The following is a 115,343-nucleotide window of genomic DNA, read 5'->3' on the forward strand; positions in this document are numbered from 1 at the left end:
TCGGTGTGGTAAAAAACAAAATGGCTTATCAACCAGATTATCAAAAAAACTTTAAAATTTTAACCTGATTAATTTGCGTATTAACATAGAACATCGGGGCTAAAATTAAAGTCATCAATATCAAATATTTGGATAGAAATTTAAGAAGATGCCTTTTCAAAAACCTGCAACAGTTTTATTTCTTCGTTTTCCCAGCATAGAAGATGAGCAGCTCTTTCAAGTTCGGGAAGATAATTTTGCCTTCCTTTATCTAAAACCGATTGAATGGCAAGCGCAATATGTTCCGGCTGATGATCTTTTATAATTTCACCAATGTCAAATTGTCTTTTAATATTCTGCATTTCAGGAAGATTTGACAGAATCAGGGGAACTCTTGCCTGAATACAGTCTAAAACTTTATTAGGTAAAGAATAATAATAGCTTTCTCCCCCATTCTCTTCAATGCTCATTCCGCAGTCTGCAGTTAAAGTGATCTTTCGCAGATATTCCGGTAATAATTTTCCTAAAAACTGAACCTTATGCTGAAGATTTTCCCTGATAACCAATTCTTCGTATTCTTTTTTCATCGGTCCGTCTCCTGCAATTCTAAAGATAACATCATCCAAATGTTTCATTGCCAAAATTGCCTTATCAATCCCGCGAAAAGGATTAATGACTCCCTGATAAAGAATCGTTTTCGGACGGTTTTCCGGAATTTCACCTTCAAAAACAAATTTTCTGGGTGCATTTTGAACAACAACAGGCTGAATTCCGTAGTGGGATTTAAACCAATTGGCGTATCCGGAACTTGCTGTAATCATCAATTTCAGATCAGGAATCAGCTGTCTTTCAAGATGTCGCCACAATTTTTGTGACATTTTGCCCTGAATCACAGGCATTTCGGAAAAAATTTCATGACTGTCAAAAACCAACGGAATATTTAATTTTTTAGCAATTAAATAATTAGGCAGTAAAGAGTCCAGATCATTTGCAAGAAGAATCGTGTTTTTATCCGCTTTTTTCTTTAATTCCCTGTACAATTTCCAGTTGAACTCGAAATAAGCCGTTTTCAAGCTCTTTGAAATTAATTTAATCCTTGAAAAAGAATAAGGTCTGGACATTTCTCCGGCTCCGTTCCAGTCATTCCCTATCAGATCAATCTCATAGCCTTTTTCATGTAAAGTCTTGCAAACCTTTTCGATACGCTGATCTGTATACAAATTACTGAACGCAGAAGTAATGATTTTTCTTCGCTGCATTATTTTTCTTTTGTCATCAGAAGATGATAAATTTGTATAAAACAGATTAATCCGTTCGGAATAATTACCGGCCAGAGCATACCGCTGAAAATTCCGTAAATGACAAAACAGATACAGCCGATCATATTCACGATCCTTATTTTTCTAACATCTTTCAAGATGAAACTCAATACAATAAAAACAGATGCAGAATATCCTATATAACTTGCAAAATCAGAATTCATGAATAAAAATTTCGGGGAGACAAACTTAATCATTTTCAATAAGATAATAAAATTTTTTCTGCCATAAAGTCATTTATTGCTTTTTGGTAAAATATTTGTAATTTAGATAATGAATAAATGGCAATGTTGCTTTTATTCTAATGAGATATATTATGGATTATAAGTTTTCACAAGGTTTGAGCCAGGTGTTCAAACAAAGCAAGAGCGAAGCGAAAAGGCTCAAAAGTGAATTTCTTAATACAGAACATCTACTTTTAGGTATTATAAAAACAGAAAACTCTGCAAAAGAAATCCTTCAAAACCTTAATGCGGATCTAACACAAATCAGAAGAAAAATTGAAACTTTAAATACAGCAAGTCTAAATCCTATTTCTGAGGAGGTTACCAATATTTCTTTCACGAAGATGGCAGATCATGCCATTAAACGTGCTGAACTTGAATGCAGACAATACAAAAGCAATGAGATTAATACCGTTCATCTGCTTTTAGGCATTCTTTATAAATATGAGGACCCTACTTCAAACATATTAGGAGCTTACGACATCGACTATGAAGGAGTTTCAAAAGAATATCAAACTATGCTTAAAAATTCCGGACAGGCTCCACAGATGAGTGCTTACGACGACGATGACGAAAGAGAGGATTTTGAGCAAATGAGAAAGCCTACAGGAAATTTAGGCTCTGCTAAAAGTAAAACACCAACATTGGATAACTTTGGTAGAGACTTAACTTCTCTGGCAAGAGACGGGAAATTAGATCCTGTTATCGGTCGTGAAAAAGAAATTGAGAGAGTTTCTCAGATCCTTTCAAGAAGAAAGAAAAACAATCCTTTGCTAATTGGTGAACCGGGAGTTGGTAAATCTGCCATCGCGGAAGGTCTAGCTTTAAGAATTCAGCAGAAAAAAGTTTCACGAGTTCTTTACGGAAAACGAGTGATCACTCTGGATCTTGCAAGTTTGGTTGCAGGAACAAAATACCGTGGTCAGTTTGAGGAAAGAATGAAGGCGATCATGACGGAGCTGGAGAAAAACAGAGACGTGATCTTATTCATTGATGAGCTTCACACTATTGTTGGTGCGGGTAGTTCAACAGGAAGCTTAGACGCATCCAATATGTTCAAACCGGCTTTGGCAAGAGGTGAAATTCAATGCATCGGAGCTACTACTCTGGATGAATACCGTCAGTACATTGAAAAGGACGGCGCATTAGAAAGAAGATTCCAGAAAGTAATGGTGGAACCTACTTCTATTGACGAAACCGTTCAGATTTTAAATCAGATCAAAGATAAATACGAAGAGCACCACAATGTAATTTATACACCTGAAGCAATTGCAGCGTGTGTAAATCTTACATCAAGATATATTACAGACCGTTTCCTACCGGACAAAGCGATTGATGCGATGGACGAAGCGGGATCACGAGTGTATATTAAAAACATGAAAGTTCCTACCGAAATCATCGATTTTGAAAAGAAAATCGAAGAAATTAAGGAATTAAAACAAAAAGCAGTAAAAGCGCAGGATTATCTGGAAGCGAGAAAACTGAAAGATGAAGAAGAAAGACTTCAGATGGAACTGAATTCTGCTCAGGATAAATGGGACAAAGATGTAAAAGAGAAAAAAGAAACCGTAACAGAGGAAAATGTAGCGGAAGTAGTTTCTATGATGAGCGGTGTTCCTGTGACCAAAGTTGGTAAAAACGAACTGGATAAACTTGCCGGAATGGATGGAAACCTGAACGGAAAAGTAATCGGTCAGGAAGATGCGGTGAAAAAAGTTGTGAAAGCAATTCAAAGAAACAGAGCCGGTCTTAAAGATCCAAACCGTCCGATCGGTACATTCATTTTCTTAGGAACAACAGGGGTTGGTAAAACCGAGCTGGCTAAAGTAATGGCAAGAGAACTTTTCGAATCTGATGAATCTTTGATCAGAATCGATATGAGTGAATACATGGAGAAATTTGCCGTTTCAAGATTGGTAGGTGCGCCTCCTGGATACGTTGGATATGAGGAAGGCGGACAATTAACAGAAGCGGTAAGAAGAAAACCTTATGCTGTGGTTCTTTTAGATGAGATTGAAAAAGCACATCCTGATGTATTCAATATTTTGCTGCAAATCTTAGATGAAGGTCACGTTACAGACAGTTTAGGAAGAAAAATCGATTTCAGAAATACGATTATCATTCTTACTTCAAACATCGGTACAAGAGATCTTAAAGATTTCGGTGATGGTGTCGGATTCGGAACTTCTGCGAAAAAATCAACAACAGATTCCAGAGCAAGAAGTACGATTGAAAATGCGCTTAAAAAAGCATTCTCACCAGAATTCCTGAACAGAATTGATGATATCGTTATCTTTAATTCTCTTGAAAAAGAAGACATAAAGAAAATCATTGATCTTGAACTGAACAAATTGTATTCAAGACTTGAAAAATTAGGATATAAAGTAGAACTGACAGAAGAAGCAAAAGACTTTATTTCTGAAAAAGGATGGGATAAGGATTTCGGAGCAAGACCATTAAAAAGAGCGATCCAGAAATACATTGAAGATTTATTGGCAGAAATGCTCGTAAACAAACAATTAACAGAAGGAGAAACCGTAGTTCTTGATCTGAATGAAGCGAAAGACGGTTTGGCAGGGAAAACTTCAAAGCCGAAGAAATCTGCCGCAGAGAAGTCTTCTTAATCGTAAGTAAATAATTTAATATAATAAAAAAGCATCGGAAGCTTTCCGATGCTTTTTTATTTGTTAGTTTTTATTCTAATTCTGTAGTGCTTATTTGTTAAAAAATTTGTCCGTTTGCGTTTAAATTTTATTCGCGCAGATTTTGCAGATGTCGCTGATCTGAATGTAGTGATCTTAAACCGCACCTTTCAGAATACAAACTAAAGCCCCACCACAAATCCTATATTCGGAACTAAGCCACTTGAGAAAATACTCGAATTTTCTTTCCATAAAACATTATACATCAAGCCAAGCTGTAAATAAGAATTATTCCCGATTCTCTGCATATAACCGCCGCCAAGATACAATGCATCTTCGTCTGCATTAGCTTTAAAATCATAAAATTTGTCTTTATAATTGATGAAATAATGCTGATAATTGGCACTTACGAAAAACGTTCTTGCAATATAATAATTCAGAAAAGGACCAACTCCGAACATCGTAGAACTGTAAGCATTTGATTTCTGCCAAGAAATACTCCCCAAAACACCGCCTTCAAGATCCTCCGTAAGTCGGTAACCCACTCTTGGAGCCGCTGAAAGATTAAAGTAATTGTTACTTCCGAAACCAAAGCCGATTCCGCCGCCGAAAGTCCAGCGATTGTTATTTTCAGGAGAAGCATTTACAGCAACCTGAGAAAATAGCAAGCCTGAACATGAAACACATAAAGAAATAATCAGTTTTTTCATATTTAAATTGTTTTTATCGATGTCTAAAATTATCACTTTTTTACGAATCTTTTTAATTGTATTTTTGCAGCGTCAAACTAAGAACTCCCGTTAAGAGTTTCGTAAAATTGAAATAACATGAAAGTAGTAGTAGGATTATCCGGAGGTGTGGATTCCAGTGTTACAGCGTATCTGCTGCAACAGCAAGGTCATGAAGTGGTGGCTTTGTTTATGAGAAACTGGAACGATGCTTCGGTAACGCTGGAAGATGAATGTCCGTGGATCGAGGACAGCAATGATGCCTTAATGGTGGCTCAAAAACTTGGAATTCCGTTTCAGGTGATCGATATGAGCGATCTGTACAAGGAAAGAATCGTAGATTATATGTTCGACGAATATCAGAAAGGAAGAACTCCAAATCCTGATGTTCTGTGCAACAGGGAAGTAAAATTTGATGTTTTTATGAAGACGGCAATGTCTTTGGGCGCAGATAAAGTCGCAACCGGACATTACGCAAGAGTAGATTCAACTATCGATGAAAACGGTAAGGAAATTTTCCATCTTCTTGCCGGAAAAGATAACAATAAAGACCAGTCCTACTTCTTATGTCAGCTAAGTCAGGATCAGTTGTCCAAAGCATTATTTCCGATTGGAGAGCTTACAAAACCTCAGGTTAGAGAAATTGCTAAAGAAATCGGCTTGGTAACGGCAGATAAAAAAGATTCTCAGGGATTGTGTTTTATCGGAAAAGTAAGTTTACCGCAATTCTTACAGCAGCAATTGGTTCCAAAAGAAGGCGAAATCATAGAAATTTTCAAAGATTCTCCCCTTTTTGCTGAAGAAATGCCTGAATTTTCGTCAAAACAGGAAGAATTGGAATACCTCAGCCGAAAAATCAATTACAAAAAGACAGACGGTAAAGTTATCGGAAAACATCAGGGAGCTCAGTTTTTCACGATCGGACAAAGCAAAGGACTTGGAATCGGCGGACATAAAGAAAGCTGTTTTATCATCTCCAGAGACATGGAAAATAATATTCTTTTCGTGGGAGAAGGACATCAGTTTCCGGGACTGCTTAAAAGAGCCTTAAAAATTGATAATTCTGAACTGCACTGGGTTCGTGAAGATCTGAGACTGAAAAACGGAGAATCGATGGAAGTAATGGCAAGATTCAGATACAGACAGCCATTGCAGAAAGCAACTTTATATCAGTTTGAAGAAGGATTCTATGTGGAATTTGAAGAACCGCAGTCTGCCATTGCAGAAGGACAGTTTGCATCGTGGTACATCGGCGAAGAACTGATCGGAAGCGGAGTTATTTCCTAAAATAAATCTTATCTAAATAATAATCCCGAAGCGTTTTAGTTTCGGGTTTTTTGTTTGAAAAAACATCAATTTCTATTTCATTTTATGGTTTACATAGAACAAATTAAGAAACACAGATACAATAATTTCCAATATTAAAATCATCATTAAATAACCGATTGGTTTTCCTAAGAAAATTCCTCTGGCTAATTTTACCACTCCCAATAGAAATATAGAAATCAGGAAGTAAAAAGTTGTTTTCGAAATGGTTTCTCCAAAAAATTTCAGCGCAAAAACAGAGGCATAAAATCCAAGGACGAGAATGAAATAGAATTTGAGAAAATAGTGTGCTTTCAAAGAAATCGGATCTAAAGTATGGTTGATTGCAATAAGCCAGATCAGACTTATGAGCACAGGAATTGTGTGGATAAGGATTTTTTTCATGTGTATTGTATTTCGGTTAATCTCCTCCACCTCCGCAACCACCGCATCCGCTTCCACAACTGCTTCCGCAGGAACTGCCGCAACCAGAACCTCCGTCGCTGTGTGAACTGTCGCTTCCGCAGGTGTAGAAAAAGCCGCCGTCACTTCCGTTATCTCTATTGTCTTTATTGGATGCATTATTTGTACTGAATGCTTTTATAATCATTACGATCAGCACGAAGACGAAAATAAGAGTCAGGAATATTCCCCAACCTCCGTTATTGTTTTCCATACAGGAATAGATCACCAAAGAACTGCTTAAAAGAATAAAAATTTTAACAAAAGGCGATATTTTTCTCTTTTTTGAAGGAATTTGAGTCGATTTCCAGATATCTTTCGGCGGTTCCTGCTCAAATATTTTCTCATAATTTTCTAAAGTTTCCGCAAACCAGCTTTTATGTTTTTCATTTTCGCTTTCTCCGCCTTGTGATGGTTGATGATGCAGTTTCTGCTGCAAAACTTCGGGACAGAATTCTTCCCAGTAGTTTTGTGTGTAAATGAGATGCATATGCCATACTTTGTCTATAATTTCACTTGGCGAAGCACCATTTGGAAGTTTACAGCAGAGGTATACGAATTTTTTGTATTCATCAATTGCTTTTCGGGTAAATGTTTCTGTCCAGTTTTCTTCTTTTGCCAGTTTCTTTGAGAAAGGAAAATTGGCAGCAGATTCATCCAATGAGAATTCCTGAAGCCTGTTCCAGAGAGGATCGTTTTGTAATACCATTTTTGTTTCCATTGTTTTAACTTTTAATTTCTACTCAAATAACGTTCGATCTTGAGATATAAAAGTCTTGCAACAGTCTCATTTAGTTTTAAAATTATCTTATATTAGTCTTATAAATTGAAAGATGAGAAAAGAAGATATACTACACATAGAAAAACTGATGAATTTTCTGGCGTTGCATTTCCTTAAGAAACCTCATTGGGAAGATGTCTCCAAAACAGAATGGTGTTACATTGTTGCAGAACTTAATGATCTGATTATTCAGGAAACCTCAGAGAACAACAGTAAAAAAAGCCCGGATCTTTTAGGCTCCAATTACCTTTATGAACATTTGATTATAAACAAATTAAAGAAATATCACCAGAATGAAAATGCGATATTAAGCAAGCCGAATCTTGCCAAACTCAGCATGATTGTTAAAGTTTTGGGATATTCGAGTTATATCGATTTTATCAACTCCAATACGGAATCATTCAATTTTAATGATCTGAGAATTGATATGAATAATGTAAAGCCAAACACCGCTTTGCTGGACCGTCTTGTCGGCTGTTGGTATTCCTACAACAGAAATCTTCCGGAAAATCCTTTACAGGCAAAAGAAGACCGGATCTGGCGCTCTGCAACGGAAATCTACAAATCTGAAACTTCCGGAGAATATTTCGTCGAAAGAAGCGGCGGCGACCGTCATAAATATTTTGGAAAAATAACAGCCTATTCCGATTATGTCTTTATCATCATGAACAGCAATACGTTCATCCGGCAGCGTCATTTTATCTCAAGAATAAAAGACATCAAGGAAAAGCTGAAAAATCCAGAGTATAAGCTCCATGAGTTGCATTTTATAAGTACGTGTATCAGTTTTAATCAGGAACCGATTGCCCTTTTCGAAATTTTCCAGAAAGCAGACCGGAAAACCTTTATTTCAGACTCCATCAGTTTTCCGATCGACAGCGATGAAATTCCGAAATCGATTATCAAACAGCTTGAAGACACGGAATCTAACCGTATCGATTACAGGTAGTTGATCATAGTTGATAGTTTTGGGTTTTAACTTACCAACCAGTCTTTAAAATCTTTTACACGGTCGCGACTTACGGTAATTTCTTCCTGTGGCTGAAATTCCACTTCAACCTTGTAATTGGGTGAAGTGTGGATGTTTTTAATGTAATCTGAACTGATGATAAACTGCCGGTTTACGCGGAAGAATTTCTTTTCATCCAGCACTTCTTCCAGTTCGTCCAGTGTGAAATCCGAAGGATATGTTCTTTCCTGAGTCTGTAAATAAACAATTTTATTTTCGCTGAAAAAACAGCTTACTTCATGCGTCTGAACAATTTTCAGGTTGTACCCGATCTTTACTAAAATTCTGGAAAGCGTACTTTTCTCTTTTTTAATTAATTCTTTAATTTCCTGTGAATTGACGGAATTATCTGAAGGAATAAATGATTTGAATTTCTCAATTGCTCCGGCAAGATCTTCATCTAAAATCGGCTTCAGAAGATAATCGATGCTGTTCAGTTTGAATGCTTTCAGAGTGTACTGATCAAAAGCTGTCGTGTAAATGATAAACCCTTTTGTCGGAACTTTTTCAAAAATATCGAAAGACAGACCGTCTCCCAGAACAATGTCTGAAAAGATGAGCTGTGGATGTTCATTTTCCGAAAACCACTGTACTCCTTCTTCTACGGATTCTATTTTTGCAACGATCTCTATTTCAGGAAATTCGTTAAGCATTCTTTCCAGTTTCCTTGAAGCGGGTTTTTCGTCTTCGATAATAACAGTTTTGATCATTGAGTTCCTGTTTTAGTTTTATAATTTCGAAATAAAAGTAATCAAAAATTGTCAGTTTTAAAACTTCAGCGGTTCTTTCGATTTTTTCATTTCTTTTTCCATCACTTCTCTTTCCCATTCAGAATCCAGAAGGAAGAGTTTTATGGCTTTTACGGTTAAAATAATTCCCCAGATAGAAAGAATGATCGATCCGTCCCACAATGAAAAATCAAAGATTCCTTTTTCTAAAATATCGTCTCCGAAAATAATTACTGCCACGATCCCAAACCATAAAAGGCTTTTGTAGAATTTTTTAAGCTCGTGTACTCTTTCCTGTGCCTGATTGTAGTTCATAATAATCTGTTTTTAAAGTTAAAATTAAATGCTAATTATAAAGATTTTGTGTTTTTTCTTTCCTCGTCCATCAGTTGTTTGATCTTTCTTTCTTCCCAGTCTCTTCCGATCCCGAAAGTACCCGCTGCGTGCGCTGCAAGACCTAATCCCCATCCTAACATCGGCCAGAAAAACCAAAGATACTGTGGCGATGTTAAAAGATTCAGCACAGCTAAAAATGAAATCACAAGGCAATACGAAGTAAGGTTTCCGTAAAATCCTTTCAGTTCTTTTACTCTTCTTGATGCTTTTTCGTATGCTAATTCTTCTTTGTTGGTGTAAGTTTCCATATTTTTTATTTTTAAAGATTAATTGTTTGTTTTTGTTGAGACAAATGTAGGTCGGAAAACAGCCACAAATCAATTTTAAATGACCGAACCGTAGAATATGCATCCTGAATTGTAAAAATCCCGACTCAACGGAGAATCGGGATTTTTTGATTTTATGTTTTTAGTTGTTTGGTTAGGAATACCGCGAAAGTATAGTGCGTTTTTTAGCTAGAATTTGTAATCAATTTCTATATCAAATGATTGTTAAACTGACTAGATTTCTCCTTCGTCGAAATGACAGTGCAAGGATTTTTAATTATGGAGTTAAGTGTTTGCTCCTTTAGGAGCAGAATCTGTGTAGAAATAAGAATAAATCCGTCAATCAATCCATAGGATTGGTATCTTAAATACGATAAATTTTCTAAAGATAGCGTTCCTACGGAACGCAGAACGCCTTGCGAATATGCTGTTTACACAGATAAAACTCTATAGAGTTTTCTACCATTTTACTTTAAACAACTTTCCTGATTTTGTTGATTAAAAATCAGTAAATAAGTAACTTAATAAACAAAAGGAATAAGCTTTTTTGTTTTTCTCCGGTATTTAAGATATTCTTCTCCGAACTGTTCAATCAGAGCCTTTTCTTCGACACTAATTCTGTAGCTGAATGCAATGAAAGGAATCAGGAAGGCTAAAGCCAATGAGAGCCAGTTGTTTAAATACAACCCCAAACCCAACGAAGTAAGCAATGAAAAAGCGTAAGACGGATGTCTGAGATATTTGTAAAACCCTTCTTTCTTAATTTTATGATCTTCTTTAATTGTAACGTCAACAGTAAAATATTTTCCCAAAGAACGAATGATGATGAACCTTAAAATAATTCCGATCCATATCAGAACAGCTCCTGAATAATAGATCCAGACCTCATCAGAAATGGGAAACCGTATAACGTAAGAAACCGTAACGGCACTTACAATTGAAAGCGGAATGGCAATCCATAACAGATTTAGAGTAGATTTATCCTTTTTATTGTCTTTTTCACCGGATTTCAGGATGTTTTTGTAGAGAAATTCGCTTAAAAACCATGCGGCCATAGAAATGGCGAAAAGAATCTGTAAAGTTTTCATATCAAACGGTATTTGGAAGTGATGAACAATTTATCTGCCGTTTTTTTCCTTTTCCATCAGTTCTTTAATTTTTCTTTCTTCCCATTTATTTCCCAACATAAACCCCGGAATAAACGTTCTCATTGCAGAAATGGCAACTCCGATTCCCCAGAAAAAAGGAAGCGCAAAAAATTTTAACTGAAAAATAGATTCATTGGGTTTTAATTCTGTGTAATTCAGATATAAAATGAAAATATTAACCGCAATATAAATGAAGACGGAAAAGTAAAATCTTTTGATTCTTTTCACCTGTCTTTCCGCTTCTTTGTATCTGAAATCATCTTTGCTTATCGGTTCCATGATGCTTATTTTAATGTTCTGTTTTGTTTTTCTAAAATTTCCCTGATCTTTCTTTCTTCCCAGCTTTTACCAATAGCGAAAACACTCATTCCGTGAGCAACAAGCCCGATTCCCCAACCTAACATCGGCCAGTAAAACCACAGACGATCCGGACTGGTGATGAGATTTAAAATAATTAAAAAAGGAATGATAATACAGTAAGAAATGAGATTTCCGTAGAAGCTTTTTATTTCTTTTACCCGTTTGTGCGCGCGTTCGTAAGATTCATTTTTAGTTTCCGCTATTTCATTTACAACATCCGGTTTAGAAGAAAGTACCGGAAGTTTTACTTTAAAATAATCTTCAGACTTTTCTATAAAAACATTTCTTTTGGTGAGTAAAGAATAGCGCTGTACAATATTTGCAAGACCGATCCCTGAACTTTCTTTGATCTGCTCTCTTACCTGTAAATTATTTTCGATGCACAACGTATCATTTTCAGAGAAAATTTTAATGATGAGAGGTTTGGAAGAAGTGGCAAAATTATGCTTGATGCAGTTCTCCAGAAGAAGCTGTAAAGACAGCGGAACGACAAATCTTCGGTAATCTTCTTTTTTTACTTCAAAATCAAAATCTACGCTGTCCTCGAATCGTGTTTTCAGCAATTCGCAATAGGTTTTAGCAAATTCCAGCTCATCTTCCACAGTAACCAGTTCTTTGTCTTTCTGCTCCAAAACATATCTGTAAATCTTTGACATTGAGGCAGTAAACTTCTGCGCCTGTTTCGGGTTTTCATCAATTAACGAGCTTAAAACATTCAGAGAATTGAATAAAAAATGTGGATCTAACTGGTTTTTAAGGCTTTCAAACTGTGCATTGGCAGATTTGGCAATTAACTTCTGTTCAACCACTTCTTTTTTGGACGTTTTCCGAAGTTCTTCCATGAAACCTTTGGCATGAAGAAAAGCCGAAATAAGCAGGGCAATATTAATCATGAACCAATTGGAAACATTGTATTTGCTGGAAAAGAACTGTTCTGAGGTTGTTGCCTTCTGAATCACCACGAAATTCATGTAATTACAGAAATACACCAAAATGGTATTGGCGATGAGAATGGAAATGATGCTTATGATCGCTCTTGTTCTTGTGGTTTCAGACCATGGGAATTTCCTGTTGAGAAAATCGTTGATGATCCCGTTTCCCAGTCCCAGAACGAATGAATACATGGTGGAAACCAAAAGGGTAATAGCAAAATTTTCCAGTGTTTTTTCATCATTAAAAACGAAAAAGAAGAAAAATGCTGTTGCCAGCGATATCCAGAGTAATATGATGATGCCTTTGTATTTCATTGTGGGTTTTCTTGGTTCAAAATTAGGCTTTAATAAAAGTATTAAAAATAATTTTTCGCCGAACCGTCATTTTTTGTGACTGAAGGGCACAAAAAAACCTTCCGCGAAGAAGGTTTTTTTAAATTTTAAGGCACAAAAGATAATGTTAAAGTGAATTTCTATAATAAGCATAGCGCTTAAAAGAATAAAAATCAAAGATTTTTAAAAACTGTTATGTTCTTTTATTCCTGGGCTTATTAACTTTTTAAATACATCAAACTCTTTTGTGGCTTTTGTGGTTAAATAAAAGTTTAAACAGACTTTTTACATTATTTTGCAGCTCCGCTTACAAAATATTCAGCTTCTGCTTTTCCCCAGTTGGGAGCGATTTTAGATTTTGGAACGTAGGTTTTAAACTTCGTTAAAGCATCTTTAAACTGTTCCATCCCTTTTGTTTTGCTTCCTCCAAACTGTTCCGGAGTGAAGTAAGTGTCTTCCGCTTTTATCAGAGCAATTCTTGGGTTTTCGGGATCAAGATTTTCCGCTTTTTTCAATTCTTCTATGGCTTTCATTCCGTCTGTCATGTATCTTTCGGTAGGATTTTCCATCATTTTAAGGGAATACGACATTTTTCTAAGCAGGTGGATTTCTGCATTGTCTTTTCCGGCAATGTTTTCCGCCTGATCCAGATATTTTTCTGCAATATTTGCCTGTGTTGAAAGCTCAGACATTTTACCTTCTCTCATTAACATTCTTCCCTTTTGAATGTATGAAAACGCGGCATAATATGCAGGAAGCCATTCTTTGGTTTCTTTTTTCCCGATTCTGTCGAAGTCATTCGCCAGAGTCTGGAATTCGTCAAGAGATTTACAGTTTTCAATTTTGGCAATTTTATCAGACATTATTTTTTCATAATCTGTCTGGGCAAAAGAGGTTAAACTGATCAGACTTAAAGCAAAGGTTAATAGATATTTTTTCATGTTTTCTAAATTTTTAAGTTAATTTTTGTTTTGACTAAAGATATATTTTTAATTGAATTGAAATAACTTTTACAGATTATTATTGATGGCATCCTGCGTTTTGTCGACTCCGAAGCTGATGAATGCGCCTACAAAAACAAAGGTATTTACAGGCGGAACAACCGCTGAACTCCTTGATCCGTCCATTGAGAAATTGTAACCGTATACATTTTTCGATCCTAAAATATTGGATACACTCAATACGAGAACGGTAAATGTTTTTGAGTCTTTCTTTCCTAAATTGGGAAGATAATTTACACTGAAATTTAACGCGTTGTAATCTTTCAGACTGCCTTCGTGTCTAACGAAATATTTCTGTTCACCATTCACATCCTGTGTTGCGATGTCGTAATACGGACGGCCTTTTGCGTAGGTGTAGGAAATATTGAAGCCTGTTTTCCATTCCGGAACAAATCTTTTGGCTACTGCAGAAAGGGTGTGTTCGGAAGCGAAATTCGGTTTTAAACTCATCGGATAATTCATAAAATCTCTTTTTGAATCTAAAAATGAATAGCTGATCCAGTAATCGATATTGTCGAATGTTTTTTTATCTCTCCAGAATAACTCTAACCCTTTTGCATAACCAAAACCGCTGTTGTTATCCGCTGTCTGAACAAATTGGTTCTGTCCGTCGATGTACTGTAAGTTTTTTACCTTCAGAAGATCATCATATTTTTTGTAAAAAGCTTCAAATCTCAGGCTTCTTCCTTCCGTTGTTCTCTGCACCTGAAAGATATAATGCTGTGATTTCTGGAAGTCTAAATTTGCAGGACCGTTGATGTATCTGCTTTCGGGATTCTGATAAAAAAGTCCGTAAGCGAATGAAGTTGTCCAGTCTTTGGCAAGACGATATGCTAAAGCCAGTCTAGGTGCAATATTGTTTTTCCCAAGATAGGAAGAATGCTCTGCTCTCACCCCTATTTTTGCTGATAACTGATTGCTGAACCCTAAATCTGTTTCTGCAAACGCTGAAGAGATCAGGTCTTTGTAGTTTTTCGTTACAAAATCGTTAAAGTTTAATTTTTCGCTGGTACTGTTGAATTCAAAACCTCCTCTTAATGCGCTGATTTTATTTATTTTTCTTTCTAAAACTGTCTTGAAATTGATGTAATTTCCGTCATTCAGAAGTTTTGTGGTTCCGGTTTGGGTTTCGCCTTTTTGGGTTGAAAAATCAAGGTCTGATTGATTATAGGAATAAGATGCTCCTGCATTCAGTAAATATTTGCCGAATTTCTGCTTGAAAGATAAATTATGATAGGTATTTTTTCCTTTCAGTTTCACGAGAGACAGGTCATAATCTTCCGGCTCCAGACTTGGAGTCTGCACTGCCATTCTGTTGGAATCGTATTTTCCGTAATATTTGAAAAATCCGCCAGATTTTGTTTTAAATCTGAAATTCAGATCGCTGTTTATACTTTGTGGAGCTTCAGAAAAATTGGTGTTGAAATTGAAGATTTCCTGCATCAGCTTTAAGTTGGAATATCCTAAACTGGCTCCGTAAGAATAGTTTTTATTATCGCCCAATCTCTGAAATCCTGCGTTTAAAAAGATCGGAGAAACACCGAAATCGTAAGAACTCTGATCCGGAAGATCCACACTTTCCAGCATCAGTGCCCCCGAAAGAGCCTGACCGTACAATGCAGAATATCCGCCGCTTGAGAAAACATTGCCTTTGAAAAGAGAGGTATTGAAACGGTCTCTTCCTGCAATTCCCGGAACTGAATTGGAGAAATAATTGTTGATTAAACTTCCATCCATGAAAATTCTGGATTCTGTTCCTGTTCCGCCACGGATGAAAAGACCTTCTGTTTCACCAACTTTCTGAACTCCCGGAAGATACGTTAATGCCGATGTAATCTGTCCGTCCGCTCCGGCTGTTGTGTAGATATCAATTGGAGTAAGTAAAGCTGTTGCTCTTTTTTTGTCGCTTGCTTCAATGGAACCTGCCGAAACGACTACCGCATCAATTTCATTAATTTGCTCTTTCAGTTCTGCATTTACAGAAACTTCCTGATTTTCAATAACAATCGGTTTTTCAACATCAATATATTTCGGATGGGTAAAAACTAAAACACGGCTGCCTTTTTCTGTGGTTTCAAAAGAGAAGTTCCCATTGGAATCGGTTGTCGCTCCGTCGTAAGTATTTTTCAGGGTAACATTTACCTCTCCCACTCCTCTATTTTTGTACGTAACTTTTCCCGAAATTCTGGTTTGGGCGAAACTTAGTGCAAATGATAAAAAAGTGATAAGAAATAATAATTTTGTTTTCATAGCTGTTTTATTTCGATTCAAAAGTATGACGAATTTTTGTTGCTTTTAAATTTTTGTTGCTGAGTGGTAGATTTTGGAATCTGAATGGTTGTTTTTGATTTTATGATGATAAGATTTATTTTAGGAAAATATATTGACCACCCCGTCAAAAATTCTTTGAATTTTCGCCAACCCTCCAAAGGAGGGGAATTTTACCACTAATTGTATTATTAAACTGCGCTGAATTTAATTGATGGGAATGCAGAAATTGACGAGCATTTTTCCTTCCGGATGTTCTTTGTAATTGGTATGGTAGATTTCGAAAGGAAAAGCTTTCCTTACAGAATAATGGTTTTCATTCATCCAAAGAAAAAGGGAAACCCAACATTGTTCAAAGTCATTTAAGGTGACTTCTCCGCTTCCGACAATGAATTTTCCGGCTTCAAGGGTTTCAGGGAAAATCTGGTTTTCCTGCTGTTGTAATTTTTCCTCCAAGAGCATACAGGCGTGAATTTGTACTTTATCGGGCGGAGTAACTTTAAAGCTGTCGTGATAAACGGAAATCATTTTTAGATTCTCTCGGGGAAATAGTTTTTTCTCGGTTGCCCAATCTATTAAGGTGTTGTAAGAGGATTCAACATTCGCAATTCCAAGGCTCATCACTGCTGCCAGATTCATTTCCGGAAGATTGGTAACTTTAATTTTTAAATTCATTGTTGTCCATTTTAACAGGTTTTCTATATTGCAAATGTATTGTTGGAAAACCGTATCCATTTGTCCGTTCTTGCTTTGTTTTAATTGAATTTTATGAAATTTTTCGGGAGCCGATTTTCTGAATTCTGAGGGAGATTTTCCGTAATGCTTTTTAAATGATTTGTTAAATGCCGAATGGTTGGAGAAACCTAATTCAAGATAAATATTTTTTACACTTATGTTCTTTTTTACGGCTAAATAAAAGGCACTTTTTTCAATTCTTTTGCGGATGATATAGCTTTGAAGGGTTTCATTGGTCATAAGTCTGAAAATCCTGTGAAAATGAAAGGGAGAATACGCTGCAACTTCCGCAACTTTTTCTAACGAAAGTTCGGTATCGAGATTGTTATCAATGTACTGAATAGCTTTCACCATTCTTTTTCTGTATTCTTCCAATTTAAAAGCATTTCCTGCAAAGGTATCTACATCGGATGAAATTGGTTTGTCTTTTATTGCTATTTATGAAAAAAGACAGGAATCGTAATGCGCTTTGAAAAATGTTGTCTAACTTTATCCGACAATCACTTTAAATCATTTAAAAATGAAAGGTACAACATTAGCATTATTGGCAGGATGTGCGTTTTTTGCGGTTTCATGCGGAACAACAAATACGTATCAAATCCTTTCCAAAAGCAACACACAAACGGGCGGAACGGCAAAGTTTACCCAAAAAGGAGATGAAGTTGTCATGAAACTGGATGTTACGAATCTTACTCCGGGAATTCATGCGGTACACATCCACGAAAAGGGTGACTGTTCTGCAGCAGACGGAACTTCAACGGGAGGACACTGGAATCCATCGAAAAACGATCATGGAAAATGGGGTGCTGAACATTTCCACATGGGAGATATCGGAAATCTTACGGCAAATCAGGATGGTGTGGCAACGCTGACTTTTAAAACGAATAAATGGTGTCTCGGATGTTCTGATGAGTCTAAAAATATCATCGGAAAAGGAATGATTATTCACGCCGCAGCCGACGATTTTCATACGCAGCCAACCGGAAATGCAGGAGGAAGAGTGGGTTGTGTGGAGATTAAGTAGTTTTTCGCTTCTATCAATAAAAAATACCGCTAACAAAAAGTAGCGGTATTTTTTATATTTCGATCTGAATATTAAGATTTTACACTCATGTCTGTAATGATGTTCATTGCTTCCTGAAGGTAAAGGTCTTTCTTAAGATTTTTGATCCAGATTTCAGATTTTTTCTTGAAGGCTTCATCTTTTTTCTCTCTTTCAATTTCATTCTGATACAAAGTAAACTGAAGACCGTTTTCAAATTTCGTCAGAGACTTGAACTTCTCGATCTGTGCTTTTCTCTGCTTCATCAATTCATTGAATTTATTGATATTCAAAGTAATGGTCTCTTCTTTATCCAGCTGTTCTCTCCACTGAGCGGATTCTAACAGCAACTGATATTTTGCATTTTTAGCCATTCTGTCGTTGCTTGCTTTTTCCAACGCCTGAATGTTGAAATAATTAAGCTTCTGGAAGCTTGTGGAAGGAATTTTATCCCAAGCCAGAGCATAATCATCATATCTTTCTCCTACTTCTGCATACGAGAAAAGATCTTTCATTTTAATATCTGAAACAATTCCTTTTCTCTGGGTAGATTCTCCCGTAATTCTGTAGAATTTCTGGATGGTAAGTTTTAAAGATCCGAAATCGTCTTCTGTGTTTAAGAATCTGTTTAGATCCACAAAAGTCTGCACTGTTCCTTTTCCGAATGATTGAGGCGAACCGATAATCATTGCTCTTCCGTAATCCTGCATCACACCTGCTAAAATTTCTGAAGCTGAAGCGGAAAGTTCGTTCTGCATAATCACCAGTGGGCCTGTCCAGATCGGAGTTTCATTTTTATTTTTTAAGGTCTGAATTTTCCCGTTTCCGTCTTTTACCTGAACATAAGGTCCTGCCTGCATGAAAAGTCCCATGATGTCTCCCACTTCCGTTAAAGAACCTCCTCCGTTGTTTCTAAGATCCAGAACAATTCCTTCTATTCCCTGAGCTTTAAGCTTGATGATTTCGTTTTTAATATCATCAGAAGCATTTCTTCCGTTCGGATTTTCAAAATCTGCGTTGAAACTTGGTAAATTGATGAATCCGTATTTTTTACCATTCGGAGAGTTTACAATAATACTTCTTGCGAAAGTATCTTCAATCGCCACTTCTTCACGAATCATGGTAACTTCTTTTATTGTTCCGTCTTTTTTCTGAACCGTTAAAGTAACCGGAGTTCCTTTTTCACCTCTGATAAGTCTTACGGCTTCATCAGAAAGCATTCCCACAACATTTACGGCATCTTCTTTCGGTTTAGATTTTACTTTTAAAATTTTATCTCCTTCGGAAAGCTGTTTGGATTTCCACGCCGGAGCGCCGATCGTTAAAGCTCCCAGATAAAGATTTCCTTTTTTCTCCTGAATAATGGCTCCTATTCCGATCACTTTTCCGGTGAAATTGGTATCGAAATCTTCTTTATCCTTTGGAGAATAGTAGTTGGTATGTGGATCGAAAACTTCTGTATAGGCATTCATATACACAGTAAACCAATCCATTTTCTTTCTCTTTTTGAATCTCGTAAAAGTTTCTTTTACAAGATCTTTCACCTCATCGGTTGCTTTTTTAAGCTTCTGATCCGGTGCAAGAGGCTGATATTTTATGGTATCTTTCAGGTTGTATTTCTGTACAGAATCTTTTTTCTCTTTCTGAGCTTCTTCTTTGCTGTTCATCGATTCAATTTCCTGAAGAATATTGTATTTGATGAATTTTTTCCACTCATTATACTGCTCCTGCTTGTTTGCCGGAACTTTTTTCATTTTCGGTTCTAAAATAAGCGTTTCATCTTCTTCCAGATTAATCGGCTTGCTGAAGATATCCTGTGTAATTTTATCGATCTCGTCTACTCTCTGGTATAATCTGTCGATGGTAAGTTTGTAGAAAGTAAGATCTCCCTGGTTGATGTAATCATCCAGTTTCGTTTCGTGCTTCCCGAATTCGTCCATATCCGATTGAATGAAATATCTTTTTCCCGGATCTACCATTTCGAAATAATGCTTATAAACATCCTTAGAATAGGCATCATTAATGGGTTTTGGGCTGTAATGCAAATAAGAAAGTGTATTTTTAACGCTCACCATTATCGTCTGCATCTTTTCGTCATCATTCTTTGGCGAGTTGAAACAAAACATTAGACTTGTTAATGGAATTAGGAGTAAAAATTTATTTAGCTTAAAATTTTTCCACATAAATCTGTAATGTATTTTTATTAATTTTAAAAAAGTATTGTAATAAGTAGTTATTTTTTATTCTCCGTTACAAACTATCAAATTTAATACCTTATTTCTAAATATCTGTTACTTTTAAGGAATTTTATTAAAATCCGTTTTCCAATACATTTTCTCTGTTAAAATTGTTTTTTAAAAAAAGAGAATTGTTAGTTTTTAAATTTAGTTTTCGCAAAAATGAATAAAAAGGCATAAACATTTCATACAATAATTAAACGCAAAGTTTTTCCGAAGAAACTCTTTACACTATATTTGTTACAATTAAAAAATTTATATGGAAAGACCACTTATTCTGGTTACAAATGATGACGGAATTACAGCACCGGGAATCAGAAATCTTATCAGTTTTATGAACGAAATCGGAGAAGTAGTTGTTGTAGCGCCCAACTCTCCACAAAGTGGTAAAGGTCATGCGATTACCATAAATTCTACTTTAAGTTACGAAGAAGTACATCTCGACGGTCCGCAAAAGGATTTTTCGTGCAGCGGAACTCCTGTTGACTGTGTAAAGATGGCACTTGATAAAATTCTTCCGCGAAGACCGGATATTGTGGTTTCAGGAATCAACCACGGAGCAAATTCTTCCATCAATGTTATTTATTCAGGAACGATGTCTGCTGCTGTTGAAGCGGGGGTGGAAAGTCTTCCTGCCATCGGATTTTCTTTGCTGGATTTCAGTTGGGAAGCAGATTTTACACAGGCGAAAGAATATATTCAGAATATTGTAAGAAAAACTCTGGAAAACCCAATACCGAAAGGAATTGTTTTAAACGTGAACATTCCGAAACTTCCGAAAGAGGAAATAAAAGGCGTAAAAGTCTGCAAGCAGGCAAATGCAAAATGGGAAGAAAGCTTTGATGAAAGGGTGAATCCTCACGGAAAAAAATATTACTGGCTTACCGGATATTTCAACAATATGGACGAATCTGAAGATGCCGATGAAACCGCTTTAGCCAATGGATATATTTCTATTGTTCCGGTGAAATTCGATCTTACAGCTTACGAGTATATGAATACGCTGAATGAGGTAATGAAGTTTGATTAAACATAAATATTGAGGCGTAAAAAAAATTTACGCCTCAATATTGTCCTTTTGTCTTGAAACAAAAGAACGAAAAATTCAAGACTTGGGAACTTTCGCTAAAAATTAATTCTGTTCTCTAAAAATTCTAAAACTCGCGCGAATTCAAGATTTGTTCTTCGGTTCAAACAGTCCTCTCGCGCTCAAACAGTAGAATTTTTTTAACGTTCACAGAAGTAATTTTCTTAACGCTCCATTTCCCTATGTCATTATTAATACAAAAAATTCATAAATAGCGGTGAAATTTGTTGAAAGAAATTAAAACAAAACTCTATCCTCTTTCCTCAATTCATCAAGATATTTGCTTTTATCATCACGATAAAATAAATTCATGGTTTCGAAAGGAATCATTTTCAGGTCTTTATTCACGATATGAACGCAGGATTTCTTCACGGCACGGACATCAAAATCATGCGCATCCATAAAGTTCATGATGATAATTCTGAACAGGTTATCGTAATCCAGATTGGGTGCGGAAACGTCAGGAAGACAGCACAATAACTGATTAACTTTAGGTTTTACTTTATCTACAGAAATTCCGGTGCTGAAAATATCCAGAAGCTGCATCTGCAATCCGGTATCCTGTTCGTAAACAATGGTATTTCGGGTTTCATTGTTCAGTAAATCAGCAGGATTGATGTATCGTGTTAAAGGAATCGTTTCGCCTTCCAGTTTCAGAATATATCCCATCGCCAAAGCATCGGGATTACACGGAACCGGAATGATATCATCCGAATTCAGCAAAGGAAACTGATTGAGAATTTCCTGTCTTACTTCGGTTAAAGTAATTTTTTCATGAGCAGAATCTTCACGGTTTCTTCCTGCAATTTCTACAGGCTGAAAGGTAATTCCGCGGACACATTTCTGTTTAAGGGCAAAATCAATAATTTTTCCGATTTCATCAATATTTTTATCTTTCTGAAGAACAATAACGAGTGTCGTCGAAAGATTTAAAGAATTCAATTTCTCTAAAGCTTTCATTCGTACGTCTGTTAAATCTTTTCCTCTGAAATCTTCCAGAACTTCCGGTTTAAAGGAATCAAACTGAAGATAAATTTCAAATTCAGGAGCGTACGTTGCCAGTTTTTCGGCAAAACCGGGATCATTGGCAATTCTTACCCCGTTAGTATTTAACATTAAGTGTTTGATGGGTTTGGACTTCGCAATATCCATGATTTTGAAAAATTCCGGATGGATTGTCGGTTCTCCGCCACTGATCTGAACAACATCCGGTTCGCCTTCATTTTTAACAATAACATCAAACATGGCTTCGATCTCTTCCAGACTTCTGTGACTTCCGTAATGCGGTGAAGACATTGCGTAACAGGTAGGACATGTAAGATTGCACCGATCTGTTACTTCCACAATAGAAAGGCAGCTATGTTGCTCATGATCAACACATAAACCACAATCATAAGGACAGCCATATTCTACATCGGTTCCAAAATGCACCGGAATTTCTGATGCTTTATTGTAGTTTCTGATATTTTTATAATACTGAACATCAGAAGCAATTTTAGTTTTGAAAAATCCGTGATCCGGACATCTTTTCGTCATGAAAACCGCTTCGTCTTCGATGATAATTTTTGCTCCGACTCTTTTTAGACATTCCGGGCAAAGACTTATGGTATAATCGTAATACGTATAATTTCTTACTGGCATAATTTCGTTTTTACAGGCTAAAACCACAGATGCATCCTCCCGCAATAAACGTAAGAATTCCGATAAGGATTCCGATCAAAGGAACTTTAAAGCTGTATTTTTTTTCAGAACTTGTCGCAGACATAATTCCGATGATGATGGCAATTAAAATGGAAATTGCAAAGATGATAAGTCCCAGACAAAGAAATAAGATTCCCAATCCGTTAAGCTCGCTATTTCCAAAATTACCGACTTCTAATAATTTCATGATTATTTTTTTTCAATAGATAAATATAGTAAATGATCACTAATAAACATACGATTTGTATTGTGCTCAGATTCAAAATGATATTAAATTTAGGCTTAATAAAATCCTGTATGAATCTGAATGAGAAATAAGAAAGCATAAAAAGCTGGAATAAAGCTCCGGATCTGTATGTATAATTCTTTTGAAAATATTTCAGCGCGATAAAAACAATCAATAAAAAGAACATTTCGTATAAAGCGACGGGATGTCTGCTGATATGATCTCCTAAATCCATTCCGAACATTGAACGTGTTGGTAATCCGTAAGTTTCCTCGTAAATCCCTGTACAAAAACATCCGATCCTTCCTATAAACATAGCGGTAATTAAAGGATAAACCATTTTGTCACCCGTACTTTCTTTTTTGCCTATGATTTTCTTCATATGCTCCACTCCAATGAGACCACCTGCCAAACCTCCCACAATGGTATTATTCAGCCAGATGTACATCCAAACATTTTCAGCTTTCATCAAATCGTAAGGTCTTTCCAGCGAACCAATGATATGGGAACCGAGCAGCGCGCCCAGAGTAGCAGCAATAAGAATCAGCAATGAATTGACACTGCTGAATTTCTCTTTATCTTTTCTTTTGGCAAAAGTATAATACCGCATTCCTACAAAAATCCCTAAAGATTCCGTAATGGGATGCAGTAAAACTTCTTTGCCTAAAATATGAAGTGTCACAGGAAATTCCATGGTTTCAAAAGTATTGTTTTTAATTAAAACTTATTCAATTATTATCCTGATTTTAAAATTGATCTAAATATTTTCTTTAAAATTTTATGTGTGGTCCTTTTGTCTTGAAACAAAAGAACGAAAAGTTCAAGACTTTGAATCTGAATGCTAAAAATTAAAATTCATTCCTAAAATTCCCAAAACTTGCGCGAATTCAATTGGGGTCTTTTGATTAAAAATTTGCCTCGCGCTTCAAACAGTGGGAACTTTTTAACGGAATAAATTGTAATTTTCTTAACGCTTCAGCTTCATATGCCGATTTTTGTGATCGTATTTATGATTTAGTAAGCTTCTGAATCAAGATTTAAATTGTATTAAATAATTTTTGATTATCCGCTATTAATTATACTGTTTTTTCTAACGCAAAGGACTCGCAAAGATTCTTTATATACTAACTGTTTTTAAGTTCGCAAAGGCGTTTCACTCAGCAAAGAACTCAAAGATTTTTTCCAATTATGACAAATAACGGACAATCATAAATAATTTATAAAATCCTTTTAAATAAAGATTAGAATCAATCTTTTTCATAATTTTAATTAAAATAATTATCCGAATTATGAGAATAGAATATGATATTAAACTGGGTTTTAAGGATGTAATGTTCCGTCCGAAACGTTCTACCCTGAAATCCCGTTCTGAAGTTGATCTGGAAAGAGAATTTACCTTTAAACATACCCGAAAAAAATGGCAGGGCGTTCCCGTGATTGCTGCCAATATGGATACAGTGGGAACTTTTGAAATGGCAGTGGAACTAGCAAAAGAAAAAATCATCACAGCGGTTCATAAGCATTATTCTGTGGAAGAATGGTCAGAATTTTTAGATTCCCAACCTGAAAACATTTATCAGTATATCGCATTAAGCACAGGAACCGGAAAAGCCGATGAAGAAAAGATAAAAACCATCCTCGAAAGACATCCAAAAATCGAGTTTCTCTGTATTGATGTAGCCAATGGTTATTCTGAGCATTTTGTGGAATTTGTGAAGAAGGCAAGGGCAAATTTCCCAGATAAGATCATCATTGCCGGAAATGTTGTAACCGGAGAAATGGTGGAAGAACTTCTTTTAGTTGGCGCAGACATCATTAAAGTCGGGATTGGTCCCGGTTCGGTTTGTACGACGAGAGTGAAAACCGGAGTGGGATATCCTCAACTTTCGGCAATTATAGAATGTTCCGATGCAGCACATGGTTTAGGAGGTCATATTATTGCAGATGGCGGCTGTAAAGTTCCGGGAGATGTGGCGAAAGCTTTTGGCGGCGGTGCAGATTTTGTAATGTTGGGCGGAATGTTTGCAGGACACGATGAAAGCGGTGGCGAAATCGTGGAAGAAAACGGCAAAAAATACAGACTTTTTTACGGAATGAGCTCGAAAACAGCCATGGATAAACATTCAGGCGGCGTTGCAGAATACCGGGCTTCGGAAGGAAAAACTGTAAAAGTGGCTTATAAAGGTCCGGTTCTGGATACGGTGAAAGATATTTTAGGCGGCGTTCGTTCTACCTGTACGTATGTGGGCGCTTCCAAACTGAAAGAACTGTCGAAAAGAACGACTTTCATCAGAGTTCAGGAGCAGGAAAATCAGGTATTTAAAGATTAACAATTGAACAAAATATTTAATATTACAAACGGTGATTGTCTCGCTGAGCAATTGAAGGAAACAACCATTTCCGGCGAGATGATTATCTGTAGAGAAGCTTTAGTTGCAGGTTCTTTACAGAATGAAAATCTGGATGTTTTCTGGAAGGTAAGATCAGAATTCATTGCTGAAAATTATGGTGATACAAAAGAAAATTATTACCGTAAAGTGGTTTCAGAATGTAATAAGATGATGCAGATTCCGGAAGATTCTGAGGTATATCTTTGGTTTGAAGATGATCTTTTTTGTCAGGTTAATATGTGGTTTTGCTTAACGCTGATTCCGAAGGATAAAAATATCAACATCTACAGGATTTTCCCAAAAGAATCGAAAGAAAACCAATGGAAGGGATTTTCGGATTCTGACCGTTTTGATTTGGAAGGAGCATTAACCTCAAAAGTTTTATTTAAACAAAAGGATCTTGAATTGGGACTGAATTTATGGGAAGCTTATCAAAGTAATCATCAAAATAAATTAAAACAACTTTCTGAAATTCAATCTGATTGCTTTCGTTTTTTACCTGAATTGATTGCAACTTATCAAAACATTAATCCTGAAGTTTTTATTCAAAATTTAATACAGAAAGGCATAACAGATTTTAGTGAAGTTTTTGAAAAGTTCCGTGATGAGCTGGGAATTTTCGGATTCGGAGATTTGCAGGTGAAGCTTATTTATGACAAAGTTTTTAAAGAAAAATAGCACTTATTTTACAACAATGCTTTTCTTGTTGAAATATTTTTCCAACTGATCATTAACGTATTTTTTCTCTTCTTTTGCGGAAGACAATTCATCAAAGTACAGTATTTTGGGAACTTCCCTGATTTTATCAATCTTTAAAGAATCTTCTTTTGAATTCTGAATGACTGTAATTCTGTCTTTTATTTCCTTATCATATTCTTTTAAATCGGTTACAAAAATTTCTTTAACGAAATTATTCATGTTGTAATCTATATTAAAACCCGAATAATTCTTATTGAAAAAATCTGTTTCCGGCAGAAAAATAACTAAAAAACTGATCCACCAAAATCTTTTTAAATTCTCCTTTTTGTATAGTAAAATGAAAGAAAACGTGCTTAAAAAGAAGATGACAATATTATCGTTCTGTCTTCCTACAATATTGATCAGATAGCCCAAAAACATTAAAGGCAGCAATGAAATCATCCAGATTAGAAAAGCTTTGGTAAATTTGACTTTACTTTTTAAGGCAGTAAGTTCTTCAAAAAACAAAGCAGTAAATAAAGGAATAAGAAATATAGTTTTTGTAAAAATGTATCCAAAATTAAAAGTGAAAAAAGCCGCTCTTTTGGTCCATATCCAATAAAAAGCATCATCAGATTTTACCATTCTGTTGAAATTTCCGGGAGCTAAAAAGCTGATAAGAAATCCGATAATTCCGATGGCTAAAAGAATTTTATTTTCTTTTGATGGTTTTTCAAAGCCTATAAAGCTCAATGCTCCTAACAAAAGCAGCGCGATGATTTCATTTGCTCCCATCAGAATAAAAATGATAACAGTACTTAAAAAGAACCACCATTTTTTGTGTGATTGCTGAAACTTTCCATAAAAAAAGAATAAAAGACCTGATAAAATAACCGGTAAAAAGTAGACATTAGATCCTGTGATCCAAAAATAATGTTCCGGTAAACTGATTAATCCAACCGTGTAAATAAAAAACAATAACAGGCTCTTTCTGAGCGCTTCAGCAAAGGAATAATTAAAATACAGTCTGAAATTTAAAATAATGACTGTAAGAAATGATATCAGTAAAAATACAGGATAAATTTTCGGGAGTATATTGAACGGATCTTTAGAAACAGGATTCAGCATATTAATGGTATAGCCAAAATATCTTCCTCCCCAATGCATATAAAAATCGCAGACATTCCCCAGAAATCCTAACTTCTTTGTTCCGTAGGAATAGATATAATCATCGGTCTGATACACATTAAAAAAAGAAAAGTAAACCAGACCGATTAGTAGTAAAACCGACAAGAATAAGGTAATATTCTGTACCGTTTTCATATTTTATGTCAACAGACCTCCGTCAACGTTTAACGTCTGTCCTGTAACGTAAGAAGACATTTCGCTTCCTAAGAATACACACGCATTTGCGATATCTCTGGTCTGTCCCAGCTTTTTCATCGGGATGGCTTCGTTCCATTTTTCTTTTGCTTTATCATCTAAAGCATCCGTCATTTCAGTCTGGATGAATCCCGGAGCAATTGCATTGCAACGGATGTTTCTGGAACCCAATTCCAGCGCTACAGATTTTGTAAAACCGATAACTCCCGCTTTAGAAGCTGCATAGTTTGCCTGTCCTGCATTTCCGCTGATTCCTACTACAGAAGTCATGTTGATGATCGATCCTGCTTTTGCCTTCATCATGGGCTTAATTACCGCTTTGGTAAGGTTAAATACAGAATCCAGATTTACTTTCATTACTTTATCCCAGTCATCTTTCGACATTCTCAAAAGCAGATTGTCTTTTGTAATTCCCGCATTGTTTACCAAAATATCAATTTTTCCAAACTCAGCAATAACTTCGTCTACTAAAGTTTGAGCCGCATCAAAATCTGATGCATCAGACTGATATCCTTTAATTTGAGTTACAGAACTTAAAGCTGCTTCCAATTCCTTCGCTTTTTCTACAGATCCGGCGTAAGTAAATGCTACTTTTGCACCCTGTTCGGCGTACATTTCGGCAATTCCTTTTCCGATTCCTCGTGTAGCTCCCGTAATTAGCGCTACTTTTCCTTCTAATAGTTTCATATATGACAATTATTTTTCTTTATAACGTATTCGCCTTTTGAAAGTTGGCTAATATACAGTATTTAATTTTACAGAAATAAAACAGTGCGCAAAGATATTACAAAATGTTATTCAATGCATTTTAAATCACTTTTTTAGCGAAAATTTATGACTGTTTTTTGATATTCGTTATTAATCATACTGCTTTTTAACGCAAAGGGTCGCTAAGATTCTTTTATATACCAACTGTTCTTGTGTTCGCAAAGGCGTTTCACTCAGCAAAGACCTCAAATATTTTCCACTTATGCAATTAATCAATAAAACTTCTGTCTTTTTGCTCTGTAAAGTAGATGAATTCTGTTTCTTTTCCTTTGGTAAGTCTGATGCCTTTTTTATCTGAAAAAAACTTATCATAGACTACTTCCGTTAAAGGCTCATTTTTATCGTTGGTAACGCCGAATTTATTATCTTTTTTCACCACAAATTCGTTAACTCCCAAAAATGTTGTGATGTCATCATAGACGAAAGGAACAATTTCATTTCCGCTTTCATCCATCATCCCGTAAAAATTATCTATGTTTTTCCCGACTAATGTAGGATAAAGCTCAAAAGGTTTTACTTCCTTAAATCCTTTTAATTCTTTATAATTTCCTGTTTTTGGTGAAAATGTGTAAAAGGTTTCATTTTTATTGACAATCAGTGTATTGGGGAATATTTTTTCGATCTGGTAATCGTCATTCAGAATATTTTTTAAATTTTTATCCAGAATTTTTTCTTCGTCATCTTTTCTCAGATAGAGATATTTTTCTCCGGCAATGTTCAGACCTTCTACCCTGTCATATTCCTTCGGAAAAACCACTTCTCCGTTTAAACGGACAACGGCAGTTTTTGGATTTTTCTGATCCTGAGAGGTTTTAAACAACCCATTAAAAAGAGGGTTTACATAATGATAATCAAGATCATACACCTTCCCTTCCTTCTTAGAAAAAATACTTACTTTATCTTCTCTGGTAAGGTAAATGTATTCTCTTCCCACGAAAGCCTGTTCATACATTTCATCGGCAATGATGTTTTCTTTTTCATCAATAATTCCGTATTTATTTTTAGAAGTATCTAAAGTTACCAAATAAGGAAACGCATTGATATTGTCTACGTTATGTCCCGAAATGGTGCTTAAGGTTTTACCATTATTATCAATAACTTCTCCGGATTTTTCACCTTTCGAAAGATAAGCCCTGCCTTTGTAGAAACGAAGATCATCTGTAAACGGGCGGTCTGAAATTTTCTTTCCGTCAAAATCATAAATCAGCCACATTTCATTATTTTTAACAAAAAATCTGTTTTCGCTTCCAAAAACTATTCTTTCAGAAAAAGGGATAATTTCTTTCCCGTTAAAATCGTACACACAGTCTTTTCCTTTTTTTGAATAAATAAGCCTGTCTTTATTTTCCCAGGTTCTGAATTTGAAAAGATCCATCGGAATAACTTCCTTTCCGTTCGCATCAATAATCGCCGTTTTTCCATTGGAATTTCCCGCTTTTACCCTCAAAACAAACCTGTTTTTCCATAAATGTGAAATTTCACTTTTTGCAGGATATTCAAAAGTGATATTGCCCAGAGAATCTACAATTCCGGACTTTCCGGTTTTAGCATCAGAAATCATTCCGTATCCTTTGGAATAGAAACGGACTTCTTTGCCTATTTTTTTTGTTAAAAGTATCTGTTTGTACTGGTCCGTCTGCCCGAAACAGACCGACGAAAGCAGCACGAAAATTAAATTTTTCAATTAAATGGAATTATTTACGATGAGAACAATCTCACCTTTTAACGTTTTGCTTTTGGAAAACTCAATGAGTTCAAGAATTGTTCCGCGTTTGGTTTCTTCGAACTTTTTGGAAATCTCACGGCTTAAGCTAACCTTGGTTTCTTCGCCGAAAAATTCTTTTATCTGCTCCAGTGTAGTATTGATTTTATGGGGACTTTCGTATAAAACGATTGTTTTTTTCTCTTCTGCGAGTTGTTTCAGCTTCGTTTGTCTGCCTTTTTTCTGGGGAAGAAATCCGGCAAAAAGAAATTCGTTATTCGGTAATCCTGAAACCACCAAAGCCGGAACAAAAGCGGTTGCTCCCGGTAAACAGATCATTTCAATATGATGATCGGAACCTGCTTTTGCCAACAAATAACCCGGATCTGAGATTCCGGGAGTTCCTGCATCGGTAATAATCGCAATATTCTGACCGCTTTTAAGGTCTGTAATCACTTTTTCCGTTGTCTGATGCTCGTTGTGTAAATGATAGGATTTTAAAGGCTTGGAAATCTCGAAATGCTTTAAAAGAATTCCGGAAGTTCTTGTGTCTTCGCATAAAATATAATCAACCTCTTTCAGCACATTTACCGCTCTGTAGGTCATATCTTCGAGGTTCCCGATCGGTGTAGGAACAAAATATAAGATTCCGCTCAAAATTTAGTTTATAAAAATTTATTTTCCACCAATATCCACAGTCTCTGTGCATATTCGTCCACTTTACTCCATTTTTTGGCATAATAAAGATCACTCAAGTATTCTTTTGCCTCCTCCAGTGTTCTGAAACTGTTCAGGTTATTTACCACTTCATTCAGCTCCGTCTGGCTTCCTCCGAATAATGTTTTTGTGAAAGCAATCCTGTCGTTCAGATCGAGTTTAAACTCAGGCTTTTTCTTTTCCGCTTCCATAAACTCGGTTGGAATATTGGTTTTCAAAATACTTCCCGGCTCTTCTTTTTTCTCAACAGGAATTGTTTTTTCTGTTGATACTCTTTCAAGATGGTCATCATCAAAAAGCGACTGTACCGCTTTCAGACCTTTGATATTTGCCAGTTTTATCTTCTTATCATGATAGGCTTCAAGGTTTTCAAAGCTTTCATCAGATTTTAAGTGTTCTCTCTCTTCAGAAACAGGTTTGTTGATCTCAACAATTTTTCTTCTGTCATTAATTTCTGCTAAAATAGGCTGCTCTTGCTTTTCTTCAGCAACTGCTTCGTTTTTAATTTCATTAACGATGTTTTCAGCATTTGAAGTATCGGTCGCCAATTCGCCCTGTTCCATCATTGTGTGGGAAGAATACTGATTATCATTTTCTTCCACTAAAATTTCTTCATTTTCATCTAAAACTTCTCCATCAAAAATGCTTGGAATATCTTCAGATTCTTCTTCATTTTTATACTGATAATTGTTCTGAATTTTCTCTTCTTCATCAAAATCATTCAAAATATCTCCACGATCGTCCGAAATTTCGTTCTCAAATTCATCAATTTCATTCAGTTGATGATTAAAAATAACTTCTTCTTCCGTTTTGCTGTCATTAAACATTTCTTCCGAGATTTCTTCATCATTTTCGGGTTCAGAATTTGCCAGAATTCTTTCTTCATCCACAAAATTCAGATCCGATCCGCTGTTTTCAGAAGTTTCATATTCATCAATTTCGTTTAACTGAGCATTGAAAACATCATCATTTTCTTTCGGATTGTTCTGAATTTCATCCTGAGAATTTCCTTCTGCAAAATTAACTAAAGTTTCGTGAAGTTCACCTTCTACAATCTCATTTAATTGATTGTTAAAAATTGCCTCTTCTTCAGTCACTTCAGTTGAATAATTTCCGGATTCGCTTCCGTCAATTTCATTAAGCTCATTATTGAAAATAGCTTCTTCTTCCGTTACTTCACTGCTGAAATCATGGGGTTCCTGCAAAGGAGCGGGTGAAGAAAATTTTTCTTTATTTTCTGAAATCAGCGAAGAATTTTCACTTCCGAAATACTCTAAATTTTTTTCCAGCAGACGCAGAAACGAAATCCTGTTAGCAAGCTCTTCCACAAGATCCTGCTTTGACGAAAGTTCGTCTACGTTGCTTATTTTATCCAAAATACCAATGATATTCTTGGATTCAAAAAAAATCTTTTCCTTTAAATCTTGGATGTTCTGCATAGAAGAATCTTGTTAAAATTGCTTACTTTTGAAGTTAAAAATATACGGCTAATTTAACAAATGTTTTTAGAAAATACAATTAATCATTCCAAACAAAGTGGTTGGATGGAAGTTATTTGTGGCTCAATGTTTTCCGGAAAAACCGAAGAGTTGATCCGAAGGCTGAGAAGAGCTGAAATGGCAGGGCAGAATGTAGAGATTTTTAAACCTAAACTGGATACGCGATATTCGGATGAAGATGTGGTTTCGCACAATCAGAATAAAATCCGAAGCACGGCGGTAGAAAATCCCAGCGAAATTCTTTTGCTGGCTTCCAACTGTCATGTAGTGGGGATTGATGAAGCACAGTTTTTTGATGAAAGCATTGTGGATATAGCCAATCAACTGGCAAACGGCGGAATAAGAGTGGTTATTGCAGGTCTGGATATGGATTTTCTCGGAAGACCTTTCGGACCGATGCCCAATCTGATGGCAACTGCAGAATATGTAACAAAAGTACACGCGATCTGCAGAAGAACAGGAAATCTTGCCAATTATTCTATGAGAACTTCCGCAGGAAAAGATCTTGTAGAACTCGGAGAAACAGAATCTTACGATGCGGTAAGCAGAAGAGTTTTTGTGGATGAAGTTTTGAATAAAAAAGAGATTTAATATCAAATTTATTATTAATTTTGTTTAAAATTTAATAGTGAAAACTATCAGAAAATGATATTAGAGATTAAAAATTACATCAAGATCAGCAATTCTATTGACGAGATTCTGAAAAATTCGCCTTTCAAAATGAAATACATCATTGAAAAGAGCGGAATTTCCGAGCCTACGTTTTTCAGAAAGATGAAAGAGAAAAAATTTCTTCCGGAGGAATTGCTGAAGATTGCGGAGATTATAGAACCGGAAAAAATTTCGCATGATGATATTCTCAATGCTATTCAGGAAGGTTTAGACGACGTAAAAAACGGACGGATAACCGAACATATGGCAGTGATGAATGAAGCAAAGGAAAGAATTGCAAAAAAGAAAAATGAATATTTTTTGGACAAATAGAGCCAAATCGGATTTAGAAATTCTAGAAGATTTTCTTATTGAAAACTGGGGGTTCGATGTTTTGGAAGATTTTTATAAAATTTTAGAAAGAAAAATTTCTTTGCTTGAAAATGGAAATCTTATTCATCAGAAATATGAAGACACAGCGTTTCACAAATTATTAATTACGAAACACAACTCTATCATTTATGAAATTTCAGGAAATCAAATAAATCTTTTAAATATGATTAATAACTTCCGAAATCCTGATTCTAATTATAACCTAATTACAGAAAAGTAGTTTATGAACTACACGACAAACCATATCGCAGAAATCACCAATGCGAAGATTATTGGAGACAAAAATATATTGATCAGGAATATCGCTTTCGACAGCAGAATTATTTATTCTACTAAAAATACTGCGTTTATAGCAATCAATACTCCAAAAAATTCCGGGGAAAAGTTCATTGAATTTGCGGTAGACCGTGGAATAAACGTCATCATTTCCGAACATCATCATCCGCAGTTTGAAAATATTACATGGATCATTGTTGAGAATTCTGTGGAATTTCTTCAAAAATTAGCTAAATTTCATTTTGAAAATGCTCATTTAAAATCCGTCGGAATTACAGGAAGTAACGGAAAAACAATTTTAAAAGAGTGGCTGTATCAATGTCTGTGGAATGAATTCCCGACGGTAAAAAGCCCGAAGAGTTTCAATTCCCAAATCGGACTTCCGCTTTCTCTGCTTCAGATTAATAATTCACATCAATTAGGAATTTTTGAAGTAGGCATTTCAAAGCCAGACGAAATGGAAAAGCTCGAAAATATTTTCCATCCGCAGATTGGTTTGCTTACCCACATCGGAACTGCTCATCTTGCCAACTTCCAATCGGAAGAGGAGCTGATTGATGAAAAAATCAAATTATTCAAACATTCTGAAACGATTATTTACAACGGAGATAATCCTTTGGTTGACAAAAAGATAAAGGAATTATATTCAGGTAAAAAATTAATTTCTTACGGCTTTAAAGAATACAATCAGGTCTATTTCAAAAACAATATTTCGAAAAACGAAGAGGTAACGGTACATTATTTCGACGAAGAAATTTCTTTTCCGGTGCATCAGAGGGATGAAGCGACTTTAACGAATGCTTTGGCGCTTGTAACGGTTTTAAAGGATCTTGGTATTGAAAACGAAAAGATCGTCGAAAAAATCAACGCTTTAAAAGCCGTTGAAATGAGGCTTGAAGCAATTGAAGGGATTAAGAACAATATTATCATCAATGATTCTTTTAACCTTGATCTTGATTCTCTGAAAACCGCTCTTCAATTTCTCAATGAATACAACAAACCGAAAAAATCTCTGGTTCTTACAGATATTGTAGGGGTAAATTCTAATTCGAAAGAACTCTATGAAGAAGTCTCCGAGCTTGTAAACGAGCAGAAATTCGATTCTGTTTTCCTGATTGGTGATGAAATATCAAAATTTAGTGAATTATTTAAAGCTAAAACTTTTACTTTCATCAATACTCAGGAATTAATTGAAAGTAAACACCTTACAGAAATTGAAAACCAGATCATTCTATTAAAAGGGGCAAGAAAATTTGAGATCGAAAGACTTAAAGATCTGCTTGAACTCAGAAAACACGATACGGTTTTAGAAATTAATTTGAATGCTATTCTTCATAACATCAATTACCATAAATCTTTACTAAAGCCATCCACAAAAATGATGGCGATGGTAAAAGCAAACTCTTATGGTTTAGGAAGTTATGAGATTTCGGAATTTTTACAGCATCATCACATAGATTATCTTGGAGTCGCTTTCGTTGATGAAGGCGTAGAACTCAGAAAAAAAGGAATTACGGTTCCTATTGTGGTCATGAATCCTGAACAGCACAGTTATGAAACGGTGATTGCTTACAATCTGGAACCGGAAATTTACAGTTTCAGAGTTCTGGAATTATTCTATGAAGCGGTTCAGAAATCCGGATATGATAAGAAATATCCGATCCACATCAAACTGGAAACAGGAATGCATCGTCTTGGTTTTAAAGGTAATGAACTGGATCAGTTAAGCGAGACTTTAAATTCAATGAATGTAAAAGTTCAGAGTATTTTCAGCCATCTTTCATCATCTGATTTACCGGATGAAAAAGAATTTACCTTACATCAGCTAGAAACCTTTGAGAAAAATTCCAGCTATTTGATAGAAAAATTGGGGTACACTCCTATTCGACATATTTTAAATTCTTCAGGAATTACAAATTACACCGCTCATCAGTACGACATGGTAAGAATCGGTATCGGAATGTTAGGGGAATCACCAAATAGTGAAATACAAAAACAGTTAAGATCTGTGGTAAGTTTTAAAACAGTGATCTCTCAAATTTCTACGGTAGAAAATGGAGAATCAATAGGTTACAGCCGTCGATTTAAAACAGATCATCAGACAAAAATAGCCACTATTCCTGTAGGATATGCCGATGGAATCCCAAGATTAATCGGAAACCAAGTCGGAAATGTAGGAATCCACAAAACCCTTGCTCCGATTGTAGGAAGCATCTGTATGGATATGATGATGATTAATGTAGATCATATCCCGAATGTAAAAGAAGGCGATACTGTTACCGTTTTTAACGCAAAACCAAGTTTAAAAGAATTCGCAGACTACTGCAAAACAATAACCTATGAAGTTTTAACCTCCATTTCGCCCCGTGTGAAACGGATTTATATTAAAGATTAGCCTATGAGAAAGCTCCTGATTATTTTATTTGCCTTTCAATTGCTTCTGATTCAGTCTCAGGTAAAGAAAGATCTCGTTATTCCGAAAAATCCCAAAATAGGACTTTCTCTTGCAGGAGGCGGAGCTAAAGGATTTTCTCATGTAGGCGTACTTAAAGTGCTGGATTCTCTGGGCGTAAAAGTAGATTATATTGCAGGAACAAGTATGGGAGCCATTGTAGGTGGACTGTACGCTTCAGGATATTCCGGAAAAGAAATAGAAAAGATTGTGATGGATACCGATTTCTATTCTTTAATCACAGATCCCAAAGCAAAACGACAGGAAACAACTTTCTTTAATAAATCCGTTGACAAATATCTTCTGTCTATTCCTCTTAAAAACGGAAAAATTACCCTGCCCTCTTCCATCAGTTCCGGACAGAAAAATGTATATCTGCTGAAGGAACTTTTCAAAAATGTTTCCAATATTGACGATTTCTCCAAACTTCCTATTCCTTTTATGTGCGTAGCGACCAACCTAGAAAGCGGCAATATGCAGATTTTTGAAAAAGGAGATTTGGTACAGTCGATTATGGCAAGTTCTGCATTTCCGTCACTCATGGACCCTGTTAAAATTAATGACAGTATTTATATTGACGGAGCGATGACGGTGAACTACCCTTCCAAACCTTTAAAAGATAAAGGAATTGATATCGTTATCGGGGTAGATCTCAATCAGGATCTTTCCAAACGTGAAGATCTGAACAGTATTATTGCCATCTTAAATCAGGTCATTGATTTCGGAATTAAAAAAGATACCAAAAGACAATATCAATATACCGACATCAACATCAAGCCCAATTTAACAGGCATGACCGCTACAAGTTATGATGATAAGAAAAAAATTCTCGACAGCGGCTACGTAGAAGGCTTAAAATACGTCGATATTCTCGATCAGCTACCCAAGAGACCTTTCGACAGAATCAGACAACAAATGAGCCCTATTTATTCCAATGTCTATAAAATCGACAGTCTCGAGATCGAAGGAAGCAGAATTTACGGTAAAAATTATGTTTTAGGGAAAATGGGACTGCGGCTTCCTTCTCTTCAAACCTACGGAAGCATCAATAAACAGATTGATAAATTAGTCGCCACCAACAATTACAAATTCATCAATTATGATATTATTTCCGGAAACAATTCAAATTACCTTAAGCTCTACGTTACCGAAGACGATACAAGACACTTTCTAAAATTCGGTTTACATTACGACGAAATTTTCAAAACCGGACTTCTTTTAAATTATTCAGCAAAACGACTTTTATTCCGAAATTCAAATCTTTCACTTGATGTTGTTGTGGGAGACAAACCCCGATATTATTTAAACTATTTTATTGATAACGGATATATTCCGGGTTTCGGAATTTATTCTTCGGGAATGAGCTTTAGTTTAAAAGATGTCAATAACAACGAAGTAGACAAATGGTTTTGGCTGAGAAATGAAGCCTACCTCCAGTCGATCTGGAAAGATAAATTTGCCATTGGCGGCGGAATCAGTCACGATTATTTCGAAGCGGAATTCAACGGAGACAATAAAAGATACAGCAGATTTCTCAATCCGTACGTATTTCTGAAAAGCGATACCCAAAACGACAGAGACTTCCCTACCCGCGGAATTTACATTAATGCAGAAGGAAAAGTAATTGATCTTTTAAAATCTGAAGTAGAAAAAAGACTCGTTCAGGTAAAAGCAGACATCAGGATAAATCTTCCTCTTTCAAAACAGTTTTCCTACAGACTCAATCTTTACGGAGGAATCACCATCGGCGAAAACCTTCCCGACTTCTACAAATACAGACTGGGCGGAATCTTTGAACAGAATATCGTAAACTACAGAAGCTTTTCGGGGTTCTATTTTGCTCAACTGAACAGCAATAATGTGGTTTTAATTTCAAACGACCTTCAGTTTAAATTCAATAAAAACTATTTCCTGAGCGGAAACTTTTCTTTTGCGAACCTTTCCAATGATATAACCTTTGAGGATGCGGTAAAATTAAACTTCAGCTCTGTAGGATTAACGGCTGGATACAAATCTCCTTTCGGGCAGATTAAAATCAACTTCAGCCATTCACTTAAAAACAATCAAAAAGGCATATTCAGTGTTATCTTAGGACACTGGTTTTAATTACAAAATGATACAATTTTTTTACGAAAACTTACCCGAATCGGTAAACACAGAATACAAAAAATGGCTGGAAGATCTCATTCTTTCAGAAGAAAAAAAGTTGGGCGAGATCAATTATATTTTCTGTGACGACGAATATTTACTCAAGGTAAATCAGGATTATTTACAGCACGATTACTATACTGATATCATTACATTTGACTATGTAAAAGGGAAGACCATAAGCGGCGAGATTTTTGTATCTTTGCAGCGCATTTCAGACAACGCTTCTACCCTATCCAGAAATTACGAAGAAGAATTACGGAGAGTTTTGGCTCACGGTATTCTGCACCTTTGCGGATATAAAGATAAAACAGAAGAAGAAGAATTGCAGATGCGAGGAAAAGAAGATCATTATTTAGCAAAATACCATTAAGTTTTTAGGAGCTTAATCCCGCTCTCCGCACTCGCTATTTTCTTTTGAAAAAAGAAAATGAGCTCAGACAAATGCTACGATCGGGGCTAAATAAAGCGCAACAGAACAGATTTAAGACAATAAAATTTACAAATGTTTCACGTGAAACATTTGTAAAAAAGAGTAAAAATTAAGGCTTAAAACAAGCAAAAAAAATGATTTCAGAAATATATGATGTAATCGTAGTGGGTGCCGGTCACGCAGGATGTGAAGCCGCCGCTGCAGCAGCCAATTTAGGCTCAAAGACGCTGCTTATTACAATGAATATGCAGACCATCGGACAGATGAGCTGCAACCCTGCAATGGGAGGAATTGCAAAAGGACAGATCGTAAGAGAGATTGATGCGATGGGAGGATATTCCGGAATTGTAGCAGACAAATCTGCGATCCAGTTCAAGATGCTGAATCTTTCCAAAGGTCCTGCCATGTGGTCGCCAAGAACGCAGAATGACAGAATGCTTTTCGCAGAAGAATGGCGTTTAGCTTTAGAAAATACACCCAATCTTGATTTCTTTCAGGACATGGTAAAACAGCTTATTATCGAAAATAATAAAGTTGCCGGAGTGGTTACTTCATTAGGAATTGAGATCAAAGGACGTTCTGTAGTTCTTACCAACGGAACTTTCCTTAATGGTTTGATCCACGTTGGAGACAAACAATTAGGAGGCGGAAGAATGGGCGAACCAAGAGCTTTTGGAATTACAGAACAGCTCGTTTCTTTAGGCTTTGAAGCAGGAAGAATGAAGACCGGTACCCCACCCCGCGTAGACGGAAGAAGTCTGGATTATTCTAAAATGGAAGAACAGAAAGGAGATGAAAATCCTCAAAAATTCAGCTATTTAGATACCCCTAAATTAACCAAACAGTTAAGCTGCCACATTGTTTATACCAACGAAACAGTACATGATATTTTACGTGAAGGTTTCGACAGAAGCCCAATGTTCAATGGTACAATTCAAAGTTTAGGACCAAGATACTGTCCGAGTATTGAAGATAAGATCAACCGTTTTGCAGAGAGAAACAGACACCAGTTGTTTGTAGAACCTGAGGGCTGGAAAACAGTAGAGATCTATGTAAACGGATTCAGTTCTTCCCTTCCTGAAGATGTGCAGATTAAAGCAATGAAACATATTCCGGGATTCGAAAACGTAAAAGTATTCCGTCCGGGCTATGCTATTGAATATGACTACTTCCCTCCTACCCAATTGAAGCATACCTTGGAGACAAAATTAATTGATAACTTGTACTTCGCGGGACAGATCAACGGGACAACGGGATACGAAGAAGCAGCCGGACAAGGTCTTATTGCCGGAATTAACGCTCACAACAAAGTAAAAGATCAGGATGAATTTATCCTTAACAGAGATGAAGCTTACATCGGAGTTTTAATTGATGATCTTATCACAAAAGGAACAGAAGAACCGTACAGAATGTTTACCTCAAGAGCAGAATACAGACTTCTTTTAAGACAGGATAACGCAGACATCAGATTAACGCAAAAAGCTTTTGATTTAGGTTTAGCCAAAGAAGAACGACTAAAAAGAGTAAATGAGAAAGTCGCTCAGAGCGAGGAACTTGAAAGCTTTCTTCGGGAAACTTCTTTAAAGCCGGGAGTAATCAATCCTATTCTGGAAACTATCGAAAGCAGTCCTGTTGATCAGGCTTACAGAGCAGCTCAGATTCTTACAAGACCTAATATGACGTTGGAAAAACTGGATCAGATCGACTTTATCAGCGAAGTTTCTTCTAAATTTGATGATGAAGTAAGAGAACAGGCAGAAGTGAATATCAAATACAGAGGCTATATTGAGAAAGAAAAAGAAAATGTTGCCAAACTGAACCGTCTGGAAAACATTAAAATTCCGGAAGATTTCGATTATACAAAAATCTCAAGTCTCTCTGCAGAAGCTAAGCAGAAGATGACGAATGTAAAACCAAAAACAATTGCACAGGCTGGAAGAATCAGCGGAGTTTCGCCTGCAGATATTAACGTTTTATTAGTTTATTTAGGACGCTAAAACGAAAATGTTTCACGTGAAACATTCATAAAAATACAATCAAAAATTAAGGTATTTATGAGCTTATACAAAGGTCTGAATATCTTAATTTTTAATTTTAAAGAAAAATCAAATGAAAATAAAAGATCATTTTCTATCTCAGGAAATTTTTGAAATTATTGAAACAGATACAAAGGGAGTTTTCAAGACCTCCCCTATTCCATCCAATATTTCAAAATATTATGAAAGTGAAGATTATATTTCCCATCATCAGGATTCCGGAAGTCTTAAAGAAAAACTGTATAAATTTTTACAGTCCTTTAATTTGCAGTACAAAAAAAATATACTTTTAGACCGAATCAGCAAAGGATCAAAAGTATTGGATTACGGTTGCGGAGCCGGAGAATTTGTAAAGTTTATAGAAAATGATTTCGAAACTTTCGGTTTTGAACCGGATGCAGATGCAAGAAAAGCAGCCCAGAATAAAATTTCAAAAGCTACTATTTTAGATAATATTCATTCCATTGAAGATAAAAGTCTGGACGCAATTACTTTATGGCATGTTTTTGAACATATCGAAAATCAGGACGAGATCCTCGAAATTTTCAATCGTAAACTGAAAGACAAAGGACTGTTGATTATTGCCGTTCCCAATCCTACTTCTTACGATGCGAAACATTATAAAGAATATTGGGCAGCGTATGATGTTCCGAGACACATCTATCATTTTTCAAAAAAAGGTATGGAAAATCTGATTGCCAAAAAGCCCAACTGGAAAATGAGAAAAATCAAACCTTTGATTTTGGATTCTTATTATATCTCTATGTTGAGCGAAAAATATAAAAAATCATCCCTATTTTGGCTAAAAGCAACGATCTACGGAACGATTTCTAACATAAAAGCCCTTTTTTCGAACGAATTTTCAAGTTTGATATACATTATCGAAAAAAAGTAGAAAATCGAAATTTAAGCCATTTCTGAAGGTCAATTTTTCAGAATTTGAGTCTTGAAAATCAAAATCCCGGGAAATTCTCTGGGATTTTATTTTTTATCAACTCCCCTACTCGATTCAAATTTTCAGAATATTTTTTTCACAAGATTAAATTTTGGAAAAAATCAGATCAGAATTTTAAAATTTGTTAGTAAAAAGTTAGTAACTCAAAATTTAACTCTATTTTTCTTTACCATTAAACTTTTCATACAAAGCATATTTTAATTTTTTGTGAAAATTAGAAAAATAACAAAAGTTTTTAAAATCCTCAATTTTCATCCTTTTAGAATTTTGAAAATTTTAATCATTACATCATCATCATATTTATTGACTTTTCGACTAATTTTGAAATTAACTCAAATATGAGCAATTAAGTAAAAAATGAATCAGCAAAAATTTTTATCCATTTCAGAAATTTCAATTCTCTGGTAATTTTCAAAGTTTGAGAATTTATTCTTTGATAAATCAAAAATGAAAATTTTTAATTTGTTCTTCGTATTTGAAAATTAAAAATACTGATCGTTTTTTAAGAACAATATTTAAACTTTAAAAATAATTTATAAAATTTTAAAGCTTCATAATAAACTTTTATATAACAAAAGATTTAAACACTTTAGTTTCTTAAATTAAATACTTAAACTGAAAAAGAATACATAAGTAAAAAAATCAAAGATTTTTCTCTTTGCAGACTTTTGTAATACTTTAAATAAATTCAATAAAGTCTTTTGTATCTTTTGCAGTTAAATTTAAAATGACTTTGAACAAGTTTAATAAAAAAGTCCGCCGAAAAAATCAGCGGACTTAAAATATATAAATTAATTTTCTTAATTGTTAATGGCAGCAACACCCGGAAGTTCTAAACCTTCCAGACTTTCCAACATCGCTCCTCCTCCGGTAGAAACATAACTTACTTTTTCTCCGTAACCGAATTGCTTCACAAACGCAACACTGTCTCCTCCTCCAACTAAAGAGAAAGCTCCCAATTTTGTAGCTTCGGCAATACTGTCTCCCAACGCAATTGTTCCTGCAGCAAAGTTAGACATTTCGAAAACTCCGATCGGTCCGTTCCAAAGAATCGTTCTGGAATTTAACAATACATCATTGAACTGATCTCTCGATTTCGGACCTGCATCCAGTCCCATCCAACCTTCAGGAATTTCGTAAATATCCACTTCTTTTCTGTCGGCATCGTTACTGAAACTTTCAGCAATTACTGTATCTGAAGGAAGATAAACTTTTACTTTATGTTCCTTCGCTTTTTCTAAAATCTCCAGTGCTAAAGGTAACTTATCTTCTTCCACTAATGAAGTTCCGATCTTTCCGCCTAAAGCCTTAATGAAAGTAAACGCCATTCCGCCTCCGATGATTAAATTATCAACTGCCGGTAAAATATTTTCTATAATGGTAATTTTAGTTGAAACTTTAGAACCACCAAGAATAGCTGTAACAGGTCTTTCACCGCTTTTTAGTACTTTATCAATCGCCTGAAGCTCTTTAGCCATCAATAAACCGAAAAATTTAGTTGATGGAAAAAATTTAGCAATAACCGCTGTTGAAGAATGCGCTCTGTGAGCTGTCCCGAATGCATCATTCACATATGCATCTGCTAATTTAGAAAGCTGTTCTGCAAAAGCTTCATCACCTTTTTCCTCTTCGTTATGAAAACGCAGATTCTCTAATAAAAGAATTTCTCCCGGTTTAAGCTCATAAGCAGCCTTTTCAGCCTTTTCTCCAACACATTCGTCCACAAACTTAACTTCCTGTCCTAAAACCTCAGAAACCTCGTCTACGATATGTTTCAGTGAAAATTCGTCTTTAACCTCTCCTTTTGGTCTTCCCAAGTGAGCCATTAAAATTACAGAACCGCCATCTTTAAGGATTTTATCCACGGTTGGTTTTACCGCAACAATTCTCGTATTGTCTGTTACTTTAAGCTGGTCGTCCTGCGGAACATTGAAATCCACTCTTACAAGCGCCTTCTTTTCATTGAAATTGAAATCATTGATTGTTTTCATATGTACATTTTATATTTTTTCGGGTAAAGTGAACCGACTTTGAGAATCCATTGGCTTCATTTTTTCCGGCAGGTCGAGTTCATTCATTTCGTTCAAATTTTGTTTCACAAATGTAAGATTTTAAAATTTTCAGAACGATTCAAGCTTTGAAAAGTTTTCAAAAAGTTTCCCGCAGACTCATCATTCATCAATCAACATAATTTCTTTTCTCTTAAAAAAAGAAAAATGATACTGTTGTTGAGTATTGTTAGTTTAGGGGATAAATTTTAATGAAATACTTTACCACATTTAATTTTAAGCCAATTCACAACTTATATACATTGTAATCCATTGATATTAGAGTATTTCACATCGTTATTAACAATTGTGGGTAACTTTCAGAATTTACTATTATTAATAAATATTTTATGGAAAAGACTGAGAATTCTCCCCAATAACTTTGTGTAAAAAAATGCAGGATCTATGAAAGTAAAATTCCATTACAAAATTTTTCAATGTTACGAAACTTTAGTTTTAGAACTTTTTTCAACAGTTACCCACAAGCGTTTTCACAATTAACTCGCAAAAATTTAAGACTTATCCACATTATACTTAACTTTGTGTGGAATAAATCTATTAAAGGCTTAATACAAGTATTATGAAAAGAAAAATAGCAATTGCTGCAGACCACGCAGGCTATGAATACAAGGAGATTGTTAAGAACTATCTTTCAGAACGTTTTGAAATTCAGGATTTTGGAACGTTTTCCACAGACAGTGTGGATTATCCGGACTTTGTACACCCCGCTGCTACATCTGTTGAAAACGGTGAAAATGAACTAGGAATTTTGCTGTGCGGAAGCGGGAACGGCGTTCAGATCACTGCCAACAAACATCAGAAGATTCGCTGCGCACTTTGCTGGATGCCGGAGATTGCTTCCTTGGCAAGACAGCATAATGATGCCAACATGATTTCTATCCCTGCAAGATTCATATCAAAGGAAGTGGCTATCGAAATTGCTGAAAAATTCCTTTCTACAGATTTTGAGGGAGGCAGACATCAGAACAGAGTTGATAAAATTCCATTTTGTTAAAATATATAAAGGCTTGTAAATCAGTTTGCAAGCCTTATTTATTTTTTATTTTGTATATTTGCAGCGTCCAATAGAAATTACCATCTATTATTTCCATACAAGCCTGTAGAAAATTTAAAAACACATTATTAAAAGGTTTTTCTCCACTCTTCTCCATATTTGTATTAAATTTATACAAAACTAAAACTTCCGTTGTAGAATAAATGGAAGGAAAATTGATGGGTTTTTACCAATAAACTAAACTTTAAGATTTAAAAAATCTCTTGTTAAAGGATGATTTAAATCCCTCTGATTGGGAGATCAGAATTGAAAATTTAACGAATTACAAATTAAAATGGCAAAAAAAAGAAAATATATAAGTCAGAAAAATGAACATAAACTAAAGGAAATCGGAAAACTGATCCTTAGATTTATAAATGAAAATTCCACGAAAGTCTACAACTATAAGCAGATTGCAGACGGAATAGATTATAAGAATCCGAGACAGAGAGAACTTGTGATTCAGGCACTGCACAGATTGCAGGCTGCCGAAAGAATAAAAGAAGCCGAAAAAGGAAAATACGTTCTTAACCTTAATATCAAAGGAACGTTAACAGGAATTATCGATTTCAACCAGTCCGGTAATGCTTATGTAAAGGTAGAAGGTCTTGAAGATGATATTTTTATCCACTCCAAAAACGTAAAAGATGCTTTGCAGGGCGATAAAGTATTAATTGTAACCTATACCTATAAAGGCAAAAAACTGGAAGGTTCTGTTCTGGAAGTCTTAGAAAGAACGAGAACAGAATTTGTGGGAACTTTGCAGATCGTTCCTCACAAAGATTTTGGTTTTGTGGTTTGCGATAAAAAGACCATTAATACCGATATTTTTGTTCCTAAACCTAAATTTGGAGGTGCGGAAGACGGGAATAAAGTGATCGTAAAAATGACGGAATGGAGACCGGGAGATAAAAATCCGGAGGGAGAAATTATCCAGGTTTTAGGAGCTCCCGGTGAGCATGAAACCGAGATCCACTCTATTCTTGCGGAATACGGACTGCCTTACGAATTCCCTGAAGAAGTGGAAAGAGATGCAGATAAAATCGACAGAAGCATCAATGAAGAAGAAGTTGCAAAAAGATGGGATATGCGTGGAATTACAACCTTTACCATCGACCCGAAAGATGCAAAAGATTTTGATGATGCGTTATCCATCAGAAAATTAGACAACGGAAACTGGGAAATCGGAGTTCATATTGCGGATGTTTCGCATTATGTGGTTCCGGGAACAATTCTGGATGATGAAGCTTACCAGAGAGCGACTTCCGTATATTTGGTAGACCGCGTTGTACCGATGCTTCCGGAAGTTTTAAGTAATGATGTCTGTTCGCTTCGTCCGCACGAAGATAAATTTACTTTTTCAGCCGTTTTTGAGCTGAATGACAAAGCCGAGATTAAAAAACAGTGGTTTGGAAGAACGGTAATTCATTCAGACAGACGATTTACGTATGAAGAAGCGCAGGAAAGAATTGAAGGAAAAGACGGCGATTTTAAAGAAGAAATCCTCATTTTGGATCAACTGGCAAAAATCATGCGTCAGAAAAGAATCAAAGACGGAGCGATTACTTTCGACAGAAGCGAAGTACGGTTCAATCTGGATGAAAACAACGAGCCTGTTGGAGTTTACTTTAAAATAAGCAAAGATTCCAACCATTTAATTGAAGAATTTATGTTGTTGGCGAATAAAAAAGTATCGGAATTTGTTTCTCTGAACAAGAGAGGGGAAATTTCACAAAATACTTTTATTTACAGGGTTCACGATGATCCGGATCCTGCAAAACTGGAATCTCTGAGAGATTTTGTGTCGACTTTCGGATATAAAATGGACTTGGCGAATACCAAAAAAGTAGCAGAATCTTTAAACAAATTATTGCACGATGTAAAAGGTAAAGGCGAAGAAAATATGATCGAAACTCTGGCAATGCGAAGCATGAGCAAGGCGGTTTATTCTACAGAACCTATTGGTCACTACGGATTGGGATTCGATTATTACAGCCACTTCACCTCTCCTATCCGTCGTTATCCGGATTTAATTGCACACAGATTGTTGCAGCATTATCTTGATGGCGGAAAATCTCCGAACAAGGCAGATCTTGAAGAAAAAGCAAAACACTGCAGTTATATGGAAAGACTGGCGGCAGATGCGGAAAGAGATTCTATAAAATTCATGCAGGTGAAATTTATGGAGAAACATTTGGGAGAAACTTTCAACGGGGTTATTTCAGGAGTGGCGGAATTTGGTTTCTGGGTAGAAATTCCTGAAAACGGTGCGGAAGGATTAATCAAATTAAGAGATTTAACCGACGATTCTTACTCTTATGATGCAAAAACTCACGCCGTGTACGGAAACAGACATGGTAAAAAATACCAGTTGGGAGATCAGGTTCAGATCAAAGTGGTTAAAGCAAATCTGATTCAAAAACAATTGGATTTCAAGATTGTTGATTAGATTTTACAACAAAGAACTATATTTAGAAACTGCAAGAAATTGCAGTTTTTTTTATTTTACTTAAAATTTATTTGATGGGAAAATACTGTTTTAGATTTATAAGAAATATGAATACTGTAGCTGTTTTACTGGGCTTGCTATTATGTATTGAATGCAAAAGAAATGAACAGAAAATAGTTACTGAAAAGAGCAATCAGTCTCATTTTATAAAAGACAGCTTACCGTACAGTCCGTCTCTGAAATCAGCTTTAACCCGAATTAAAAGTTTTGATGACGGTAAAGGATCTGATGTCGATGTAATTAATAATTTTAGAATTGAAGAAAATTCCTGGAAAGAAGAAATTGAAAATATTTATCTAAAACTTCATGAAAAGATCAGAAAAAATGATCCTGAATCTCTTTCTTCACTTGAAAAATACCATGAAAGGTGGAAAAACTATCTGGAATCATATTATTCCTTTAAAAGAAATTTTTTAGCGCATTATATCTATTCTAAGCAATGGATTTTTTATGTTTTTCCGAAATTGAGACAGGAATACAAAGATAAACTTATAGAATATTATGAATTGTATGAGTTTGATAAGTATTAATTGATCCGATGCTTTTCTTATTTGCTTTTTACAACATAAAAACTAACTTTGTATAAATAGATGAAATTATTTCATTGAAAACACCACTGAATGTTTGAACTTATATTATCTGCCATCGTTTTAGGATTCATGCTGAGTCTGGTTTTTATAGGACCTATTTTTTTCCTTTTAATTGAAACCAGCTTTTCGAGAGGTCCGAAACATGCTTTAGCACTGGATTTAGGCGTTATTTCTGCAGACCTTCTGTGCATTTTGGCAGCGTATTATGCGAGTGCAGATATAGTAACGCTCATCGATAAACATCCCGGATTTTACAGGATTACCGCAATTCTGATCTTTGTGTACGGAATTGTGATGATGGTTACCAAAACCAAGATGCATATTCCCGGAGAAGAAAAATTCATCAATCAGAACTATTTTAAAACATTCGTCAACGGTTTTTTCTTTAATCTTCTGAATGTCGGAGTCATCCTTTTCTGGCTTGTCACCGTTATTTCGGTAAGAAATCAGTATCCGGATACCAGTAATTTCATTTTATACATCGGAATCGTCATCGGAACGTATCTCTTTATCGATCTGGTAAAAATATTCCTTGCGAAGCAGTTTCACGACAGACTTACCCAAAAATTAGCCAACAGAATCAGAAGAATTGTTGGCGGAATTCTCATCATATTCAGTTTCTTTATTTTCTTGCAGAGCTTTAAAAAATTCAATCAGTTCGATAAAAGACTGGAAGAAGCAGAGAAAACTGAAGTAAAGTACAAAAAGACAAATGAATAAAACAATTTTTCCCAAATCTCTGAAAAAAGGCGATAAAATAGCCATTATTTCTCCTGCGGGAGCCGTAGAATCTTCCCAGCTTGAAAAGGGAATCGAAATGATTAAAAGTAAAGGTTTTGAGCCCGTTTTGGGAGAACATCTTTACACGAAATATGCAAACGGATACAACTACGCAGGAACCGAACAGGAAAGATTAAAAGACATGAACTGGGCTTTCAATGACAGCGAAATTTCCGCAGTCTGGGCTTCAAGAGGCGGTTACGGTTGTCAGCATCTTATTCAGGAACTTAATCTTAAAAACTTTACCAGAAATCCTAAATGGTATATTGGGTATTCAGACAATACGGTGATCCAGAGTTATCTGCTGAAAAAAGGCTTTGCATCGATTCACGGACAGACTGTAAAAACATCGAGCTTTGGCGTTACAGAAGAAAGTTACGATCTTATTTTTGATGTTTTAAAAGGAAAATCTCTTAAATATAGCCTCTCCTCTCATCAGTTCAACAAAAAAGGAAACGTTGAAGGACAGTTGGTCGGTGGAAATTTAGCCTTGATTTATGCGCTTTTAGGAACGAAATATTCCTTTGATTTTAAAGATAAAATTCTTTTCATTGAAGATATCGGCGAAAATTTTTATGCTCTCGACAGAATGATTATGAGCCTTGAATTAGCCGGAGTTTTTAATAAAATTTCTGGTTTGATTATCGGCGGAATGACCAATATGGGTGACGAAAAAGAGAACAAACAATACGAAGAAAGCTTTGATGAATTTGCCTACAAGTTAATTGCCGACAGAATTTCAAAGTACAATTTCCCAACAGTTTTCGGTTTCCCGAATGGACACATCAAAGACAACAGACCGTTGATTATTGGTGGAAATGTGAGATTGGAGGTTAAGAATAAGGCTAAGATTGAGTTTTTAGTGTGAGAAGTTTATTAGTTGATTATATTTTCAGTCCGGGATTATATGATGAAATCCGAATAATACATTTAGAAATTTACAGTGATTACAATTATATCCTTAAGTTTAATTGGTACAAAAAATATCGTGATAATGAAGCTTTAGATAAAAATAATTCTAAAAATTATAGACAGGAAACAGTATTTAATGATGTTCTTCCAAACAGGTTAAAAGAAAATTTAGAGGCTTTGCTTTCTTTCCACGACTTTGAAATTAAAACTTTTTATCCTCCATTAACTGAAGAAGAAAAAAAACAATATGCCCCACTTGATGTAAGGCATGAAGATTATCAGTTTTACATTTAAGGAATTAAATTCTGGGTTAATGTAAGTCCTTACATTTTTAAAAAGCAATTTTTAAAAACAGAACAGGAACTGTTGTTTGGAAAATTTCATGAAAATATAACAGAATGGTTGGACGAAGTTTATAAAAAATTAATAGATAGAGAAAATATTTAATAACTCAAAAACTCTCAAACACTTTATCTCAACAATGGCAGATCACAACGATTTTGGTAAAAAAGCAGAAGAATTGGCCGCTGAATATTTACAGAAAAACGGCTACAAAATTTTGGTAAGAAACTTTCGATACCAAAAAGCAGAACTGGATTTGGTTGCCGAAAAAGATAGTTTAATTGTAGTCGTTGAAGTAAAGGCACGTTCTACCGATGTGTTTAATCTTCCACAGGAAGCCGTAAACAAACGAAAGATTAAGTTGATTGTTTCGGCTGCCAATTATTTCATGGAAGAATACAATAAAAATCAGGAAGTACGATTTGATATCATTTCCGTTCTTCCTGACGAAAATAAAAATCTGATTATTGAACATATCACCGATGCTTTTGAAGCATTTGACGCCAACTGATTATGCAGAATATACATTGGGAAACAATATACAACGCTGTAGGATACGTTTTAAAGAATTATCCTTTAAAAATTGTTCTTTTCTGCTTCCTTTTCCTTGTTTTAGGTTTGCTGATAAGTTCCTTTTTGGTCATCATTCTAAAAAAATACAAAGCTTTATCGCGCAGCCAGAAATACTACAATTGGTTTGTTAAACTTTATATTCCTGCTATTTTTATTGTCAACATCGTTTTTTCTTTAAAAATAGGTTTATTTTGTGGAGTGTATTCCGCATTAAAGAAAGACAGTTATTCTATTTCCGAGCAGGTCTATAATTCCAGTACATATTATATCTTTAAAGACAACAGGTCTAAAAAAGTTTTTATTGAAGATCTCAGAAAAGCTGTTAAAGATCTCAGTCAGAAAAATAACAACGCAAAGATTAAAGTCATTGATATCGCGAAAGCATACCACATTAAAAATGATATGATAGACCTTCCAAAAAACTGGATGGCTTCCATGTTTGTGAATCGGTATGGAGATAAAATCTATTCATTTATTTTATACGGAATTTTGGATTCTGTTTCCAATGGTGGCATTACGAATGAGCTTTCTTATGGAGAGTTTAATACGATATCAGAAAAACTTGTGGTATTAAATCCAGAAAATATTGAAAAATCCATTGTTCAGAAAATTCAGAATCTGTTCTTAATGATTTTAAAATCGCAGTTTACGACCATTTTAAAAGGAATTTTATTGATTTGGGTGCTTTTAATGAGTATTCCATGGTTTGAATTTTGGATCTATACACTTCTGATGAAAAGATTAAAAGATCATAATACAATTCAAAAATAAAAAGTAAAAATGAAAACAATATTAATCACCGGAGCAACATCCGGAATCGGAAAATCTACCGCCGAACTTCTGGCAAAACAGGGAAACAGAATAATTATCTGCGGAAGAAGGTCGGAAGTTCTTGAAGATGTAAAAAATGAACTTTCACAATATACCGAAATATTTAGTTTGAAATTTGATGTCAGAAATCTGGAAGAAGTGGAAACGGCAATCAGTTCTCTACCTTCAGAATGGAAAAATATTGATGTTTTAATTAACAACGCCGGAAATGCTCATGGATTAGATCCTTTGTCTGCCGGAAAAACGGATGATTGGGATTCTATGATTGACGGAAATGTGAAAGGACTTCTGTATGTTTCTAAAATGATTATTCCCGGAATGAAAGAACGAAATTCAGGACATATCATCAACATCAGTTCCGTTGCAGCGAGACAGACATACGCAAATGGTGTGGTCTATTGTGCCACAAAAAAAGCAGTAGATGTTATTTCCGAAGGAATGCGTATCGAACTGACGGAATTCGGAATCAAAGTAACGAATATTCAGCCGGGAGCGGTAGAAACAGACTTTTCGATGGTAAGATTTAAAGGAGACAGCGAAAGAGCTGCAACGGTTTACGCCGGTTATGAACCTCTGAAAGCCGAAGATATTGCAGATTCCATTGCCTATTGCATCAATGCTCCGAAACACGTCTGTATTTCGGATATGACGATCTACCCTTCTGCTCAGGCGGAACCGAGAACCATTCACAGAAAGTCTTAACCTGAGTTTTTGATTATGAAACTTTTATCTTTGTTATTGGTCTTCTGTTATATTTTTGGATACTCACAGAAGTATTCAAAAGACGAAAAACAACTCCTTTCTCAGACGGTAAAACTGGATTCTCTGATACAGAATAACGATTCCAGAGTTTTAGATTTATTCGAAGATGATGTTTCTTTCGGACACTCCAATGGATGGATTCAGAACTATTCGGATTTTAAGAGAGATTTCGGCTCGAAAAAAGTTATTTATGATAAGATCGAACAGATTGAAATTTCAGAGCTTAAAAAAGATAAAAATATCTGCTCACTTAGAAGAAAAATAAAAGTTTCAGGAACTTATAAAAGCCAGAAATTCGAAATGATTCTTGCATTGCTGGAAATCTGGAAAAAGGAGAAATCGGTCTGGAAACTCTGGAGCAGGCAAAGTGTGGAAATAAAGCCATAAATTTGCAGTGAAACAATCGATTTGCATTTTGTTGTTGATTTTAAATTTAAAAAATGAAAATTCTATATCTCGAAACCTCGTCAAAAAACTGTTCCGTTGCCATCTCCGATAATGAAAAACTGTTGTGTGTAACGGAAGAAGTTTCTGAAAACTACAAACAGTCTGAAAGTCTGCATACTTTTGTAGAATGGGCTTTGGAAGGAGCCGGAATTTCCATGAAGGAAATTGAAGCCGTTTGTCTGGGGAAAGGTCCCGGTTCGTATACCGGATTGAGAATTGGTGCAGCTTCTGCAAAAGGTTTCTGCTACGGACTGAAAATTCCTCTGATTGCGGTAAATTCTATGGAAAGCATCATAGAGCCTTTTTTAGACCAAAACTACGATTTGATAATACCAATGATCGATGCGAGACGAATGGAGGTTTATACGGCGGTTTATGACGGAAAAACAGGCAAAGAAATTTCTGCAACCGAGGCTAAAATTCTAGACGAAATTTCTTTTGAAGAATTTAAAGATAAAAAAATCCTTTTTGCAGGAGACGGAGCCAAGAAAGCAAAAGACATTTTGCAGCTTCCGAATGCCGTATTTGATGAAAATTCCTATCCTTCTGCAAAATATTTAGTAAAAAAAGCACTTGCAAAAATAGAGCGGAAAGAATTTGAGGACATTGCTTATTTTGAGCCTTTCTATCTCAAAGATTTTCATGGAGTAAAGAAAAAAAATAAAAGCGAAGAGTAGTTCTTCGCTTTTATTTTTATTGTGGTTTTGCCGGAACTGTATTTACAGGAGGCTGCTGATTGTTATTTTGTTTTTTGGGCGGTTTGTTTCCGCTGTTGTTCATCGGCTGGCTCTGCTGAGGATTATTCATCATATTATTTCCCTGCATTTGTGGAGAACTGCCAATTCCGTTATTCTGCTGTGTCGGTTGTTGCGGAACATTGTTTACCATATCTCCCGGATTTTGAGGCACCGCATTTCCTTTATTATCGGTAGCCTGAAAGCTCAGGTCACTTTTCAGATAATTAAGCATTTCTTTGGCTTTTTCGCCTTCAGGCGTTTTACCGTAATTCAGGGCAATCTGTTCCAGTTGAAGAATCATTACCTCTTTCCCGCTAGCTTTTCCTGAGTTAAATGCATTCAGCAAATATAATTTCGGAACCAGGGCATCCTTCGGATTTTGCTGGATCGCTTTTTCAATGAGATCTTTACTTTCCCCGAACTTCTCAGATTCATACAGTGCAAATGCCTGTTTGTACTGGTTTTCCACATCTGCGGAAGATTTTACGAAAGAACTGCTTTTAGGATTTCTTGCAAATTCTGCATACGATGTGTAAGGGTAATCTTTTAAAAGGATTTGTTTTGCTCTTTCTGCTGCCTGTGGATTTTTTTCATAATTCATGGCGAAAATCTCATACAAAGCCTGTAACATTACTTTTTCTTCAGGTTTTACATCTACCAGATCATACAGGGTTTTTGTAGCTAAAGGCGTATTGGTAAAATAATTCTGATACATAACTCCCAAACCTAAAGAAGCGGTATCTCTGTCTTTTTTAAGCTGATCCAGTTTTGCAACATCTGTCGGAATCTGCTCTATGTAGAAAGCCGGTTCAAAACGTCTCGGATTTGGCGCGGCAGTGGTTCCTAAAGCATCATTTTTAAGATCTTCGATTGTTGCCATTTTCTTGGAAAAACGCCAGTTGTCTACCAAAGCTCTGTCTCCCCAGGTTTGCTTAAAGGTTTGGGTTCCTTTGGAAACCGTCCCTGTATTGCTGAAATAGAAACCTTTGGTTGCCACCCCGAAATCTTCGAAAGAATTTGAGCTGTTGGCAAATATGGACGTTGAACTGTAATCTCCCGTATCAAAACCTTTGGATCTTTCTGCCCGTTTTCTTTCCAGTTCTTCCCTTTCCTCTTTGGCTTTAATTTTAGCGATATATTTATTGAAGAAATCTGTTTTCTGATCCGGAGCCATTTTTGCCAGATTCAGAATACTGTCATTCTTTTTGATCAGATAATAGTTTCTTGAAATCTTTTTGATGTACGTAGACTGATCTGCCAAAAGGACTTTAGAAGGTTCGTAAGTCATTACCGCCAAAGCAGAATCATAATACGCACCGGCTCCGATGTAATCATTTTTATCCAGATATCCTTTTCCGATTTCATAGTACGCAAGACCGCGAATTTGTCCGTCAGACACTTTTTCCTTCAGAGATTTTCTGAAAAATTCCTGAGCTTCCTCCTTCTTTCCGGCTTTGTTCGCCATGAGTCCCAAAGCATAATAAAATTCGTTCTTTCGGGAGCCGTAAGTTCCTTTTTTACTGATGTCTTCAAGGTATTTTCTTGCTCCGCTGTAATCTCCGTTTCCGTTGAATGTTTTGGCAATTTCGATCTGGGATTTTACCTCAAATTCAAAATCATTGGCGTATTTGTAAGCGGCCATAAAGCTTTCGCGGGCTTTTTCATTCTGATTAAGCCCTTCCAGAACCTGCCCTCTCAGATAAGCAATTCGGCTTTTCAGCTTTCTGTTGCTGTTCAGTTCAAAAGCATTATCCAGTTCTTTTATAGCTTCTTCTTTTTTTCCTGCATCCAAAAGAGATTCAGCGTAGTAAATGCTTAATAATTTTTCGTACTGTTTAGGAATTTTATCGCCTTTTAATTTGGCAAAAGTTTCATGAGCTTTATGGTAGTTTTTGATCTGATCATACGCTAAACCCTGATAAATTCTTGCCAGAGGAAGTCTTTTATCATCCTTCATGTGCGTGAAAACATAATTCAGCGCATCAAGTGCTTCCAAAGATTTTCCCCTGTAAATTCTCGCCTGTGCAAGAATCATGTACGCATCGAAAATCTGCTTGTTCTGCTCTTCACCATGTCGGATCACAGAATATTTGTTGATCGCTTTTAAAGCCTTTGCTTCTGCAATTTCCAGTGTTGTAGCCCCTTTCTGTTCCGGCTGACCGGAGTCTCCTGTAGCCATTCCTGTTGCACCCGACATCGGATTTCCGGGCATTCCTGAAGGCATTCCGGGAGGACGGCCGCCGCGGGAATCGGTATTTTGCTGAGGACGGTTGATCTCTCCCATTTTCATGGAGTTTTCTGCAAATGCAGCAGACTGTCCCAGATCACTTCCCAAAGGCTGATCTTCATACGTAAGAATCGGAATATAAGGCGCATAAAAATTGTCTTTATGCCCCTTGTCGCGGGTCTCAAACTCATTATTTAAAGCATCTTTTGCATTAAATAACGTGTTGTAATATGTGGTAAATCCTTTCATAAATTTAGACCGCTGTTCAGGCTTTTTAACCTTTGTGGCGCATGAAGCAACGATACAGAGTATCAAAAGGAATAAAATATTCTTTTTCATTATTAAATATAACTCGCTAATCTACTTTTTATTATCAGTAGGATTGATGATTTTGTAAAAATAATAAAATTTTATGGGGAAACTCGTTATATTTCTTTCAAAATTTTGTAAACCAAATGAGTAGGAAGTCCCATGATCGTATAATAGCTTCCTGTTATTTTTTTGATTTTTGCCATTCCGAGCCATTCCTGAATACCGTAGCTTCCGGCTTTGTCGAAAGGTCTGTAATTTTTAATGTAATATTCTGTTTCATCATCTGTGATTTCATCCAATTCCACATCGGCAACATCGGTCTGTGTGATGGTTTTATCTGAAGTTTTTATGGTAATTCCGGTGTAAACCTGATGAGTCTTTCCGGAAAGAAGCTGAAGCATCTGTTTAGCTTCCTTTTCATCTGATGGTTTTCCCAGAAACTGATCATCAATGGCTACAACGGTATCTGCGGTTAACAATACTTCATCTTTTTCAAGACTTCGGAATGCATCTGCTTTTAATTCAGATAAATAAGCAGCAGACTCCCCTACTTTGATGTGTTCGGGAACAATTTCTTCACAATCAATCTTTACGACTTCAAATTCAAACCCTAAACTGGTTAAAAGTTCTTTTCTTCTCGGAGATTGTGAGGCTAATAGTAATTTCATTTACAGTAAATTAAGTAGATTGTGTATCATCGTCGTCGAACCAGTTTCCCTGAACTTTCATCACCTGTTCGATGACGTCTCTTACAGCTCCGCTTCCGCCTTTGATTGGCGAAATATAATCGGAAATGGCTTTTATTTCGGGAACTGCATTTTCCGGACACGCAGAAATTGCAGAACTTTTCATGATCTGAAGATCCGGAAGGTCATCCCCCATTGTTAAAATTTCATCGTACTTCAAATGATTTTTTCTTCTGAAATCCTCAAAATCTGCCATCTTATTGTGGGATTTTGCATAATAATCTTCAATACCCAGATAATTGATTCTGTGTTTTACCATTTCATCATTTCCTCCGGTGATAACTCCGATTAAATAATTGTTTTTTAATGCTTTAACTACGGCGTATCCGTCCAGAACATTCATTACCCTGCACATATTTCCACCGGGCATCAGATACACGCTTCCGTCTGTAAAAACGCCATCTACGTCGAATACAAACGCTTTAATATTTTTTAATTTCTCTTTATAACTCATACATTTTCTGAATTGAGTGATTCATTGTCTTATAAATTTCCAGACTTTCTCCATGCAGTAATTGTTTGTGCAGCTCCAGTATTCTTTTGTCGTTCCTTACTGCGGGACCGGTCTGGGCAGATCGGGGCTCAATTTCGTAAATTTTTTGTACAGTTTCATCAATCAATGGTAAAAAATAACCAAAAGGAATTTCCTGCGAATCTGAAATTTCTTTAGCCCTTGCAAACAGATGATTTACAAAATTGCAGGCAAAAACTGCGGTAAGATGGATGTATTTTCTTTTTTCATGGGTACTTTCCATCACGTTTTCTGAAATCTTCGAAGCAATTTCAAAAAGTGTTTTTTTATCCTGCTCGTTTTCTGTTTCGATAAAAAAGGGAATTTTAGAATAATCAAGCTCCTTCGATTTTGAAAAGGTCTGCAAAGGATAAAAACTTGCCTTCCGATAATCTCCTTTTAAGCTTTCTTTGGGTAACGATCCGGAAGTATGAACAACAAGACAGTCTTTTATGGGAATCATTTCTGAAACCTCTTCAACGGAGTTATCACTTACGGCAATAATGTATAAATCTGAATCGACTAAATTTTTAGTTGAATAAGTGATTTCTAATTCTTCGGAGATTTTTTTTAATTCCTCCTCATTCCTTCCAAAAATCTGAGCCAAAGGAATCTTATTCTGAACGAATGCTTTTGCCAGATGATAGGCTACATTTCCTGAACCGATAATTACAATTTGCATAAAACAAATATAAGTTTTTGCAATGATTTGGAAGAGGAAACTTAGTTCTTATAATCAGAATTAATTCATTTTAAATTTTCTGAAACGGGATTTAAAAATAAATATTTTGCTGCTGCTTTTTAATATACACATCAATATTTCAATAATAAATATACTGTGATAAAGCAATTCGAAGAATATAAGGTTATCCTTTAAAAAGAAGATGATCGACAGGTTTAAAATAATTCTTATTTTTAGTTTTGATATTTGGACTAAAAATTGAAGGAGTAATTTAACTTTCAGTTATTTTTGTAATCCAAAACAATGAAAGCATCCTATGAAGATTAAAGACACGGAAATTATTTCGTTGATGCAAGATCCGCGAACTCAGGAAAAAGGAGTTCGTGCACTGATGGATGCTTATCAGAGTAGATTGTATTGGCACATAAGAAGAATTATTGTGGACGGAGATCTTGCGCAGGACACTTTGCAGGAGACTTTTATTAAAGCTTATCAGAATTTTCATCAGTTTAAAAATGACAGCCAGTTGTACACATGGCTGTACAGAATCGCCACCAATGAGGCGCTGCAGCAGATTAATAAACTGAAGAAAATGCAGAAAACCGATGAAGATCCCGAATATCATATGCAGAATCTTATTGCAGACAATACAGACGGAGATGCAGAAGAGATACAGATTTTGCTGCAGAACGCCATACAAAGTCTGCCGGAAAAGCAGAAACTGGTATTTATGATGCGGTATTATGATGATTTGCCTTACGAAGAGATATCTAAAATTGTAGATATGTCCGTAGGAACATTAAAAACAAATTATCATTATGCCAAACAAAAGATTGAAGAATACATCAAAGAGAATTACGAAAGATAATTTTTGAGAAACAACAGCATGAAAGATTTTGATCTGGAAAAATTGGAACGCAAAAACATATACAAAGTCCCCGAAAATTTGTTTGAAAATATTCAGGGAAAGGTATTGAGCGGAATGAATGATTTTGATCTGGAGCAATTAGAACGTAAGAATATTTACACCGTTCCTGAAAAATTATTTGAAACCGTTCAGGATAATGTTGTAAAGCGTGTTCTGCCTGTAAAAAAAGCACCGGTTTTCAAACTTAACTGGGCTTATGCAGCGGCGGCATCGCTTGCCTTGATTTTTGGAGCGACTTTTGTTTTCAACAACGGAAATTCTGCAGATCAGGTACAGCAACAGGTTGCAGCAAACAATCAGGAGCCTAAAACGGAAAGCCAGATTGCTTATGAAACCTTAAAATCTGATTTAACTTCTGTTGAGAATAATAATCAAACAGGTAGCAGTCAGGACAACAATAAGTCTTTAGCGAAAGAAGAAAAACCGGCTAAGGCGGCAGATGAAGCAAGACCAAAATCTTCACCATCTGTTTCGAAACAAAATGAGGCTCAGATGAACGAGTACCTGGATTCCTTCTCAAATTCCGAAATTTCGGAACTGGCAAGCAATTCTACACAGGACGTTTATTTGGACTTATATAATTAAAAGAAAATGAAAAAGATATTATTTACGCTTTTTATTATCTATAGTTTTGGTCTGAATGCCCAAAGGACAGATTATGACTGGAAGAAGATGGATCCTAAACAGAGAAAGGAAATCATCAATAATCTTTCTCCTGAGGAAAGAAAAAATCTTCTGATGAAGTTCAGGAATAATATGGTGATGGATAATCTGGATATTGATCCCAGTGATAAGGAAGAGTTTACCGATATTTATAATGAATATCTGGAAAGCCAGAAGCAGATAAAAAGTCAGTTTAATTCTGATTTTAACCCTGAAAACTTATCGGATGAAGAGGCAAAAGCCAAGCTTCAGCAGAGTTTTGAAGTAGGGCAGAAGCTGCTCGATAACAGGAAGAAATATGCAGACAAAATGCAGAAAGTAATACCATGCCAAAAAGTTTTGAAGCTTTTCCAGTCTGAGGGAATGATGAGAGATAAAATGAACGAAAGAAAACCTCACGGAAATAATGGCAGTAATAACGCTTCAAGACAAAACCCATAATAGTTTATTTTTTTAATGTTGGACGACCCTTGCAATTTATTTGTGAGGGTCGTTTAATTTTAAATTAAAACTATATTTTTGCGAAAATTTTTAACGATGAGGAAGATAATTCTGTTTTTGATGTTTTCGTGTATTTTAACAGCGCAGAAAACTGAATATATAAAGCTCAACCAAAGTATTAAAGATAAATTCTCACGGGTAAAGTCTTTAACCCTGATTGATAACAGAACTGAAAAAGATTTAGGAACTGTAACCTACAAAAAAGAAAATGTTCAGTTGAAGTTTGAAAATGAGGATCTCAAAAAATATGTTGAAGACTGGTTTGCAAACGATAATAAGACCAAAGGAAATAATAACGATATTGTTTTGTTGTTGGAAGAAATCAGGATTGATGATTTTAAAAACACAGGCTTGGCAAATGCAAAGGTTAAAATCAGCAGTTTTATCAACAGGAACGGCAAATATTATTTCATTAACCGGTACAACAGTACGGTAGGTTTCAATTCAAAATTAACGCCCAACATCCCAAGAGTAATATCTGTAGCCATAGAAAATATTTTTTCCACTTTAATTAAAGATTCTTACTCGCATATTGCTTTGAGTACTCCAATTGCTGAGTCTGATCTTCATAATTATGAGGAAATCGTAGGCAAAAATATCAAATATCTTACAGTCCCTGAACTTACAAACGGAGTGTATAAAGATTTCAGATCTTTTTCTCTTCAAAAGCCGGAAGAAGGATATTATGTAGATAAAAATAAAAAAGGAAAAGTTATCGGGATTAAAAACAGGGAAGATCTTCTTTTATCCGCCGAGTATGTTTTTGGATATGTGGAAGACGGAAAAGCATACCGACTTACGCCTGTTGGCTTCTTAGAAATGCAGAAAGACGATAAAGGATATTATGTAGTTTCTTCAAGACTTGAGCTGTTTCCGCCTCAGAATGTTAATAACGGCGTCATGATTGGTGTAATGATGGGCGGAATTGTCGGCGGAATGATCGGTGCAGCACTCGATTCCGGAAAAGCCGCAAGAGATAAACCTGAAAATTTGTCTAATATTTACATCGATCCGCTTACGGGAGAATATATTTTTACGAAGTAATTTTAATTTAAAATTTTAATGATGAAGAAGTTTTTGCAGGTTATCATGACTTGTCTGTTGATTGTTTCTTTTGCACAGAATAAAGAAATCATAAAACTAAAAGGCAGTATTCCCAATAATGGAGAAGGAGATTACAACACATTAATTGTTATTGATAACAGAAAAGATAAAACCATCGGAGTTCTGCCTTTCGGAGATGGCAAAGAAATGAAAGAAGTTTCGTTTCAGAACAGTCCGGAAGACGATTTTTCCGAATGGTACCGTAAAAGTAATCTGAAAGGAGGGAAGCAGGATCTTGTGTTGGTTCTCAATGATCTTAAATTATCTATAAAAGAAACGTACGAAAGGAAAAACATCGGAACCATGAAATTTTCCCTTCAAAGCTTTGTGAAAGAAGAGGGGAAGTGTCATTTTCTGTATAAAAAAGACACCACATTTATGTTCAGTCACAGAGATGTTGCCGATGCGATGGTGAGAAATATGCATCATCTTTTTTCTTTGTATCTTGAAAAAACATACAAATCCAAACCTTCAAAATATGATCTTACCTTGGATGATATTTCCAATTATCAAAACTATGTAAATAATTATCCTGCTTTTAAAAATGAAACCCTGAAAGAAGGAATCTATCTGGATTACAATTCGTTTTTCAGGCAGACTCCAGAAGAAGGCTACACTTTGGAGCGATGGGAAAATGGAACATTAGACAGGGCTGTAAAAACCGAAAACGGAAAGAAAATGAAAATTCCTTCCCGTAAAATGTTTATCTATGTAGAAAACGGAAAAGCGTTTAAAAATACCTATTCAGGATTTCAGGAACTGTTAAAAAACGAAAAAGGATTTTACATTGTCGCAAAACCTTCAAGTTTATTTCCGCCTCAATATGATATTAAATTAGGAATCATGTTTGGATTGGTCGGCGGAATTGCAGATGCATTACTTTTTAATCCGAATAAGCTGAGTCATAATTCTCAGGAAATTTACATCGATCCGATGACAGGCGAGTACGATTTTAATGATATTTTTGATCAATTACCATAAAAAAGAGAGACAGCGCGTCTCTCTTTTAAACTTTCTGCGAATTAAAAAGATTCTTTACTCAGCAAAAAAAATATTCAGCACTTTAATGGCTTGTAAATTGATACTACAAAATTTACCGAATTTCAGATGGTAAATGAACAAGTCGATCGTAATTTTAGCTCTTATTTTTAATTGTTTCTTCTTTTTTCACGCACAGGAAAAAAAGGATTCAATCTATTATAAAATTGAAAAATTTTCAGATAAGAGAAAATTTACAAAATTCCTTCACCGTTTTATATTTCGTAGAGAAGCAGATTCCGTTTCCGTAAAAACAACCACCGAAAAAGTAGCGCAGGAAACGCACGACGGAAAATACATCAGAAATATTAAAATCGAAACCATAGATCCTTTCGGATACGGTTCTAAAGATAAGAAAGAGAAATCCAGATGGTACGACTGGTTTACCAATCATCTTCACTCCAATACAAGAATTTCCACGGTTAACAATTATTTACTTTTCCAAAAAGGAGAGGAATACAATGCCCAGAAAATCTACGAATCTGAACGTTTGCTGAGAACAATGCCTTTTATCAACAGAGTGAACATCAGTATTTCCGACAGTACTTCCACCAAAGATTCTATCGATGTTATCGTAAAAGTGCTGGATTCATGGAGTCTGAAACCCAGAGCAAGCTATTCCGGAAGTAAAATCGGGTTAGGCGTTACCGAAGAAAATTTTCTCGGTCTGGGACATGATTTAAGTTTTCTGTACCGGAACGATTCCAAAGAAAAACAGAATTATTTACTCGGAAGTTACACCGCATACAATTTATGGGGTTCCTACATCAATGCACAGATTTTGGGAGAAAGGGATTTTGCCAGAAATGAAAGAATCAGCCTCAGTGCAACGCGCGATTTTTTCTCTCCTTTAACGAAATGGGCAGGAGGATTTAATTTTGAATATTTTATGCGCCGGGTTTTGCTGCCTATAGAATCCGAAACCGTTTTTCCTGAAGCTCAGATTAAAGTGTACAGTCAGGATTTATGGGGAGGTTACCAGATTCCCATTGCCTCAAAAACTTCAGAAAAAGTTTCCAGCAATATTGCTTTAATCGGAAGATTTCAGAATTATCAGTACAAAGACAATCCTGCAATAGACAAGTACGATTACTTTACCTCTTACAGCAGTTTTCTGGCGTCTGTAGGATTTATACAGCGAAAATTTTCTGTTCAGAAAAATATCTTTCAGTACGATCTTCCCGAAGATATTGCCTACGGAACTTCGGCGAGCCTTACAGCGGGAGGTTTATCAAGAAGCAACAGAATCATTCCGTATGCAGGAATTTCCGTGGCATACGGAGATTTTACCGACATCGGATATTTCAGTGTGAGAGCGCAATTCGGAAGATTTTTCAATGAAGACAAGCAAAACCGCGAATCTTTCCGGTTAGATGGGACGTATTTCACGAATCTTATGGATTGGAAGTTTGCCAGAGCAAGGCACTTTTTTTCGCCCACATTAGCCTTGGGAAATCCACAGCACAACTATTCTTACAGAGACCGCATCAATCTCTCCGCAGGCGATGAGTTTCCGGTGTACAGTGCAGATTATATCGGGACAAAAAAACTCGTTCTGCGATATCAGCTTCAGCTTTTCGTTAATAAAACCTGGAAAAACTTTCATTTCAGTCCTTACTTAACAGCAGCAGCAGGCTGGTTGGCAATGCCCGATGAAAAATTATTAAAAACAAACGTCAATACAAAAATAGGAATCGGTGTTCTCATTAATAATCCTTTTCTGGTCTTCAACCGCATCCAGATTTCCTTCACCTATTATCCAAAAGTTCCTTTTGACAATAATTCATTGTTCGATTTCAACAGCAACCGGAACAACCTTTTGCCAATGAACGGCTTTACAACAGACATTCCGCATTTCGTGAATTTTGGAAATTAAAAAGGCTTAAAATTAAATTTTTGTTCTTCAAAATTTACACTAAGGAATTATCCTGCATTTTGTTATCTTTGCAAATTACAAGATTCTTAAATGAAAAACATACGAAATTTTTGCATAATCGCCCACATCGACCACGGTAAAAGTACTTTGGCAGATCGTCTTTTGGAATATACCAATACGGTGACTCAGAGAGAATTGCAGTCTCAGACACTGGATGATATGGATTTGGAGAAAGAACGTGGAATTACCATAAAATCCCACGCGATCCAGATGGATTATGAATACAAAGGAGAAAAATATATTTTAAACCTTATTGATACACCGGGACACGTAGATTTTTCTTACGAAGTTTCCCGTTCCATTGCTGCCTGCGAAGGAGCGCTTCTTATTGTAGATGCGGCACAGAGTATTCAGGCACAGACAATCAGTAATTTATATTTAGCACTGGAAAACGATTTAACCATCATTCCTATTCTGAATAAAATCGACCTTCCTTCCGCAAATCCTGAAGAAGTAACCGACGAAATCATGAACCTGATCGGTTGCGACTATGAAGATGTTTTAAGGGTTTCCGGTAAAACAGGAGAAGGAGTTCACCATTTGCTTGAGCAGATTGTAGAAAGAATTCCGGCTCCGGTAGGTGATCCGAATGCTCCGCTTCAGGCTTTGATCTTTGATTCGGTTTATAACCCGTTCAGAGGAATTGAGGCTTATTTTAAAGTGGTAAACGGAAGTATTTCTAAAAACGAAAAAATTAAATTCTTCGCAACCGGAAAAGAATACGGAGCCGATGAGGTAGGAACACTGAAATTGAAACAGGTTCCTAAGAAATCGGTAGAATGTGGAGATGTAGGATATCTGGTTTCCGGAATTAAAGATGCTAGAGAAGTAAAAGTAGGGGATACAATCACTTCTTTTGAAAAACCTGCAGCAGGACCGATTGAAGGTTTTGAGGAAGTGAAACCAATGGTTTTCGCCGGAATTTATCCGATTGATTCTGAGGATTTTGAAGAATTAAGATTCTCTCTTGAAAAATTAAGACTGAATGATGCTTCTCTGGTTTTCGAACCTGAAAGTTCTGCGGCGCTTGGTTTCGGTTTCCGTTGCGGATTCTTAGGAATGCTTCACATGGAAATCGTTCAGGAAAGACTGGACAGAGAGTTCAACATGAACGTGATTACCACGGTTCCCAACGTATCTTACTTCGGATATACCAAAAAAGAACCTGAAGTTCCGATTATGATTAATAACCCATCGGAAATGATGGATCCTACCACGATGGACAGAGTAGAAGAACCTTATATCAAAGCTTCTATCATTACAAAATCTGATTTTGTGGGTTCGGTAATGACGCTTTGTATTGAAAAAAGAGGAGAAATTGTTAACCAGAGTTACCTGACTTCAGACAGGGTAGAATTAATCTTCAATATGCCTTTGGCTGAGGTGGTTTTCGACTTCTACGACAGGCTGAAATCTATTTCTAAAGGGTATGCTTCATTCGATTATCATCCGATTGGTTTCAGAGCTTCTAAGCTTGTAAAAATGGACATCCTGATCAACGGAGATATGGTGGATGCTTTATCTTCATTGATTCACGATTCGAACGCCTATTACATTGGTAAGAAAATGTGTGAAAAACTTCGTGAACTGATCCCGAGACAGCAGTTTGATATTGCCGTTCAGGCGGCTTTAGGAACGAAAGTTATTGCAAGAGAAACCATTAAAGCATTAAGAAAAGACGTTACCGCAAAATGTTACGGAGGAGATATTTCCAGAAAGCGTAAACTTTTGGAAAAGCAGAAAGAAGGTAAAAAGAAAATGAAGCAGATTGGTAGGGTAGAAGTACCGCAATCGGCGTTTATGGCTGTTTTGAAGCTGAATGATTAGTGAAAGAGCCAAGTAAAAAGGCAAAAGATAAAAGTAAATCCGCAGAAATTTTTCTGCGGATTTTTTATGAGATTAATATTTTTATTTTTTCGTGAACTTGATTTCCATTGTTTTAAATTCTTTTCCTGTTTTAGAATCCGGTCCGTACATTTCCATTTTTTGGGTATTATCATCTACGAAAGTGAAAACTTCTCTTACCTCACAGTCTTTTCCGGGTCTTGATGGATCTGTCATTTTTCCTTTAAATTCAATAGATTTTGTTGACGGATTCCAATCGCCTTCCATATTCATAATTCCTGTTCCCATATTGTCGATCCACGTACTTACAAATTTCTTTTTAGAATTGTCATAAGCCAGAACGCTCATTCCTTCAAATGGCATTCCCATGAAGTTTCCTTTGTGATTGCTTACCTGATAACGACCATCGAAAACCATTTTGTTAGTAACTTCAGATTGGCTTATCATTGGTTTTCCGCCGTTTTCCATCCACATGGTATTTTCTCCAGACCAATTTCCGTCAGATTTTGCTAACATTTTGTGCATTTCTCCCGGAGTTGCATATTCTATCCAGGCTTTTGTTGCAGTTGCAGAATCAACTGGTTTCCATTCTTCATTGGTTAATGAATCTGTTTTATCTGAGTCTGTTTTTGCCACAGTTTTGCCTTTATCACAAGAGAAAAGTAGAAAAAAGGTACAAGCTGTAAAAAATAAATTTCTCATAATTGTTTAGTTTTAAGTTGATTATAAATTTAAATAAAAATTGTCTACAAAGAATAATTATTTTTATGTTGATATTGATGATTCAAAATTGTAACTTTGTGTATTCATAACGCAAATTAAAACAATGGAGTCTCCAAAAAAATTACAGGATATAAAAGTGGCTGTAGATGCAGTAATTTTCGGATATTTTGATAAAAAAGATCTGCAGATCCTTCTCATTAAAAGAAATATCGAGCCTTTCAAAGGAGGTTGGGCGCTTCCCGGAGGTCTGGTTTTGGATGATGAAAACCTTGATGATGCCGTAAAACGCGAACTCCATGAAGAAGCAGGAATAAAGCCCGATTTTTTGGAGCAGCTTTACACTTTTGGAAATGTAGGTCGCGATCCCCGAAACCGCGTTGTTTCCATCGCTTATTTAGGACTTGTCAATCCATCCTATCATGAGTTGTTTGCCGATTCTGATGCCGAAGATGCACAATGGTTCAGCGTCAATCAGCTTCCAAAACTGGCTTTTGATCATCAATCCATTATTGATATTGCCTTAAAAAGACTTCGCACGAAAATCCAGTATCAACCGATCGGTTTTAATCTTTTAAACGATGAATTTGCTTTTTCAGATCTTGAAAACCTATACAAAACCATTATCGGTAAAGAAATAGACCGCCGTAATTTCCGCAAAAAGATCATGAGCTACGGATTGCTTAATGAAACCAACAATCTTAAAAAAGAAGGCAGCGGAAGACCCGGAAAACTCTTCACTTTTAATCAGGAAAAATACAAGGAACTGGAAGAGCAGGGATTTTATTTCGAAATCAAATAGTTTTTTTAAACACAAATAGCACAAATATTTACACGAATTTTCATGAATGATTCTTTTGCGTTCGCTGTCATTCAGAATGAAGCGAAGCGGAATGAAGAATCTTTAAAAATTAATTTGAGATTCTTTGAACTTCGTTCGCATCCCTTCAGGCTATGTCAGAATGACACATTGTGTGTAAATTTTACCCTCTATATTAATTGATTAAAAATTTGCGCCATTTGTGAAAAACATTTGCGCCATTCGTGTTTAAATAAAATCGGCTTATCAAGTCAATTACGATTCCAATTTCAATATCAATAGAAACGGACTTTAGTCCGTTCTTTCAATTAAAAGATTTCAAATCGCTTTAGCCTAAACATAAAACCAATAAATACTTGCGTCCTTTGTGAAAACATTTGTGCCCCCTTGTGTTTAAATGAAATAATTTCAAATCGGCTATAGCCAAAATCTAAAGCATAAATAAAATTTGCGCCATTTGTGAAAAACATTTGTGCCATTCGTGTTTAAATAAAATAATTTTTCAATTCAGAAATCTCAATTGGCTTTAGTCTAAACATAAAACCAATAAATACTAGTGTCCTTTGTGAAAAACATTTGTGCCCCTTGTGTTTGAATAAAATAATTTCAAACCGGTTATATCCAAAATCTAAAGCATAAATAAAATTTGCGCCATTTGTGAAAAACATTGGTGTCATTCGTGTTTAAAAAAATAAATTTTTAACACTGAAAATCAATTAATTAAAATATTTAGCGTAAAAATAACACAAATAAATTTGGAAGATAAAATCAGATTCCTTTAAATTTGTGTAAAAATAACGCAATCATGAAATATACATTAAATAATACCATCGAAAGATTTCATCAAAAAGAAAATCCGGAATTTCTTTTCTTTTGGGGACATACCGTGAAAGATGAAATTACAAAAGCCTGCTTCAGCCAGTGGTTTCCTTTTGAGTTTCAAGAAAACGGAAACATTTACAAAACAGCAGAACATTATATGATGGCCGGAAAAGCGAAATTATTTAATGATCATGAAGTTTTAGAGCAAATTTTAAAAGCAGAAACTCCGAATCAGGCAAAAAGTTTAGGCAGAAAAGTCAGAAACTTTGATCCGGAAATCTGGAACAAACATAAATATGAAATCGTGAAACAGGGAAATTTTCTGAAATTTTCACAAAATGAAAAATTTAAAGAATTTCTGCTTTCAACAGGCAATACAATTTTAGTAGAGGCAAGTCCGTACGATAAAATCTGGGGAATCGGAATGCTGGAAACCAATGCAAAAGCAAAAGATCCTTCAAAATGGAATGGTGAAAATTTATTAGGATTTGCTTTAATGGAAGTAAGAGACGAATTAAGAGGGTAAAAACACAATAACCGTAAACCAATTAGAAATCATGAAAAAAACAGAACTCCATCCTCAGATATTTTTAATAGAAAATTTCCTTTCGGATCAAGAATGCGATCATTATATTGAAATGACGAAGGATAAAGTCTTTGAGGAAGCGAAAATCAATATGAGAGGGCGCCAAGTCATGAGCAAAGGAATCCGAAACAATGACAGATTGATGATTTTTGATAATAATTTAGCCGAAAATCTTTATGAAAGAGCCATCGAATTTCTTCCTCAGATTCATGACAGTTATGAAGTTTCGGGATTTAATGAAATGTTCAGGATTTATAAATATTCTCCGGGACAGCAGTTCAAAATGCATCACGATGGAAGCTACATCAGAAATGAAAATGAGAAAAGCTTCTATACCTTTTTAATCTATCTGAATGATGATTTTGAAGGCGGAGAAACAGAATTTGAACACTTGTTCACTGTAGCTCCGAAGAAAGGCTCTGCGTTGGTTTTCTATCATCCTTTGAGACATGAAGGAAAAACACTCATCAGCGGACAGAAATATGTTTTAAGAACAGATGTAATGTATTTAAAGACTTAAAAATGAAAAAGATCTACGTTTCAGGAAACGGAAATGTATCCTGGGAAAAGTTTCAGCAGTTTTATATTGAACCGTTAAAGAAATTCAACCTTGATGAGTGTGAGTTTATCATCGGAGATTTTTCGGGAGCCGATACATTAATGATGGAATTTTTAAAAGATAAAACAGAGAAGGTAACCATTCTTCATGTTGGAAAAAGACCCAGATATTTTGCCAATTCTTTTAAAACAAAAGCGGAAAAATGGAAAGTTATCGGAGGATTTACTTCAAATTATGAAAGAGATACCTTTGGAATTGATCTATGCACTCATTTTCTGGCGGTTGATTTCAATACCGATGAAAAAAGAAAAAGCGGAACATTAAAAAATATCGAAAAATGTTTTGCTCTGAATAAAATAAAAGTGTAAAAAATTTTACCCATAATTTGCGTAAAAAATACACGAAATTAATAAATTGTTTCACTAAAAATCATAAAGCTATGTTTGGATTTACACACATCAAATTTGATTCTATGACGTACGTTCTTCATTTTAAAAATGGAAAGATCGCCAGAGAAGGAAGAGGTTTATCGTTCTTTTATTTCGCTCCCAATTCGTCTATTGTGGCGATTCCTTTGGGAAGCAACGATCTGCCGTTTATCTTTAATGAAAACACGAACGATTATCAGACCGTGAAAATTCAGGGACAGATCAGCTATAAAGTGACCGATCCGAAAGCTCTTTCCAACACGCTGGATTTTACCGTGGACGGAGAAGGAGTTTACAAAAAGAATGACATTGAAAAGCTGAACCAGAGAATCATCAATCTCGCACAGACAGCGACTTCATCATTCATTCATCAGCTCAATTTAAAAGATGCTATCCGTTCTGCCAAACAGATTGAAGATCATATTCTGAAAGGATTAATCGATTCCGAATCCATAAAAAGCATGGGAATTGAAATTCTGGGAGCCAATATTTTAGCAGTTCAGACCACTCCTGAAATGGCAAGAGCTTTGGAAACGGAAACCAGAGAAAAACTGCAGCAGCAAGCCGATGAAGCGATTTATGAAAGAAGAAATTTTGCAGTGGAACAGGAAAGAAAAATCAAGGAATCTGAACTGAACACGGAAATTGCGGTTGAAGAAAAGCAAAAGCAGATTGAAGAAAAAAGGATGGAAACCGAAGTTCAGCAGGAAGAAAACAACAGAATCCTTCGTGAAATGAAAATTGCCGCCGATATTTCTGTAGAAAATCAGAGAAAAAAACTGATCGAGCAAAAAACGGAAAACGACAGAAAAGAAGCAGAAACTCAAGGTTATATTCTGGAAACTTCCTTAAAACCATACAAAGAAATCGACTGGAAAGTCCTCACTGCTTTGAGCGGAAGACAGGATGCGAGAAATAACATCGCTTTAGCATTCAGGGAATTGGCAGAAAATGCCGGAAAAATTGGAAACTTAAACATCAGTCCCGATTTGTTGGATAGTATTTTGAAAAAGTAAGAGGCTGGAAGAGGGAAGAAGGAAGTTGGAAGCATTTAACTGTCTCAAAAAAAGGATAAAATAGGTTATCGTCTTTGCTGAGCAGAGCGCCTTTGCGAACCTTAAAAACAGTTAGTAGTAAAATAAAAACTTTGCGGACTTTGTGTTAAAATAAAAACTTCTGAATAATTAAAAAAATGAAAGTAGAATACGCCATCATCATCAAAAATAAAACCCGTCTTGATTCTCTGGTCGAAAGATTCAACACGCAGGCTCAGGCGAAGTTTTATATTGAAAATTCCGGAGGAAATTTTCAGGAATATGTGGATGAGCACGAAAAATTCGGTCAGTCATTTCTGGAAGTTCAGACCCAGCTTTCCAAAATCATCAAAAATAAAGTGATTGAAAGAGAGTTTGTTCCCTCCTATATTTTCTCTGAAAACAACCTGATTGTGGTGGTCGGACAGGACGGTTTGGTAGCCAATGTTGCCAAATATTCCAAACACATTCCCATCATTGCGGTGAATCCCGATCCCGAAAGATATGACGGCGTTTTACTTCCCTTCACAGCAAAAAACTTTTTAAAAGGCGTACAAGCTGTGATGAACGGAAATTTTAGTTCAAAAAAAATGAAGTTTGCCGAAGCTGTACTGAATGACGGACAAAAATTACGGGCAGTGAATGATTTATTTGTAGGAATTTCCTCACATTCTTCCGCGAGATACAAAATTATGCTGAACGGAAAAGAAGAAACCCATTCTTCCAGCGGAATCATAGTTTCCACAAAAACAGGAAGTACAGGCTGGCTGAGTTCCATTTTCAATATGGCGTTCGGAATTTTAGGCGAAACAGCTTTAAAATATCCGCAACTGAATGAAGAAGATTTGTATTTTGCAGTAAGAGAACCTTTCAAAAGCATCCGAACGCAAACCGATATCTGCAGCGGAAAATTAAAAAAAGGAAACAAATTAATCATCGAATCACTAATGCCGAATAATGGTTTTATATTTAGCGACGGAATTGAGCAGGATTTTCTACAGTTCAACAGCGGAGCAACAGCAGAAATCAGGCTTTCTGACGATGAAGCAGTTTTAGTTTTAAATTAAAAACAACCATGAAAACTATAATATATTTAAAAGTCGACGCAACAAACCCTCAAGTTGAAGTGAATAAATCATTATTCAAAATTATAAATATAGCAGAACTCTGAGATCTTAGCTGAGTAGAACGCCTTTGCGAACTTAAAAGCATTTAGTAGTAAAAAAAAATTTAGCGGGCTTTGCGTTTAAAAAAAACAGCAATAAAAAAAATAATTTATTTAAAAGTTAGATGTAAAAACCAACCATGAAAACAATACTATATTTAAAAGGCGACGCAACAAACCCTCAAGTTGAAGGAAACAAAATCATCGCACACATCTGCAACGACATCGGAGGTTGGGGAAAAGGTTTTGTCTTAGCCATTTCAAACCGTTGGAAAAAGCCTGAAAACGAATATAGAAAATGGTTTCAGGATGCTGAAAATTTTAATCTTGGAGAAATCCAAACCGTTCAGGTTCAAGAAAACGTTTGGGTTTGCAACATGATTGGTCAGCATAAAATTAAAACCAATTCAAAAGGAATTTCGCCGATTCGTTATGAATCCGTTGAAAAATGCCTTGAAAAACTTTCTGATGAAGCAAAGAAAATAAATGCAGGAATTCATATGCCGAGAATCGGTTGCGGTTTGGCAGGCGGAAAATGGGAAGAAATCGAGCTGATTATTGAAAGAACACTTCTGAAAAACAATGTCGAGGTATTTGTTTATGATTTCGAATAATTGGAAAATCTCTGCGGACTTTGCGTTAAAAAATAAAAACAACATGAAAACAACAACTTTATACAGACCCGTCGGAGAAAAAGAAATGCTCTTAATCATCGAAAGCAATTACAGAAAATTCCCTCCAAGATTAAACTGGCAACCCATTTTCTACCCTGTTCTGAATGAAGAATACGCTTCCGAAATCGCAGAAAAATGGAACACACGAGACGAAGCCGGAAATTATCTCGGTTTTGTTACCAAGTTTGAGGTTTCGGAAGAAACGGTTAGAAAATATCCCTCACAAAACGTAGGAGCCCGAAATCACAACGAACTCTGGATTCCTTCCGAAGAACTGGAAGAATTTAATCAGGCAATTATCGGCAATATTGAAGTGACAAAAGTTTTCATGGGAAAAGACTTCAAAAAAGCAGCAAATGAACAACTGGAAAATCTATTGATAAACATTAAAAAACTAACAATGACAAATAAAGGAATGGCGAAAGATACCCTGGAAATCTTAGCTAAAAAATATTATATCAACGAAAACAACGAAAAAATAAGCATCGAAAACGAAATGGAAACTTGTATTAAAGAAACCGTTTTGTATTCCTCGGAAGAACTGTCGGAAATGACAAAAAACGAACTTCCGGAAACCCACTTCGAGACTCAGTTTGAAGTCCGGAGATGCAGTTCCCTGAAAGCCATTTTACAGTTAGCTGCAGAAGAAGATCAGGAGAAGCTCATGTGCCTGAATTTCGCATCAGCAAAAAATCCCGGTGGTGGTTTCATCAACGGAGCCGAAGCGCAGGAAGAAAGTCTGGCAAGAACTTCCGGACTTCACGACAGTCTGCTTCAGGGTTGGGAATATTACGAAACCCACCGTGCGATGGAATCATGCTTTTATACAGATATGATGATTTACAGCCCGAAAGTTCCCGTTTTCAGGAAAGATAAAGGAGAATTGCTGGATCAGCCTGTTTTGTGCAATTTTATCACCTCTCCCGCAGTGAACGCAGGCGTTGTAAAACGTCAGGAACCGGAAAGAGCCCACGAAATCTTCGGAGTAATGGATGTAAGAACAGATAAAATGCTTGCTTTAGCTTTAAACAAAGGAAATGAAACCTTAATTTTAGGAGCTTGGGGATGCGGAGTTTTCAAAAATGATCCGAAAGAAATTGCCGAATTATTCAAAAAGCATCTTCTTGGGAAGTATAAAAATAAATTTAAAAGAGTGGTCTTTGCCATTCTCTCGAAAAAGGAGGAAATGATAAAGCCGTTTGAAGAAATATCATGAAAATCAATTTAAAAAAATATAAAGAACAGCTACAGGATTGGCCGGAAAAAGGTTATCATATCATGGCTCAGTATGATGAAGATAAAATTATTGTCTACCAGTCGTATCGGAAAGAAATAGGCAATTTTGCCGTTAAAAATCAATATTTTGGTGGCGGATTCAGCTTAGAAAGAATGACATGGATAAAACCGAACTTCCTTTGGATGATGTTCCGAAACGGTTGGGGAACAAAAGAAGGACAGGAGTCTGTTCTTGCCATTCATCTGAAGATGGATGCATTTAAAAATTATCTGAAAAATGCAGTCTATTCTTCATACAATGAAAAATTAGAAATTTCAAGGGAAGAATGGCAGAATCAGGTGAAAGAATCTTCTGTGAGACTGCAATGGGATCCGGATCACGATCCTTTCGGAAACAAACTGGAAAGGAGAGCTATTCAGATTGGTTTGAGAAATGATTTCATCAAAACCTTTGCAAAAGAAGACCTCCTTTTCATTGAAGATATTTCAGATTTTGTTAAAGAACAGCATCAGTTTGTTTTGAATGACGATTTAGATAACTTAGTTCTTCCGGAAGAAAAACCGTTGCTGTTTGATGATGAGGATTTAAATAAGAAATTAAGGTTAAAATAATGAAAGATAAACTCTTACTCGCTTCAAAATCACTTACGGGGATTTCCATTGGTGATGCTTTTGGGGAAAGTTTCTTTGGTGAAGAAAGTATGATCAGAATGCACATCCATCAAAGAATCATTCCTGAAAGCACTCTGGATTTTACGGATGATACCATTATGGCAATTGCTGTTTTCAAATCATTGGAAAAATTCGGACAAATCAATCAGGATTTTCTGGCGGAAGAGTTTACCCAAAATTATTATCTTGATATTAATCGAGGTTACGGACCTTCAATGCATCAATATTTCAGAGCAGTAAAGGATGGTGAAAACTGGAAAGAAGTTTCCTATTCAAAATTTGGAGGACAGGGTTCTATGGGAAACGGAGGAGCGATGAGAGCTTCTGTAATCGGAGCTTATTTTTATGATGAACAGGATCAGCTTAAAACAAATGCAGAACTGTCCTGTGAAGTCACCCACGCCAACAAAGAAGCAATAGAAGGCACAAAAGCCATTGCATTAGCCGCAGCTGTTGTCATTCAGGAAAAATTAGGATTGATACAGTTGAGTCAACAGGAATTTATTCAAAAAATTCAGTCTGAATTGAAGGATTCTGATATGAAAAGTAAACTGAACAAAGTCTTATATTTAGACGGAAATCCAAGCATCGAGTTATTGGTCAAAACACTAGGAAACGGAATAAAAATGACCGCTCAGGACACCGTTCCGATTGTACTCTGGATGCTTTCGAGATACCGAAGCAATGTTGAAGAATGTCTTTGGAATACAGTTTCTGCGTTAGGCGACAGAGATACAACCTGCGCAATGGCAGGAGGAATAAGTATTTTAAGCTGCGATGAAGCATCAATTCCGGATTGGACAAAGAATGTTGAGGATTGGAAAAAAAGCAAATTTTATGAACATTGAATTAACAAAAGGCGATATCACCAAAATAGAAGCAGACGCTATCGTTAACGCAGCCAACTCTTCCTTATTGGGCGGTGGCGGAGTAAACGGAGCCATTCATCGGGCAGGAGGAAAAAAGATTCTTGATGAATGTATAGAAATCCGAAACCGACAGGGTAAATGCAAAACAGGAGAAGCCGTCGTTACAACCGGCGGAAATCTCCCTGCGAAATACGTCATTCATACCGTTGGTCCGGTCTGGAACGGAGATGAAGAAAAAGTGTCGAAATTACTGGCAAATTGCTATTTAAATTCATTGAAATTGGCAGAAAGTCTGGATGTGAAAACCATCGCTTTTCCCAACATCAGCACAGGAATTTATCGCTTCCCAAAAGAATTGGCGGCAAAAATTGCCATAGATGAGGTGAAAAACTTTAAATCGGAGATCATAGAAAAAGTAGTTTTCGTCTGTTTTGATGATGAAAATGAAATAGTTTATAACAAATTTTTAAAAGAAATAAGATGAAAGGTTTTGTATTCGGGAAATTTTATCCATTCCACATCGGTCATCAGAAAATGATTGAATTTGCTTTGGAAAAAGGAAGCATAACTGTTTTGATATGTGCGGAAGAAAAAGAAAAAATAGAAGGAAATATCAGAAAGCAATGGATAAAAGACACTTTTCCTGATAACAGAGACCTGAAAGTGAAAGTTTTTAAATATAAAGAAAGCCAATTTCCAAACACTTCGGTTTCAGATTGGGACGTTTCTAAAAAATGGAGCGAGGTTTTTAAAGAATATTTCAAAGATGAAGACTTTCTGGTAACTTCCGAAGAATACGGAGAAATGCTTTCCGTAATCATGGATATTGATCATTTTATGTTTGATGAAGACCGGGAAAATATTCAGATTTCGGCTTCAGAAATTCGCGGAAACCTATTTGAAAGCTGGAATTTCCTTCCGCGCTCTGTTCAGGAATATTTTGCTTTAAAAGTGGTTTTTCTCGGAACGGAATCTACCGGAAAAACAACAATGACGAATAATGTAGCGGAATATTTTAAAGCCAATAAAGTCTCAGAAGCAGGAAGAGATCTTATTTCAGATTCAAAAGAATTTGAGTTTGAGGATTTGGAAAAAGTATCCACAGAACACGCCCGAAGAATTGAAAATACGGATCACAGCAAAAGCTTTTTAACGCTGATTGATACGGATATTCACATAACTCAATCTTATGCAGAGTTTATTTTTGGAAAAAAATTATCCGTTCCGGAAGAAATTATTGAGAAAAATAAAGCTGATCTCTATCTTTATTCCACCAAAGATGCAGAATACATTCAAGACGGAACAAGGCTTGAAATTGATGAAAGAAATAAACTGGACGAAAGCCACCGAAACCTATTAAAACAAAACAACATTGATTTTCTGGAAATTTCCGGAAGATGGGAAGAACGAGCAAAAATGGCAATTGAAAATATTGAAAAACTTATCGCAGAAAAGAAAAAACTTTAGAATAAATACTCTTTGAGATCTTCGCTGAGTGAATAGTTTATACTGAACTTGTCGAAGTACCTTTGCGAACTTAAAAACAGATAGTAGTAAAAAAATCTTCGCGCTTAAAAAACTAAAATAACAAACAAATGAAAAAACTAACCATATTAACCGGCGCCGGAATCAGTGCCGAAAGCGGAATAAAAACCTTCAGAGACGGAGACGGTCTTTGGGAAAATCATAGCATCACAGATGTGGCAAGTCCGGAAGGATGGCGAAAAGACAGAGCTTTGGTTCTTGAATTTTACAACCAGAGACGAAGACAGCTTCACGAAGTAGAACCGAATGATGCACACCGATTACTGGCAGAACTGGAGAAACATTTTGAAGTTCAGATCATTACCCAGAATATCGATGATTTGCATGAAAGAGCAGGATCTACGAATATTTTACATTTACATGGCGAGTTATTCAAATCCTGTTCATGCAGCAATAAAAACCTGATTTACGAGCAGAAAGATGATATCAACATCGGCGATAAAGCAGAAGACGGAGCGCAGTTAAGACCATTTATTGTTTGGTTCGGAGAAGACGTTCCGCTGATGAGAGAAGCTACGAAAATGGCAAAAGAAGCCGATATATTTTTGGTAATCGGAACGTCTTTACAGGTGTATCCTGCAGCGGGATTAATTCATGATATCAAGGATGACTGTCTTTTAATCGTGATCAACCCCAACGAAACTGGTTTCGGGTACGGACAGAGAGCCGTTGTCATGAAAGAAACCGCAACACAGGGAATGAAACTACTTTTTGACAAACTGCTAAATCTTGCATAGTGGAAAATATCATAAAATCAGCAATTTTCGGAGTTTGTGTGGGTGATGCTTTAGGCGTTCCCGTAGAATTTAAAACCAGAGAAACTTTAAAAGCGTTTCCTGTCGAAAATATGCGGGAATTCGGATCGTGGAACCAGCCGAAAGGAACGTGGAGCGACGACAGTTCGTTAACGCTTTGTATTGCCGAAAACCTAACAAAAGGATATAATCTGGAAAAAATAGGACAAAGCTTTGTGAAGTGGGTAAAATACGGACATTGGACGGCTCACGGAAGATTGTTCGATATTGGCGGAACAACAAGGCATTCTGTTGCAAGATTAATAAAAGGAGAAAGCGCAAAATTTTCGGGAAATATTTTCGAAGAAGATAACGGAAACGGTTCCTTAATGAGAACACTTCCGTTGGCGTTCTACCTTAAGGACGAAGAAAATATTGAAAAGCTCTATCAGACGGTAAAAGAAGTCTCTGCAATCACACACGGACATTTTCGCTCGGTGTTTGCCTGCTTTGTTTATGTAATTTTTGCCATTGAATTAATCAAAGGGAAAGATAAAAAAGAAGCGTATCATTATACTCAGAAATTGGTGTTGCAATTTGCAGAAATTCAAGGTTTTAACCCGAAAGAGATACAGCTTTTTGACAGGGTTTTAAAGAATGATATTTCAGAATATCATGAAGATTCCATCAGTTCAGGAGGTTACGTTCTTCACAGTCTGGAAGCCTCATTATGGTGTTTCTTAAATTCAGAAAATTATGCTGAAGCAGTATTGAAAGCTGTTAATTTAGGAGAAGATACCGATACAACCGGAGCCATCACAGGCGGAATTGCCGGAATATATTACGGTTTTGAGAGTATTCCGAAAGAGTGGGTTGATGTTTTGGCGAGGAAAGAGGATATTGAAAAATTGTGTGAGAAATTTATGAATGTCCATAATTTGTTATGAATCAGTTTTTAGCAGTTTATATGTCATTTCGTAGAAATCTCAACACATTGAAATGAGGGGGGGGTAGATTCCTTCGGAATGACAAAATTACTTTTATAATTTAATGAAAAATGAACGAACAACATAAAAAAAGAATAAGCAAATACCTAAGCTTGGTGCTTAGACACAAACCCGAAGTTATCGGGCTGAATTTAGACGAAAACGGATGGGCAGATGTGGAAGAATTACAGGAAAAATGTGCAAAACAAAATCGTGCTTTCACACTGGAAGAATTGGATGAGGTGGTGGAAACCAACGATAAAAAACGCTTTATTTTAAACGAGGATAAAACCAGAATCCGCGCAAATCAGGGACATTCAATTGATATTGATCTGGCGCTGAAACCACAACAGCCACCGGAATTTCTTTACCACGGAACCGCAGAAACCAATCTTGCATCCATCTTTGAAAAAGGAATTGAAAAGAGAAACAGACAGCACGTCCATCTAAGTCAGGACAAAGAAACCGCAACCAAAGTCGGAATGCGTCACGGAAAACCTGTCATTTTAACCATAGAAACAGGAAAAATGCACGAAGACGGAATCTTATTCTACCTTTCCGAAAACAAAGTCTGGCTGACTGATTTTGTGGATGCAGAATATATTTCGAAATGACAGCTAAAGAATTTGATGAAGCCGTAAAAGACTTTTCTCCTGAAAAAGAGGATTTAAAAGGAAAAGTTAATGAATTATTTGGAAAAGGAGCGGGAACCGTACGTATTTTATACTTTATTGTTGAACATAAGAATTGCAGATTAGTTGAAGCAATGGAAATTGTGGAGTCCTGCCCGAATTATCACAACAGATTTAAATAAATGAAAGATTGCCAATTTGAATTATACAACTTAAAAACAGATCATTTGAATATTATAATTACCTTTTCAATAGAAGATAAAATTGTAATTTATGGATGTGAAATTGGAGATGTGGTAAGGAAAATTACGGGCAATTTTGATTATGAGTATTATTTAACAATAAATAGATTAAATCTGATTCAGTTGAAATTAATGAAAGGCTTAAAATCTTTTGAGGAATTGAAAGAATTCTTCATTAAAAATTTTTCTGGGGAAAACTGTATTGAAGAAGTTAAAAAATTTTGCTTTCAAAATTTTATAAGATATGAATTTAGTGTTTGGAGATAAAATATGAAAAGAACATTAGCAATAGGCGACATTCACGGAGGATTCAAAGCATTGACGCAGGTTTTGGAAAGAGCCGCTGTTACAGAAAATGACACCCTGATTTTTCTTGGAGATTATGTTGATGGCTGGAGCGAATCTTCTGAGGTAATCCGCTTTTTAATTGACATTGCCGAAAAGCAGGAATGTATTTTTATTAAAGGAAATCATGATGCATGGACGGAAGACTGGCTTTCTTTCGGAAAAAGTGAAGATGTATGGCTTTTCAATGGCGGAAAAAGTACGGTAGAAAGCTATTCAGATTTCTCTTTGGAAGAACTTGAAGTTCATCTTGAGTTTTTCCAGCGGATGAAAAACTATTATGTTGACGATAAAAACCGACTGTTTATTCACGCAGGATATTCGTCCATGCACGGTCCCGAAAAAGAAGTATATTCCAGCAATTACCGTTGGGACAGAACATTATGGGAAACAGCCGTTGCAATGGATAAAACTTTGGCGAAAGACTCCGAATTCTATCCGAAAAGGCTGCTTTTATACCACGAAATTTTCATCGGTCATACACCAACGCTGCATTTGGGAAGTAAAGAACCCATCAACAAAGCGAATGTCTGGAATTTAGATACCGGAGCTGCCTTCACCGGAGCATTAACAATCATGGATGTCGATTCCAAAGAATTCTGGCAAAGCGATTCCCTTCCGTCATTGTATCCCGATGAAAAGGGCAGAAATAACTATACTGTTAAACCGAAAAACCGCTAAATATCTTCTCTAAATTGGGAAGATATTTTTTTTGATACTTAAAATCAGCGCCATCAGCAAAATCAGCAGGAGCAAAATACACATTGGTCATGTCATTAAGAATATAAACCGCATTTTTACGAGCGTAGTTCAGAAGGAGAGTGAAAAAGCTTATTCAGAGATAGATCCTTTCTTCAAGAGATTTAGCAAAGTGAATGACAATTCTGGAAAGCAACACCTTTGCTGAGTAAAACGGCTTTGCGAACGAAGAATATTTTCAATTTTTTTTAATAAAATCTTTGCGGTCTCCGCGTTAAAAATAATAGGTTTCACAAACTTTAAGTAATTTTAAAGCCCAAAATACCACTCAATGAAACTGAAATATCTTTTTCTGCTGCTTACCTCCTCGTTCATCTTTGCCCAGAGTCAATTTCAGACCCCTTTTAAAAAAGGAAATGGAAATCAGACGGTTACTTATGATGAAATGAACAGCTATTATCAGAATTTAGCTAAAAATTTCAACACCATTCAGTACCTTAAAAAAGGAGAAGACGATAACGGAAAAGCAATTTATGTGGTCATTTACAATCCTTTTCCCGAAAAAGACCTTGATAAATTAAGAAAAAACAAAGCCGTTTTGTTCATCAATAACGGAATTCATCCCGGCGAACCGGACGGAATCGATGCGACCATGATGCTGATGAAAAATCTGGCAACTCAGAAAATCAAAACACCACAGAATTTCATTGTTGCTGCCATTGCAGCGTATAATGTAAGCGGAATGCTCAATCGCGGATCGTTTTCCAGAGCCAACCAGAATGGTCCGGAACAGTATGGCTTCAGAGGAAATGCCAGAAATTATGATCTGAACAGAGATTTCATTAAAGCAGATACTAAAAATGCCAGAAGTTTTCAGGAAATTTATCAGTGGCTGAAACCGGATGTTTTCATTGACAATCACGTAAGTAACGGAGCAGATTATCAATATACATTTACTTATATTTCTACTTTTAAGGAACGTCTGGGAAATGTTTTGGGCGAATATTTTTACAACAGCTATCAGGCTAAAAATTTAAACGACTTAAAAAAGCTGGGTTACGAAAGTACGCCTTATGTCAATATTCATGGCGATATTCCGGAAGTTGGCTTTGCTTCGTTCGAAGATTCCCCGAGATATTCTACAGGATATACCTCGCTGTTCAATTCTTTGGGAACCGTTCCTGAAACGCATATGCTGAAACCATACGACAAAAGAGTGGATGCGACGTACAAATATATGTTGGTGAATCTTCAGAATTTAGATCAGGATTATCAGAAAATAAAACAACTCAGAGTTGAAAATCTAAAACAGTACCAAGCCGGAAAACAGTACGGAATCCGCTGGAAAATAGATTCTGCAAAATATACCACCATGGATTTCAAAGGTTTTGAGGGAAAATACAAACCCAGTGAAATTTCCGGAAAACCGAGACTCTATTACGACAGAAGCAAACCCTTCACGAAAAACATCAGGCTGTTTACAACCGCAGTTCCTACAGGTTACATCACCATTCCGAAATATTACGTCATTCCGCAGTCGCAATACTGTGTTATTGAGGAATTTAAAAGAAATAAAATTCAGATGAAGCCGATTCAGAAGGACAGCACGATTGCGGTGGAATCTTACAGAATCAATGATTTTAAAACCGTGAAAAATCCTTACGAAGGGCATTATCTCCATTTTGAAACAACCGTAGATAAAGCGAATAAAAAGATAACTTTTTCAGCAGGTGATTACATGGTTCCGACCGATCAGGAAGGGGTAAAATACATCATTGAAACCCTTGAACCGGAAGCGCTGGATTCCTTTTTCAACTGGAATTTCTTCGACGGTATTTTAGCCCAGAAAGAATATTATTCAGCCTATATTTTCGAAGATACCGCTGCAGAATTACTGAAAAAAGATAAAGATTTAAAACAGAAATTCGAAGCTAAAAAAGCAGCCGACAAAAAATTTGCCGACAACGGAACCGCTCAGCTCGACTGGATCTACAGAAATTCTCCCTACTTCGAAGAAAAGACATTCAGACAATATCCTGTTTACAGAATCTTATAAACTTTTGAATTTTATTTAATTTGTTGATAATCAGTGTTTAATTTCCGTATTTTTCACATACGGAACTGTTGTTTTTACTGATGGAATTTAATTTTTATCAGGCGAAATTTGCTTTACTAAAACCAACACTTATGGCAACTAAAAAGCAATTTTTCGTTTCACTGGAAGGCGTAGACCTTACCGACGAACAGCTAAAAAACATCGACAGAGGAATTCAGAATGTAGTGCTTTCCGAACTGTCCAAAGTAGACAACACTCAGGCTTTCGGAGCACACAGAAATTTCAGAGAACTGACTAAACCCTTAAAGGTTAAAGACTGGTTTCCTTGGGGAATCATTATTTTCAAGCCGGGAATTGATCTTACCAAGCAGGTTACAGAAATCCATAATCAGATAAAAGCTTATGGAGGCTAGTTTTAACTCTTCAAAAAAGATGTGTCCCAGCTACGTTGGAAAAGTTGGGGCGCAGCTTTTCGGAGTCGTCAATAAAGACGGAAAAGTACAGTTTATAACCCCTCTTACCGTCACAGAAGATTTTATTGAACAGAATGGAAATCTGGAACAGCGATTCCGTTTCACCGGAAAATGTGTAGAAAAAGGATGCGGACAATGGAATCATGAGGAATCAAGATGTTCTCTGTCTAAAAAAGTTCAGGATCTGAATTTTCCAAAAAATACTGAACTTAGCTTTTGCCCGATCCGTTCGCAGTGCAGATGGTTTTCTCAGGATGGCAAAGAAGCCTGTTTTTCCTGCAATGAAGTCACCCGAAATATGGAAGAATTACTTGTTAATAATTCAGCACAATAAAAATCCAACGATAAAATTGGCGGCATATACTTTGAATGGTTGATAATTAAGATTTTATCTGAACATCAATTTTTCAAACTTACTATGAGGAAACTTCTAACCGCAGGTATCGCAGGAATTTCAGCATTTGTTGCTGTGGTTTTTCTTTCGGGATACGGATATATTTTTAAAGCTTTAGCGATCAATTTAAAAAAAGGACCTTTTACTCCTTCAACAGACGATGAGGAAAAATTTCCTTCACGGGTTATTCGCAACAGACATCCGAAACGATGGAAGAAACACATCAGTTACAATAAAAAGGAACTTTCAGAAAGAGTTTTGGAAGAGCTAAAAAAGACAAGGGCATCTTCTCTTCTGATAATTCACGACGGAAAACTTCTTCACGAAGAATACTGGAAAGATCACAACGCTTTTTCTTTAATGAATTCCTTTTCAATGGCGAAAGGCGTTCTTTCAATTTTAACGGGTTGCGCGATTGATGAGGGATATATTGAATCTGAAAACCAGTTGATTTCAACCGTTTTTCCACAATACAAAAACAGCCGTTTCGGAAAATATCTCACGTTTAAACATTTGATGACGATGCAGGCGGGATTGGATTGGGAAGAAGAATACCATCATCCTTTTGCAGAAAATTCCAGACAGTATTTTGTAGACGATCTTGCGGAGCAGGCTTTCGGAATTGGGTTCAAGAAAATGCCGGGCGAAAAGTATGAATATCAAAGTGTTGCTGCGCAATTATTAGGACTTTCGTTAAGAGAAGCAACGGGAAAAGATCTTGCAGTTTATCTTTCAGAAAAAATATGGCAGCCTTTAGGAATGGAATTACCTGCAAAATGGAGCATCGACGAAAAAGGCGTTGAAAAAGCGTTCTGCTGTATCCATGCAATACCAAGAGATTTCGCAAAACTCGGACAGCTTATCATGCAGAAAGGAGAGTGGGAAGGAAAGCAGCTCATCAGTAAAGAATATTGTGAAAAACTTTTATCGCCCACAATAGAGAACGATGCATTTTGCTACACCATTTGGGCAGATGACGAAAGTGATCATCAATACAGATTTTTTTACGGCTTTTTAGGACAGTTCATTATCATGGTTCCCGAAAAAAAGATGGTGATCGTGAAAACCGGATTTTACAACAGGTTGGATGTCGATAAAAAGAAAAGACCGCTTCAGGTAAAGCTTTTGGTAGAAGAACTTACAAAACTGATATAAAAAATTAAGCTGCAGAATTTCTGCAGCTCATTTTTTTGATAGTAAACTTAGAATGAATCTCTGTAGTTTAGATTCCCTGTTGCTCCCTGTGGAAGAAAAACAACTTTTCTTTTGATGCTTTTTGCTTTTTCCAGAGCTTTAAGCGCTTTTTGACGTTCAACTTCCCGATTGAAGTGAGAGTTAATGTTCTCAGATTGTGTAGTTGCTTTCATATGTATATTTTTTGGTGTGTTACAGTGAGCTAATCTAAAAATATGCCGTTTTTAGGGTAAATCTTCCAATGAGGTATCAAAAACAAAAAAAATATTTTTTTTCAGTTCTTTCTTATTCTTGGCATAGTAGTTGAATACTCAATTGCAACTATTAAAAAATAAACAAATAAGGGATCTTAAATATTTCCCGGAGCAATTCGGGAATATTTTTTATCACTAATTACAGGAAAAACACCAATCACTATAAATATTAATACTTTTGACTAAATCCCTGGTTATTCCGGGGATTTTTTCTTATGTTTTTATTTGATAACTTTACAGAAAAATAGTTCATGGCTTATATAATTAAAACAACATCAGACGGTTTGATTTATGTGAAAGCGTCGAACGTTATCCACGTAAAAAAGCCAAATGCACTGGAAGGAGCAAAGGTTATGGGACAGCCATTGGTTATTAATGTGAATCATATTGGCTTTCTGAGCTACAATATCGAAGGTCATGTTACATTCTTTATGGCAAGCGGGTTCGAGATCTCGATGAAGATATTTTACGAAGAAGCGGAAGAGGCTTTTAACTGTGCAAAAGGAAGTATCGAAAAGATCATCAGGTAAATTTTAATCAATAAAAAAGACGTTTCAGCCGAAACGTCTTTCTTTTTTATCTTGGTAAGCCTCTTTTCAGAGCAATTTCTGCTCTTTTTACAGCGACTTTTTCTTTCCAGTCCATGTATTTCTTCTTGAAGTTCTTCTTCATGATATCATCAAATTTACGCTGTACGGTAAGATTCCATAAAGAATGCGCCTTCACCGCCCAGGATTTGTCCCATGCTCTCAGCGAAATAGAAAAACTTCCGTCCAGATATTTCATCCAGTGCCACCATCCTGTAGGCATAAATAAAGTGTCTCCGTGCTCAAGATAGCATTCAATTCCTTCTACGCCGTCTAAAGCGGGGAATTTTGTGAAGTCAGGATTTTCAATATCATAATCTTCCAGCGCATACGTTGCGTAAGGAATCTGGTACAGTCTTTCTTTCCATTTGTAATCGAACAGTAGAATATGCTTTCTTCCGTTAAAGTGGGTATGGAAAATATGAGCCATATCAATATCAAAATGCAGGAAGGTTACGGAGCCTTTACCTCCGAAAAACATATTGGGATATTTGTCCAGAAATCCACCCATTAATTCTTTAGGAGAAATATAATCTTCCAGAAGTTTCGGGGCAAATTTTATCGGGTCAAAAAGGAAAATTCTAAGATCGGTAGGTTCTTTCTGGATAAGATCGATATAATCTCCGAATTTCATTTTGGCTGCAGAAGCGTTAATGGGAGCTGCAGGATCTGCCTTCGAGCTGTCGTACAACGGAACTTCCACATCACCTACTACTTCCTTCATGTACTCCATGGTCCATTTCTGGTACGCTGGCCATTTTCTTGCCATGTTCTTAATGACAACAGGTTTTCTCGGCTTCAGATACTTTTCAATGAATTCTTCCTGAGTAATATCATCTACAATATCTATAGGCTTTAAATTGATTCCCATTTCTTAAAAATTTAATGTTACAAAATTATTAAATAAAAATATATGTTAACGGATTTAAGCTTTTTTTAATCTATGATTCAAATCATTTTTAACTATTTAGACTAAATAAAAAACTGAAAAATAATCTTAAGAGCATAAAAAAACACCCTGCAAAAAGAATTGCACGGTAAAAACACAATTTGATGAATAAAAATTCATTTCTTCCCGCTAAAATAAAAAATTATTTATAACTGATTTTTGTGCGGATGTGAATATTATAAGCAAAAAGATAGGAAAATTTCTATCCCATTCTATAAAAAGTTTCGAATGTATTTAAATATAAAACACAAAATAAATTTTGATGAATTTTATTAATTTTTAAATAAAAAATATTTTTTTTCCTACCCAATAAATACGGCGTAATTTGCTGATTTTCTTATGCAGTAACTTTACAATATTATTCATAATTTTATGATATGACACAAATGAGAAATTCGCGAAACGTTTTGCGGTGCTCTACCGTAAGATGTATTTCTTAAAAGTCATCATGATGCATCATCCGAACTGTACATTTATTCTAGGCAAAATTGTATAGCTAGGGAAAATTGATTATTAACGATTCTAAAAAACAAATTTTATGAAAAAGAAGATTTTATTTAGCGCCATGATGGGTATTTCAGTGATGGCGTTTGCGAAAACACTTCAGGCTGTTTGGACTTCAACCTGCGGAGTGAAACATTATACAACATTTACCGGAGATTGGAGTCAATCTGATATGGCTTTATGGATTGCAGAAAAGAATGCAGACGAGTGTGGTAATTATCCTTCAAGTGTAACTTTTAATCCTTAAATTAAAAACTCTGTCTCAAATTATTATTTTGGGACAGAGTTTCCAAATTATTACATCATGAAATCAAAAAAAATATTTCTTTTACTTGCCATCTTTTTTAGTTTTTTTCCTTTTTCACAAAAAATTTCTTTTGTTCCTTCTATCAGAGTTACATATGACTCCGCTTTAAACTTAGGAGAAAATTTTAAAAAAGAACAAAGATTTGTTTTGATAGGAAATTCACAGGATTATTATTTTGGAGCAAATCAAAATTATTTAAATGATACAGGACAATACGAAAGTAAAGGTGTTGATCTGAGAGCAATCAGCGATTATTTTCAAGAAAGGGTTATTGGGAAAAGCGGAATAATCAATACCTTTTTAACAGTTACCGAAAATAAAATAAGATATCAGGAGGCTTTAAAATTACAATGGGTTCTTTATTCTGATACAAAAATGATAAATGGAATTAAATGCCAAATGGCGGCAACAAACAAATTCGGAAGACGATGGATTGCGTATTTTTCTAAAGAATATTCTCAGTCTTTAGGTCCCTATAAATTTAATGGATTGCCGGGTTTAATTTTTGAATTGTATGATACCCGGGATGATTATCATTTTACAGCATCTAAAGTAGAGAAGTTTGATGATGAATTTAGTTTTAATATAGGAGCATTTAAAAAATATAACAAACAAGATTACTTAAAGGCTTCTTTTAATCTCAGGTTTACTTCAGCTTCTTTACCCGTTTTACAGGGAGAAATGAGAAAGGAGTTTGATGATATGATGAAAAGAAAGCAAAAAAGATTTAACAATCCTCTCGAATTAAAACCTTTTGAATAATACTTTACATTCCTACAAAAGATAAAAAGAAAAGAGCCCTAAAACTAATGCTCAAAACACAAATGTACCGACTTATCTTTTCAAAATTTTTATCAGTTCTTCAAGCTGAGAACTGATTACTCTTGCTGCTTCAGAATCTGTGATATTGATAATAATTCCCTGTTGAAAATCTTTTTGACCAATCGAATTATCGTGCATTTCAAAATTGTCCTGTGAATTTGAAACTGTTGATTTTTGACCATCTTCAAAAAGGTCTTGAATTTTCACCTGAAAAATTTCGGCAAGTTTCGGAATATATTGAGACTTAATATCGGTGATTTCATTTTCCCAGTTGGTGTATGTATTTCTGTCTAATCCCAACATATCGGCAATTTCCTGTTGAGAAAATTTGGTTTTGCTTCTCAGCCTTTTAAGATTAGTTCCCACTCCCATAAGTGAAATTGTTTTTACGAATGTATAGATTTAGCCAAAGAATTAATAATAAAAACCTCAAAAAGTCAGTTCTTTCGTGAAATATGGCTTGATAACAAAATCCAAAGAAAATTTTTCATTCGGGAAAAATTTTTCCTTTAAAAAATAAAGTTCAGGACATTAAAAAATATCACTATGTTTGTAGTGATAAAAAGAGGTTTAACTTTTGGGCTTAAATACAATCTTTATACTCGTGTAACAAAACGCTTTAACCATTAACTAATTAAGCAAATAATAAATTATGAAAAAGAGAATATCTTTATTCCTGATGATTTTTTTCTCTGTGATCGCTTTTGCACAGAAAACGGTTTCGGGGAAGATCACGGATGAAGACGGGGTTGGAATCCCAAGTGCAAGTGTAACGGTGGAAGAGCCGGGAAAAGATGCCATTCTTGCCTATGGAATTACCAACTCGAAAGGAGAATACAAAGTCACCTTCACTTCAGGAGAATCCAATGTAGACCTTAAAGTAAAGGCTTTTAACCAGAGACCTTTAACGAAGCAGATCAGCAACAGCGATCAGACACTCAACTTCAAAATGGATTCTGAGGCTACGGAAATTAAGGAAGTGAAGCTTAAAACAAAAATGGTTACGGCAAGAGGAGACACCATTTCCTACGATCTTAAAGCATTCGACAGCAAGAGCGACAGAACATTAGCCGATGTTTTGAAAAAAATGCCGGGAATTGAAGTCAATACAGATGGAACCATTCTTTATCAGGGAAATGCGATCAATAAATTCTACGTCAACGGAAAAGATTTAATGGAAGGAGGATATGGAACCATCAACAACTCACTTCCGAAAGATGCAGTACAGAAAGTTGAGGTACTGGAAAATCACCAACCCGTAAAAATCTTACAGGATAAAGTGCCTTCTGATCAGGCAGCTATTAATATCAAACTGAAAAATTCTGTGACCATGACGGGAAGAGGAGAAGTAGGAGTAGGAGGAAGTCCGCTTTTATGGAATGTAAAACTTACGCCGATGTTCTTCGGGCAGAAAAGTCAGTGGGTGGTTAACTACAAATCGAATAACACCGGAGAACAGGTAGAAAACGAAGGAAATATTCTCTCTTTCGGAAATAGATTTGAAGGAAGAAGAATCAACGCAACCCAAAACGACTGGCTGAATGTAGAAAATGCAAGTACCCCGAATCTTCCGGTAAAAAGATATCTGATGAACAGCGTTCATTATGTATCTGCAAATTACCTGACCAATATCGACAAGAAAAAAGAATGGGAACTGAAAGCCAACGCCAATTATACAAATAATGCGGTGGAAAGAGAATCTTATAATGAGCAGGAGCTTTTTGCAACTCCCAACAGACAGGCATCTACTATATTGCAGAATATCCACAATAATTTTTATACAGATAAAGCAAAAGGAGAATTAATCTTTACCAAAAATGCAAAAAAAGGATTCTTTAAAAATACCACAAGTTTTTCTCAGTACTGGAATGCAGACAGAGGGATTGTAGACAGAACCGTTAGAGGCTCTGCAAGTAGTTATACCTCACATGGAGATGAAGCGGTGGAATCGCCTACAACATCTTTCCAAAACTCATTGAGTACTATAGTTCCCTGGAAAGAAAAAATGGTAAATGTATTATCGTACATCAGTTATCAGACAGACAGACAGACTTTGGATGTTTCACCGGCTTCCTATCTCGCAATTCCTGGCTTTCTTCCTACTTCTACAGATTTTGTGAGACAGAATTTAAGACTTAAAACTTTTGAGGCGAATCATTCTGCCAATATTGGTTTTTCTACAAAAGGATGGACGTTTACGCCGGAAGTTGGATTTAATTTTAAATCGACCGATTTAGTTTCTGGTTTGTCAAATATTATAACAAATCCTTTTACCACTCCAAATCCTACACCCGCTTCACAGTATAGTAATGATTTGAAGTATACTACCGCAACACCTTATGGAAGTTTAGGGGTAAATTATAAAAGTGATTCGTGGATGTTGTATGCTAATTTCCCGGTGAACTCGAATAATATTAAAGCAGATGATCCGATAAGACTGGTTTCGAAAGAAGTAAATAAAGTGACATTTGAACCAAGTATTTTTGCGCAATATACCTTTGCTTCTTTCTGGAAAGCTTCCGTAAATGCTAATGTTAATAATAATTTTGGAGAAATAAACACAGCCTATTCAGGGTTTTTAATGACTTCTCCGGCGGGAATCAGTGCGATGGATATTAATAATCCGATTCCTCAGAACAATAATAAATCTGCCGGAACGAGAATCGAATACAGAAATCCGTTAAATAATTTATTCTTTAACATCAACTACAGATTTTCTGATGCAAAGAGAAACTTAATTTCCAATCCTACAATCAACGAAGCAGGATATACAATTATGCAGTATAAAGAGCAGGACAATCATGTTTTAAATAATGGATATAACCTGGAAGTAGGAAAATATTTTCCGAAGTTTAAAACGAATGCTTCCGTCAGCTACAGCAATAATACAGCAAAATCTGATGCTTTTCTGGATAATGCTTCTTACACGAACAAGAACAACAGTCAGTCATTTGGCGTTAAATTTAACAATACCTATTTCAGTTGGATGAGCATTGATTATAATGCAAGTTTCTCAAGAACAAAGCAGACAAGTACAGGAAGAGTGGTTTCTGATGCTGCAAGAAAAGGATTCACCCATAATTTAGGACTTTTCTTCTATCCGATAGAAAACCATACCATCGGCTTCAACTGGGATCAGGTGAACACCAATGCGGTAGATCAGAAATACCATAACGGATTCTACGATCTTTCTTATCAGTTCACATGGGCTAAAAAGAAAATTGATTTTGAATTAAAATGGATGAATATCGCGAATAAAAGAGTATTTGAAACCTATGAAATTAATGCAACAAATACCAATTACACAAGAATTCAGCTTCGACCAAGTCAGGTCATGTTTACTGTAAAGTTCAACTTTAAATAAAATCAAAACCAGTCTTCAAAGGCTGGTTTTTTTATTTGATAAAAGAAAATTCAGAAACAAATTAAAAAAAATCTGTAACAAAAATCCTAAACTGATAACTAATTGTATAAACATTCTATTTAAAATGAAAAAGCTATTTTCAATATTTCTGGTTGCATTTTTTACTTTCGTAAGTGCACAGGATAAAGATTCTAAAGAAACTGCCAACCGTTTTTTTTATGAACTTACTTTCAAGCCGAAAAGCGATTCTGCAAAACTGGAAAAAGTAATGACGGTTTTAGACATCGTTAAAGACAGATCCGTTTACAGAGATTATACCATGCTTGCTCAGGATTCTATCATGAAAGTTCAGATTGAAGCAATGCAGAAGTCGGGAGTATTCAAAGATATGTCGAAATCTATCAGGATGCCGAAATTCTCAGAAAAAGTGGTTAAAACATATCCTGATATGAAAATCCAGTATATTGAAAGAATAGCAAGCGGATTTTCACCAATGGGAATTGCCTACACAGAAACTCCGAAATTCGACTGGAAAATTTCTAACGAAAAAGAAAAAATAGGAGCTTACAATGCTCAAAAAGCTACGGCTGAATTCGGAGGAAGAAAATGGACAGCATGGTTCACTACAGAACTGCCTTTTCAGGATGGTCCGTATAAGTTTTCTGGACTTCCGGGCTTGATCGTTAAAATAGAAGACGATGCAAAAAACTATTCTTGGGTGCTTCAGGGAAACAGAAAGGTACAGAACTGGGAAGAACTTTCTTATGCAGAAAAAATTTCCAACATGAGCTTAAAAGTAACAGAAATGCCGCGGGAAAAATTCGAGAAAACGTTTAACGAATTCAAGAAAGATCCTTTCGCTACGGCAAGACCGATGATGACGCAGGAGATTATGTCTAAAACAATTCCGGGAATGGACGGAACAATAGGGGATATGATGAAAAAGCAGGAGAAAATGTATAAAGATTTCTTCAACGCAAACAACAACCCGATCGAACTTACCCAGTCTGCTTCTACAGACAAAAAGAAAAAGTAACATTCATATTTACTAAATTATATTTGAATCAACCCAAATGCTTTCACGCATTTGGGTTGATTTTTTTCATGATATACGTTATTTAGATTAAATTTAAATAGCGTATATTTGCACTTACAAAAATATCGGCTTTGAAACATAAGGATTTACATAAGTTGAGCGGATTTCCCAAAAACAGACTGGGGAAAATAGTAGGATATGATAACGACAGCCTGAAAATGCCCAACAAGATCATCGAAATGGGGCTTCTTCCGGAAACTTTCTTCAGGATTTTGTATCAGGCGCCGTTCAGTGGTCCGATGTATGTGGAATTTGGTGATGAAAAAAGCCGGATTGCTCTTCGTGAAGAAGAAGGAGATTATATCATCGTTGAAGAATTGAATTAATGCAGAGCGCTCACAAAAAACAGATCCTTTTAGTCGGGAATCCAAACGTCGGAAAATCTACGGTTTTCAATGCCCTAAGCAATAAAAAGCAAAAGACCGGAAATTACGCGGGAGTTACCGTAGCAAGCCATTCCGGAACATACAGTTATAAGAACGAAGAAGTTGAAATTATCGATCTGCCGGGTTCTTACAGTATTTATCCAAGTTCGGAAGATGAGGCGATTTTTTCCAAATTTCTTATTGATGAACAGCAAAATTATGCCGGAGTTATCTATATTCTCGAAGCATTAAGCTTAAAAAGGGGACTTCTTTTGTTTCAGCAGATTCAGGATTTGGGAATTCCGATGATTTTGGTCATTAACCAGATTGATCAGGCAGAAAGAAGAGGAATCACGATCAATATCAATAAATTATCTGAGTCATTAGGGATAAAAGTTTTTCAGACCAATGCCAAAGAACAGATCGGGATTGAAGAAATAAAAGAAGCCGTTCATCTTAATCAATTTGTAACAACCGAGAAAATTTCTTTTGAAACCCCTTCCGAACACAAAGATTTCATCAGAAAATTATCCCTTCATAAAGGATTTGAAAACGAATATAAAGCATGGATTAGTCTTTCTCTGGGAACAGATCTGGAGAAGCTGGAATCTATTGTAGGACTCATCAACGAGCCGGATTCCAAAAGTCTGGTTCCGAAAAGACTGCAGGTGCAGGAAACGGTAAGAAGATATCAGTTCGCAGATAAAATTCTGTCTGATGTTATTTCTAAAAAACCTCAGTTCAAAGAACTTTTAACAGAAAAATTAGACAGAATACTGGTTCATAAATTCTGGGGATACATTGTTTTCCTTTTGATTTTATTAATCATTTTCCAGAGTGTATTTTTCTTAGCCGAATATCCGATGAACTGGATAGACAGTTTCTTCTCGTGGTTAGCAGCTTTCACTTCAGAACATTTACCGGAAGGACCTGTCAATTCATTGGTTTCGAACGGAATTATTCCGGGAATCGGCGGAATTGTCGTGTTTGCTCCACAGATCGGAATTTTACTGTATTTCCTTTATCTTTTGGAAGATTCAGGATATATGGCAAGAGTTGTTTTCCTGATGGACCGTATTTTAAGACCTTTCGGACTCAACGGTAAAAGTATTGTTCCCTTGGTTTCCGGAACAGCGTGTGCAATTCCGGCAGTTATCTCAACGAGAAATATCGAAAATTTAAAAGAAAGGCTGCTTACCATTTTAGTAACACCTTTTATGACGTGTTCTGCGAGACTTCCGGTGTACAGCATCATTATCGGGCTTATTATTTCAGACGGAACATTTTTAGGAATAAAATACAAAGCTTTGGTTTTAATGGGAATGTATTTACTTGGATTTTTAGTCGCGTTATTTTCCGCAGCCATTCTCAAAAGATTTATCAAAAATAAAGGGAAAACCTATCTTGTGATGGATTTACCGACATACAAAAAACCGCTCTTTGCCTACGATTTTAAAATGGTTTTAGGCAAAGTATGGGAATTCATTACCGGAGCCGGAAAGATTATCTTCATTGTAAGCATCATCATCTGGTTTTTAAGCTATTTCGGTCCAAAGCAGAAGCCGGATCAGTTTGTGGCAACCAATGTGGAATTGGATCATTCTTACCTTGCCAAAATGGGAAAAGGAATTGAGCCGGTAATTGCTCCTTTAGGCTACGACTGGAAAATGGGCGTCGGAATTCTGACAAGTTTCGTGGCTAGAGAAGTGTTTGTAGGAACTATGTCTACCTTGTACAGTCTTGAAGATGATGCTCCTGAAGTAAAAGTAATCGATAAAATGAGACGCGATGTAAAACCGAACGGTGAGAAAGTGTTCAGCTTTGCAACCGGAGTTTCCGTCCTCTTATTTTACGCATTTGCAATGCAGTGTGTGTCTACACTTGCAGTAGTCTACAGAGAAACCAAAAGCTGGAAATGGACTGGCTTACAGGTGGCAATGATGACCGGTTTGGCATATTTTGTGTCGATGATAGCCTATCAGATTTTAAAATAATGGATACTTCCTTACTTTTACAATATATTATTGTCTTACTGATCGTTGCATTCGCGTGCTACTCTTTATTCAGAATATTGAAAAAGAATTTTGCACCGAAAAAGTTCAGTTCCAAAAGAAACGGATGCGATAAAGATTGCGGGTGTTCATAAAAATAATGTTCTAGTGAAAAACTGAAGAAAAATTGTCTTTATTTTCTCTATTTTTGTAAAAAGACTATAGATGAAATTAGAAACAGTAGAGTCGCTAACTAATTCTTTTGAAGATTTTTCACATAAAACAGAAGAAGGCATAGAGTTTTGGCTTGCAAGAGACTTACAGCAACTATTAGGATATTCTGAATGGAGAAACTTCTATAACGTTATTATTAAGGCTAAAACATCATGTGAAGTAAGTGATAATAGTGTTTCAGACCATTTTGTTGACGTCAACAAAATGGTTGCATTAGGTTCCGGATCTCAAAGAGAAATTTAAGATATAATGCTAACGAGATATGCGTGTTATTTAATCGCTCAAAATGGAGATCCTCAAAAAGAACCTATTGCTTTTGCTCAAAGTTATTTTGCAATTCAAACAAGAAAATTTGAAGAAATTCAAAAAAGAATAAAAGAATGTGAAAGACTTCAAGCAAGACAAAAATTCAGTTTGTCTGAAAAAGAACTTTCAGGTCTTATCTATGAAAAAACAGGAAATGATAAAGATTTTGGAATAATTAGAAGTAAGGGAGATTTTGCTCTATTTGGTAAAACTACTCAGCAAATGAAAGATATCCTTAATATCCCTAAAAATCGTCCACTCGCAGATTTTCTACCAACAATTACAATTAAAGCAAAGGATTTTGCAACTGAAATTACAATCTTTAATACAAAAGAGAAGAACTTAAAAACAGAGAGTACAATTTCTTCTGAACATGTAACAAATAATAAATCAGTTCGTAAAATTCTATTGCAACGAGGTATTGTTCCAGAGAACTTACCTCCTGAAGAAGATATTAAGAAGTTGGAAAGAAGAGTAAATTCGGAAAGTAAGAAAATAGAAAAGAATCCTAAGAAATTAAAATAATATATGTCACTAATAAAAAGCATTTCAGGAATCCGTGGAACCATTGGCGGAAAAGTAAACGATAATTTAACGCCGCTTGATGTGGTGAAATTCGCTTCCGCGTTCGGAACCTGGCTTCAGAACAATAAAAATAAAAAAGATTTAACCCTTGTTATCGGCAGAGATGCAAGAATCTCCGGACAAATGGTGTCTTCTCTGGTAACGGCAACTTTACAGGGACTCGGAATTAACGTAGTAGATTTAGGTCTTTCCACAACACCCACCGTTGAAATTATGGTTCCCGAACTGAAAGCAGACGGAGGAATTATTCTCACCGCTTCCCACAATCCGAAACAGTGGAACGCCTTGAAATTACTGAATGATAAAGGAGAATTCATCAGCGGAGAAAACGGAGCTGAGGTTTTGGCTTTGGCAGAAAGCGAAGATTTCAACTATGCAGAAGTAGACGATTTAGGAAAATATGAGACAAGAGAAGATGCTTTTGATATTCATATTCAGCAGATTTTAGACTTGCCGATGGTTGACGCAGAAGCTATTAAAGCTAAAAATTTCAAAGTAGTTTTGGATGCGGTTAATTCTACGGGAGGAATTGCAATTCCCATGCTTTTGGATAAATTAGGCTGTGAAACGGTAAAATTATACTGTGAACCGACCGGTCATTTTCCGCACAATCCGGAACCGTTAAAAGAACATTTGGGAGACATTTGTGAGTTGGTAAAAAAAGAAGGTGCAGATTTCGGAATCGTTGTTGATCCGGATGTAGACAGATTAGCTTTAATCGACGAAAAAGGCGAAATGTTTGGCGAAGAATACACATTGGTTGCCGTTGCAGATTATTTGCTGAAAAATAAAAACGGAGTGGCGATTTCCAACCTTTCTTCAAGCCGTGCTTTAAGAGATGTTGCAAAAACCCACAATTCAGAATATTTTGCCAGTGCAGTAGGAGAGGTGAATGTGGTCACTTTAATGAAAGAAAAAAATGCAGTGATTGGAGGAGAAGGAAACGGAGGAATTATTTATCCGGATCTTCACTACGGAAGAGACTCTTTGGTAGGAGTTGCTTTATTTTTAACCCATTTGGCAAAAGAAAATAAAACCGTTTCTGAACTGAGAGCAGGCTATCCAAGCTACTTCATGGGTAAAAAGAAAATCGAATTAACGCCGGAAATCAATGTAGATGATATTTTATCCAAAATGGAGAAAGAATATCAGAATGAAGAAGTTTCTATCGTTGATGGCGTGAAAATCGACTTTGAAAATAACTGGGTTCACCTCAGAAAATCAAATACAGAGCCGATCATCAGAATTTATACAGAGGCAAAATCTCAGGAAGAAGCCGATAAATTGGGAGACGATATCATCGCAAAAATTAAAAGTTTAATTTAATCTGAAATAATAGCGGAGCTTTTTAGCTCCGTTTTTTTTGATGGAATGCTAGAAATGGTAAATATCCGAAGAGAAGTTCAATTCCTCTAAAATGCTTCCACTATTATGTTAAATTAACAATAACTCCTCCTTTTTTATCCACAATTCTTTGATGATAATGATCTTTTTACTATCTTTCAGATAGAAATTTACGAAAATAAATGTCAAAAAAAATTCGCAACTTTGCATACATTTTGAATCATAAATTTCAGAAGTAATATTAATTTAAAAAAGTTTGTCGAGGTTTGTAAGCATATTCAGACATTGGCCGACGAAGGATGTGAGTATTGGAAGAGTATTTTGGAAATGAACTTGTGAAGAAGTTCGAAGAAATGATGGAAAATAATGATGAATTCTACTTTGATACAGAAGAATTGGAAGACATCATTGTTTACTACCTGGAGCTGGGAGACTTTAATTACGCCGATATGGCGGTGAATTATGGTTTGAAGCTTCATCCCAATTCTTTGGACATTAAGATTAAAAAACTTGAAGTTCTTTTAGAATGGGAAGATTATAATGCGGCGAAAGACCTTATCGATGAGCTGAAAGGTTCTTCAATGGAAAACACAGACTTTTTGGTATGCTATGCAAAGTATTATTCGAATTTAGGAAATCCTAAAAAATCCATAGAAATTTGTAAAAAAGCACTGGAGCTGAAGGAAGAAGAAAATTTTCTTCACAACTTTATTGCAGACGAATATGTAAATTTAGGAGACCCTTTTAACGCTCTTAAACATTACAGAAAAGCACTGAAAGAAGATCCTACGGATGAATATTCGCTGGAAAATTGTATGGTGTGCTTTGCAGATCTTAATAAGAGCGAGGAGGCAATTGCCTTTCTGAATGAATATCTGGACGAGTTTGCCTATTCTGAAGTAGCGTGGTTGGAGTACGGACAGTTCTATTTCAACAGGAAAAACTACGAAGAAGCAATAAAAGGATACGATTATTTATTGGCGATCAATTCCAACTCTGTAGGAGTTTATGCCAATAAAGCGGCTTGTTATGAAGCTTTAGGGCAGTATAAAAAAGCAATCGAAGTTTACGAAGAAATGCTGGAACTGGAATATACCAAAGCGTTTACGTTCTATAAAATCGGGCTGTGTTATAAAGCTCTGAAGCAGCCTATCGTTGCCTTAAACTTTTTCCAGAAATCCTTAAGAGAAGATCCGCAGTTCTATCTTGCTATGATGGAGCAGTCGTATCTTTACGAGGAAATGGGCGGAATGACGGAAGCATTGCATTTTGCAAGAGAAGCGACTTATCTTAACGAAAATAACCTTGATTACCAGAAAAGATTAGCATTTCTGTTCATTGATTCAGGTAAGTTCGAGGAAAGCCTTTCATGCCTTAAAAAGCTGGTGGATGTAGAACCTTCAAGATTCTACAACTGGTATGCTTACTCGGAAGTTTTAATGCTTTTGGGAGAATATGAAGAAGCGATTATCGTTTTAAAAGAAGCTTTAAGATCGCATAACAGAGCCGAATTGTATTATCAGCTCAGCAATTGTTATTTCAACCTTAAAGATCAGGAAAAAGGAGTTGAATCCCTTCAGAATGCACTGGAGCTTGATCCTTCTTTAGTAACGGATATGCAGAAAAAGTATCCTTTCATTAAAGATGAGGTTAAAAAAGCGAAGGCAAAAGTTAAAAAGAAAAATTAGTCATTTGATTTTCCAATGACACAATAAAAATCCTGCAGAAATGCAGGATTTATTTTTTGATAACATTTGTTTTTGTCCTTAAAAAGATGAGTCCGGCAATAATGATACTTGCCCCCACAAACTGTAAAGCAGAAAGCTTTTCGCCATCCAGAATTCCCCAGATAATTGCAACAATAGGCATCAGTAAAGTTACGGTTGATGCAAATAATGGCGTTGAAACTTTTAACAGACGGTAATTCATCATCATAGCCAGTCCGGTTCCGAAAATAGATAGAAGACTTACAAAAAACAGTCCCGTCAGATTGCTTTCATCAAAACTGAATGTCGAAAAAAATCCTGTAAAAGTTAAAGCAATTAAGGAAGGAAAAAATAAAACAAATCCAAACACAAAAGCTGATAAAACGGTAGAAGAAACATCCATAAGCTTGGATTTAACCGTTGTTGTGCTCAAAGCATAGCAAAAAGTCGCAAGCAGAAGCAGCAAAATAGGAATCAGTTTAAATTTTCCGTCTTCTCCGTCTCCGCCAAAAGCCAGTAAACAGACTCCGCTGAAACTAATTAAAGTCCCGATAAGCTGTTTTTTTGTTGTTTCAAACTTCCAGATCAGAGCGCCCACAATAATCACGAAAATAGGCATCATAGAATTGATAATTCCCGCAATACTGCTGCTTACTTCTGTCTCTGCAATCGGAAACAGAAACATTGGAAAGAAATTCCCCGTAAAAGCCGCTAAAATCAGCCATTTTAAATGCTTTTGGGGAAACAGTTTGTATTTTGAAATTGCAACAGGCATCAGAATAATTCCTGCGATTAATACCCTCAAAGCTCCGACCTGATAAGGACTGAAATGCTCCAGAGATTTTTTGATCAGAATAAATGACGATCCCCAAATAATGCTGAGTACAATCAGGAGGATCCATTTTTCTTTATCTGCGTTCATTGTTTTCGTATAAAATTTTTAAAAACTCTTTTTTAGGAATCATTCTGGCTCCCAAACTTTCAAGGTGGTCTGTGTGAGACTGACAATCGATAAGTTCAAGGCTGTTTTGATATTTTTCGGCAAAATAAATAAATCCGGCTTTGGAAGCATTGCTCACTTTTGCAAACATACTTTCGCCGCAGAAAACATTTCCAATCTGTAAACCATAAAAACCACCGACTAATTCTTCATTCTGCCATACTTCAATGCTTTTTGCCAGTCCGTAATCATGAAGTCTCATGAAAACGTCCATTAATTCATCCGAAAGCCATGTTCCGGTTTGTCCTTTCCTGCTAATTTCCTGACAGTTTCTGATAACTTCTCTGAAATTTTTGTTCTCCGAAAAAGTAAAAGTATTCCTGTTGAGAATTTTTCGCATCGACTTCGAGACTTTGATCTCTTTGGGAAACAATACAAATCTCGAATCAGGACACCACCAGAGAATTTCTTCATCAGGATTAAACCATGGGAAAATTCCCAACTGATAGGCAAACCAAACTCTGTCGATCGAAAGATCACCGCCAAAAGCAATCACTCCTTCGTGTCCGTCATAAACCTGTGGATCGGGAAATGAAATTTCGTTTTCGTCTAATCGAACCATTTTCAAAAAAAATCCCACTTGATAAAGCAGGATTTGTATTTTCAGTGTTATCTATTGTATTAGAAAGGCAGATCGTCATCTTCATCATCTGCGAAAGGGTTCTCGTTAGAAACCGGGGAAGCAGACTGCGATGGCGCTGCCTGTGTAGGTTCTGAAGCATTATCGAATACTTTTTCTACTCTCCATCCTGTAATGGAATTGAAGTATTTTGTTTCGCCTTGTGGAGAAACCCATTCTCTTCCTCTGATGTTGATTCCTACTTTCACATTCTCTCCTTCTCTTAAATTATCCAATAAACTGATCTTATCAGACAAAAATTCTATGTTTATCGGTTGTGGATACTGCTCCTGCGTCAGAATCACCATTTCTCTCTTTTGGAAACCGCTCGCAAAAGTCTGAGCATCAAATATTTTCTTTACCGTTCCTTGTAATTCCATATCATATTAATTAACGCTGTAAAAGTAAGAAAATCAATCGTAATAAAGGCTACGCGAAAAAAAAAATGTAAAAATTTTAATTTTTTTTCCTGAAAAGTTTGGAGGTAAAAGAATTTATCCTATCTTTGCACCACTGAAAACGACAAAACGAAACAAGTTCTTTTAAAAAATAAGTTTTCATCATAATCAACGCGGATGTGGTGTAATTGGTAGCCACGCCAGACTTAGGATCTGGTGCCGAGAGGCGTGGGGGTTCGAGTCCCTTCATCCGCACAGTATGCGAAAATAGCTCAGCTGGTAGAGCACAACCTTGCCAAGGTTGGGGTCGCGGGTTCGAATCCCGTTTTTCGCTCCACGCCTGCCCTGGTGGTGGAACTGGTAGACACGCAGGACTTAAAATCCTGTGCCTCTTTTGGCGTGCGGGTTCAAGTCCCGCCTGGGGTACTAAAACCCTCTGTAATTAATTTTACGGAGGGTTTTTATTTTTTATCAGTTTTATTCTTAAAACTTTAAATAATACATGAAATTGATTTTCTATGATTCTGAAAATTATTTTTCATTTTCTAAAAAGTAACTTTCCATTCTTCAATTTTTATTAATTACGCTTAAATCTAATATTTAAGATGAAGTTGAGATTTTCAGGGAAAATAAAATAATGCAGATAATATTTGGTGAAACTGTAATTTTTAATATATTTGAAAAAGATAGATCCTTGCTTTCTTTTTTAAGAAAAGATGATGTTTCGTCATCACTGTAAAATTGCTTAGCTTACGGCACTACATACTATCTTTAATGGGGAAAATGGTACTAGTGGGTACCTTTTCAGTTCATTTTCCGGGAAAATAAAGGTACCCACTAGTACCATTTTCTGGGAGTTGATAGATATAGTCCTTGGAAAATACGAAGGTTTATCCAAACAAGCCCTATAAACGATAGGGCTTTTTATTTATAAAAAACACAACCATGTCACAAAACCTGAGCAGGCAACAAATTTATGACCGTATAAAAGCTTCTTCCAAAGACAGCTATATTTTAGAAGAAATGAAAAGGCTTGGTTTCTGGCAGGAAACTTCTACGCCTTCCTTGCCTGAGCAACTTATCCAAAAAGAGGTCGTTTTACAAAAAGAACTGCAGGAATTACTTGCGAAAGACCGAAAATACGGCAATCAGGAAGCAATGCTTCGCGAAATGCGCAAAAAGCGGATGCAGGAAGCAAAAGCTAAAAGGGAAGTAACCAGGCAGAAAAACGAAAAAAAACGTCAGGAAAAAGCTGATCACTGGAAAGAATTGCAGCAGGAGCAGATTATTTATCTGGGCGAAAATGTTTCCAAAGGGCTTCATCAAATGCAGTCTGATACGGAAAAACTGGATCAGTTTTCACTTCCCGTTTTCGAAAATATATTAGATTTTAGCCAGAAATCGGGATTTAGTCTTTCCCAGATCAGATATCTTGCTTTTAACAGAAACGTTTCGGAAAAATCACACTACCATACTTTTGAAGTTTCAAAAAAATCGGGAGGGAAGAGAAAAATATCAGCTCCAAAACCAAAGCTCAAATTATTTCAGCAATGGATTTTAGAAAATATTTTAAACAGAATCTCAGTAGGAGAGGTTGTTCATGGGTTTACGCCTAACAAATCAATTGTTACCAATGCAGCGCCCCATCTTGGGAAAGATATTGTGATTAATATTGATCTGCAGGATTTTTTTCCTTCAATAAGTTATAAACGGGTAAAAGGACTGTTCTCAAAATTCGGATATTCTGAACAATTATCTACTATTTTTGCGTTGATCTGCACACAGGCTAACACAGAAGAAGTTTTGCTGGACGGGGTTAAATATTTTGTTCACAAAGGAGAGCGGTTTTTACCGCAAGGTTCCCCTGCAAGTCCGGCAATCAGCAATAGTATTGCCTATAAATTAGATAAAAGATTACAGGGGCTTGCTAAAAAATTCGGATTTGCATACACGCGTTACGCAGACGATCTTACCTTTTCTGCTGGTCAGAATTCAGAACAGAATATTAACAGGCTTTTATACTTTGTAAAGAAGATTATTAAAGATGAAAATTTCACGATTCATCCGGATAAACTTCACATTATGAGACGGAAGCATCAGCAAAAAGTAACAGGAATTGTAGTTAACGAAAAGCTGAATGTGGAACGGACAAAACTCAGGAAATTCAGGGCTCTTCTGCATAATATTGAAGTCAATGGATGGCAAAACCAAACGTGGGGAAAAGCGTATCATCTTATCAATGCTATTGAAGGATATATTAATTTCGTTAATATGGTAAATCCTTCCAAAGCATCAGTTTTTAAAGAAAAATTAAAAACAATTGTAGCAAAACACGGAGTGCCTTTTGTTGAAGTTCAAAAAGTGATCCCAGACGTGGTAGAATTGCCTGAAGTTTTAGAACCGGAACAAGATGCGGTTACACCAAAAGAGGAAAAAACAGATTGGTGGAATATCTTTTAATCTGAACCGAAACACATAAATATCAACATCTTAATTCATAAGATAGATGAAAATCATTAAACAGACCAAACTTTTTTTCCACGAAGGAAAATCAGATAAAGTTTACGAAATAGACCTTTGTGAAGTAAATCCCGATGCATTCATCGTCAATTTCCGTTACGGAAGACGCGGTGCAGCATTGAAGGAAGGCAGCAAAACGCCCACTTTCGTTTCCAGAGAAAAAGCAGAAAATATTTTTGACCAGCTCGAAAAAGAAAAAAGAAATAAAGGCTATCAGTCTGAAATCGAAGTTTTTGTAGAGCTTCCTTCATTGGATGCACTGAATATGAATTCCGCAGAAGGTGTTATTTTAAAACGTCTGGAAGATGCGACACAAGGAATTAATTCTTTTAAAACCGAATGGAAAACTTCGCGGGTTATCTGGAAAGCCGCTCAGATGAAAATCAACGAAGCCGTTCCTTATATATTAAAACTGGCAACAAAAGGCAGTGAAATGCAATTGTATGCTGCTGTTTTTGCCATCAGAACCTTAAAAATTACTCAGGCTTCGGAACTTCTTTACAGTATTGCGCGCAGTTCCAGACACAAAAAGTACATCAGAAATGTTGCTTTTGATGCGCTTTTAGCAATAAGTGACACTTCCGGCTTGGAAAAAATTGTTTCAGAATTACTGGAGAGTCTGCCCTCTGAAATAAAAGATTTTATTGATCAGGGAAATTATGATGATTTAAAACAGTATTATTTCGGGAAATTTAAGAAGAAAGAGAAAACGGACGAGTTGGTTTATCTTTATCTTTTATCAAAAGCGTATCCTTCTTTGGTTCGGATGATGGAAGAAATAATATGGAAAATTCCGTTCGCATCACCGTATTTCAGAAATATTCGTGCAATTTACAAATTAGCCCGTTTTCGGGATGATGCCCAGATTTTAGGAATGCTTTCCTATTTATTTGAAAAAAAATCTCCGATGTTCAAAAGAACAGCCAGTCTGGATAAAGAAGCATGGAATCAGAACCAGTACTTTTACCAGATCGGAACTTCTGTAAATGTAAGAAAAGAGCTTTCCGGGGAAGAAAGCAGAATTGCATTTTCAAATTTCACCAAGCTTTATTTTCAGAAAAACAGTTTTTATTATTTAAAAGAACTGGGAGAGCAGAACAAAGGAAAAGAATATCTGAGATTTGCTGTTAATGCGCTTATCCAATATACCGATGACAGTTATATTCCGGCTCGCAAAAGCCCTTTAAGTCATTATGGAACTTATAATTGGAAGGAACGAAGATATTATTATACCGTTGTAGAATCTCCGGAATGTTACCGTTCACCGCTTCTTACAATCATACTTTTCGGAAGAGATAAGAATCGCAAAATGGATTCAAATCTTGAATTCTACATAAAAAAAGAACAATTCTGGAGTACAGAATACTATTATCAGGCAAATAAGATCAACAAAGTGGAGCAGGAAAATTCAGCAACATCTGAAACTGCTTCAGATAACAAACAATCGGGATCTTTACATCAGATAATCAATACATTTAAAAATATTTTTGGCTCAAATAAAGAAAAGCCGACACCTTCTCCTCAAAAACAGGAAGAATCTGTTATAAAATCTGAGGAAAATCCGGAAAGACTGGAGCTTTATCCTGAATTTTGGGATGAAATGCCTGAAGCTTACCTGCAGCTTCTGATGCAGGCAAAAATGGATCTGGTAATGAAATTTGCATACGAAAACGTTTCTGTTCACTCTAAATACAGAGATTTGCTGCAAAAAATAGATCCTGAAATGATGGTTTCGCTGCTTAATAAATCCTCTGAATATCCTCAGAAGTTAGGACTCGAAGTGCTATCTGAAAAACAGGAGGAGCTGAAAAGAAACGAAAGTTTTGTGGCAAAACTGTTGGTGTGCGAGACCGAAGAAGCAAGAAATTGGGCAAAAACAGCAATCGATAATAATACAGGATATTTTCTGGCTTCCACAGATTTTATGATGCATTTAATCATGAATTCACGAAAAGAATCTAATGAATTTATCAATAATCTGCTTCAGAGTGCATCTTTATCCGAAGAAAGACAGAAAACATTGCTTGGAAAAGTAATTATAGAGCTGCTTTCGATGGAAAATAGCGATAACAATAATGCTGTCGCGGAATCTGCAACGAAAAAGCTTAAAATAACCACTTTAGATAATTTTTCCGAGATCAGTTGGGAAATCGTTGCCCAGTTATTGACTTCTCCTTTAAACAACAACAGGTTTCTGGCAAGTGAAATCCTGCTTTCGAAGTCTGAAAAATATTCTGTAACGGAAATTCCTGTTTCAATTATTGAGCTCTTGCTGAATAACACCAACGAATCCATCAGACAAAACGGGATCAGTCTTTTAGCACAGTACCCGAAAGAAGAAATCGCAAGAAACTGGCAGGAAATTCTCCCCCTGCTTTCTTCTGAATATAAAGAAGTTGTGGAATGTATTTTTTCACAAAACGACCGATTGGATTCTCAGTCTGAATCTCAGATGCAGACTTTTGAAAAGCTGTTTGATCTTCTGATGAAAGAACAGAGATTTGAAAATTCTCATCAGTTGTTTAGAGAGTATCTTGAAAAAACAGCATCAATATATATTAATGAAATTCCTGTAAAATGGATTCTCAGATTACTGTTTGCAGACAGCGTGAAAAATCAGCTTTTTAGCTTCGAACTTCTTAAAAAGGTAGAAGACAAGACTAAATTCACCTTAAAACAGGTCATTGCTCTTGCCAATCATGAGTTTTTAGCCGTAAGACAATGGGCTTGGAATTTTTATAAAAAGAATGTTGAAAGAATAAAATCCGACCGTAATCATGCGCTTGGCATTTTGGACGCAAAGTGGGACGACAGCCGCGAATTTGCCTTTAATTTCTTCAGCACTGAATTTACAGACGAAGACTGGGATACAGATTGCTTGGTAGGAATTGCAGATTCTGTACGTTCTGATGTAGAAAATTTCGGTAAAAACCTTATCATGAAATTTTTCAGAAAAGAACACGGATTGGAGTACCTTACAAAACTCAGTCAGCATCCAAGCCAGAATATGCAGCTTTTTGTAACCTCTTATCTTCAAGAATATGCAAGTGATAAACCGGAAAAGCTTAAAGAGTTGGAGTTTTACTTTAGATCTGTGCTTTCAAGGGTTAATAAATCCCGTACAGCCAAAAACAGGATTTTGGATTTTCTGGAAAAAGAAGGAAGAAAGAATAAGGAATCTGCCGAAACCGTAAGCAAAATTCTGGACGATTTGTCGGCAACTAGTGCTGTTCAGGATAAAGCAAAATGTATTGACATCATTTCCGAACTGAAAATGATTTATCCTCAGCTTAACGTTCATCTTCAATTAATCTCTTAAGCCATGTTATTCGATTATAAATTTCACAAAGATACTGCCGTTACCAATTCCGCAACGAGCACACAAATGAGCTTTTCACCGGATCTGCAGAGAGATCCCACATTTTTTGTAGGAAAGCTGAATAAAAAGATCCCTTTTCGGGAAGCCATCTCTGCACTGCATGATGTGGTGGTTTCTGATCTTCGTTTCAAACCGAAAGACAGGGCAGAATACAAAGAATGGGTTACTGAGCAGGAAAAGCTCTGGCTGAGCGATTATATGGCTGAATTTCAGGTGGAGGAGATCCGTAAGAGAATGGCAGAGGTAAGAGGAGAGCTGGATTTGGTATATAAAGAAAAGAACAGGGTTTTAGGTCCTTTCAATACAGCCAAAAAAGCTTATTTTGATTATCTGTACCAAAAAGACAAAGACGCGTGGTTTGTTCTGGATCCTGTTATCACGGTTCATCCCGACGAAGTTTTCTTTGAATGTTTCAGCCAGGACGAATCCACTTACGGAAAATTAAGCAGCAGCTATAATGTTTTCACAGAGATTAACGAGTTTAAATGTGGAACTACAAATATAGATTACTCGGCTGCGCTTTATAATGAATTCCAAAAAATAAGAGATTATAAAGATACGGAATTTAAAATTGATCCTTCAGGTTTTGAGGCACTTACCACCAATGAAGAAGTGTACAAAGAAGAGAAGATAGATTTGCCGGATTCCTGGGTCAGAGGATTTTTACAGGTAAGTTCAGCTATGACTTTACCCGCGATGACTTTTGATCTTCATCCGATGGATATTTTCAGTATCTGTCAGTTTTTAAGAAGATTTAAAGAAAAAAAAGGACCGAGAGCATTGCGTTTTATCCTTGAACCCGGAAAACCTGTTCAGGCGGTTTTCGAACCGTGGTACGAAACTCTAACATTTCACCGTTCAGTTTATACGGGATCAGAAAGCAAAACCATCAGGATTTGGGGAAGAAGAAGATTGCTGATTCTGGAAAGACTAATCCCGATTGCTAAAAATTTCAGAGTGGTCTTATTAGGAAACGGATTGCCTTCGTTTTATATTGCAGATTTGGGAGACATGGCTTTCACTCTGGGACTTTCCGGATGGACGACAAATGACTGGAGCAGAGCAGGAAATTTTGATCTTATGGCGCCGAGAGGAAATGTGGATCTGCTTACTCAGGAAAAAGTTTTTAATACATTAAAAGAAACCTGGTTTGGAACTCCCGCCGAACTTTCAAAAAAATTAAATCTTGATACGGCAACAATTTCTTCCTCGCTTACATCTTATACACAGGCAGGAAGAGTGATTTATGATCTTAATCTCGGCTTATACAGAGTTCGCGAGCTCACTCAGGAGCCTTTGGATATGAAACAGTTGCGGTTCTCCAGTCCGCAGGAAGAAAAAGCTAACCAACTGATTGCAGAAGATAAAGTGAAAATAAGTTACAGCGCTGAAAATGATATTCTCAAAATTCAGGGAACCATTCAAGAAAGCTATGTAACCTATCAGACGGAAGCTTTTATTGATAAAGACCAGCGACTGACCGACGGAAACTGCCAGTGCGGTTTTTACAGAGCAAACGGATTGAGACAGGGACCGTGTGAACATATTCTGGCTTCAAGAATGATGATTAACAGAAAATAATAGAGCATAATTTTTTTTAAAAATTTGATAAAGGAGGATTTTTTATTTTTAAATTTCCTCCTTTATTCATGTCCCATCTTTTCCCTATTTTTGTCTAATTCCAAATTTCAAATGAAAAGAATAATCCTTATCGAAGATGAAACCAGTGTGGTGTCCTTTATCAAAAAAGGGCTGCAGGAAAGCGGATATGAAGTTTCTGTGGCTTTTGACGGTAAAACCGGCGTTCAATTGGTGCAGTCGAATGATTTTGATCTGGTGATCCTCGATATTATGCTGCCGGAAATGAATGGGCTGGATGTCTGCAAAGAAATCCGCAAGACCAATCAGAATGTTCCGATTCTCTTCTTAACCGCTTTGGGAACTTCCGAGAACATTGTTTTGGGCTTGGAAAGCGGAGGGGATGATTATCTGGTAAAACCGTTTAAATTCATAGAACTCGTTGCAAGGATCAAATCTTTACTGAGAAGGAGCAATAGCGGAAATCATAATGAAATTACTGAAGATGAAGAAGATAACGAATATGTGTATCAGTTTTCAGATTTGGTTTTAAATGATTATACCAAAAAAGTTACGCGTGCGGGCGAAGAAATTTCACTTACTTCCACAGAATACAAGCTGCTTTTGTATTTTTTAAACAATCCTGAAAAAGTAATTTCGAGAACAGAAGTTTTAGAAGCGGTTTGGGGCGTGAATTATGAACTGGGAACCAATGTTGTAGATGTGTATGTAAATTATTTGCGAAAGAAGCTCGACAATCAGGAAGATAATAAACTGATTCATACAGTAATAGGAATGGGATATGTGCTGAAAAAATCTTAAAAATGTTTAATAAAGTTGTCACAAATCAGACCAAAACGATGGTGCTTCTGATGTTGGTTTTTACCGCCATCATATTGTTGTTCAGTGGATTGGTGTATTTTTCAATTGTCAACTTTTCTCATCAGAGATTTTACGAGCTGCTGAAAATCCGTACCACCACCATTATTCAGATCGAAAAAGGCAAAGACAATCTGGATCTTCCGGAAAATTACATTCTGAACGGATTAAACGATGAAGAGCTTCCGATGGAGCGGGATTATGTTTTTGCAATTCCGGCTGACTCAAACTTTAAGAAAATTTCGGATGAGGTTCATATTCCCGACTATTTTTTTAAAAGCATTGTAAAAAAAGGCGAGGCGAATTTTAATGACAAGGAGTTTTACTACATCGGGCAGACTTTTAAGCATGATGATAAAAATTATATTGCCATCGCATCCGCCAAAAACCATTATGTGGTTTACTATCTCGGTTTTTTAAAAAGAACTTTGATTACCTGCATCGTTCTTTCGCTCTTTTTCAGTATGATCTTTTCTTTTTATTTATCGAAAACGTTATTTAAACCTATCCTTAAAATTACAGGAAAAGTAAAGGAAATCAGCTCAGAAAATCTTCATTTGCGTCTGGAGCCACAACCCGATAATAAGGAATTAAACGAACTCATCGACACTTTCAACGGAATGCTGAACCGCATCGAAACTTCTTTTGAAACCCAGAATCACCTGATCGGAAATGTTTCCCACGAGCTGAGAACACCGTTAACGTCGATTATGGGTGAAGCAGATGTGGCACTTTCGATTTCCAGAACCAATGAAGAGTATAAAGAAACTTTAGGAATCATTCTGAACGAAGCCGAAAAATTAGACAAAAAAATCAAGGCTTTGCTGATGATCGCACAAACCGGATTTGACGGCAAAATCCAGAAAATGGATAAAGTGCGGATCGATCAGTTGCTTTGGGATGTAATTGAAACCCTCCGAAGAATAGATTCAAGAAATAATATCTATCTCGATATCAGTATGTTGCCCGACAATCCTAAAAAACTGAAAGTTCAGGGAAATGAACAGTTGCTGCATCTTGCGGTTGCTAATATTATTCAGAATGGTTGCAAATATTCTAATTTTCAGCAGGTTAAAGTATCTTTGGGAGCTACGGATTCGGATGTCTACATTATTGTAAAAGACAGCGGCATCGGAATTCCCGGACAGGAAATGAATAAAATTTACGATCCTTTCTTCAGGGCTTCCAACACCAAAAATTACGAAGGCTACGGAATCGGACTTCCGTTGGCAAGAAATATCGTGAGAATACATCGTGGAGAACTAATCGTAAGCTCATATGAAAATCAGGGAACGACCGTTCAGTTGCGTTTCCCGAATTTCTACAGTATGCAGACAGACGGAAAAGATATCTAATATAATCATCGTTCATTTCACTCTTTTTCATTTAAACTGTTAATCCTTTTTAACAGATTCTAATCGTATTTTAATCTCTTTAATCACATTTTAATTCCGTTCCAAAGACGTTCTAATTTGGTCGTTTTAGTTTTGTATTATCAAAAAAGATAAATATAAACCTAAATCTCATTAATATGAACAAGACGATTTTAATAGCCACGGATTATTCTCTTGAATCTTTGAACATTCTGAAAAAAGTAATGAGAGAAAAAGATGCTTCGGAAGACCAGAATCAATATAACATTCTTTTGGTTTCGGGGTATGATATGGGAGATTCTATCAGAGATCTTCTTTTTAATACGAAAAGTACCATTTTCAATAAAATCAGACCGCAGGAATTCTGCGATGCGTATGAAATTATCAGGAATAAATATCCTCATCTGATCAATAAGATTGTGTGCGATATTTTCACCGGAAGTTTCCAGAGAACATTCAATAATTATGTGAAAGCGGAAAATATTGAAGAAGCATACTATTCTCCTTCTATTAAAAGCAGAGGAAATGGTAAGTTCGATCTTATTCCTTACATCAAAAAATGTAAAGACCTGAAATCTCAGGAAATTTCAGTTGAAGTTCGCAAAAGCCTTCCGGAAAAAGGAAGACTGGCGGAAATCTTTGTGGAAGCTTAACATCAAAGAACTTTAAAAATTTAGAAAAATGCTAAGGAATTATAGTAACAGCAGAACGTTGGGAGACAACATCAGATTAGGAACGCTGACTGCCTTTACGGCAGGTACTATAAACATTGCTTCCCTGTTGATATTTCTCTCTTTTACTTCCAATGTAACGGGACATTATGCTATTCTTGCGGCAGAAATCAGTAAAGCAAACTGGTCACAGGTTGCGGTGGTGGGAATGTGGATCTTCCTGTTCTTTTTCGGGGGATTTGTGTCGAATTTTATTGTGATCACATTCAATCAGAAAAGTAAATATTTCGCCCATGCAATGCCATTGGTTCTTGAAATTGCCTGTTTACTGTTTGTGGGAATCTACGGACAGTTTTATTACCGGAAAACGCTGGAAGAAACAGAATATCTGGTCGCTCTAATGCTTTTTGCAACGGGTCTGCAGAATGGTTTAACGGCAAGTATTTCTAATTTCTCGGTAAAAACTACCCATCTTACAGGAACGACCACCGATCTTGGGATTTTATTCTCCATGTTTACGCAGAAAAAATTCAGAAAGAACGGCGAACTGGTCGGAAGAGCAAAACTGCTGATGAGCATCATGATTTCCTATGTTTTGGGTGCGGTTTTTTCAGGGTTAACCTATTATTATCTTGAATTCAGAGTGTTTTATGTAATCAGTCTGTGTTTGCTGGTGGTGATTGGTTATGATGCGTACAAAATTCATATCAGACATTTCAATACGAAATACCGGTACAGCAAAATTTATAAGAAACCGAATCTGATGGCATATTTTTATGATAAAATCCACGGAATTCCGGTGATTAAAGAACAGAAAAGAGACAAGAAAAGGAAGCTTGTGTTTGATGAATGAAAAGGGTAAAAGTTTACTGTAAAAGATCAAAATTCTTGATAACATTTTGAATACTTTTCGTAAAACGGACCTGAATAAACAGACAATGTTAAATAAGAGATATAAATATCAGTATTAATTTTGTGTAAACTAGCTGTGAATCAATCCTCTAATTGTATAACGCAATTGGGGGATTGTGTTTTTAGGAAAACCCCGATAACGAGACATTTTGTCTGAATCTGAAGCATGGCTAGAATGTTGATATGTTGATAAATTAATTTTAATTCAGAAGTTTATAGTTTTAATTCTTATTTTGAATGACTATTTTTGTAAGTTGATTTACGTTTTTTATGTCAGATATTATTCAGCTTTTACCCGATCATGTAGCCAACCAAATTGCGGCAGGAGAAGTAGTGCAGAGACCGGCTTCCATTGTGAAAGAACTTTTGGAAAACGCCATTGATGCAGATGCCACAAAAATTGAGTTGATTATCCGGGATGCCGGAAAAAATCTGATTCAGGTTGTAGACGACGGAAAAGGAATGTCTGAAACAGATGCGAGAATGGCTTTCGAAAGACATGCCACATCAAAAATCCGCGGAACGGAAGATATTTTTAAAATCTCTACCAAAGGTTTTCGCGGCGAAGCGCTGGCTTCGATTGCAGCCGTTTCTCAGGTGGAATTAAAAACCAAACAGAAAGACGCAACCATCGGAACGAATATTTATATCGAAGGAGGGGTTTTCCAGTTTCAGGATCCCGTTCAGACGGCGGAAGGTTCTAATTTTCTGATTAAAAATCTGTTCTACAACGTTCCGGCAAGAAGAAAATTCCTGAAAAACAACAACGTAGAATTCCGACATGTTATCGATGAATTTCAAAGAGTTGCTTTAGCGCACGAAACACTTGAGTTTTCCCTGTTTCATGATGATGAGCCTATTTTCAGGCTGAGAAAAGGAAGCCAGATGCAGCGTATCGTGGATGTTTTCGGAAGAAAACTGCAGCCGCAGCTTATTCCCATCAAAGAAGATATTATCTGGTGTAAACTTCACGGGTATGTTGCCAAACCGGAAGGAGCCAAAAAAACTAGAGGAGAACAGTTTCTGTTTGTCAACGGAAGGTATTTTAAAAGTCCATACTTCAATAAAGCCGTTCAGGAAGCTTTTGAAGGATTGTTGTTGCCGGGTTATGTGCCTACGTTTTTCCTTTTCTTAGACATTGATCCTGAAAAAATAGACGTCAATATTCATCCTCAGAAAACAGAAGTAAAATTTGAAGATGAACATCTGATCTTTGCTTTATTGCGTTCCACCATTAAACGCTCTCTGGGAATTTATAATGTTTCTCCAAGTCTGGATTTTGAAAAAGATCCTCACTTTGATGAAATTATGCACAAAACGTTCCCGAGTAAAGGAAACAGCGGAGGAGGTACAACGCTGAAAATGCCGGAAATAATCGTAGATAAAGACTACAATCCTTTTATTGAAGAACGTGAAGTTGCGCAGGCGGAAATTCAGAATCTTACGGAAATGTACCATCAGAATATCACTGCAGAACCTTCAAAGATCAATCTGTTTGAAGATGAAGATTTTGATGAAGATCTGATGAGGTTGCCAAACGGATACTGGCTGTTCAACAAAGGGGATGAAACACTAATGCTCGATCTGGGAAGAATGCACAGACTTGTGGTTTCTGAAAATACAAAACCTGTAAAAAAAGGAACAACCAATGGTCATGCTTTACTCTTTTCTCTCGAATATCATATGAATGAGATTGAAAAGGCGAAATACAATTCCATTAAAAAATATCTTCCGGAGCTTGGTTTTGAAATGAGCATTGCCCACGAAAGTGTGTTAAGAATAGATGCGGTTCCGGAAGGACTGAAAGAAACGCAGGTTATGAAGTTTCTTGAAAACCTTTTTGAAATTCTGGAATATAAGTCTGAGGAAGAATTTATGCAGTATTATCAGAATCAGTGGAGTAAGCTGCAGTCGAAATCAAGATTCGATTTCATATACAAAAAAGATGCGGAGCAGCTTATCAAGGATTTTACCGCTTTAGGCTTTCCGGAATTTTTACCCAACGGAAAAAGATGTTTCTACGAAGTTCCGTTTAATGATTTTAAAAACAAATTTTAGAAACTATGTTTAACAGTATACCTCCGGTAACGAGAAATATAATCATCATCAATATTGCTGTATTTGTTATAGCCAATTTGCTGTTTCAGGATAGATTTGTAGGATATCTTGCTGCTTTTTATCCTTTCTCACCATTTTTCAAATCCTGGCAGATTGTTACGCATATGTTTATGCATGGAAGCTTCATGCATATCCTTTTCAATATGTTTACTTTATTCAGTTTCGGACCTATACTGGAAAATAGCTTAGGAGAAAAAAAATATTTAATTCTTTATTTTTTAAGTGGTTTGGGAGCCTTTTTCCTGTTCAATCTGTGGAATTTTGTTGAAGTTCAGCAGATTTCCAGCGAATTGCAGCAGTTAGGATTTAATCTGAATGAATATCTTTCGGGTTCCTCTGTACAATATTCAGGTTCTTCTCAATCTGTACTTCGACAACAGGAATTGGTTGGAGAACTCAACGGAATTATGGGAACGCCAATGGTAGGAGCTTCCGGAGCAATATTCGGTGTTGTGGCGGCATTTGCCACACTTTATCCGGATGCAAAAATTGGAATTATGTTTATTCCGATCCCGATGAAAGTTAAATATGTATTGCCGGTAGTCGTTATTGGTTCTATTTATCTGGGTGTTTCCGGAAATGGAGGCGGAATTGCGCATCTGGCTCACGTCGGAGGTGCGATCGTAGGTTTTATTCTGGCAAGAATTTGGAGAAAGCATTTGTACAGATTTAATTAAAACCTCTTGAAAATCCTTCGCCTTATTTTTCTCATCCTTCATACCGGAATATTTCTTTTATTATCCGGAATGTTAATGAATGCCTATGTTTCACCAAAAATATTTCCTTGGCTGAATTTGCTTTCTTTAGGTTTTCCCCTATTGATAATTGCTTACATTTTGCTTACTATTTTCTGGATCATCAGTTGGAAGAAAAGAGCTTTTGTCTTTTTTTTCGCGGGACTGCTGTTTTTCAATCCTGTTTTACGCTGGATCAATTTTTCTCAGCCAAAAAATGAAAAAGCAGATTTAAAAATCGTTACTTTCAATGTTAAAAATGGTGTTTTAGGAAAAGAAAATATCGAAAATTTCGTCAACAGTCAGGATGCGGATGTTGTTCTGTTTCAGGAGATGGTTAATAAAAAATATGATTTTAAAGATCTGAAGCAAAGCAGCAAAACCCTCCTTACAAG

The 115,343-nt window shown here is 36.0% G+C and carries 111 protein-coding genes and 3 tRNA genes (1 of these 114 running past the window's edge); 79 read left to right on the forward strand and 35 right to left on the reverse strand.

Annotation, left to right across the window (positions count from 1 at the left end; all coding sequences use genetic code 11):
* Window positions 1-140 precede the first annotated feature (140 nt).
* Window positions 141-1,238 carry a glycosyltransferase gene (locus BW951_RS06215; protein WP_076391018.1) on the reverse strand — a complete coding sequence of 366 codons (1,098 nt, stop codon included), beginning with the start codon at window positions 1,236-1,238 and terminating at the stop codon, window positions 141-143.
* Window positions 1,238-1,462, reverse strand: a complete 225-nt coding sequence (locus BW951_RS06220; RefSeq protein ID WP_076391019.1) for a uroporphyrinogen decarboxylase — start codon at window positions 1,460-1,462, stop codon at window positions 1,238-1,240. Before BW951_RS06220 ends, BW951_RS06215 begins: the two co-directional genes overlap by 1 nt.
* Window positions 1,463-1,614: 152 nt before the next feature.
* Between BW951_RS06220 and BW951_RS06225 the strand changes: the two genes are divergently transcribed.
* Window positions 1,615-4,146: an ATP-dependent Clp protease ATP-binding subunit gene (locus BW951_RS06225; protein WP_076391020.1), complete on the forward strand. Its 2,532-nt coding sequence runs from the start codon at window positions 1,615-1,617 to the stop codon at window positions 4,144-4,146.
* 200 nt (window positions 4,147-4,346) lie between these two features.
* Here BW951_RS06225 and BW951_RS06230 read toward each other — a convergent pair whose 3' ends face one another.
* Window positions 4,347-4,874 (reverse strand): hypothetical protein, encoded by a 528-nt coding sequence (locus tag BW951_RS06230; protein WP_084196370.1) that lies wholly within the window; start codon window positions 4,872-4,874, stop codon window positions 4,347-4,349.
* Between the two features lie 117 nt (window positions 4,875-4,991).
* Between BW951_RS06230 and mnmA the strand changes: the two genes are divergently transcribed.
* Complete coding sequence (mnmA, locus tag BW951_RS06235; RefSeq protein WP_076391022.1) at window positions 4,992-6,179, forward strand: tRNA 2-thiouridine(34) synthase MnmA; 1,188 nt, start codon at window positions 4,992-4,994, stop codon at window positions 6,177-6,179.
* 72 nt (window positions 6,180-6,251) lie between these two features.
* Here the strand turns inward: mnmA and BW951_RS06240 are convergent, their stop codons facing one another.
* Window positions 6,252-6,602: a hypothetical protein gene (locus tag BW951_RS06240; RefSeq protein WP_076391023.1), complete on the reverse strand. Its 351-nt coding sequence runs from the start codon at window positions 6,600-6,602 to the stop codon at window positions 6,252-6,254.
* A gap of 16 nt (window positions 6,603-6,618) precedes the next feature.
* Window positions 6,619-7,380, reverse strand: a complete 762-nt coding sequence (locus BW951_RS06245; RefSeq protein ID WP_076391024.1) for a glycine-rich domain-containing protein — start codon at window positions 7,378-7,380, stop codon at window positions 6,619-6,621.
* Between the two features lie 112 nt (window positions 7,381-7,492).
* Here BW951_RS06245 and BW951_RS06250 point away from each other — a divergent pair, with 112 nt between their 5' ends.
* Window positions 7,493-8,389: a hypothetical protein gene (locus tag BW951_RS06250; RefSeq protein WP_076391025.1), complete on the forward strand. Its 897-nt coding sequence runs from the start codon at window positions 7,493-7,495 to the stop codon at window positions 8,387-8,389.
* Between the two features lie 26 nt (window positions 8,390-8,415).
* Here BW951_RS06250 and BW951_RS06255 read toward each other — a convergent pair whose 3' ends face one another.
* From BW951_RS06255 to BW951_RS06295, 9 genes are all read right to left on the reverse strand, one after another.
* Window positions 8,416-9,159 carry a LytR/AlgR family response regulator transcription factor gene (locus BW951_RS06255; protein WP_084196371.1) on the reverse strand — a complete coding sequence of 248 codons (744 nt, stop codon included), beginning with the start codon at window positions 9,157-9,159 and terminating at the stop codon, window positions 8,416-8,418.
* A 57-nt stretch (window positions 9,160-9,216) separates the two neighbouring features.
* Window positions 9,217-9,492 carry a 2TM domain-containing protein gene (locus tag BW951_RS06260; RefSeq protein WP_076391026.1) on the reverse strand — a complete coding sequence of 92 codons (276 nt, stop codon included), beginning with the start codon at window positions 9,490-9,492 and terminating at the stop codon, window positions 9,217-9,219.
* A gap of 35 nt (window positions 9,493-9,527) precedes the next feature.
* Window positions 9,528-9,821, reverse strand: a complete 294-nt coding sequence (locus tag BW951_RS06265) for a 2TM domain-containing protein (protein WP_076391027.1) — start codon at window positions 9,819-9,821, stop codon at window positions 9,528-9,530.
* Between the two features lie 539 nt (window positions 9,822-10,360).
* A complete protein-coding gene (locus tag BW951_RS06270) occupies window positions 10,361-10,927 on the reverse strand; it encodes a methyltransferase family protein (protein ID WP_076391028.1) in 567 nt (188 codons plus the stop codon).
* Window positions 10,928-10,957: 30 nt separating this feature from the next.
* Window positions 10,958-11,266, reverse strand: coding sequence for a 2TM domain-containing protein (locus BW951_RS06275; RefSeq protein WP_076391029.1), 309 nt, complete (start codon window positions 11,264-11,266; stop codon window positions 10,958-10,960).
* A 5-nt stretch (window positions 11,267-11,271) separates the two neighbouring features.
* The gene (locus BW951_RS06280; RefSeq protein WP_076391030.1) at window positions 11,272-12,594 is read right to left on the reverse strand and encodes a 2TM domain-containing protein; all 1,323 of its coding nucleotides are present in this window, start codon (window positions 12,592-12,594) and stop codon (window positions 11,272-11,274) included.
* Between the two features lie 308 nt (window positions 12,595-12,902).
* On the reverse strand, window positions 12,903-13,553 hold the full coding sequence (locus BW951_RS06285) for a hypothetical protein (protein WP_076391031.1): 651 nt from the start codon (window positions 13,551-13,553) through the stop codon (window positions 12,903-12,905).
* Window positions 13,554-13,622: 69 nt separating this feature from the next.
* Window positions 13,623-15,863 carry a TonB-dependent receptor gene (locus BW951_RS06290; RefSeq protein ID WP_076391032.1) on the reverse strand — a complete coding sequence of 747 codons (2,241 nt, stop codon included), beginning with the start codon at window positions 15,861-15,863 and terminating at the stop codon, window positions 13,623-13,625.
* 225 nt (window positions 15,864-16,088) lie between these two features.
* Complete coding sequence (locus tag BW951_RS06295; protein WP_084196372.1) at window positions 16,089-16,991, reverse strand: AraC family transcriptional regulator; 903 nt, start codon at window positions 16,989-16,991, stop codon at window positions 16,089-16,091.
* 145 nt (window positions 16,992-17,136) lie between these two features.
* On the opposite strand from BW951_RS06295, the gene BW951_RS06300 reads away from it, so the two are divergent.
* Entirely contained in the window at window positions 17,137-17,640 is a 504-nt protein-coding gene (locus BW951_RS06300; RefSeq protein ID WP_076391033.1) for a superoxide dismutase family protein, read from the forward strand.
* A 71-nt stretch (window positions 17,641-17,711) separates the two neighbouring features.
* Here BW951_RS06300 and BW951_RS06305 read toward each other — a convergent pair whose 3' ends face one another.
* Window positions 17,712-19,841, reverse strand: a complete 2,130-nt coding sequence (locus BW951_RS06305; RefSeq protein ID WP_076391034.1) for a carboxy terminal-processing peptidase — start codon at window positions 19,839-19,841, stop codon at window positions 17,712-17,714.
* 313 nt (window positions 19,842-20,154) lie between these two features.
* Here BW951_RS06305 and surE point away from each other — a divergent pair, with 313 nt between their 5' ends.
* The gene (gene surE / locus BW951_RS06310) at window positions 20,155-20,925 is read left to right on the forward strand and encodes a 5'/3'-nucleotidase SurE (RefSeq protein ID WP_076391035.1); all 771 of its coding nucleotides are present in this window, start codon (window positions 20,155-20,157) and stop codon (window positions 20,923-20,925) included.
* A gap of 294 nt (window positions 20,926-21,219) precedes the next feature.
* On the opposite strand, the gene BW951_RS06315 is transcribed toward surE, so the two are convergent.
* The 3 genes from BW951_RS06315 to BW951_RS06325 are packed head-to-tail and all read right to left on the reverse strand — an operon-like array spanning window position 21,220 to window position 23,603.
* The gene (locus tag BW951_RS06315; RefSeq protein ID WP_076391036.1) at window positions 21,220-22,623 is read right to left on the reverse strand and encodes a radical SAM protein; all 1,404 of its coding nucleotides are present in this window, start codon (window positions 22,621-22,623) and stop codon (window positions 21,220-21,222) included.
* 10 nt (window positions 22,624-22,633) lie between these two features.
* Entirely contained in the window at window positions 22,634-22,870 is a 237-nt protein-coding gene (locus tag BW951_RS06320) for a hypothetical protein (protein WP_076391037.1), read from the reverse strand.
* Window positions 22,848-23,603 (reverse strand): prolipoprotein diacylglyceryl transferase, encoded by a 756-nt coding sequence (locus tag BW951_RS06325; protein ID WP_076391038.1) that lies wholly within the window; start codon window positions 23,601-23,603, stop codon window positions 22,848-22,850. The genes BW951_RS06320 and BW951_RS06325 overlap by 23 nt, the downstream gene beginning before the upstream one ends.
* A 595-nt stretch (window positions 23,604-24,198) precedes the next feature.
* Here BW951_RS06325 and BW951_RS06330 point away from each other — a divergent pair.
* Both BW951_RS06330 and BW951_RS06335 read left to right on the forward strand, forming a co-directional pair.
* Window positions 24,199-25,239 (forward strand): GMP reductase, encoded by a 1,041-nt coding sequence (locus BW951_RS06330; protein ID WP_076391039.1) that lies wholly within the window; start codon window positions 24,199-24,201, stop codon window positions 25,237-25,239.
* A gap of 3 nt (window positions 25,240-25,242) precedes the next feature.
* Window positions 25,243-25,977 (forward strand): DUF1835 domain-containing protein, encoded by a 735-nt coding sequence (locus tag BW951_RS06335; protein WP_076391040.1) that lies wholly within the window; start codon window positions 25,243-25,245, stop codon window positions 25,975-25,977.
* Between the two features lie 3 nt (window positions 25,978-25,980).
* Here BW951_RS06335 and BW951_RS06340 read toward each other — a convergent pair whose 3' ends face one another.
* From BW951_RS06340 to BW951_RS06360, 5 genes are all read right to left on the reverse strand, one after another.
* Window positions 25,981-27,300, reverse strand: coding sequence for a DUF6056 family protein (locus BW951_RS06340; protein WP_076391041.1), 1,320 nt, complete (start codon window positions 27,298-27,300; stop codon window positions 25,981-25,983).
* A 3-nt stretch (window positions 27,301-27,303) separates the two neighbouring features.
* Window positions 27,304-28,047, reverse strand: coding sequence for a 3-oxoacyl-[acyl-carrier-protein] reductase (gene fabG, locus BW951_RS06345; protein WP_076391042.1), 744 nt, complete (start codon window positions 28,045-28,047; stop codon window positions 27,304-27,306).
* A 289-nt stretch (window positions 28,048-28,336) separates the two neighbouring features.
* A complete protein-coding gene (locus BW951_RS06350) occupies window positions 28,337-29,812 on the reverse strand; it encodes a WG repeat-containing protein (protein ID WP_076391043.1) in 1,476 nt (491 codons plus the stop codon).
* Entirely contained in the window at window positions 29,813-30,487 is a 675-nt protein-coding gene (gene rsmI / locus BW951_RS06355) for a 16S rRNA (cytidine(1402)-2'-O)-methyltransferase (RefSeq protein WP_076391044.1), read from the reverse strand. It abuts the gene before it with no gap.
* 8 nt (window positions 30,488-30,495) lie between these two features.
* Window positions 30,496-31,986 (reverse strand): hypothetical protein, encoded by a 1,491-nt coding sequence (locus tag BW951_RS06360; RefSeq protein WP_076391045.1) that lies wholly within the window; start codon window positions 31,984-31,986, stop codon window positions 30,496-30,498.
* A 60-nt stretch (window positions 31,987-32,046) separates the two neighbouring features.
* Between BW951_RS06360 and BW951_RS06365 the strand changes: the two genes are divergently transcribed.
* From BW951_RS06365 to BW951_RS06400, 8 genes are all read left to right on the forward strand, one after another.
* Window positions 32,047-32,637, forward strand: a complete 591-nt coding sequence (locus BW951_RS06365; protein WP_076391046.1) for a thymidine kinase — start codon at window positions 32,047-32,049, stop codon at window positions 32,635-32,637.
* Window positions 32,638-32,691: 54 nt separating this feature from the next.
* Window positions 32,692-33,030 carry a hypothetical protein gene (locus BW951_RS06370; protein WP_076391047.1) on the forward strand — a complete coding sequence of 113 codons (339 nt, stop codon included), beginning with the start codon at window positions 32,692-32,694 and terminating at the stop codon, window positions 33,028-33,030.
* The gene (locus tag BW951_RS06375) at window positions 33,008-33,310 is read left to right on the forward strand and encodes a type II toxin-antitoxin system RelE/ParE family toxin (RefSeq protein WP_076391048.1); all 303 of its coding nucleotides are present in this window, start codon (window positions 33,008-33,010) and stop codon (window positions 33,308-33,310) included. The genes BW951_RS06370 and BW951_RS06375 overlap by 23 nt, the downstream gene beginning before the upstream one ends.
* A gap of 3 nt (window positions 33,311-33,313) precedes the next feature.
* The gene (locus BW951_RS06380) at window positions 33,314-35,761 is read left to right on the forward strand and encodes a bifunctional UDP-N-acetylmuramoyl-tripeptide:D-alanyl-D-alanine ligase/alanine racemase (RefSeq protein WP_076391049.1); all 2,448 of its coding nucleotides are present in this window, start codon (window positions 33,314-33,316) and stop codon (window positions 35,759-35,761) included.
* 3 nt (window positions 35,762-35,764) lie between these two features.
* Window positions 35,765-37,924, forward strand: a complete 2,160-nt coding sequence (locus tag BW951_RS06385; protein WP_076391050.1) for a patatin-like phospholipase family protein — start codon at window positions 35,765-35,767, stop codon at window positions 37,922-37,924.
* A gap of 7 nt (window positions 37,925-37,931) precedes the next feature.
* Window positions 37,932-38,339, forward strand: coding sequence for an rRNA maturation RNase YbeY (ybeY, locus tag BW951_RS06390; protein ID WP_076391051.1), 408 nt, complete (start codon window positions 37,932-37,934; stop codon window positions 38,337-38,339).
* A gap of 194 nt (window positions 38,340-38,533) precedes the next feature.
* Window positions 38,534-40,396 carry a tRNA uridine-5-carboxymethylaminomethyl(34) synthesis enzyme MnmG gene (gene mnmG / locus BW951_RS06395; protein ID WP_076391052.1) on the forward strand — a complete coding sequence of 621 codons (1,863 nt, stop codon included), beginning with the start codon at window positions 38,534-38,536 and terminating at the stop codon, window positions 40,394-40,396.
* 112 nt (window positions 40,397-40,508) lie between these two features.
* Window positions 40,509-41,330: a class I SAM-dependent methyltransferase gene (locus BW951_RS06400; RefSeq protein ID WP_076391053.1), complete on the forward strand. Its 822-nt coding sequence runs from the start codon at window positions 40,509-40,511 to the stop codon at window positions 41,328-41,330.
* 860 nt (window positions 41,331-42,190) lie between these two features.
* On the opposite strand, the gene BW951_RS06405 is transcribed toward BW951_RS06400, so the two are convergent.
* Entirely contained in the window at window positions 42,191-43,381 is a 1,191-nt protein-coding gene (locus tag BW951_RS06405; protein ID WP_076391054.1) for a phosphoglycerate kinase, read from the reverse strand.
* A gap of 637 nt (window positions 43,382-44,018) precedes the next feature.
* On the opposite strand from BW951_RS06405, the gene rpiB reads away from it, so the two are divergent.
* From rpiB to tsaB, 11 genes are all read left to right on the forward strand, one after another.
* A complete protein-coding gene (gene rpiB, locus BW951_RS06410) occupies window positions 44,019-44,453 on the forward strand; it encodes a ribose 5-phosphate isomerase B (protein WP_076391055.1) in 435 nt (144 codons plus the stop codon).
* Window positions 44,454-44,787: 334 nt separating this feature from the next.
* Window positions 44,788-46,941 carry a ribonuclease R gene (rnr, locus tag BW951_RS06415; RefSeq protein ID WP_076391056.1) on the forward strand — a complete coding sequence of 718 codons (2,154 nt, stop codon included), beginning with the start codon at window positions 44,788-44,790 and terminating at the stop codon, window positions 46,939-46,941.
* A 74-nt stretch (window positions 46,942-47,015) separates the two neighbouring features.
* The gene (locus tag BW951_RS06420; protein WP_076391057.1) at window positions 47,016-47,531 is read left to right on the forward strand and encodes a hypothetical protein; all 516 of its coding nucleotides are present in this window, start codon (window positions 47,016-47,018) and stop codon (window positions 47,529-47,531) included.
* A 90-nt stretch (window positions 47,532-47,621) separates the two neighbouring features.
* On the forward strand, window positions 47,622-48,311 hold the full coding sequence (locus BW951_RS06425) for a LysE family translocator (RefSeq protein ID WP_076391058.1): 690 nt from the start codon (window positions 47,622-47,624) through the stop codon (window positions 48,309-48,311).
* Complete coding sequence (locus BW951_RS06430; protein ID WP_076391059.1) at window positions 48,304-49,239, forward strand: S66 peptidase family protein; 936 nt, start codon at window positions 48,304-48,306, stop codon at window positions 49,237-49,239. The genes BW951_RS06425 and BW951_RS06430 overlap by 8 nt, the downstream gene beginning before the upstream one ends.
* Window positions 49,236-49,577 carry a hypothetical protein gene (locus BW951_RS06435; protein WP_076391060.1) on the forward strand — a complete coding sequence of 114 codons (342 nt, stop codon included), beginning with the start codon at window positions 49,236-49,238 and terminating at the stop codon, window positions 49,575-49,577. Before BW951_RS06430 ends, BW951_RS06435 begins: the two co-directional genes overlap by 4 nt.
* A gap of 187 nt (window positions 49,578-49,764) precedes the next feature.
* Window positions 49,765-50,136, forward strand: coding sequence for a YraN family protein (locus BW951_RS06440; protein WP_076391061.1), 372 nt, complete (start codon window positions 49,765-49,767; stop codon window positions 50,134-50,136).
* A gap of 2 nt (window positions 50,137-50,138) precedes the next feature.
* Entirely contained in the window at window positions 50,139-50,969 is an 831-nt protein-coding gene (locus BW951_RS06445; protein WP_076391062.1) for a hypothetical protein, read from the forward strand.
* A 9-nt stretch (window positions 50,970-50,978) separates the two neighbouring features.
* Window positions 50,979-51,731 carry an SDR family NAD(P)-dependent oxidoreductase gene (locus BW951_RS06450; protein WP_076391063.1) on the forward strand — a complete coding sequence of 251 codons (753 nt, stop codon included), beginning with the start codon at window positions 50,979-50,981 and terminating at the stop codon, window positions 51,729-51,731.
* Window positions 51,732-51,746: 15 nt separating this feature from the next.
* Window positions 51,747-52,178 carry a nuclear transport factor 2 family protein gene (locus tag BW951_RS06455; protein ID WP_076391064.1) on the forward strand — a complete coding sequence of 144 codons (432 nt, stop codon included), beginning with the start codon at window positions 51,747-51,749 and terminating at the stop codon, window positions 52,176-52,178.
* 53 nt (window positions 52,179-52,231) lie between these two features.
* Window positions 52,232-52,915, forward strand: a complete 684-nt coding sequence (gene tsaB / locus BW951_RS06460; RefSeq protein ID WP_076391065.1) for a tRNA (adenosine(37)-N6)-threonylcarbamoyltransferase complex dimerization subunit type 1 TsaB — start codon at window positions 52,232-52,234, stop codon at window positions 52,913-52,915.
* Between the two features lie 16 nt (window positions 52,916-52,931).
* Here the strand turns inward: tsaB and porW are convergent, their stop codons facing one another.
* The 4 genes from porW to BW951_RS06480 all read right to left on the reverse strand — a co-directional run bounded on the left by porW (window position 52,932) and on the right by BW951_RS06480 (window position 57,453).
* Window positions 52,932-55,541, reverse strand: a complete 2,610-nt coding sequence (gene porW / locus BW951_RS06465; RefSeq protein WP_139326119.1) for a type IX secretion system periplasmic lipoprotein PorW/SprE — start codon at window positions 55,539-55,541, stop codon at window positions 52,932-52,934.
* An 86-nt stretch (window positions 55,542-55,627) separates the two neighbouring features.
* Window positions 55,628-56,182, reverse strand: coding sequence for a Maf family protein (locus tag BW951_RS06470; protein WP_076391066.1), 555 nt, complete (start codon window positions 56,180-56,182; stop codon window positions 55,628-55,630).
* 10 nt (window positions 56,183-56,192) lie between these two features.
* A complete protein-coding gene (locus tag BW951_RS06475) occupies window positions 56,193-56,714 on the reverse strand; it encodes a KdsC family phosphatase (RefSeq protein WP_076391067.1) in 522 nt (173 codons plus the stop codon).
* A complete protein-coding gene (locus BW951_RS06480) occupies window positions 56,704-57,453 on the reverse strand; it encodes a Rossmann-like and DUF2520 domain-containing protein (RefSeq protein WP_076391068.1) in 750 nt (249 codons plus the stop codon). Before BW951_RS06480 ends, BW951_RS06475 begins: the two co-directional genes overlap by 11 nt.
* Window positions 57,454-57,769: 316 nt before the next feature.
* On the opposite strand from BW951_RS06480, the gene BW951_RS06485 reads away from it, so the two are divergent.
* The 7 genes from BW951_RS06485 to lepA all read left to right on the forward strand — a co-directional run bounded on the left by BW951_RS06485 (window position 57,770) and on the right by lepA (window position 65,450).
* Window positions 57,770-58,321 carry an RNA polymerase sigma factor gene (locus BW951_RS06485; RefSeq protein WP_076391069.1) on the forward strand — a complete coding sequence of 184 codons (552 nt, stop codon included), beginning with the start codon at window positions 57,770-57,772 and terminating at the stop codon, window positions 58,319-58,321.
* Between the two features lie 18 nt (window positions 58,322-58,339).
* Window positions 58,340-58,966 (forward strand): hypothetical protein, encoded by a 627-nt coding sequence (locus BW951_RS06490; protein ID WP_228427509.1) that lies wholly within the window; start codon window positions 58,340-58,342, stop codon window positions 58,964-58,966.
* A 6-nt stretch (window positions 58,967-58,972) separates the two neighbouring features.
* Window positions 58,973-59,485 carry a hypothetical protein gene (locus BW951_RS06495; protein ID WP_076391070.1) on the forward strand — a complete coding sequence of 171 codons (513 nt, stop codon included), beginning with the start codon at window positions 58,973-58,975 and terminating at the stop codon, window positions 59,483-59,485.
* Between the two features lie 96 nt (window positions 59,486-59,581).
* Complete coding sequence (locus BW951_RS06500) at window positions 59,582-60,589, forward strand: hypothetical protein (RefSeq protein ID WP_139326120.1); 1,008 nt, start codon at window positions 59,582-59,584, stop codon at window positions 60,587-60,589.
* Window positions 60,590-60,610: 21 nt separating this feature from the next.
* Window positions 60,611-61,630, forward strand: coding sequence for a hypothetical protein (locus BW951_RS06505; protein WP_139326121.1), 1,020 nt, complete (start codon window positions 60,611-60,613; stop codon window positions 61,628-61,630).
* A gap of 133 nt (window positions 61,631-61,763) precedes the next feature.
* Window positions 61,764-63,563 (forward strand): BamA/TamA family outer membrane protein, encoded by a 1,800-nt coding sequence (locus tag BW951_RS06510; protein ID WP_076391073.1) that lies wholly within the window; start codon window positions 61,764-61,766, stop codon window positions 63,561-63,563.
* 90 nt (window positions 63,564-63,653) lie between these two features.
* Window positions 63,654-65,450, forward strand: coding sequence for a translation elongation factor 4 (gene lepA / locus BW951_RS06515; protein WP_076391074.1), 1,797 nt, complete (start codon window positions 63,654-63,656; stop codon window positions 65,448-65,450).
* A gap of 81 nt (window positions 65,451-65,531) precedes the next feature.
* Here the strand turns inward: lepA and BW951_RS06520 are convergent, their stop codons facing one another.
* Entirely contained in the window at window positions 65,532-66,170 is a 639-nt protein-coding gene (locus tag BW951_RS06520; protein WP_076391075.1) for a DUF1579 domain-containing protein, read from the reverse strand.
* 124 nt (window positions 66,171-66,294) lie between these two features.
* On the opposite strand from BW951_RS06520, the gene BW951_RS06525 reads away from it, so the two are divergent.
* From BW951_RS06525 to BW951_RS06635, 22 genes are all read left to right on the forward strand, one after another.
* Entirely contained in the window at window positions 66,295-66,990 is a 696-nt protein-coding gene (locus BW951_RS06525; RefSeq protein WP_059135587.1) for an NUDIX hydrolase, read from the forward strand.
* 823 nt (window positions 66,991-67,813) lie between these two features.
* Window positions 67,814-68,356: an NADAR family protein gene (locus BW951_RS06535; protein WP_076391077.1), complete on the forward strand. Its 543-nt coding sequence runs from the start codon at window positions 67,814-67,816 to the stop codon at window positions 68,354-68,356.
* A 31-nt stretch (window positions 68,357-68,387) separates the two neighbouring features.
* Window positions 68,388-68,936 carry a prolyl hydroxylase family protein gene (locus BW951_RS06540; RefSeq protein ID WP_076391078.1) on the forward strand — a complete coding sequence of 183 codons (549 nt, stop codon included), beginning with the start codon at window positions 68,388-68,390 and terminating at the stop codon, window positions 68,934-68,936.
* 2 nt (window positions 68,937-68,938) lie between these two features.
* Complete coding sequence (locus tag BW951_RS06545) at window positions 68,939-69,343, forward strand: hypothetical protein (RefSeq protein ID WP_076391079.1); 405 nt, start codon at window positions 68,939-68,941, stop codon at window positions 69,341-69,343.
* A 71-nt stretch (window positions 69,344-69,414) separates the two neighbouring features.
* Window positions 69,415-70,419 (forward strand): SPFH domain-containing protein, encoded by a 1,005-nt coding sequence (locus BW951_RS06550; RefSeq protein ID WP_076391080.1) that lies wholly within the window; start codon window positions 69,415-69,417, stop codon window positions 70,417-70,419.
* A 176-nt stretch (window positions 70,420-70,595) separates the two neighbouring features.
* Window positions 70,596-71,504 (forward strand): diacylglycerol kinase catalytic domain-containing protein, encoded by a 909-nt coding sequence (locus BW951_RS06555; RefSeq protein WP_076391081.1) that lies wholly within the window; start codon window positions 70,596-70,598, stop codon window positions 71,502-71,504.
* 238 nt (window positions 71,505-71,742) lie between these two features.
* A complete protein-coding gene (locus tag BW951_RS06560; RefSeq protein WP_076391082.1) occupies window positions 71,743-72,216 on the forward strand; it encodes a macro domain-containing protein in 474 nt (157 codons plus the stop codon).
* A 43-nt stretch (window positions 72,217-72,259) separates the two neighbouring features.
* Entirely contained in the window at window positions 72,260-73,492 is a 1,233-nt protein-coding gene (locus BW951_RS22990) for a TIGR02452 family protein (RefSeq protein ID WP_228427511.1), read from the forward strand.
* Entirely contained in the window at window positions 73,489-74,124 is a 636-nt protein-coding gene (locus BW951_RS06570) for a DUF4291 domain-containing protein (protein ID WP_076391083.1), read from the forward strand. The genes BW951_RS22990 and BW951_RS06570 overlap by 4 nt, the downstream gene beginning before the upstream one ends.
* Window positions 74,124-75,032: an ADP-ribosylglycohydrolase family protein gene (locus BW951_RS06575; RefSeq protein WP_084196373.1), complete on the forward strand. Its 909-nt coding sequence runs from the start codon at window positions 74,124-74,126 to the stop codon at window positions 75,030-75,032. The genes BW951_RS06570 and BW951_RS06575 overlap by 1 nt, the downstream gene beginning before the upstream one ends.
* Window positions 75,022-75,537, forward strand: coding sequence for an O-acetyl-ADP-ribose deacetylase (locus BW951_RS06580; RefSeq protein WP_076391943.1), 516 nt, complete (start codon window positions 75,022-75,024; stop codon window positions 75,535-75,537). The genes BW951_RS06575 and BW951_RS06580 overlap by 11 nt, the downstream gene beginning before the upstream one ends.
* Window positions 75,534-76,520, forward strand: coding sequence for an AAA family ATPase (locus BW951_RS06585; RefSeq protein ID WP_076391085.1), 987 nt, complete (start codon window positions 75,534-75,536; stop codon window positions 76,518-76,520). The genes BW951_RS06580 and BW951_RS06585 overlap by 4 nt, the downstream gene beginning before the upstream one ends.
* 128 nt (window positions 76,521-76,648) lie before the next feature.
* Window positions 76,649-77,335, forward strand: a complete 687-nt coding sequence (locus tag BW951_RS06590; protein ID WP_076391087.1) for an SIR2 family NAD-dependent protein deacylase — start codon at window positions 76,649-76,651, stop codon at window positions 77,333-77,335.
* A complete protein-coding gene (locus tag BW951_RS06595) occupies window positions 77,335-78,279 on the forward strand; it encodes an ADP-ribosylglycohydrolase family protein (protein WP_076391089.1) in 945 nt (314 codons plus the stop codon). The genes BW951_RS06590 and BW951_RS06595 overlap by 1 nt, the downstream gene beginning before the upstream one ends.
* A 110-nt stretch (window positions 78,280-78,389) precedes the next feature.
* Window positions 78,390-78,932 carry an RNA 2'-phosphotransferase gene (locus tag BW951_RS06600; RefSeq protein ID WP_076391091.1) on the forward strand — a complete coding sequence of 181 codons (543 nt, stop codon included), beginning with the start codon at window positions 78,390-78,392 and terminating at the stop codon, window positions 78,930-78,932.
* Window positions 78,929-79,132, forward strand: coding sequence for a hypothetical protein (locus BW951_RS06605; RefSeq protein WP_076391093.1), 204 nt, complete (start codon window positions 78,929-78,931; stop codon window positions 79,130-79,132). Before BW951_RS06600 ends, BW951_RS06605 begins: the two co-directional genes overlap by 4 nt.
* On the forward strand, window positions 79,133-79,459 hold the full coding sequence (locus BW951_RS06610; protein WP_076391095.1) for a hypothetical protein: 327 nt from the start codon (window positions 79,133-79,135) through the stop codon (window positions 79,457-79,459).
* A 3-nt stretch (window positions 79,460-79,462) separates the two neighbouring features.
* Window positions 79,463-80,218, forward strand: coding sequence for a metallophosphoesterase family protein (locus BW951_RS06615; protein ID WP_076391097.1), 756 nt, complete (start codon window positions 79,463-79,465; stop codon window positions 80,216-80,218).
* A gap of 349 nt (window positions 80,219-80,567) precedes the next feature.
* Window positions 80,568-82,292 (forward strand): M14 family metallopeptidase, encoded by a 1,725-nt coding sequence (locus tag BW951_RS06620; protein WP_076391099.1) that lies wholly within the window; start codon window positions 80,568-80,570, stop codon window positions 82,290-82,292.
* Window positions 82,293-82,423: 131 nt separating this feature from the next.
* Window positions 82,424-82,705 (forward strand): hypothetical protein, encoded by a 282-nt coding sequence (locus BW951_RS06625; protein WP_087706606.1) that lies wholly within the window; start codon window positions 82,424-82,426, stop codon window positions 82,703-82,705.
* Window positions 82,695-83,099, forward strand: coding sequence for a hypothetical protein (locus BW951_RS06630; RefSeq protein ID WP_076391103.1), 405 nt, complete (start codon window positions 82,695-82,697; stop codon window positions 83,097-83,099). Before BW951_RS06625 ends, BW951_RS06630 begins: the two co-directional genes overlap by 11 nt.
* Before the next feature lie 84 nt (window positions 83,100-83,183).
* Complete coding sequence (locus BW951_RS06635) at window positions 83,184-84,314, forward strand: serine hydrolase domain-containing protein (RefSeq protein WP_084196375.1); 1,131 nt, start codon at window positions 83,184-83,186, stop codon at window positions 84,312-84,314.
* A gap of 47 nt (window positions 84,315-84,361) precedes the next feature.
* Here BW951_RS06635 and BW951_RS22675 read toward each other — a convergent pair whose 3' ends face one another.
* Window positions 84,362-84,526 (reverse strand): hypothetical protein, encoded by a 165-nt coding sequence (locus BW951_RS22675; RefSeq protein ID WP_175608794.1) that lies wholly within the window; start codon window positions 84,524-84,526, stop codon window positions 84,362-84,364.
* Between the two features lie 332 nt (window positions 84,527-84,858).
* On the opposite strand from BW951_RS22675, the gene BW951_RS06640 reads away from it, so the two are divergent.
* Window positions 84,859-85,137 (forward strand): hypothetical protein, encoded by a 279-nt coding sequence (locus BW951_RS06640; RefSeq protein ID WP_076391105.1) that lies wholly within the window; start codon window positions 84,859-84,861, stop codon window positions 85,135-85,137.
* A 46-nt stretch (window positions 85,138-85,183) separates the two neighbouring features.
* Here BW951_RS06640 and BW951_RS06645 read toward each other — a convergent pair whose 3' ends face one another.
* The gene (locus tag BW951_RS06645; protein ID WP_076391107.1) at window positions 85,184-86,065 is read right to left on the reverse strand and encodes a cupin-like domain-containing protein; all 882 of its coding nucleotides are present in this window, start codon (window positions 86,063-86,065) and stop codon (window positions 85,184-85,186) included.
* Window positions 86,066-86,681: 616 nt separating this feature from the next.
* Between BW951_RS06645 and BW951_RS06650 the strand changes: the two genes are divergently transcribed.
* Together BW951_RS06650 and BW951_RS06655 are read left to right on the forward strand one after the other, a co-directional pair.
* The gene (locus BW951_RS06650; RefSeq protein WP_076391109.1) at window positions 86,682-86,894 is read left to right on the forward strand and encodes a hypothetical protein; all 213 of its coding nucleotides are present in this window, start codon (window positions 86,682-86,684) and stop codon (window positions 86,892-86,894) included.
* Between the two features lie 57 nt (window positions 86,895-86,951).
* Window positions 86,952-87,716, forward strand: a complete 765-nt coding sequence (locus BW951_RS06655; protein WP_076391111.1) for a GLPGLI family protein — start codon at window positions 86,952-86,954, stop codon at window positions 87,714-87,716.
* A 72-nt stretch (window positions 87,717-87,788) separates the two neighbouring features.
* Here BW951_RS06655 and BW951_RS06660 read toward each other — a convergent pair whose 3' ends face one another.
* Complete coding sequence (locus BW951_RS06660; RefSeq protein WP_076391113.1) at window positions 87,789-88,148, reverse strand: helix-turn-helix domain-containing protein; 360 nt, start codon at window positions 88,146-88,148, stop codon at window positions 87,789-87,791.
* 280 nt (window positions 88,149-88,428) lie between these two features.
* Here BW951_RS06660 and BW951_RS06665 point away from each other — a divergent pair, with 280 nt between their 5' ends.
* The 8 genes from BW951_RS06665 to BW951_RS06695 all read left to right on the forward strand — a co-directional run bounded on the left by BW951_RS06665 (window position 88,429) and on the right by BW951_RS06695 (window position 98,749).
* Window positions 88,429-91,140, forward strand: a complete 2,712-nt coding sequence (locus BW951_RS06665; protein WP_076391115.1) for a TonB-dependent receptor — start codon at window positions 88,429-88,431, stop codon at window positions 91,138-91,140.
* 124 nt (window positions 91,141-91,264) lie between these two features.
* Window positions 91,265-92,176, forward strand: a complete 912-nt coding sequence (locus BW951_RS06670; RefSeq protein ID WP_076391117.1) for a GLPGLI family protein — start codon at window positions 91,265-91,267, stop codon at window positions 92,174-92,176.
* Between the two features lie 131 nt (window positions 92,177-92,307).
* Window positions 92,308-92,562: a FeoA family protein gene (locus BW951_RS06675; RefSeq protein WP_076391119.1), complete on the forward strand. Its 255-nt coding sequence runs from the start codon at window positions 92,308-92,310 to the stop codon at window positions 92,560-92,562.
* A complete protein-coding gene (gene feoB, locus BW951_RS06680; protein WP_076391121.1) occupies window positions 92,562-94,595 on the forward strand; it encodes a ferrous iron transport protein B in 2,034 nt (677 codons plus the stop codon). Before BW951_RS06675 ends, feoB begins: the two co-directional genes overlap by 1 nt.
* A 222-nt stretch (window positions 94,596-94,817) precedes the next feature.
* Window positions 94,818-95,069, forward strand: a complete 252-nt coding sequence (locus tag BW951_RS23025) for a hypothetical protein (RefSeq protein WP_228427513.1) — start codon at window positions 94,818-94,820, stop codon at window positions 95,067-95,069.
* 6 nt (window positions 95,070-95,075) lie between these two features.
* On the forward strand, window positions 95,076-95,657 hold the full coding sequence (locus tag BW951_RS06685; protein WP_228427515.1) for a hypothetical protein: 582 nt from the start codon (window positions 95,076-95,078) through the stop codon (window positions 95,655-95,657).
* 3 nt (window positions 95,658-95,660) lie between these two features.
* Window positions 95,661-97,043 (forward strand): phosphoglucosamine mutase, encoded by a 1,383-nt coding sequence (gene glmM, locus BW951_RS06690; RefSeq protein ID WP_076391123.1) that lies wholly within the window; start codon window positions 95,661-95,663, stop codon window positions 97,041-97,043.
* A 326-nt stretch (window positions 97,044-97,369) separates the two neighbouring features.
* Window positions 97,370-98,749 carry a tetratricopeptide repeat protein gene (locus tag BW951_RS06695; RefSeq protein ID WP_076391125.1) on the forward strand — a complete coding sequence of 460 codons (1,380 nt, stop codon included), beginning with the start codon at window positions 97,370-97,372 and terminating at the stop codon, window positions 98,747-98,749.
* A gap of 49 nt (window positions 98,750-98,798) precedes the next feature.
* Here BW951_RS06695 and BW951_RS06700 read toward each other — a convergent pair whose 3' ends face one another.
* Genes BW951_RS06700 through BW951_RS06710 form a run of 3 tightly spaced genes read right to left on the reverse strand, consistent with a single transcriptional unit; the run spans window position 98,799 to window position 100,766 of the window.
* On the reverse strand, window positions 98,799-99,689 hold the full coding sequence (locus BW951_RS06700; protein ID WP_076391127.1) for a DMT family transporter: 891 nt from the start codon (window positions 99,687-99,689) through the stop codon (window positions 98,799-98,801).
* Window positions 99,676-100,329, reverse strand: coding sequence for a leucyl/phenylalanyl-tRNA--protein transferase (aat, locus tag BW951_RS06705; RefSeq protein WP_076391129.1), 654 nt, complete (start codon window positions 100,327-100,329; stop codon window positions 99,676-99,678). Before aat ends, BW951_RS06700 begins: the two co-directional genes overlap by 14 nt.
* A gap of 59 nt (window positions 100,330-100,388) precedes the next feature.
* Entirely contained in the window at window positions 100,389-100,766 is a 378-nt protein-coding gene (locus BW951_RS06710; protein ID WP_076391131.1) for a DUF3127 domain-containing protein, read from the reverse strand.
* A gap of 191 nt (window positions 100,767-100,957) precedes the next feature.
* Here BW951_RS06710 and BW951_RS06715 point away from each other — a divergent pair.
* The 13 genes from BW951_RS06715 to BW951_RS06775 form a co-directional block, all read left to right on the forward strand.
* Window positions 100,958-101,039: transfer RNA gene (locus tag BW951_RS06715), tRNA-Leu, on the forward strand.
* 6 nt (window positions 101,040-101,045) lie between these two features.
* Window positions 101,046-101,121, forward strand: a tRNA-Gly gene (locus BW951_RS06720).
* A 5-nt stretch (window positions 101,122-101,126) separates the two neighbouring features.
* Window positions 101,127-101,210 (forward strand) — tRNA-Leu (locus tag BW951_RS06725).
* A gap of 519 nt (window positions 101,211-101,729) precedes the next feature.
* Entirely contained in the window at window positions 101,730-103,244 is a 1,515-nt protein-coding gene (locus BW951_RS06730) for a retron St85 family RNA-directed DNA polymerase (protein WP_076391133.1), read from the forward strand.
* 46 nt (window positions 103,245-103,290) lie between these two features.
* Complete coding sequence (locus tag BW951_RS06735) at window positions 103,291-106,623, forward strand: WGR domain-containing protein (RefSeq protein ID WP_076391135.1); 3,333 nt, start codon at window positions 103,291-103,293, stop codon at window positions 106,621-106,623.
* 3 nt (window positions 106,624-106,626) lie between these two features.
* Window positions 106,627-108,264, forward strand: a complete 1,638-nt coding sequence (locus BW951_RS06740) for a hypothetical protein (protein WP_076391137.1) — start codon at window positions 106,627-106,629, stop codon at window positions 108,262-108,264.
* 111 nt (window positions 108,265-108,375) lie between these two features.
* Window positions 108,376-109,083 (forward strand): response regulator transcription factor, encoded by a 708-nt coding sequence (locus tag BW951_RS06745; RefSeq protein WP_076391138.1) that lies wholly within the window; start codon window positions 108,376-108,378, stop codon window positions 109,081-109,083.
* 2 nt (window positions 109,084-109,085) lie between these two features.
* Window positions 109,086-110,495, forward strand: coding sequence for a sensor histidine kinase (locus BW951_RS06750; protein ID WP_076391140.1), 1,410 nt, complete (start codon window positions 109,086-109,088; stop codon window positions 110,493-110,495).
* A gap of 176 nt (window positions 110,496-110,671) precedes the next feature.
* Window positions 110,672-111,166 carry a hypothetical protein gene (locus tag BW951_RS06755; RefSeq protein WP_076391142.1) on the forward strand — a complete coding sequence of 165 codons (495 nt, stop codon included), beginning with the start codon at window positions 110,672-110,674 and terminating at the stop codon, window positions 111,164-111,166.
* Between the two features lie 28 nt (window positions 111,167-111,194).
* On the forward strand, window positions 111,195-112,037 hold the full coding sequence (locus BW951_RS06760; protein ID WP_076391144.1) for a YoaK family protein: 843 nt from the start codon (window positions 111,195-111,197) through the stop codon (window positions 112,035-112,037).
* Window positions 112,038-112,366: 329 nt separating this feature from the next.
* Window positions 112,367-114,154, forward strand: a complete 1,788-nt coding sequence (gene mutL / locus BW951_RS06765) for a DNA mismatch repair endonuclease MutL (protein ID WP_076391146.1) — start codon at window positions 112,367-112,369, stop codon at window positions 114,152-114,154.
* A gap of 5 nt (window positions 114,155-114,159) precedes the next feature.
* Window positions 114,160-114,891 carry a rhomboid family intramembrane serine protease gene (locus BW951_RS06770; protein WP_076391148.1) on the forward strand — a complete coding sequence of 244 codons (732 nt, stop codon included), beginning with the start codon at window positions 114,160-114,162 and terminating at the stop codon, window positions 114,889-114,891.
* A 6-nt stretch (window positions 114,892-114,897) separates the two neighbouring features.
* Window positions 114,898-115,343, forward strand: the 5' end (the start) of a protein-coding gene (locus BW951_RS06775) for an endonuclease/exonuclease/phosphatase family protein (protein ID WP_076391150.1). Its footprint extends 541 nt past the window's final position; the window shows 446 of its 987 coding nt (coding positions 1-446); the start codon lies at window positions 114,898-114,900; the stop codon falls past the right edge of the window.

It is taken from the genome of Chryseobacterium gambrini (assembly GCF_900156825.1).
In the GTDB taxonomy this organism is placed as follows: domain Bacteria; phylum Bacteroidota; class Bacteroidia; order Flavobacteriales; family Weeksellaceae; genus Chryseobacterium; species Chryseobacterium gambrini.

Bases quoted from the DNA above. Each gene is read 5' to 3' on its own strand.
- BW951_RS06535 (WP_076391077.1), top strand. From the start codon at position 67,814: ATGAAATATACATTAAATAATACCATCGAAAGATTTCATCAAAAAGAA.
- BW951_RS06250 (WP_076391025.1), top strand. From the start codon at position 7,493: ATGAGAAAAGAAGATATACTACACATAGAAAAACTGATGAATTTTCTG.
- surE (WP_076391035.1), top strand. From the start codon at position 20,155: ATGGAAAGACCACTTATTCTGGTTACAAATGATGACGGAATTACAGCA.
- BW951_RS06445 (WP_076391062.1), top strand. From the start codon at position 50,139: ATGCAGAATATACATTGGGAAACAATATACAACGCTGTAGGATACGTT.
- BW951_RS06260 (WP_076391026.1), bottom strand. From the start codon at position 9,492: ATGAACTACAATCAGGCACAGGAAAGAGTACACGAGCTTAAAAAATTC.
- BW951_RS06700 (WP_076391127.1), bottom strand. From the start codon at position 99,689: ATGAACGCAGATAAAGAAAAATGGATCCTCCTGATTGTACTCAGCATT.
- BW951_RS06540 (WP_076391078.1), top strand. From the start codon at position 68,388: ATGAAAAAAACAGAACTCCATCCTCAGATATTTTTAATAGAAAATTTC.
- BW951_RS06495 (WP_076391070.1), top strand. From the start codon at position 58,973: ATGAAAAAGATATTATTTACGCTTTTTATTATCTATAGTTTTGGTCTG.
- BW951_RS06665 (WP_076391115.1), top strand. From the start codon at position 88,429: ATGAAAAAGAGAATATCTTTATTCCTGATGATTTTTTTCTCTGTGATC.
- BW951_RS06240 (WP_076391023.1), bottom strand. From the start codon at position 6,602: ATGAAAAAAATCCTTATCCACACAATTCCTGTGCTCATAAGTCTGATC.
- BW951_RS06370 (WP_076391047.1), top strand. From the start codon at position 32,692: ATGATATTAGAGATTAAAAATTACATCAAGATCAGCAATTCTATTGAC.
- tsaB (WP_076391065.1), top strand. From the start codon at position 52,232: ATGAAAATTCTATATCTCGAAACCTCGTCAAAAAACTGTTCCGTTGCC.
- BW951_RS06245 (WP_076391024.1), bottom strand. From the start codon at position 7,380: ATGGAAACAAAAATGGTATTACAAAACGATCCTCTCTGGAACAGGCTT.
- BW951_RS06610 (WP_076391095.1), top strand. From the start codon at position 79,133: ATGAAAGATTGCCAATTTGAATTATACAACTTAAAAACAGATCATTTG.
- BW951_RS06600 (WP_076391091.1), top strand. From the start codon at position 78,390: ATGAACGAACAACATAAAAAAAGAATAAGCAAATACCTAAGCTTGGTG.
- BW951_RS06770 (WP_076391148.1), top strand. From the start codon at position 114,160: ATGTTTAACAGTATACCTCCGGTAACGAGAAATATAATCATCATCAAT.
- BW951_RS06525 (WP_059135587.1), top strand. From the start codon at position 66,295: ATGGAGTCTCCAAAAAAATTACAGGATATAAAAGTGGCTGTAGATGCA.
- BW951_RS06315 (WP_076391036.1), bottom strand. From the start codon at position 22,623: ATGCCAGTAAGAAATTATACGTATTACGATTATACCATAAGTCTTTGC.
- BW951_RS06630 (WP_076391103.1), top strand. From the start codon at position 82,695: ATGGAGGCTAGTTTTAACTCTTCAAAAAAGATGTGTCCCAGCTACGTT.
- BW951_RS06550 (WP_076391080.1), top strand. From the start codon at position 69,415: ATGTTTGGATTTACACACATCAAATTTGATTCTATGACGTACGTTCTT.
- BW951_RS06740 (WP_076391137.1), top strand. From the start codon at position 106,627: ATGTTATTCGATTATAAATTTCACAAAGATACTGCCGTTACCAATTCC.
- BW951_RS06285 (WP_076391031.1), bottom strand. From the start codon at position 13,553: ATGAAAAAATATCTATTAACCTTTGCTTTAAGTCTGATCAGTTTAACC.
- BW951_RS06585 (WP_076391085.1), top strand. From the start codon at position 75,534: ATGAAAGGTTTTGTATTCGGGAAATTTTATCCATTCCACATCGGTCAT.
- glmM (WP_076391123.1), top strand. From the start codon at position 95,661: ATGTCACTAATAAAAAGCATTTCAGGAATCCGTGGAACCATTGGCGGA.
- BW951_RS06425 (WP_076391058.1), top strand. From the start codon at position 47,622: ATGTTTGAACTTATATTATCTGCCATCGTTTTAGGATTCATGCTGAGT.
- BW951_RS06225 (WP_076391020.1), top strand. From the start codon at position 1,615: ATGGATTATAAGTTTTCACAAGGTTTGAGCCAGGTGTTCAAACAAAGC.
- BW951_RS06710 (WP_076391131.1), bottom strand. From the start codon at position 100,766: ATGGAATTACAAGGAACGGTAAAGAAAATATTTGATGCTCAGACTTTT.
- BW951_RS06385 (WP_076391050.1), top strand. From the start codon at position 35,765: ATGAGAAAGCTCCTGATTATTTTATTTGCCTTTCAATTGCTTCTGATT.
- ybeY (WP_076391051.1), top strand. From the start codon at position 37,932: ATGATACAATTTTTTTACGAAAACTTACCCGAATCGGTAAACACAGAA.
- BW951_RS06330 (WP_076391039.1), top strand. From the start codon at position 24,199: ATGAGAATAGAATATGATATTAAACTGGGTTTTAAGGATGTAATGTTC.
- BW951_RS06660 (WP_076391113.1), bottom strand. From the start codon at position 88,148: ATGGGAGTGGGAACTAATCTTAAAAGGCTGAGAAGCAAAACCAAATTT.
- BW951_RS06655 (WP_076391111.1), top strand. From the start codon at position 86,952: ATGAAATCAAAAAAAATATTTCTTTTACTTGCCATCTTTTTTAGTTTT.
- BW951_RS06560 (WP_076391082.1), top strand. From the start codon at position 71,743: ATGAAAACAATACTATATTTAAAAGGCGACGCAACAAACCCTCAAGTT.
- mutL (WP_076391146.1), top strand. From the start codon at position 112,367: ATGTCAGATATTATTCAGCTTTTACCCGATCATGTAGCCAACCAAATT.
- BW951_RS06590 (WP_076391087.1), top strand. From the start codon at position 76,649: ATGAAAAAACTAACCATATTAACCGGCGCCGGAATCAGTGCCGAAAGC.
- BW951_RS06325 (WP_076391038.1), bottom strand. From the start codon at position 23,603: ATGGAATTTCCTGTGACACTTCATATTTTAGGCAAAGAAGTTTTACTG.
- BW951_RS06280 (WP_076391030.1), bottom strand. From the start codon at position 12,594: ATGAAATACAAAGGCATCATCATATTACTCTGGATATCGCTGGCAACA.
- BW951_RS06305 (WP_076391034.1), bottom strand. From the start codon at position 19,841: ATGTGGAAAAATTTTAAGCTAAATAAATTTTTACTCCTAATTCCATTA.
- BW951_RS06490 (WP_228427509.1), top strand. From the start codon at position 58,340: ATGAAAGATTTTGATCTGGAAAAATTGGAACGCAAAAACATATACAAA.
- mnmG (WP_076391052.1), top strand. From the start codon at position 38,534: ATGATTTCAGAAATATATGATGTAATCGTAGTGGGTGCCGGTCACGCA.
- BW951_RS06750 (WP_076391140.1), top strand. From the start codon at position 109,086: ATGTTTAATAAAGTTGTCACAAATCAGACCAAAACGATGGTGCTTCTG.
- BW951_RS06505 (WP_139326121.1), top strand. From the start codon at position 60,611: ATGAAGAAGTTTTTGCAGGTTATCATGACTTGTCTGTTGATTGTTTCT.
- BW951_RS06300 (WP_076391033.1), top strand. From the start codon at position 17,137: ATGAAAGGTACAACATTAGCATTATTGGCAGGATGTGCGTTTTTTGCG.
- fabG (WP_076391042.1), bottom strand. From the start codon at position 28,047: ATGAAACTATTAGAAGGAAAAGTAGCGCTAATTACGGGAGCTACACGA.
- BW951_RS06555 (WP_076391081.1), top strand. From the start codon at position 70,596: ATGAAAGTAGAATACGCCATCATCATCAAAAATAAAACCCGTCTTGAT.
- BW951_RS06760 (WP_076391144.1), top strand. From the start codon at position 111,195: ATGCTAAGGAATTATAGTAACAGCAGAACGTTGGGAGACAACATCAGA.
- BW951_RS06265 (WP_076391027.1), bottom strand. From the start codon at position 9,821: ATGGAAACTTACACCAACAAAGAAGAATTAGCATACGAAAAAGCATCA.
- BW951_RS06485 (WP_076391069.1), top strand. From the start codon at position 57,770: ATGAAGATTAAAGACACGGAAATTATTTCGTTGATGCAAGATCCGCGA.
- BW951_RS06735 (WP_076391135.1), top strand. From the start codon at position 103,291: ATGAAAATCATTAAACAGACCAAACTTTTTTTCCACGAAGGAAAATCA.
- BW951_RS06400 (WP_076391053.1), top strand. From the start codon at position 40,509: ATGAAAATAAAAGATCATTTTCTATCTCAGGAAATTTTTGAAATTATT.
- BW951_RS06430 (WP_076391059.1), top strand. From the start codon at position 48,304: ATGAATAAAACAATTTTTCCCAAATCTCTGAAAAAAGGCGATAAAATA.
- BW951_RS06650 (WP_076391109.1), top strand. From the start codon at position 86,682: ATGAAAAAGAAGATTTTATTTAGCGCCATGATGGGTATTTCAGTGATG.
- BW951_RS06670 (WP_076391117.1), top strand. From the start codon at position 91,265: ATGAAAAAGCTATTTTCAATATTTCTGGTTGCATTTTTTACTTTCGTA.
- BW951_RS06475 (WP_076391067.1), bottom strand. From the start codon at position 56,714: ATGAGTTATAAAGAGAAATTAAAAAATATTAAAGCGTTTGTATTCGAC.
- BW951_RS06255 (WP_084196371.1), bottom strand. From the start codon at position 9,159: ATGATCAAAACTGTTATTATCGAAGACGAAAAACCCGCTTCAAGGAAA.
- BW951_RS23025 (WP_228427513.1), top strand. From the start codon at position 94,818: ATGAAATTAGAAACAGTAGAGTCGCTAACTAATTCTTTTGAAGATTTT.
- BW951_RS06470 (WP_076391066.1), bottom strand. From the start codon at position 56,182: ATGAAATTACTATTAGCCTCACAATCTCCGAGAAGAAAAGAACTTTTA.
- BW951_RS06745 (WP_076391138.1), top strand. From the start codon at position 108,376: ATGAAAAGAATAATCCTTATCGAAGATGAAACCAGTGTGGTGTCCTTT.
- feoB (WP_076391121.1), top strand. From the start codon at position 92,562: ATGCAGAGCGCTCACAAAAAACAGATCCTTTTAGTCGGGAATCCAAAC.
- lepA (WP_076391074.1), top strand. From the start codon at position 63,654: ATGAAAAACATACGAAATTTTTGCATAATCGCCCACATCGACCACGGT.
- BW951_RS06570 (WP_076391083.1), top strand. From the start codon at position 73,489: ATGAAAATCAATTTAAAAAAATATAAAGAACAGCTACAGGATTGGCCG.
- porW (WP_139326119.1), bottom strand. From the start codon at position 55,541: ATGAAAAAGAATATTTTATTCCTTTTGATACTCTGTATCGTTGCTTCA.
- BW951_RS06510 (WP_076391073.1), top strand. From the start codon at position 61,764: ATGAACAAGTCGATCGTAATTTTAGCTCTTATTTTTAATTGTTTCTTC.
- BW951_RS06480 (WP_076391068.1), bottom strand. From the start codon at position 57,453: ATGCAAATTGTAATTATCGGTTCAGGAAATGTAGCCTATCATCTGGCA.
- BW951_RS22990 (WP_228427511.1), top strand. From the start codon at position 72,260: ATGAAAACAACAACTTTATACAGACCCGTCGGAGAAAAAGAAATGCTC.
- BW951_RS06730 (WP_076391133.1), top strand. From the start codon at position 101,730: ATGTCACAAAACCTGAGCAGGCAACAAATTTATGACCGTATAAAAGCT.
- BW951_RS06375 (WP_076391048.1), top strand. From the start codon at position 33,008: ATGAATATTTTTTGGACAAATAGAGCCAAATCGGATTTAGAAATTCTA.
- BW951_RS06575 (WP_084196373.1), top strand. From the start codon at position 74,124: ATGAAAGATAAACTCTTACTCGCTTCAAAATCACTTACGGGGATTTCC.
- BW951_RS06500 (WP_139326120.1), top strand. From the start codon at position 59,582: ATGAGGAAGATAATTCTGTTTTTGATGTTTTCGTGTATTTTAACAGCG.
- BW951_RS06645 (WP_076391107.1), bottom strand. From the start codon at position 86,065: ATGGGAATCAATTTAAAGCCTATAGATATTGTAGATGATATTACTCAG.
- BW951_RS06365 (WP_076391046.1), top strand. From the start codon at position 32,047: ATGTTTTTAGAAAATACAATTAATCATTCCAAACAAAGTGGTTGGATG.
- BW951_RS06625 (WP_087706606.1), top strand. From the start codon at position 82,424: ATGGCAACTAAAAAGCAATTTTTCGTTTCACTGGAAGGCGTAGACCTT.
- BW951_RS06380 (WP_076391049.1), top strand. From the start codon at position 33,314: ATGAACTACACGACAAACCATATCGCAGAAATCACCAATGCGAAGATT.
- BW951_RS06615 (WP_076391097.1), top strand. From the start codon at position 79,463: ATGAAAAGAACATTAGCAATAGGCGACATTCACGGAGGATTCAAAGCA.
- BW951_RS06580 (WP_076391943.1), top strand. From the start codon at position 75,022: ATGAACATTGAATTAACAAAAGGCGATATCACCAAAATAGAAGCAGAC.
- BW951_RS06545 (WP_076391079.1), top strand. From the start codon at position 68,939: ATGAAAAAGATCTACGTTTCAGGAAACGGAAATGTATCCTGGGAAAAG.
- BW951_RS06450 (WP_076391063.1), top strand. From the start codon at position 50,979: ATGAAAACAATATTAATCACCGGAGCAACATCCGGAATCGGAAAATCT.
- BW951_RS06635 (WP_084196375.1), top strand. From the start codon at position 83,184: ATGAGGAAACTTCTAACCGCAGGTATCGCAGGAATTTCAGCATTTGTT.
- BW951_RS06685 (WP_228427515.1), top strand. From the start codon at position 95,076: ATGCTAACGAGATATGCGTGTTATTTAATCGCTCAAAATGGAGATCCT.
- BW951_RS06275 (WP_076391029.1), bottom strand. From the start codon at position 11,266: ATGGAACCGATAAGCAAAGATGATTTCAGATACAAAGAAGCGGAAAGA.
- BW951_RS06360 (WP_076391045.1), bottom strand. From the start codon at position 31,986: ATGCAGAACATCCAAGATTTAAAGGAAAAGATTTTTTTTGAATCCAAG.
- BW951_RS06320 (WP_076391037.1), bottom strand. From the start codon at position 22,870: ATGAAATTATTAGAAGTCGGTAATTTTGGAAATAGCGAGCTTAACGGA.
- rnr (WP_076391056.1), top strand. From the start codon at position 44,788: ATGGCAAAAAAAAGAAAATATATAAGTCAGAAAAATGAACATAAACTA.
- BW951_RS06270 (WP_076391028.1), bottom strand. From the start codon at position 10,927: ATGAAAACTTTACAGATTCTTTTCGCCATTTCTATGGCCGCATGGTTT.
- BW951_RS06215 (WP_076391018.1), bottom strand. From the start codon at position 1,238: ATGCAGCGAAGAAAAATCATTACTTCTGCGTTCAGTAATTTGTATACA.
- BW951_RS06340 (WP_076391041.1), bottom strand. From the start codon at position 27,300: ATGAAAACGGTACAGAATATTACCTTATTCTTGTCGGTTTTACTACTA.
- BW951_RS06440 (WP_076391061.1), top strand. From the start codon at position 49,765: ATGGCAGATCACAACGATTTTGGTAAAAAAGCAGAAGAATTGGCCGCT.
- BW951_RS22675 (WP_175608794.1), bottom strand. From the start codon at position 84,526: ATGAAAGCAACTACACAATCTGAGAACATTAACTCTCACTTCAATCGG.
- aat (WP_076391129.1), bottom strand. From the start codon at position 100,329: ATGGTTCGATTAGACGAAAACGAAATTTCATTTCCCGATCCACAGGTT.
- BW951_RS06230 (WP_084196370.1), bottom strand. From the start codon at position 4,874: ATGAAAAAACTGATTATTTCTTTATGTGTTTCATGTTCAGGCTTGCTA.
- BW951_RS06290 (WP_076391032.1), bottom strand. From the start codon at position 15,863: ATGAAAACAAAATTATTATTTCTTATCACTTTTTTATCATTTGCACTA.
- BW951_RS06605 (WP_076391093.1), top strand. From the start codon at position 78,929: ATGACAGCTAAAGAATTTGATGAAGCCGTAAAAGACTTTTCTCCTGAA.
- BW951_RS06755 (WP_076391142.1), top strand. From the start codon at position 110,672: ATGAACAAGACGATTTTAATAGCCACGGATTATTCTCTTGAATCTTTG.
- BW951_RS06220 (WP_076391019.1), bottom strand. From the start codon at position 1,462: ATGAATTCTGATTTTGCAAGTTATATAGGATATTCTGCATCTGTTTTT.
- BW951_RS06640 (WP_076391105.1), top strand. From the start codon at position 84,859: ATGGCTTATATAATTAAAACAACATCAGACGGTTTGATTTATGTGAAA.
- BW951_RS06405 (WP_076391054.1), bottom strand. From the start codon at position 43,381: ATGAAAACAATCAATGATTTCAATTTCAATGAAAAGAAGGCGCTTGTA.
- BW951_RS06420 (WP_076391057.1), top strand. From the start codon at position 47,016: ATGGGAAAATACTGTTTTAGATTTATAAGAAATATGAATACTGTAGCT.
- BW951_RS06455 (WP_076391064.1), top strand. From the start codon at position 51,747: ATGAAACTTTTATCTTTGTTATTGGTCTTCTGTTATATTTTTGGATAC.
- BW951_RS06620 (WP_076391099.1), top strand. From the start codon at position 80,568: ATGAAACTGAAATATCTTTTTCTGCTGCTTACCTCCTCGTTCATCTTT.
- mnmA (WP_076391022.1), top strand. From the start codon at position 4,992: ATGAAAGTAGTAGTAGGATTATCCGGAGGTGTGGATTCCAGTGTTACA.
- rpiB (WP_076391055.1), top strand. From the start codon at position 44,019: ATGAAAAGAAAAATAGCAATTGCTGCAGACCACGCAGGCTATGAATAC.
- BW951_RS06520 (WP_076391075.1), bottom strand. From the start codon at position 66,170: ATGAGAAATTTATTTTTTACAGCTTGTACCTTTTTTCTACTTTTCTCT.